Raw genomic sequence first — 90,371 nt, forward strand, 5'->3', positions numbered from 1 at the left:
GGAAAGTGGGGTTGAATGAGAGAACGTAACCTATTTGACGAGTTGATCCAGGGCGTTGAAGAAATGAGAGCTCAACGCGAAGCCATGCGCCGCAATGCGGTGGAAGACGTGCGGACCACTGATATTGGTACGCAAGAACACGTTCATATTGAGGAGCCACCAATCTCCGTTCTCACTAATATTTTGCATGATTATCTGGAGAGCACAGATGACGAAGCCCCATAGCGGCCACGTCCTCTCATCCGCCTTGGACACGCTGGTAAAAAGACCTTTGAATCAAGCGGATGACGTTGCCTTGGTGAGCGCCGCCAAAGCCGTCTGGTACTCGGACTCAAATCTTGAAACCGAAGTAACCGCTTTTTTGAATTGTCACGCTGACGATGTGGAGGTTCGGCGTGCTGGTTATCTGCTTGAGCGATTCACCCGATTTACCTGCTTGTCTGATCTGCGCGTGTCGGAGACTCTTAATGCCCTCGAGCTTTTGGCACATTCGACTACCGTGCCAGCCGTGACGCTACAAACTGTTATGCCATTGCGCCGACGCCGTGATGAGCTCGCTGTCTCTTGGGGGTTAAGTGAGGGCCTCGGCCTGAAAGCCCAAGCCCTCATGCCTTTCCAGACCCGGCATTACGAAGCTGAGCAACGCGCCATGTTTTCCTGAACCCTGGTTGCAGCGAAGAAGTCGCATCGTTTGATCCAACAGCTGGAACGGCCTGCAGCGTAAAGCCCCTCCCTTCGAGAGAATGGCGGGGCTTTTTCATTTACGCGCGGTTGTTACACGGTGCATCGAGCACTTTCACCACGTCATCGATGATTGCTTTGCTCATGTCCTGCAAAAAATGCGAGGCCCAGGCGTGTCGGTCGGAGTCGCGGACCATGGCGGCGTCTGAGGCGAGTAGTTTGGCGAGGTGGAGCAGGTCGGAGGCGTGGTAGAGGGCTTCGGTTACCGGGACGCCGGCATTGATGCGGAACAGGGGTTCTTTGGCGTGGTAGGAAAACGGGGTGAGGCCGATGGTTTTGAGGTCTTTGGGATTGGTCATTGGGCTTCACCTCCTGTTGGGCCGGAGGTGGAGGGGCATGACTGGTGTAGCAGACGGATCGATAGCGTTCATTTGTAACTCCTGCATAAGTGAAGCTGTCCCGTTCGTTATCAGGCGAATGGGTGGCAGCTGTGCGCAGGCTGATAAACCGGAGATGCAGGACCCGGCAGACCCGAAGGTCTCCCACGCACAGCCGCCATTGCACGAAAAAACGGGCGAAAAAAAACGCCGACAATCGTGGAGTTGGCGCAGTTGCGCGCACATCTTACCCGGGTTATCAGGCCCGGTCGCTGAATTGGCAGCGACCGGGCGAAGTTAGCCGGCAAGAATGAGGTCGGCAATCGTAGCGATCTGGTGGCCGGGGATGGCCGGGACACCGCAGACCCTGTGGGAGCGGGCTTGCTCGCGAAAGCGGTGTGTCAGGCGACATTGATGCTGGATGTGACGGCCTCATCGCGAGCAGGCTCGCTCCCACAGGGATAGGCGGTGGTCGGTTATTTTTGTGGCATGTCCAGCAACCGGAAAAACCGCTCCCGCACCTGCACATGATCACTGTGCGCCACATTGAATCGTAGAAACTGATTGGCATCCGCCGCTTTGCTGAGCAAGGTTCCCGGTGCCAGTACCAGGTCGATTTCCAGACCCTTTCTGGCCAGGCACTCGGCTTTGAACCCCTGCGGCAATCGCGTCCAGATGTACAGCCCTTCCCCCGGCAACGACGACACCGAACACCCGGCCTCGCTCAGCCACGCGGCCACCCGGCTGTTCGACTCGTAGAGCCGGTCCACCGTGCGACGCATGTGTTTGGTGTAGCTGCCGTCGCTGAGCATGGTGCAGATGATCTGCTCGGCCATTTCCGAGGTCATGCCGCCGCAGGCCATTTTCAGCGTCACCATCCGCGCCGCCAGTAGCGGTGACAGCACCGCGAAGCTGACGCGGCTGTTGGCGGTCAGGGTCTTGGAGAACCCGGAGACGTAAGAGACATTGTCCAGCCCGCTCGCGGCCAGGCGTGGCGTCCGGCGTTGCTGCATGTCGCAGTACAAATCGTCTTCGAGAATGTGGAAATTGTAGCGATGGCTCAGCTCCACCAAGCGGTAAACCTGCGCCGAGGTGAACGAGTGCCCGGTCGGGTTGTGCAGGGCATTGTTGGTCATGTAGAGCACGGGACGATGGGCGATCAGTAGTTGCTCGAACGCGTCCAGGTCCATGCCGTCGCAGTCGCGGCGGATGGTGATGACCTTGGCGCCATGCCAGGCCAGATTGGTGTGCATCGTGAAGTAACACGGGTCGTCGAGCAGCACCGTGTCGCCGGGCTTGACCAGCAGGCGCATCAGCATGTCGATGGCTTGTACGGTGTTGGCGGTGGTGATGATCTGTTCGACCGGCGCCTCGATGCCCAAGGTCGACATCTTGACCCGCAAAGCCTGGCGCAATGGCAGGTAACCGCTGGCGTTGCCGTATTCACCCATGCGCAGGGTTGTCGCGCGAAGCGTCCCGCGCACGGCCTTGAGCAATTCTTCGGCAGGCAACCACGAGGACGGCAAAAAACCAGCCCCCGGTCGCAGCGCACCATTGTCCAGCAGCACCGCGCGGCGGACCACGCTGAGGGTGTCTTGCGGGAGCAGGTCCGGCCCGGCGTTGGCCGGCAGGGTGGTGCTGGAGCGGTGCACGTAGTGCCCGGAACCCTGGCGTGAAACCACCAGGCCCTTGGCCCGCAAACGGTCGAGGGCGTCGACCACCGTGGACTTGCCCACGTGCATCAAGTCGGAGAGTTCGCGAATCGGCGGCAGCCTGGAGCCGTGGGGCAGGCCGCCCTGACTGATCGCCACCGTTAATTGATCGACGATCTGCTGGACCAGCGGCACACCCGGCTGGAACTCGATAGCGGCGATCACTGCGCGCTGAGCCTGCATTTTACTGGTCTCTCCGGCAGTAAAGTTCGTTTGATTCTATACGAACTTGCTCTGACCAAGACAAACATCTCTTTCTACTATCGCTCTGGAGTGTTTTCGGATTGTCGACCTGTTGCCGGTCGTTCAGTCGCCAAGGTTCATGAGGTGCTGCATGAGTTTAGAAACGACCGCCGTCGTGGCGAAACCGGTGATCAACCTGCGGTTGTTCACCATTCGAATCATCACGGCCGTGGCGCTGTTCGCGGTGTTGGGCAAGGCCAACGTCTGGCTCGATACCGCCACCAACAGCATTCTGGCCTTGGGTTATCGGGCCTTGTTGTTACTGCTGCCGCTGACGTTGCTGGTACTCGGTCGTCGCTCCTTGAGTGTCACGCTGCTGTGTGCCGCCATGGGCTTGGTGCTGCTGGCGGTCACCCGCAACCAGGGCGTCGTCATGTTTGCCGCGGCGCTGTTTGCCTACGGCATTGCGATTGCCGGTTACCTGATCAAGAGCGAAGCGGCGCAGACCAAGGAGGGCGCGGCCTATAACCGCGTGGCCATGAACATGGGCAGCCTGTTGGCTGGCCTGATCCTGCTGTCGCCGCTATTGACCCCAACCATGTTTTTTCTCGGCGCCGCCAGTTTTGTCCTGCTGTGCCTGCCCATCGCCATGGGCGCGACCTTCACCACCGAAGCCGCGGTGGCACGCCCTGCCAGCCAGGAAGGCAGCGGCTGGCGCAACAAACTGCCGTGGGTGATCGCCGGCGTCATCATGGGCATCAAGCTGTTTGGGGTGTTCTCGATCCTGCCGCAAGCGATCCTGCTCCAGACCGGCGAACTGCCGGCCTGGTACGGCCTGATGCTGATCCTCAACAGCGCCGTGGTGGTATTCGCGCAAGTGCCGGTGATGAAACTGATCGAGAGCACCGGGCGCTTCAAGGTGTTGACGGTCATCGGGATCATCGTCGGCGGTTTTGCGGTGCTGTCTTCACCGGCTGCGTTCCACGTCGAAACCCTGGTCGGCGCACTGGTCTGGGTGGCGCTGCTGTCCATTGCCGAGTGCGCGTTCAGTCACCTCGATTACTTCTCGGTCAAGCAGAACAACATGTTCGTCAAGGAAGTGTCTTTGGGCGTCGGCGCCGGATTGACCGTGTTGATCATGCGGGTCATGCCGCCTCCCTACAACGCGCTGGTGCTGGCAGCCATTGGCGCTGGCGGGATTCTGGTCTGGTACTGGCTCAACCGTAAATCAATCGCGTCGCTGCATGACTGAGTCATCGCCGTTTCGGTTTTCACTTTGCAAGTCGGGGGGGGGTTATGAGTACGACTTCGTGCGTAGTAGTGGTTGGGTACAACGGCAGTCGGGTTCACGATGTCCAGAAGCTGCGCGATCTGTGCAAGTCGCTGTACAACGCCAGGCTGATCCTGCTGGTCGAGCAGATTCAGCCCCGGGACGATCAGGTCGCTGATCACGTTTGCAGTACATCGCTGGCCGAGAAAGACGTTCCGGCCTCTCTCGAACTGGTGGTCGGTTGCCTGAATGCCGATTGCTGGGAACTGATCGGCGTGCTGCCGTTTTCGGATCGCGGCGTGCTGCTCGGTGCGGCGCTGGCCAACCATTTCGGCCTGCCCGGCATTACCCCGGCCGATGCGCGAGCGGGGTTGGACAAACAGATTTTCCGCCAACTCGAAGCGACTGCCACTGCGGCACCCGAGGATTACCGGCCGATCGTTTCCACCCGGATCGAGAGCCTGCCGGAACTGCGTCAGCGCGTGATCGAACTGGGCGGCAAGGCGTTCATCAAGCCTGCCTGCGAAGGTGCCAGCCGCGGCTGCCGGGTCATTCGGCACCCGTCCGAATGCGACGAGGCATGGCAGGCCCTCAAACCCTATCGCGAGGGCGGCATCTTGCTTGAAGAACTGATCCAGAACGCCCGCGAATACAGCTGGGACTATGTGGCGGGAAGTACCTGGATCACCGAAAAAACCACCACCGATGGCGCCTACCGCGCCGAGATCCAGCAAGTGGTGCCAGCGCCCTTGGCGGCGGACGCACAGGCGCGGCTTATGGCCGCCGGCCGACACATGGCGGGGCTGGTATCGCAGGACAACGGAGCCTGGCACAACGAAGTTTTCCACAGGGCCAATCACCGCACTTCGGCCGTGGAAACCAACATGCGCCCCGGTGGCATGCACATCTGGGACCTGGCCCGTAAGGCGTTCATCGACTTCGATCCGTGGGAGCGCTGGGTCCGCTGGGCCGTGGAAGGCTACATCGCCAACCATGATCCAGTACCACGCGGTTACTGCGGCATACGCCTGTTGCGAGCGAACACCGGCGGCATCCTGCGGGACGTACCGGACATCCAGGCCCTGGCCCGGTCGCTGAACATCGAATTGGTGGAAGCGGTGCTGACCAAGCGCATTGGTGATTCGGTCAGCGCACTGGTGAAAGACAACTTCTCGTTCATCGGCCACATCGTGTTGTTCAACGAGCAGTACGAACGCCTCAGCCTGGACCTGACGCGTCTGGCCGAGGCCATTGAATCAAGGGTCGGGATCACCAGCCTGGCAGCGCCGGCGAGGGCTGTGGGCTGAGTCGTGGATCAAGCAGCAGCGATCGATGTTTTTTGCAGTATTGATCAAGAGGGTTACGTAAATGAATGCACACATGACCTGTGATGAGCGCTTCATCGCTCTGGCACGGGAATTCAACTATGACATCTACGGCGAGAACACCGCTGGCGGACATTACGCGCCGCTGATTCGTCATCACGATGAACTGTATATCAGCGGTCTGGTGCCGCGCATGAACGGCAAAATCCACTATCCGGGGCGGGTCGGACTGGACCTCGACATGGCGGATGCGCAAGCGGCCGCCAGCATCAGTGCGATGCGCGGATTGGCGCTGATCGTTGATGCCATTGGTTCGCTGGACAAGATCAAATCGTTGATTCGGGTCACGGTGTATGTGAGATCCACGGAAGATTTTGTCGACCTCAGTGAAGTCGCCAATGGCGCATCGGATGTTTTCAGTCACGTACTGGGCGATGCCGGGAAACATACACGCACTACAGTCGGTGTTTATCAGTTACCGAAAAATGCGGCGATTGAAGTTGATATGATCGTGGCGTTGCGGCCGTCGGTGTTATAAATAAAGTTGTCCGGCTTTACACTGTTGAAGGGTTCGCCTAAGGTCGGGTAACTCCATTCGGCAGAATAAGTTGGAAACAGAAGATGAATAACGTTCAGGGTGCGTTTTTTTCATATAAGGATTTTCGCCGGAGTCTGGATCGGCAGCCGACCAAACCTCGTGTGTGGAAAGGTGCCGAACTTAGCGATATGCGCCAGACTCTTGAGGCCAGCGACGTCGATATTATTGCGCTGGCCCACGATAATACGCTCGACGGTTGCCAACTGACGCCCGGCATGGCGGTGTCCATGCAATGGTTGGTGCCGGGTTCAACACTCGAAGGTCATGCCCATGCCTGGTGGCATCTGTTCGTTATCCAGTCCGGCAGCGGCACCTTGTCACTGGGCGATGCAGACGAGGTAAACGTCGGCCCCGGGGATGTATTGCTGGTACCGGCCTGGACCCGTCACGGCTTCGTCAACACCAGCGCCACCGAGCCGCTGGCAATGCTCAACCTCAGCAACATGCCGCAGATGGCATTGCTATCCAACCACGCCGACAACGTTGGGCTGATCCCCCGCCCGCTGTAAATTCCTTTGTGCTGCACACCAGGGAGTCCGCATACGCTGACTCCCTTTTTTGGTTTTTACGCACCTGAAAAATACCCTCTGGCGATTTAACACTCTGATTTCTGTATCGATAGAAATAGATAATTTCTGTATCTATTCAGCGCTTAAGCAACTTACTACGATCACTTCACATGCAACGGATTAATGTGTTTAGTGCAAAGGGAGTGTTCTATGGGAAGTACGAAGTTAAAGCTGTATCTGGGGGCGGACTATGTCAGTGCCTTTGCCATGTCGGCTTTTGTGGCTTTAAAGGAAAAGCAACTTTCCTTTGATCTGGTAACGCTGGATTTGAAGTCGCGTGAAAACTATCTGGACAGTTACCGCAATCTTTCGCTGACGTGCAAAATTCCTGTGTTGGTTCACGAAGGTTTTGCGCTGTCGGAATCTTCAGCCATTGCCGAGTATCTGGAAGAACTCGCTCCTGCTTCAAAAAGAATTTACCCGCAAGACATCAAGCAGCGTGCCCGTGCCCGTCAACTGCAGGCCTGGCTGCGCAGCGATCTGCTGGTGGTGCGCAAAGAGCGTCCGTTTGATCTGGTGTATTTCGGCAAGAAGGACACGCCGCTGTCCGACGAAGCCCGGGCTGCTACCGACCGTCTGTTCCATGTGGCCGACCAATTGCTGGAAGAGGGCGCCGAGCATCTGTTCGGTGACTGGAGCATTGCCGACACCGACCTTGCAATCATGCTCAACCGCCTGGTTGCCAACGGTGATCCGGTGCCGGCACGGCTCGCGGCGTATGTGTGTCGCCAGTGGGATCGCGACAGCGTCCGGGCGTGGATGGACATAGAGCGCAAAGCGCCGGCCATCGCGTAAACGACCATAAGGAGCGCGGCCATGCAAGGACTGTCGGAGCACGAACGCTACAAACCCTATAACGCACGCACCATTCGCGACACGCCCTGGTGGGACAAGTTGACCCCGGCATTGCAGGAGGCCATGACCGTGGTAGCCCGGGTCATGCCGTTTCGCACCAACGAATACGTGCTGGGCACGCTGATCGACTGGAACAATATCCCGGACGATCCGGTTTTCCGCATGACCTTCCCCCACAAGGACATGCTGCTGCCTGAGGAATATGCCTCGCTCAAACAGCTGATCGAGCAGGATGACAACGCGGCCATCAAGCATCGGATCGAGGCGATCTGGCGGCGCATGAACCCGCATCCGGCCGGGCAGTTGACCCACAACGGTGTCACTCTCAATGGCAAAGTCCTGCCGGGCATCCAGCACAAGTACCGCGAGACCGTGCTGTTTTTCCCCGGTGCCGGGCAGACTTGTCACGCGTACTGCACCTTCTGTTTCCGCTGGGCACAGTTCATTGGCGAAGAAGAACTCAAATTCAACGCCCGTGAATCCCGGGAGCTGGTCAATTACCTGAAGGTGCACACCGAAGTGACCGACGTGCTGATTACCGGCGGCGACCCGATGATCATGAACACCCGCTCGCTGGCCGATTACATCGAGCCGCTGCTGCAATTGCCACACCTGAAGAACATCCGCATCGGCACCAAATCCGTGGCGTACTGGCCGCAGCGTTTCGTCAGCGACAAGGATGCGCCCGAGCTGTTGGAGCTGTTCCGACGCATTGTCGCGGCGGGGAAAAACCTGTCGATCATGGGCCATTACAACCACCCGGTGGAGATCCGTCAGGCCATCGCCCGTCAGGCCATCGAACGCATTCGTTCGACAGGTGCGACGGTGCGCATGCAGGCGCCGCTGATCCGCCACATCAACGAAAACCCCGCCGACTGGGCCGCGCTGTGGACCGAAGGGGTGCGGCTCGGGGCAGTGCCTTATTACATGTTCGTCGAGCGTGACACCGGCCCCAGTCACTACTTCGCGATGCCGCTGGCCCGGGCCTTCGAGATCTTCCAGGCGGCGTACCGCACGGTGTCGGGGCTTGCGCGCACGGTACGCGGGCCGTCCATGAGCACCTTCTACGGCAAGGTGTTGATCAACGGCATCGAGACCGTCGCCGGGGAAAAAGTCTTCGTCCTGCAGTTCCTCCAGGCACGCAATCCGCAATGGGTGTTGCGCACGTTCTACGCGCGCTTCGATCCGCAGGCGACCTGGTTCGACGACCTGCAACCGGCCTTCGGCGAGCGTGCGTTCTTCTTTCAGACCGAGCTCTCCGCCGTGCCGGAATTGATACCCGTGTTGCTGGAAACGGCGTAGGAAAAATCATGAACAATGGGGAAATATGGATATGAGCAGTATCCCGTTTGATCAACGCGAGGGCGTTATCTGGCTCGACGGCGAGTTCGTCGAGTGGTCCCGGGCGCAGTTGCATGTGCTGACCCATGGCCTGCATTACGCGAGCACCGTGTATGAAGGCGAGCGGGTCTACAACGGCAGGATCTTCAAGCTGCGCGAACACAGCGAGCGGTTGTATCGCTCGGCGCAACTGATGGACTTTGCCATCCCCTATGCGCTGGCTGAACTGGAGGCGGCCAGCCAGGAACTGCTGCAACGCAACCAGGTCGTCGACGGCTATCTGCGCCCGGTGGCCTGGCGTGGCAGCGAGATGATTTCCACCTCGGCGCGTTTCAACTGTGTGCACGTGGCCATCGCGTGCTGGCAGTGGCCGAGCTATTTCGAGCCGGCGGCGCGCATGGCCGGCATCCGCTTGAAAACCGCGACCTGGCGTCGCCCGCCACCGAGCAGCAGCCCGTTCGAAGCCAAGGCCTCCGGGCATTACCAGATCGCCACACTGAGCAAGCACGACGCCGAGAACACGGGTTACCACGATGCGCTGATGCTCGACTGGCGTGGCCACATTGCCGAAGCCACCAGCGCCAATGTGTTTTTCGTCAAAGGCCGGACTTTGCACACACCGACCCCGGACTGCTTTCTCAATGGCATTACCCGGCAGACCGTCATTGAGTTGGCCAAAGCGCTGGACTACCAGGTGATCGAACGCACGATTTTGCCTACGGAGCTTGGCGACTTCGACGAGTGTTTTCTCACCGGCACTGCCGCCGAAATCACCCCGGTGCAGAGCATCGACGCGCAGCACTATCGACCGGGTGACGCCTGCCGCGACTTCATCGCTGCGTACACCTCAACCGTCAACGCCGGATAACCCGCCAGGAATCTCACCATGTCAGACCAAGGGATTGTTGCGTCTCAACCTTGCATTTCACTCGGCCATCGTCACGAAGAACTGTCGACGTTGGGCTGGACTGTGCTGACTCCCGAGGAATTTGCCGATGATGTCGTAGGCACCTTGTGCGAGTTCGGTCCGATCCTTCCACAGTTCAACGGCCAGATGGCCTTTGCCATTACCCGCAGGCCGGGTTACGAAGACTTGCCGTATTCCCAGAGCATGAACGGCATCGGCCCGCACACTGAAGCGCCGGTGTACGGACCGCCACCTCGCTACCTGGCGTTGCATTGCCATAAACAGGCTACGTGCGGTGGCGGGCACACCGGATTGGTGGACGGCTACGAATTTCTCAAGTCCCTCGAACACAGCGAACCGCAACTGCGTGAGTGGCTGAAGGACACGCCGGTAGAGTTTGTCGCCACCGCCAAACCGGGCGAACCGGAACAACGGCGGGTCAAGGAATACATCCTCACGCCTACAGAGGACGGGGATATTTTCCGCTTCAGCTACAACCAGTTTCACTACGGCGACGTGAACCCGTCCAAGGCAGCCCTGCAGCAATCCCTGGTCGCCGACAGCACCTCGCCACTGGCCAGGTTTGCCGTGCTCGGCGAAGCGTACTTCGTCGAGCACAACGTTCCGGTGCTGATTCCCGACGGATGCCTGCTGATTTGGGACAACTGGCGAATGATCCACGCCCGCAGTCGTTACACTGACCCGGCGCGCCACCTGACCCGCTATTGGCTGGCCTGACTTTTCCGTCGCCCTTCCTTCTTTTGGCGTACCCCTTGGCGGGTACGCGCCTTACAGGTATCGCGTCATGCAAACAGCAATCGAGATCGCCCAGGTCGACCATCAACTGATCGTGCGGCTCAACCAGGCCTGGACCAAGCGCGCCACGGTGTGTTCGCCGGACCGGGGCCGGGTCGAAGAAGTGTTCGACCCGGCGCGCCCGGATTACCCGGAGTCCATGGTGCCGTTCTTCCATCACCCGAAATTCCAGTCCCTGAACGAAGAGCTCAAAAGCAGCGTGGTGACTTGGGGCTGGATCGGCTACAACCTGCGCACCGTCACCGCTGAAGAACATGTGGTCAACCCGGCACTCAGCGTCATCGCCGATCAGTACCTGGGCAAGGACGACTGGCATTTTCGCGAGGCCATGCAACAGACCCTGATCGACGAGCACTACCACACGCTGATGCACCTGCGCGCCATTGAGCGGACCAAACTGGACCGGGCGCTGGATCAGGATCTGGACTTGCCACCTTCCGTCACTTACCTGCGCCTTAAAGCCCAGCGTGAAGCTCTGCCCGAGCAATGGCAGCGGGATCTGGCGGCGATCACTTTTGCGGTGGTGGCTGAGATCAGCGTCAACGCCTATCTGGACTTGCTGGCGGACGACCAGACCATCCAGCCGCAAAACCGCCGCGTGGCCGAACTGCACAATCGCGACGAGTATGCCCACAGCAAGGTGCTGGCCGAAGTGGCGAAGGTCATGTACGCGAACATGCAGCCGGCTCAACAGGAATTTTTCGCACGCAACCTGTCGGTGGCGCTGAGTGCTTTTATCGCTCAGGACTACTCCATGTGGGAGGCGATTCTGACGCAGCTTGGGGTCGAGGATGCGGCGCTGATCATTGCCGACACCCGCGAGAGCAACAGGAACGCGACCATCATGCGTGACTACAGTGGCCTGCATAAGTTGGCTCAAGACCTAGGTATCAGCGAGCAGATCGATTTCGACTTCCGTCCGACCCTCAAAACTAGCGCAGCGGCCTGAATCCGGAGGTGTGTATGTCAGTTCCCGAGTACGAAGTGTTCGCTATCCGTGTCGGCGCAAACGCCCAACGCACTGCCAAAGAGAACTTTCTCTATGACGCCTGCTGCGGTGATCCGAATGCGCCGATGCCACTGGATTACTACTTTTGGGTCATCCGCAACGAGCAACAGGTGATCGTGGTCGACACCTGTTTCCAACCGGCCACGGCGGATCGGCGCAATCGCCAAATGTATCGCCTGCCGGAAGAATCCCTGCGGCAACTGGACATCGATCCGGCCCGGGTCGAGCACCTGATCCTTACCCATTTGCACTGGGATCATGCCGGCAATCTTGGACTGTTCCCGAAGGCGACCGTGCATTTGCAGGAAGCGGAACTGCGTTTCTGCACCGGGCCGAAAATGGTCCATCACACGGTGAACAAAACCTACGAGGTCGAGGATGTGATGTCGGCGCTGCCACCGCTGTTCGAAGGGCGGATGCGTTTGCACAGCGGTGTTGTCGAGGTAGTGCCCGGTGTGACCTTGCATCCGGTGGGCGGACATACGCCGGGCAGTCAGGTGGTGCGGGTGAATACTGAGCGCGGCTGGATTGTGCTGGCCTCGGATGCCGCGCATTTGTGGGTCAACATTCGTGAGCGCAGCCCGTTTCCGATTCTCGATGACCTGGCGCAAACCCTCGAAGCCTTCACCGAAATCGATCGCCTGGCCGACAGCGAAGACCACGTCATCCCCGGCCACGACCCGCTGATCGCCGAGCGTTTCCCGCACTGGAGTGACGACCCGCATATCATTTGCCTGCACCAACCTCCGAACTGACCACAACCCCCTGTGGGAGCTGTCGTTCACCGATGTTGTGTTCACCGAAAATCCCTTGTAGGAGCGAGCCTGCTCGCGAAGACGGCGGCATATTCAACATTGATGTGTCTGATCCACCGCTATCGCGAGCAGGCTCACTCCTACAGAATCGCGGTCAACCCTGATGTTGGAGCAAACGCCCCAAGGTCTGCACGGCCTCGTCAATCCTCGGCGAATACGGCGCCCCGCAGCCAATTCGCACAAAGTGATCGAAACGTCTGGCATTGGAGAAGATATCCCCAGGTGAAATCTGGATGCCGACCTTCAGCGCCTCATGAAAAAACGCCATGGATGAATGCCGACGAGGCAGTTCCACCCATAACAACGTGCCGCCCTGGGGGGTGGTCACGCGGGTGCCGAGGGGGAAGTAGCGAATAATCGCCTCGCTCATCTGTTGACGTTGCAGCGTCAGGGTTTTTCTCAAACGGCGCAGGTAACGTTCGTAGGAGGGCGTCTTCATGAAGGCACCGACCGCCAGTTGCGACAAGGTTTCGCACCCTCGGGTCTGAGCGTGTTTAAGCATCTCCACGCGGTCGTGCCATTTGCCGGCGCTGATCCAGCCCAGGCGCATGCCCGGTGCCAGGGTTTTGTTCAGCGAGGCGCAATAGATCACGTTGTCGGTGCGGTCCCAATGTTTGAGCGTGGACAGCGGCTGCTCGGTGTCCACCAGGTCGCCGTAGGTGTCGTCCTCGATCAGAACGGTGTTGTGCTCGGCGCACAGTTTCACCAGTCGTGCCTTGTTGGCGTCGGGCATGATGCTGCCCAGCGGGTTTTGCAGGTTGGGAATGACGATCAATGCCTTGACCCGTTCAGGGCCTTGCAGCAGCCGTTGCAGGGCCTGCAGATTGAGCCCGGTGTGGGTCGATGCCGGAACTTCCAGCACGCGCAGGTTCAGGCTTTCGAGAATTTGCAGCAGACCGTAGAACGTCGGCGACTCCACGGCCACGGTGTCGCCGGGGCGGGTGACCGCGCGCAAGGCCAGATTGATCGCTTCGGTGGCGCCGTTGGTGATCACGATCCGCTCGGGGGGCAGGTGGGTCTTGCTGGCAAGTGCCCGTCGGGCCAGGATGTTGCGCAATGCGCTGTTGCCGCAGGTTGAGCCCGCGGTACCGATCAGGTTGGCGTTGTAGCGTAGCGACTTGATCATGTTGTCTTGCAAGGTTTTCAGCGGATACAGCTCGGGTGCGCAGTAGGCGCTGGCGAAGTTGACCTTGATCGTCGCGTGCTGACTGGCCTTGAGCACCGCTGAGACCTGTTCATGGATGCCGACATAGATGCTGGTATCCAGCGTTGGCGCCAAGGCAATCGGGGCGGGCCTGGGCACGGTGTCGGGCTGACGAATGTAGTTGCCGGAGCGCGGCCGGGCTTCCAGCACTCCGTAGTCTTCCAGTTCCCGGCACACCTGCACGGCGGTCGACAGGCTGACGGCGTGTTTTTCCATCATCAACCGGATCGAGGGCAGGCGTTCACCGGTTTTCAAGGTGCCGCTGCGGATAGCGTCCAGGTAATGGTTGGCCAACTGGCGATACAAGGGGGTTGTGTTCATGATGACCTCAGCAGTTGCACCACCGAGGTCTGGGCTGGAAAGTGAGTTGACGCTCCCCGCAGGCGGACCCGTGGTGCTCATGGGTAAAGGGAAGTGGTGTACTGCGTCGATACTGGAAGAGTAATCGCGGATTTGCCCGAATCACGGGCAATAAAAAGCCCCGCACTGATGGCGGGGCTTTGGGTGTTACATTCTTAAAGGTATTACGTGACGGATCTGTGGCGAACCCACTCACCACAGATCAGGGTGGGGCGCCTTACTGCGCGGCGATGCTGTACCCATCGAACGCAGTCTGCTGTTGCAGGGCGGTGATGATGTTCTTGCGGTTGACCGCTTGCTCGGCGCCGCTGTTGTCCAGGAACGTCTCGCTTTCCAGTTCCGCCTCTTCGCCTTCGCCCACGAAGGTGAAACCGAGGAATTCCAGGGCTTCACGGTCGACGTTCAGGCGCGAGCGCGGGGTGCGCAACGGCAAGGTGACGCTGATGCCGTCCTTGCTGATGGTGAACACTTCGACTTCTTTCTTGGCCTTGGCGGCTTTGCTCTTGCCGCCGCTCGGGTTGCTGATGGCCTGGTGTGTCTGGTTCAGCACCTTCAGGGCCAGGCCGTAGACGATTTCCTGGAACGCCGGGTCGTCCTTGAAGCTGGACAGAATGCGGCTGATCGGGAATTTGCTGCTCAGGTCTTCGAGGGCGGCGATGTCGGCGGCTTCGGCGTCCTTGAGCTGCTTGAGCTGACCCATCAGTTCGTAGGCTTTGTCATCGTCGAAGCTGTCGTGGGCCTGGCGGATCGCGGCGCGCAGTTCGCGGATCTGGTCGCTTTCGCGGGTGGACTGGAAAGCGTCCAGCACCATCTCGCTGATGGTCTTGGCCTGGGGCACGTGCTGTGAAAGATTGATGGAGTTTTCGTATTCCGCTTTGGACGACAGGGTGACTACGGATTCAGCGGTGTTGGAATCGGACATTGAAATTTCACTACTTCTTTGAACTTGAATAGGGGTGAGAAAGCACGGGGGCTTTTTCAGGCCGACTAATCTATTGGACCGGGGCGGCGTTGTCACGGATCAACAGGCGGCTGGTCATTTTTTTGCTTACTCGATGGGCGCTAACGATCACGCGTTCGTTCTGGATACACCGGAACACTGTGGGAGCGAGCCTGCTCGCGATGGACGTTAACGATGACGTGTTCATTCTGGATGAGCGCGGTTCCCTTGAGACCATCGCGAGCAGGCTCGCTCCCACAGTGTTTTTGGTTGTTCACAGATCTTGCGTACACCCACTTACCTTGTGGGAGCGAGCCTGCTCGCGATGCAGGCGCCTCAGTCCGTCAGGCCTGCCGCGGTGTATTGAGGTTCATCGACCGAGCCGCCAACGCAGTCGCTGTCTCCTCATCGATCGGCAACGAAAAACGAAACGTCGCCCCACGCCCCGGCACATCGATCAACTGAATCTCGCGCCCGTGCAATTGCAGGATGCGATGCACGATCCGCAGCCCCAGCCCGCCATCACGCCGTGCGCCGCCAATATTGAACGGCCGCAGGAACAACCCTTCGCGCAGTTGCGGAGCGATGCCGGGGCCGGTATCGCTGACCGTGACTTCGATGAATGAGCCTTGCGGGCGCAGGCCCAGTTCGACCTCGCCCCCTGGCGGGGTATGGCGCAGGGCATTGTCGAACAGGTTGGTCAGCACCCGCTCGATCAAGCCGAGATCGGCACAGGCCGCCGAGGCATTCGGCGCGAACGTGGCCTTGAGTTCTACTTTGCGCGCTTCGGCGGTGAGTTCGAATTTCTGGAAGATGTCCTGGGCCAGGTCAGTCAGGGAAAAGCGCTCCAGCACCGGCTGCACGAAGCCATGTTCCAGGCGCACCAGTTCCAGCAGCGACTGCGCCAGACCGCCGACCTTGCGGCTCTGGTCCAGCGCGATGCCCAGATAGCGACGGCGGTCGGCAGGGGACAGCGTGGCGTCCTTGAGCGACAGGGTTTCCAGATAACCGTGCAACGAGGCCAGCGGCGTGCGCAAGTCATGGGAGATGTTCGCCACCAGTTCACGGCGCTCCTGATCCTGGCGGGTCAACGAACGCCATTGTTCGCCCAGGCGTGCCTGCATCTGCCGGAACGCGGCATCGAGCACGGCGATTTCATCGTGGCTGGCGGCTTTTTCCACCACGACGGGCAGGGCCGGTGTGACCGGCACGCCATCGATGTCGAACTGGCTGACGGTTTCGGTCAGGCGGCGCAACGGCCGGGTGATCAGGGCAAACGCGGTGAGACCGGCGATCAGGCACAGCAGCGCCACCAGACCGATGGACAACAGCGCTGTGTTGAGCGCCGCGCTGGTCGCACCGCGTTCGGCCAGGCGGTCGTGATCTTCACCGAGCAGCACCACGTAGAGATAACCGGCCGGCTTGCCATCAACCTTCAGCGGTGCAGCGCTGAACACCTTGCGCGCATCGATGCTGCGCGGATCGTCGCCGAGAATTGGCAGGGCATCGCCCCGCAACAGGCGCTGGATCGGCGCCAGGTCGACCCGTTCGCGACGGATCCGGCCCTCGGGCGCGGCGCTGCCGACAATCTTGCCTGCGGAGTCGAGCAGGTACACCTCGACGCTGGGGTTGACCTGCATCAGTTTGCTGAACAGGTCGTGCACGGCGTTGGGCATCAGGCCCTGGGTGTCCATCAGCACCGTGTCACTGGCGATGTGCTGGGCCAAGTCCCGGGACAACCCTTGCACCACTTCCTGCTCATGCATCTGGTTGGAGCGCACCTGCAACCACGCCGAGGTGCCGCAGCACACCAGCAGCAGCACGGCGAACACCAGGGACAGGCGCTGCGTCAGGGTCAGCCTCATGGCTGCGACTCCTCGCCGGTGGCGAATTTGTAGCCGCGGCCCCAGACCGTGAGGATGCGCACCGGTTGCGCCGGGTCGGCCTCGATCTTGGCGCGCAGGCGGTTGATGTGGGTATTGACCGTGTGCTCGTAGCCTTCGTGGCTGTAGCCCCACACGGCATTGAGCAGGTCCATGCGCGAAAACACCTTGCCGGGCTGACGGGCGAAGAAATACAGCAAGTCGAATTCCCGGGGCGTGAGGTCCAGGCGACGCCCATCGAGGGACACTTCCCGGGTGATCGGGTCGATGGCCAGGCCGTCGGTGAGCAGGCTGCCGGCGTCCATCTTCAGGTTGCGCGCCATGGCATCGACCCGGCGCAGCAGCGCCTTGACCCGGGCTACCAGTTCCAGCATGGAAAAGGGCTTGGCCAGGTAGTCGTCGGCACCCAGTTCCAGGCCGAGAATCCGGTGCACTTCGCTGGAGCGCGCACTGGTGATGATGATCGGCGTGTAGCGCGCCATGGCGCGGGCGCGGCGGCAGATTTCCAGGCCGTCGACACCGGGCAGCATCAGGTCCAGGACCAGTGCGTCCCAGTTGCCCTGTTGCAGCAGGCGCATGCCTTCGTTGCCATCGGCGCTGTGCACCACCTCGAACTGCTCATCACGCAGATGCAGGCAGATCAGGTCGGCGATATGCATATCGTCCTCGACCACCAGGACGCGTTTGGTCTGTTCCATGCAGGTCAATCCTTCGGCGCAATGGGCGCATTGTGCGTAATGCCACTGTAGGAGCGAGCTTGCTCGCGAAAAACCTGAGGACGCCGCGGGGCGTCAGGTATCCCGCGTCATCGTTGGCCTCCATCGCGAGCAGGCTCGCTCCTACATTTGCATAGGCATTGTGCGGGTTTTTCGGGGTCTGAGTTATCACGAATTGTTTAACTTCCCGTGAGGATTTTGCGATCACCCAAAGCCTAGGCTGTGTTCCATGAAACACCCCTGGATTTTTGGGAGACGAGCATGTTTTCACGACGGCAATTTCTTGTAGCGAGCGGCGGGCTGGGGATGACGGCCCTGGCGATCGGCCTGTTACCGAAGTTTTCCACAGGCGCGGCATTGATCAGCGAGGCCAGCGCAGCGCAGGTATTCGAAGTGACCCACAGCGACAGTGAATGGCACGCGATCCTGACTGACGAACAGTACGACATCCTTCGCGAAGAGGGCACCGAACGGGCCTACAGCAGTCCGCTGAACAACGAGCACCGCGATGGCACCTTCGTCTGTGCCGGTTGCGAGCTGCCGCTGTTTTCCTCGGCCACCAAGTTCGACAGCCGCACCGGTTGGCCGAGTTTCTGGGCACCCCTGGACAAAGCCGTGGCGACCCGCCAGGACCGTGCATTCGGCATGGTCCGCGAGGAAGTTCACTGCCGGCGCTGTGGCGGGCATCTGGGCCATGTCTTCGACGACGGCCCGAAACCCACCGGCCTGCGCTACTGCATGAACGGCCTGGCGATGAAGTTCGTGCCGAAGACGGTGTGATTCCCTTCCTCTCACTTTTTGCAGGTAATCGCCATGTGGCTGCTGGTCCTCGCTTATCTCGGTGGTGTGCTGACGATTGTCAGCCCGTGCATTCTGCCGGTGCTGCCGTTTGTCTTCGCCCGCACCGGGCAACCCTTCGTCAAAAGCGGATTGCCGCTGCTGGTGGGGATGGCGCTGACCTTCGCGCTGGTCGCCACATTGGCGGCGGTGGGCGGTGGCTGGGTGGTGCAGCTCAACCAGTACGGACGCTGGCTGGCGCAGGTGTTCGTCGCGTTGTTCGGTCTGACGTTGTTGCTGCCGCAATTGGCTGAGCGCCTGACCCGGCCGCTGGTGGCGGCGGGCAGTCGGTTGTCGGAAGCGGCGGGCGCCGATGCACGGCCACGTCCTGGTGCTTCGTTGCTGATCGGCGTGGCCACCGGCCTGTTGTGGGCGCCCTGCGCCGGGCCGATCCTCGGTTTGCTGCTGACCGGTGCGGCGCTGCAAGGCGCCAGCGTTCAAACCACCTTTTTGCTGCTGGCGTATGCCACCGGTGCCGCCACTTCCCTCGCGTTGGCCTTGTTGCTGGGCGGCAGAGTCTTCACCGCGATGAAGCGCTCGATTGGCGCTGGCGAATGGCTGCGTCGCGGTCTCGGCGCGGCAATGCTGGCCGGTGTGACGGCAATTGCCCTGGGCCTGGACACGGGGGTTCTGGCGCGGTTTTCCACAGCATCGACCGGCGGAATCGAGCAAGCGCTGGTGGAAAAACTGAGCGGCAAGTTACCGCGTAGTAGCGAGGTCGTGACGGCGCAAACCCCGTCCGCCGAAGGCGCGATACCCGTGGCCGAGAAAACCCCGGATAGCTTGCCGGTCGAAGGCAACCTGCCTCCGCTGGACGGCGCCGTGCAGTGGCTCAACTCACCACCCCTCGATGCCCAGGCCTTGAAAGGCAAGGTCGTGCTGGTGGATTTCTGGACCTATTCCTGCATCAACTGCCTGCGCTCGCTGCCCTATGTCAAAGCCTGGGCCGAGAAGTATCGCGATCAGGGCCTGGTGGTGATCGGCGTGCATGCGCCGGAGTTTGCCTTCGAGCGCGACGTCAGCAACGTCACCAAAGCCATGAAGGATCTGGGCATCACCTACCCGGTGGCCATCGATAACGAATTCAAGATCTGGCGCGCCTTCAACAACGAATACTGGCCGGCGCATTACTTTGCCGACGCCCAGGGACGCATTCGTTATCACCACTTCGGTGAAGGCAAGTACGCCGAGTCGGAGCGAGTCATCCAGCAATTGCTGCGTGAGGCCGGTGCAAACAAGGTGTCGGACGGGCTGATCAACGCCAAGGCCGATGGCGTGCAAATGGCCCCGGAAAGCGACGCCGTTCAGTCGCCGGAAACCTATGTCGGCTACCAGCGCGCGGAACACTTCGTACCGGAAACCTCACTGGTGCCGGACAAGGTCGCGGCCTACAACCCGCCGGCGCAACTGGCCCTCAACGACTGGAGCCTGGGCGGCCAATGGCATGTCGGCCCGGAGCGGGCCACCGCCAGCGCACCGGCCAGCCGCATCGTCTATCGCTTCCACGCCCGTGATTTGCATTTGGTGCTCGGCCCTGGCGCCGATGGCAAACCGGTGCGCTTCAAGGTGCTGATCGACGGCAAGGCGCCGGGCGACGACCACGGCATGGACGTGGCCCCCGACGGCAGCGGCACCGTGATCGACCAGCGCTTGTATCAACTGGTGCGCCAGAGCGGCGGCGTGACCGACCGGACCTTCAGTATCGAGTTTCTTGATCCGGGTGCGTCGGCTTACGCCTTCACCTTCGGCTGATTACTTTCCAACGCTTCAGGAGTTCGCCCCATGAAAACCCTCTTTACCTGGCGCCGTACCCTGCTGGGGCTGGCGGCTGCCGGCATCATCAGCCAATGCTCGGCCTTCTCCTTCGGTGGTGCCGAAGAGGCGGTAATCATTCCACCGCCGGCCCTCGACGAAACCACCCAGGCCCGTAGCGAAACCGCGGTGTTTGCCGGCGGCTGCTTCTGGGGCGTCCAAGGGGTGTTCCAGCATGTCAAAGGCGTGAAGAACGCCGTCTCCGGCTACGCGGGCGGGGCGGCCAATACCGCGCAATACGAGCGCGTCAGCGACGGCAATACCGGCCATGCGGAATCGGTCGAAGTCACTTTTGATCCCGCTCAGGTCAGCTACGGTGCCTTGCTGCAGATCTACTTTTCAGTGGCGCACAACCCGACCGAACTCAACCGTCAGGGGCCGGACAGCGGCACCCAGTATCGCTCGGCGATCTTTACCAAAAGTGCCGAGCAGCAACGGGTCGCACAGGCCTACATCACCCAGCTCGATGCCGCCCATGCCTTCGACAAACCAATCGTGACCAAACTCGAAACCTTCAACGGTTTCTACCCGGCGGAAGAGGAACATCAGGACTTCCTGACCGAGCACCCGACCTATCCGTACATCGTGATCAACGATTTGCCGAAGGTCGCCCAGTTGAAACAGCTGTACCCCAATCGTTATCAGGAACAACCGGTGCTGGTGAAGGCGGGGATGTAAATGGCGATCAGCGACTGCATGGTCTATTCGGCCGACGAGTGCTTGCCCCACCTCTGTACGGCGAATTCGACGAAACGCCGCAATTTCGGCAAACGGTGGCGATCCTGGGCATAGACCAGGTGCATCGGCCGACTGGGTGGGCAGTAGTCGGGCATCAAGGCCAATAGCTTTCCGTCCTTGAGGTCCTGTTCGACCAAGGCGTCGGGCATCATCACGATGCCCATGCCGGTGCGCGCTGCCTGATGCAATCCGGCCGAACTGTTGATCAGCATCGGCCCGCTGACCCCCACGCTGACTTCGCCCTCGGGACCGGCCAGACGCCATTCCTTTTGCACCGATTGCCAGTCATCGCCGGCCGGATAGGCAAAGGACAGGCAGTCGTGGTGTCGCAGGTCTTCAGGCGTTTGCGGTGTGCCACGCCGGGCCAGGTACTCCGGTGACGCGCACATGGTCAGGGTGTAGTCGATCAGCGGGCGGGCGATCAGGCTGGAGGGTTCCAGCGCGCCGAGGCGAAATGCCACATCGAGGCCGTTTTCCAGCAGATCCGGGCGTCGGTTGGTCAGTACGACGTCGAGTTTCACCCGTGGGTTTTGCCGGCTGAACTCGCTCAGTGCCGGCGCCAGGCGCTCGGTACCGAAGGTCAAGGGCGCGGTGATGCGCAAGATGCCGCTCGGTTCGTCCAGCGCCTGCTCGGCCAGCCGCTCGGAGTCGGCCACCAACCCCAACACGTCCAGACAGCGCTGGTAATACGCGGTGCCGAACTCGGTCAGCCGCTGGCGCCGCGTCGTGCGGTTGAGCAGGCGCACACCCAGCCGTTGCTCCAGGGCCTTGAGGTGATTACCGACCATGGTCGTGGACATTTCGCATTGCAAAGCGGCGGCGGTCATGCTGCCGGTCTCTACCACTTTGACGTAGACGGTCATTGCCTGGAATAGATCCATTATCAAGCTCGGCTTTTAAATGATTGAAGTTTTTCGGTGTTTATCCAGTTCGGGTGGCTAACCATACTGCAAAAACACCGACCCTTGCTGGAGCTTGATGTCATGACCGCCGCCTGCCTGATGAGCACTTACCAACCCTTGGCCTTGAGTTTCAACAAGGGCCTGGGCACTCGCCTGTGGGATCAGGCCGGCCGCGAATACCTGGATGCGGTCGCCGGCGTGGCGGTGACCAATGTCGGCCACTCCCACCCGAAAATCGTTGCCGCCATCACTGAGCAGGCCGGGTTGTTGCTGCACACGTCGAACCTCTACAGCATCGACTGGCAACAGCGGCTGGCGCAGAAACTGACGCGACTGGCGGGCATGGACCGGGTGTTTTTCAACAACTCCGGGGCCGAAGCCAACGAAACCGCACTGAAAATCGCCCGGCTGCATGGCTGGCACAAGGGCATCGAGCAGCCGCTGGTGGTGGTCATGGAGAACGCGTTCCATGGCCGCACCCTCGGCACCTTGTCTGCCAGCGATGGCCCGGCGGTACGCCTGGGTTTCAACAAGCTGCCGGGGGATTTTGTCAAAGTGCCGTTCGGCGACCTTGACGCGCTGGACAAGGTGCAACACGCCCACGGTTCGCGGATCGTGGCGATCCTGATGGAGCCGATCCAGGGCGAAAGCGGCGTGCAACTGGCGCCACCTGGCTATCTCAAGGCCGTGCGCGAACTGTGCAGCCGGCGCTCATGGCTGTTGATGCTCGATGAAATCCAGACCGGCATCGGCCGCACCGGCCAGTGGTTCGCGTTCCAGCACGAAGGCGTCGTCCCGGACGTCATGACCCTGGCCAAAGGCTTGGGCAATGGCGTGCCCATCGGCGCGTGCCTGGCCCGTGGCAAGGCGGCCGAGCTCTTCACGCCGGGCAGCCACGGCAGCACCTTCGGCGGTAATCCGCTGGCCTGCCGGGTCGGCTGCACCGTGCTGGATATCGTTGAAGAACAAGGCCTGCTGGAGAACGCCCGGCTTCAGGGGGCACGCCTGCTCGAAAGATTGCGCGCAGAACTGGCGGGCAACCCGAACGTCTCGCAAATCCGCGGCCAGGGCTTGATGATCGGCATCGAACTCAAGCAACCGATCCGCGACCTGAGTCTGATCGCCGCCCGGGATCACGGCTTGCTGATCAACGTCACGCGGGGCAAGACCATCCGCCTGCTACCGCCGCTGACCATTGATGAGCGGGAGGTGGAGATGATTGTCAGAGGGGTGAGTCGGGCGATTTCGCAAGTTCTCGATTGACCGGAGTAATCGTTCAGCGTTGGCTTTGGATCGTAGTAGGTAAGCGGTTTCATCAGACACGTCGAGGCCAACCGGCGTGTCCTTTTTCATTCTGCAACGACTCAGTAAACATCGGATAAATCGCATTGTCTTTTCCGCAGTTGGATCGGTGCTCAGTATCCGTTTGCTTTTCAAAGGACGTTTCCGCAAGTGCTGTAGTCCAGATCCGATTTGAAAGGGTCAAGTGCAGTGGTTAACCGGTGCTTTGCAGTGCATCGAAAAAAACCCTGATTTCAGTTCGATCCATCAACTGAATTTTTGAACCGGTAAAGCCTTCGAACAAGTGCCGATGGGCCGCAAAGCCACTTGAGTCATCACGCTCTCGATAGCTTTCGGCCCACTCCACCAATGCAACCAATCGATCGTCATCCTTTGCTTCCCGCCGGAGAATGTTGGCGACGCAATCAACGTCATCAATACACAACCAGATCAACGCCGTGGCGCGATGGAGGATTTCGCTGACGATCCAGCCGTAAACCCCTTCGATCACCCAGCGCTCTTCACTTGCGGCCCCGTGCGCCATACCCAGCGCTTCATTTCGGGGGCGTGGGATGCTGTGTTCGTCGGATAGCCAGTGAATCCTGTCAAGATCGGTCCAGGGCACACGCAGTTGCTCGGCCAGCCGCTGCGCCAGCCAGCTCTTGCCGGAACCGGAATTACCGATGATCAGAGTTCGGGTGAGGTCCATGAGAGACACCGATCAATTGTGGGTGCGAACCTGCTCGCGAAAGCGGTGCTTCAGTCAGCATTGATGCTGGATGTGCTGGTCTTATCGCAGACAAGCCTACAGGTACACCAGAATCCGCCGGCCTGTGCGCCTTGAGGTCCATCGGTAACTTGCCGCGCGTCACTGCTCATCATTACTGTAAGCCATTTTATAGTGTCAGTTTTTAGACATTGCCGTGATGTGGGAGGTTGTGGTGAGGGCGATCAGGTTGGCTCAGTTGTGAGTTGGGCTTACCTTTACTGCTGGGCTCAGGAAATCTATGTGATAGCCAGAGGAACCGTCCCCAATTGCGATATGAACGCCATTAATCCCTTCGTTTAATTGAGAGTTGATTTTGTAGTTAATGCTATTTGCGATTGTGTCGTTTACTCCAATAGCAAACTCAGTCAGCTTGAGGCCTCTAGGCCCTGCTGCAATTCAATAACCGTATTGCACTCAGCTCCTGCAACCGCCGTTGGTTTTAAGTTTCTTAGAATTAATTATGCTCGTTATGTGTCTTGTAAGAGGCCCTTGGTTATTTGTGTAAGCAGTGGCTGTAGTCCTCTTCTGAAAATTTAGTGTTTCACCGAATTTGGTTGTGATGGACGATCTGAAATCGTTAGGTTGGTCTATGGGGGGGCTTTTTACGGGGGACCTACATTCAATTATTAATAAGGGGCTGTGTAGTGCAGGAATCAAAGAAATATCTGACGGATACATCCGTACACCAAGCCTTGTTACTGGCTGATCTAACAGAGCCCGCTACACCCGATCACGCCATTCGATTATTACTCAAGGAGGTCCTTCAAGGGTTAACGGACAAAGGCTGGCCACAAGCGCAAGTGCAGACGGGGCCGAGAATTGTCTCCGCTGAAGAAAACTACGGATTGCTTGGTTATGACCCATCTGAAATTACGCTTGGAAGTGCACATACTCGATGGGTTGACGAGTGGTCTCTGTTACGGACGCAAACTACTAGCCAAATTCCGTCTGCGCTTCAGCGAGCGGCCAAGCTACGACAACCAGGGCAGTCAATATTATTGGCCGCGCCGGGCATCACTTTTCGTCGCGACAGCCGGGATCGTTGGCATTGTGCGCAACCGCTTCAGATGGATATCTGGGTGCTCGGTGATCCTGATTTGTCGACGCATGAGCATTTACTTTGCCTGGTCGGCGATATCCTCAAATCCGCCGTGCCTGATATGCCTTGGATCTACAGTGATAGTCCGCATCACTACACTGAGGGCGGGATTGAAGTAAACCTGTTGAATGACGGCGTCCCTGTAGAGGTTCTGGAGTGCGGTCGAATTGCCAAATCATTATTGGAGCGACTGAAGATCGATCCTTTGCGTCATGGAGGACTGGCGCTGGGAATGGGATTGGATCGCTTGACCATGCTGCGCAAAGGCATCCCGGATATTCGTTTGCTGCGTGATCAGAACGAACGAGTACAGGCACAGATGCATGATCTGAATCCGTGGAGCGCCGTCTCTCGGTTGCCTTCGATTACTCGTGATATTTCGTTAGCGGTAACGCCGGGGCTGAGCGAGGAAGTGTTGACTGAAAGGATGTTGCAGGCAGCTGGTGATTGTTCAGATTGGATCGAGGAAATGCAGATCAAAGGGCGCTGGGCGTTCACAGAACTGCCTCTACAGGCCATCGAACGCCTCGGATTGCTGCCAAGGCAGGAGAATGTGCTACTACGTGTTGTGCTGCGTGATTGTTCGCGATCAATCACCACTGCTGAGGCGAATGCCTTGTATTCGAAAATTCAGGTGGCACTCCATGAAGGTTCGCCGGGGGCGGGTTACAGAATGGATTCCCCCAATATTTAACTGGTCACTTCACGAGCAGGCCCACAGGATCTGGAAAGAGTACATGCCAGAAATCCAGTGTGTGCGAGCCTGCTCGCCGCACCGTCGCTCCCACAGTTTTTTGTGGTGTCTTCTTTACCTCAATCATCGCCTTCCGGCGCAATCATCCGGGTCTTCGGTGCGCCGTTCGAGTTGTGCTGATAGATGGTCTGCGGCTGCCCCAGGTCATTGAAAAACACCTGCCCGATCCCCGCCGAGTTCCATAGCCGCTCACCGGCTTCAGCGTGTTCGGGCACATGCGGCACGATGCGCATGCGTCGTCGTTTGGTCAGCCAGTTCAGCGGCGAGCGTGGCGAGTACAGCCAGCGGTTGAGGCGGTCGAACCACTCGAGCAGGGTAGCGGGGAATTCATTCTTGATGCCGCTGCTGGTGATCTGCCAGATGCGCGGCCCGGCCTTGCGATGGCGGATCAGCACTTCGTAGACGAAGGAATAGTGCACATCCCCCGACAGCACCACGTAGTTACCCGGTGTGCGCGAGTGGCGGAAAATGTTCAGGATCACCTGCGCCGCACCGCGATGGGCCATCCAGTTTTCCGCGTCCACCAGCAGTGGATAACCGCACCAGCTGAAGATTCGCTGCACGGTTTCAATCAGTTTGACGCCGAAGATCGGCGCTGGCGAAACGATGATCGCACTCGGGTGGTCCAGCAGTTCCTGTTGCAGTTCGCTCAGGGCTTCCCAGTCGAGCAAACCGGAAGGCTGCTTGAGGTTCATCTCGCTGCGCCAGCGCCGGGTGCGGGTGTCGATCACCACGATGGCCGGGGTGGTCGGCAGCACGTAATGCCAGTGCTGAAACTTCAGCAAATCACTGATCAAGTCATCCTGAACCATGCTGTCGAGGTGACGATCGCGTGCGCTGTCGCTCAACGCGCCGGCCTTATCCAGCACAGCGGCGAAAGCATCCGGATTGTTGCCCCAGCCCTGGCACAACATATACGCTAGCAGCGCGTTGCCGATGATGCGCCGGGAGAACGGATGGCCGTAGGCCGTTTCCTCCCATTGCGCGCTGAGGTTCCAGTCATCGGTGATGTCGTGGTCGTCGAAAATCATCAGCGTCGGCAGATGGGCCAGGGCCCGCGCGACGTTGCCAAGGCCTGCCTTGAAGGCATCGATGCGCGTCTGCTCAAGGGCGTAGCGCTTGAGCCTTTCCGGCGTCAGCGTCGGTGCCTGGGACGCGATCAGGGTCCAGGGCACTGGCGACCACACCAGCAAATACATGGCCATGACTTCGGCGAAGGTCACCAGGTGATTGTCGGCGCTGCTGCTGGTGAAAATCGGCTTGCGTGCACCGCCGAAAAAACGCTCGCGCAGGGTTTCATTGCTTTGCAGCGCTGGCAGCAGATCGGCACGGTGGTAGTAACTGGCGGGATGCTCGTAGAGCCTGGCGCTGTCGCTGACTACGGCGCCTTCGAGGTGTTCCCCGAACAGACCCAGGCGCTCGATCAAGGCGTGAATCGCCCGCAGCATCGGCCCCGCGACATCGTCGGCGTAGACCTGATCGCCCGTCATCATCAGCAGTGCCGGGCGGTCCTTGGCGGCGTGTTCCTGCGCCAGCAACTGGTCGACGCACAGCAAGCCGTCTGTCGCCGGGTGATGAGGCTTGCGGCAAGAGCCGTGCAGCAACTGATCGACCCGCGCGCGTAGGACGAAGTTCGGGCAACGGGCATCGCCATACAGCAGGTGCGGCGCCCAGTCGGCGATGCCTTTTTCTGTACCATCGATCAGCAGGTCATAGTCGATCGACTCATCCTGGGGCAGGGCGCAATCGAGTTGCACATCGATCAAGTGCACATAGGCATGAGCCCCCACTGCAATCACCGTGCATTGCCCGGCATCGAGACGGATATCGCCGAAGCCCTGCAAGCGCAAGGTCAGCGCCAGCGTCCGGGAACCCACCAGCCACAGTACCAGTCGCGCAGGCTCAAGGCGCCGCAACAGCGGGCCGGCCAGGACCGGCGGCAGGGCTTGGTGATCGTCGGGCAGTGGCAGCGTGTCGGACATCCGGCTTCAAGACTCTTGGGGCGTGGCGGGCGATGATAGCGCAGGTGGCGGCGGGACCGGCTGGAGCGATCCCGTTTCTGCCTGTCACCAAATGAAAAGCCATTGTCGTCTGATGAGAAGCATCCCGACAGGCCTCGTCCTACAGTCCAATCAACGCAATTCGATGCAACACGCCCATATTGCAGATTGGAGAATAAGAAAAATGGCAAAAGCCGTACGCTTCTACGAAACCGGTGGTCCCGAAGTCCTGCGTTATGAGGACGTCGAAGTCGGCGAACCCGGTCCCGGCCAGGTTCGGCTTCGTCATGTGGCAGTTGGCCTGAACTATGCCGACACCTATTTCCGTAACGGTACCTATGCGATCCCGCTGCCCAACGGCATGGGCGTCGAGGCCTCAGGGGTAGTCCAGGCCGTTGGTGAAGGGGTCACCAACGTCGAGGTCGGTGATCGCGTCACCTATACCGGTTTTCTCAACACCCTCGGCGCCTACAGCACCGAGCGCCTGATCCCGGCCGCGCCGCTGATCAAGCTGCCGGAAACCATCAGCTTCGAGACCGCCGCCGCGATGACCATGCGCGGTTTGACGTCCTCGTACCTGATGCGCCGCATCTACGACTTCAAACCGGGCGACAGCATCCTGTTGCACGCCGCCGCTGGCGGTGTCGGCCTGATCGTTTCGCAGTGGGCCAAGTTGCTGGGCCTGAACGTGATCGGCACGGTGTCGACCGAGCAAAAGGCGGAAATCGCCCGGGCTCACGGTTGCGACCATACGATCAATTACAGCCATGAAGACGTCGCCGCTCGCGTTCGCGAATTGACCGACGGTGTGGGTGTCAACGTGGTGTTCGACAGCGTTGGCAAGAACACCTTCATGGGTTCGCTGGATTCATTGAAACCCCGTGGCCTGATGGTCTGCGTGGGTACTGCGTCCGGCCCGATCCCGGCGTTCGACCCGGTGATGCTGGCTATGAAAGGCTCGCTGTTCCTGACCCGTCCGGCCTTGGCCAACTACATCAGCGACCCTGCGGAAAAAGCCGCCCTGGCCGGTGAGCTGTTCGACCACGTCGGCAGCGGTCGGATCAAGATCGAGATCAACCAGCACTACGCGTTGCAGGACGCCGTGCAGGCCCATCGCGACCTTGAATCGCGCAAGACTACCGGCTCATCGATTTTCGTCGTTTAAGGAGCGGCCAGCCATGAAAGTCGAACAATTGACCTGCTCCATCGGCGCCGAACTGATCGGCGTCAATCTCGCCGACGCAGTCCATGACGACGGCCTGTTTGCCGAGATCCGCGCCCAGTTGCTCAAGCACCGCGTGGTGTTCCTGCGCGATCAGGACATCACCCGCGCCGAGCATGTTGCCTTCGCCCGACGCTTCGGCGAGCTGGAGGACCATCCGGTGGCCGGCAGCGATCCGGATCATCCGGGGCTGGTGCAGATCTACAAGAGACCGGACCAGCCGGCAGACCGCTACGAAAACGCCTGGCACAGCGACGCCACCTGGCGTGAAGCACCGCCGATGGGTTGCATGCTGCGTTGCGTGGAATGCCCGCCGGTCGGCGGTGACACCATGTGGGCCAACATGGTCCAGGCCTATGCGAACTTGCCGGAAGACGTGAAGGTGAAGATCGCCGACCTGCGTGCCCGCCACAGCATCGAAGCGAGCTTCGGTGCCGCCATGCCGATTGAAAAACGCCTGGCGCTCAAGGCGATGTACCCGGACGCCGAACACCCGGTGGTGCGCACCCATCCGGAAACCGGCGAGAAGGTGCTGTTCGTCAACGCCTTCACCACCCACTTCAGCAACTACCACACCCCTGAACGGGTGCGCTTCGGCCAGGACGCCAACCCCGGCGCCGGTGATTTGCTGCGCTACCTGATCAGCCAGGCGTACATCCCCGAGTATCAGGTGCGCTGGCGCTGGAAGCCCAACAGCATCGCCATCTGGGACAACCGCAGTACCCAGCACTACGCCGTCATGGATTACCCGCCGTGCCATCGCAAGATGGAACGCGCCGGGATCATCGGCGACAAGACGTTCTGATCGAACGCCACCGGCATCCGCACTCGCAGCACTCGCAGCATTAGCACTCGTAAACACGTCTGCCCGGCACGACCCCGGGTGGACGGAACAATCATAAGAACTGGAGTAACCATGCAATTCTTCGACGATTCCCTGCACCCGGAAAACATGGAAAAGGTAGTCATTACCGTGGCCCCGTACGGCCCCGAGTGGATGCCCGAAGACTTCCCGGAAGACATCCCGTTGACCATGGATGAGCAAGTCCAGAAAGCGGTCGAATGCTACGAAGCCGGGGCCACCGTATTGCACCTGCATGTGCGCGAACTGGACGGCAAGGGCTCCAAGCGCCTGTCGAAGTTCAACGAGCTGATCGCCGGTGTACGTGAAGCCGTGCCGGACATGATCATCCAGGTCGGCGGTTCGATTTCCTTCGCTCCGGAAAGCGATGGCGAAGCGGCCAAGTGGCTGTCCGACGACACTCGGCACATGCTGGCCGAGTTGACGCCAAAACCGGATCAGGTCACGGTGGCGATCAACACCACGCAAATGAACATCATGGAGTTGTTGTATCCGGAGTACCTGAAAGGCACCTCCCTGGACAACCCGTTGATCCACGCCGCCTACAGCGAAATGACCGTACCGGCGGGTCCGGCCTGGGTTGCCGAGCACCTCAAGCGCCTGATGGACAACGGCATCCAGCCGCACTTCCAGCTGACCGGCATGCACGCCCTGGAAACCCTTGAGCGCCTGGTGCGCCGTGGCGTTTACAAAGGCCCGCTGAACCTGACCTGGATCGGCATCGGCGGCGGTTTCGACGGCCCGAACCCGTTCAACTTCTTCAACTTCATCCACCGCGCGCCGGATGGCTGCACCCTGACCTCCGAATCGCTGCTCAAGAACGTCATGCCGTTCAACACCATGTCGATGGCCATGGGCATGCACCCGCGCGTGGGCAACGAAGACACTATCATTGACCACAAGGGCGATCGTTTCGGCTCGGTTGCCCAGATCCAGCAAACCGTGCGCATTGCCCATGAACTGGGCCGTGAAATCGCCACCGGCAAAGAAGCCCGCGAGATCTACCGCATCGGCGTGCAGTACGAAACCATCGAAGAAACCCTGTTGGCCAACGGCATGGCCCCCAACCGCAAGGCTGGGCAGAAAGGTACTCCGCAACGCGGTTGACCGTGGGTCGGGACGAGAGGCCGTGACCTCTCGTCCGCCTGACCGTTACACGCTTGATAACAAAAATAAAACGAAGCTCTTGAGGAGGCTGCATGGCCTTTCACCCAATCGCCGCTGACGATGACGACTCCGGCGGAGTCGGCGTTGCGCGCCAATATGCCTGGATCGTCTTTGCACTGACGTTCGGCCTGTTGATTTCCGATTACATGTCGCGTCAGGTGCTGAACGCGGTATTCCCGCTGCTCAAGACTGAGTGGGCGTTGAGCGACGGACAGCTCGGTCTGCTCAGCGGCATCGTTGCCCTGATGGTCGGCCTGCTGACGTTTCCCCTGTCGTTGATGGCCGACCGTTTCGGCCGGGTCAAGAGCCTGGCGCTGATGGCGTTCCTGTGGAGCGTGGCGACCCTGGGTTGCGCGCTGGCTCAGGACTACCAGCAGATGTTCATCGCGCGGTTCATGGTCGGCGTCGGCGAAGCCGCCTACGGCAGCGTGGGCATCGCCGTGGTGATTTCGGTGTTCCCCAAACACATGCGCGCCACCCTGGCCAGCGCCTTCATGGCTGGCGGGATGTTCGGTTCGGTGTTGGGCATGGCTTTGGGTGGTGCGATTGCCGCCAAGCTGGGCTGGCGCTGGTCGTTCGCCGGCATGTCGCTGTTTGGCCTGTTTCTGGCGGTGCTCTATCCGCTCATCGTCAAGGAAGCGCGCATTGCGCCACAACGTGCCGCGCAGATTGCGAACAAGACGGCTGCCGCGGTCAAGCGTCCGCTGCGCACGCTGTGGTCCAGCCGCTCGGTGGTGGCGACCTACGTCGCCAGCGGTTTGCAGTTGTTCGTTGGCGGTACGGTGATGGTGTGGATTCCCAGCTATCTCAATCGCTACTACGACATGCCTACCGACAAGGCTGGCGGCATGGCGGCAATCATCGTGTTGTGCAGCGGCGCGGGGATGATCCTGTGCGGCATGCTCAGCGACCGCCTGTGTCGGAACTCGCCGGAGCGCAAGGTCAGCCTGGCCATTGGTTTTTGCCTGGGCAGTTGCCTGCTGCTGTCGGCAGCGTTCGCATTGTCGGCAGGGCCTGTGCAACTGGCGCTGATCTGTCTGGGCATGGCGATTGCCACCGGCACCACTGGCCCCGCCGGTGCGATGGTTGCCAACCTGACCCATTACTCCGTCCACGGTACGGCGTTCGCCACGCTGACCCTGGCCAATAACCTGCTGGGGCTGGCACCCGGGCCGTTCCTGACTGGCCGTGTGTCCGACCTCATCGGTCTGCATGCCGCGTTTCAACTGGTGCCACTGGTCAGCCTCGCGGCGGCGGCGGTGTTCTTTTATGCCAAGTGTCATTACCACAAAGATATTGCCCGGCTTGAGGGGCATAGCGTGCCTGAGCCCGTCAGCGCAGCCGGGATAGAGGTGAAGTTGTGAGTCGTCGTTTACGTATTGATGTGTTTTTCGATTTTATCTGCCCCTGGTGCCTGATCGGCAAACGCCAACTGGAGCATGCGCAGGTACAGTTTCGCAGCCGTCACCCGGATGTGCAGATCACCACGGCGTGGCATGGCGTGCAGTTGCTGCCGCAGATACCGGTACAAGGTGAACCCTTCGCCGATTTCTACCGCAAGCGCCTGGGCAATGCCGACGCGGTGGCCATGCGTCAGAACCAGGTACAGCAAGCTGCCGGGGCGGTTGGCCTGGCCATCGACCTCAGTCGCATCGAGACCATGCCCAACACCGCGGACGCCCAACGTCTGTTCGCTCGTGTCTGCGAAACGGGTAATGCCAGTCAGCGTGAAATGTTGCTCGAACGATTGTTCGCCGCTTATTTCCTGAGACGCGAAAACCTGGGTTGCCGCGAGACCTTGCTGGCCATTGCCCACTCCTGCGGCGTCGACACGAACGAAGTGCTCGATTGCCTGAAGGGCGACGCCACGCCATTTGAAGGCTTGCCCGGGGCGAGCAATGGCGTGCCGAGCTTTCAGTTCGACGGTCGCCTGACGGTGATCGGCGCACAACCTGCTCAGGCGCTGCTCGGGGCCATGAACGAAGCCCTCAAGGAAAGTGATCGCGAGCGGCAGCCAGCATGACCCGGCGCATTCCTGTGCCTGCCGGCAAACACCCGCAGGCCGGTGGCCGGGCGCTGTTCGAGTTCGAAGACAAAAGCCTGGCGTTGTTCAACGTCGACGGACAGTTGTTCGCCATTGACGACAGCTGCCCGCACCAAGGCTCTTCGCTATGCGCAGGGCGTCTTGAGGGGCGGGTGATTCAATGCCTCGCCCATGGTTTGCGCTTCGATTTGCGCAGCGGCTACATGCTCAATTCCACCCAGGTCAAAGTCACCCACTACCCGGTCGAGAACATCGACGGCCAGGCGTTTATCGTCATCGCATCCGAGGAGAACGCGCCATGAGCGCCATTGCTCTTACCCGCATCCACAGTCGCACGCGCGAACTGGCACCGGGGCTTATCGTCAGCCTGATCGTGGCGGCCGCCGCGTCGTTCTTGTCCGAGCACTACGGTGCGCCGGTCATGCTGTTCGCCTTACTGCTGGGCATGGCCCTGAATTTTCTCGCCGATGACGGCCCGTGCAAGGCCGGCATCGAGTTCACTGCCCGCACGGTATTGCGCATTGGCGTGGCGCTGCTGGGCATGCGCATCACCCTGGAGCAAATGGCGGCGCTGGGCTGGAAGCCGATAGCCCTGGTGGTGATCCTGGTGGTGGTGACCATCAGCGTGTCTGTGATCGCTGCCAAGGCTTTGGGCTTCCAGCGCCTGTTCGGCATGCTCACCGGCGGCGCGACGGCCATCTGCGGCGCCTCGGCGGCCCTGGCGCTGGCGGCGGCGCTGCCGAACCATCCGCAGAAAGAACGCGCCACACTGTTCACCGTCATCGGCGTCTCGGCGCTGTCCACGCTGGCAATGATCGTCTATCCGATGATCGCCAACTGGCTGGAGTTGTCGCCGCAGGTGGCGGGCGTGTTCCTCGGCGCCACGATCCACGACGTGGCCCAGGTGGTCGGCGCAGGCTACAGCATGTCGACCGAGACCGGTGACACAGCCACTGTGGTCAAGCTGATGCGCGTGGCGATGCTGCTGCCGGTGATCGTCACCGCGGCGATGATCACCCGCATGCAAGGCGCCGACCCGACCGGCAAGCGCCCGCCGTTGTTGCCATGGTTCGCCGTCGGCTTTCTGATTCTGGCCTGCATCAACAGCACCGGCTGGATAGCGCCTGCGGTGCAGGGATCGGTCAACGAACTGTCGCGCTGGTGCCTGGTGATTTCCATCAGCGCCCTGGGCATGAAAACCCGGCTCAAGGAGCTGGCGGCGGTCGGGATCAAGCCGATTCTGCTGATGGTGGGGGAGACGGTGTTCCTGGTGGTGCTGGTGCTGTTGTTGCTGCGCTGGGGGCTCTAGGCATCACGAAACCTGTGGGAGCGAGCCTGCTCGCGATAGCGGCTTCACAATCAATACTTATGGCGGCTGACACACCGCGATCGCGAGCAGGCTCGCTCCTACAGGGATTGTGTTCCAACCTCGCGTTTTCGCGGCGACTGTACCAGCAGTCGCCGTTTTTTTTTGCCGGGCTGTCAGGACGGCTTCGTCCCCGCCTGCTTTTGCGCCCGCCACGTCGCCGGCGGCATTCCAAACTGGCTGATAAACCATCGCGTAAACGAACTCGCCATCGAGTAGCCGAGCATGTCGGCAATGCGACTCAGCGGATAATTCGGATTATCCAGATAACGCAGCACCAGGTCGCGGCGTACGTCGTTGATCACGTCATTGAAGGCGCAGCCGTCGTCCTTGAGGCGGCGTTGCAGGGTGCGCACGTTCATGCCCTGGCTCTGGGCGACCTGTTCGATGGTGGCGCGGCCCATGGGCAGCAGCAGGTAGATGGCCTTGCGCACTTCGAACAACATCGAGGCGCCTTCGTGGTTCTGCAGCGAGTCGAGGTAGCTCTGGGCGTAGCGGGCCATGGCCGGGTCGGCGTTGGGGTTGGTCATGTCGAGGCTGACGTCCGGGCAGACGATGCCGTTGAACTCGCTGCCGAACTCCAGGTTGCAGCCGAACAAGCGGCGATGCAGGTGCAGGTTGTCCGGTGGCTGGTGCATGAAGTTGACGCTGTAGGGGTGCCAGTGCGAGCCGAGCAGGGCCGAGCACAACCGGAACATCACACCGATGGCCAGCTCCGTGGCCTGACGGCTGGGCATGGGCGTTTCGGTGACCACCTCTTCGCGAATGATCACCATCTTGCCGGCCTCTTCGATGAAGATCGCCAGCGAGTCGTTCATCAGGTGTCGGTAATCCACCACGACCTGCAAGGCATCGCGCAGGGTGCGCTGGTGGCTGAGCAGCAGGCTGACCACGCCGAAGTCCGAAAGCTGGCGTGACTCGGCCATGCTCAGGCCGAAGGTCTGGCAGCCGCTGGCGGCGGCCGAGTCTTCCAGCAACCGCACGGCGGCATCGATCTGGATGCGGTGTTCAGGGGCTTGCAGTTGGGCTCTGCTCAGGCCGACAGCGGCCAGCACGTCGCGCGGGTTGAACCCCAGGTACTGGGTGACCTCCAGGTAGTTGGTCAAGACAGCGGCGCGAACAAGCTTGGTCATGCGAAAGTCTTCCCTGGGCCGATGGCGGTTGGCGTGAGCGTGGCGACTATATCCAGCGTATCAACAGTTGAACAGTTGTCATGTCGTTGATGGTTTTCATGCTGTCCGGTCACCCATCCTCTACGCTGCAGGGAGCGATCAGCGCTCATCCGTTGATTACAGTGACCTTGCGCCAACCTGGGGGATTTCTCGACCGGCGGTCGCGGCGACCGAGTGTCCGACAATTTGTCATCAAAAGAAAAGTGCCTGACGTCCAATGTAAAGCGCTTAGGGTGGGCGCTCTTTAATGTCGACCCTACAAAAAGCCCCTGGCGAAAACAGCCAGTCGAGTTATCGAGAAAGCGAAGGTGTTGACCGTGGACAAACTGCAAACTGCCGCCACCATTCTGATCGTTCCGGGTCTGCGCGAGCACGTGGCCGAGCATTGGCAAACATTGCTTGCCGCCAGGCTGAGCAACGTGCGCAGTGTTGCGCCGCTTACGACCGACAAGCTCGACTGCATGGCCCGTGTGCGGGCGATTCAACACGAACTCGAACAGATCGACGGGCCCGTGATTCTGGTGGCCCACAGCGCCGGCGTGCTGATGGTCGCGCACTGGGCTGCGCATTACAGCCGTCCGATCAAGGGCGCTTTGCTGGCCGCGCCACCGGACCTCGATGCGGTCTGGCCGTCAAACTATCCATCCTCCGAGACCCTGCGTAGCCAGGGCTGGAATCCTCTGCCACAAGGCCCGCTGCCATTTCGCAGCATCGTGGCCGGCAGCACCAACGATCACCTTGCCAGTCTTGCTGCGGTCACCCGCATGGCAGAAGGCTGGGGCGCCGAATTGCTCGATCTGGGCGATGTCGGCCATCTCAACCCGGCCGCAGGATTTGGCCACTGGCAGCAAGCCGAAGCACTCATCCTGGAGCTGGATCGCTAGTACAAGGAGCTGGACTGGCAGTACGCCACCGGCATTTGCCCTCATTCCTTAAACGCAAACCCAGAGAGGCTTGCGCGAGGGCGGCTGCGCTTAAAACAAATACAAAAAGGCGGAGACAACGCAATGCACAACAATAAGAGTCACGGCTTCACCGTAGCGCGCTACACCTTGCTGGCCTCGGCCATTCTGGCCGTCATCGCGCCGGCGGCCCATGGGTTCGAGCTCGATCTGGGCAATCCGGACTGGACCGCGCGTCTGGATAACACCGTGAAGTACAACTACGGCGTACGCACCGAAAGCGCCGACAAACGCATGTTGGCAACGCCGAACAACAACGACGGCGACTACAACTTTCGCAAGGCCGGCACCAACATCACCAACCGTATCGACCTGTTGACCGAAATGGACGTGGTCTACAAAAACGCCATGGGCTTTCGCGTCAGCGCCGCCAGCTGGTACGACAAGGCCTACGACAACACCGGTTCCAATTCCAACCCGTTCGTCAACGGCAACGATGCGCGTTCGGGCCTGATCGCCAACGACCCGCGCCTGGCCGGGGTCACCCATGACAACGTCGGCAATGGCAGCCCGCACCTGAGCAACTATGCCCAGCGCTACTACAGCGGTCCTTCGGGCGAAATCCTCGATGCCTTCGTGTTCTACAGCACTGAAGTGGGCGAGGAGTCGATGTTCAGCGCCAAGGCCGGTCAGCACAACGTGTTCTGGGGCGAGACCATTCTCAACCCGGTGCACTCGGTCAGCTACGGCCAGTCCGGCCTCGACCTGGCCAAGCTGGCCGCGTCGCCGGGTACCGAGGCCAAGGAACTTTTCGTTCCGCGTAACCAGTTGTCGATGTCGTTCACCGTCAATCCCGAGTTGACCGTGGGTGCCCAGTATTTCCTCGATTGGGACGCCGCGCGTCTGCCGGAAGCCGGTACTTACTACGGTGGTTCCGACCTGGTCGGCTTTGGTGCGCAATCGTTCCTGCTCGGCAACACCAACGGCGTGGTGCCTGGCAGTCCACTGGGTTGTGGCCTGGCGCCGTGCAACGCGTTGACCAACGTGCGTCGCGGCCATGACCTGACACCGGGCAGCAGCGGCGACTGGGGCATCATGGCCAAGTGGTCGCCGGCCTGGCTGGATGGCACCCTCGGCGTTTACTACCGCGAAACCTCGGAAATCCTGCCGCAAGCCTTTCTGGACGCCAGGGGCATTACCTCGGCCAACCCCAACGGCACCCGTCCGGCGGGGCAAGTGCCTGCGGTGATCAACACCCTCAATTCGCTGGACACCGCCACCTATCAGATGGCCTATGCCGACAACATCAAGATCTTTGGCCTGAGCCTGTCCAAGGATGTCGGCGGGATCAGCGTCGGTTCGGACCTGAACATCCGTCACAACATGCCGCTGGCCAGTATTCCGGCGATCGTCAGTACCCGCAGCCCGCTGGGCCTGGGGCAAGGGCTTGGTCTGCTGCCGGCGCGTACCGACGCCACCGGTGTGGTCTACGACACCCCGAGCCGCGGCGACAGCATGAGCGCCACCGGTGACACCTTGCACTGGACGCTCAACGGTCTGATGACCCTGCCGAAAACGCCGGTATTCGATCAGGCAACCGTGCTTGCCGAGCTGTACTACAGCAACCTGCTCAAGCTCGATGACAAGAACTCGGCACTCTACAAGGGCAAGGACAGCTATCGCGGCATCGACGCGCCGACCCGTGACAACTGGGGTCTGGCAGTCAACTTCACACCGACCTGGTACCAGGTGTTTCCCGGTGTCGACCTCAACGCGCCGATGTCGGTCAACGTCGGTCTTGCTGGCGTGTCACCGGTCTCCGGTGGCGGTGCCAAGGACACCGGCAACTATGCCGTGGGCGTCGGTGCCGTTGTGTACAACAAATACTTCGTTGACTTGAAGTACGTGGACTCCTTCGGCAAGACCGAAAAATGCAATGTCAGCGGTGTGAGTACCGGCCCGAACGGTGGTGACGGCTCCACGCCCAACGCCTTTAGCGGCAATGAAAACTACGCCTGTTTCGCCGGTGGCTACTCGTCCTTCTCCGGAGGTGGTGCCACGACTGAGGACCGTGGCGCCGTGTACTTGACGATGAAAACAACCTTTTGATTCACCACTGATTTGCTCAATGCAAGCAGGAGAATAACAAGATGAAATTCGCACAAACCGTGTTGGCCGCTTCGCTGGCCATGGTCCTTGCCGCCCAGGCACAGGCCGCTGTTTCAACCCAGGAAGCTGCCAGGCTGGGCACCAGCCTGACCCTGGTGGGCGCTGAAAAAGCCGGGAACGCTGATGGTTCCATTCCTGCCTACAACGGTGGCCTGACCACGCCGCCGGCCAGCTTCAAGGCCGGTGACAACATGCGCCCGGACCCGTTTGCCAGTGAAAAGCCGGTACTGGTGATCGACGGCAAGAATGTCGATCAGTACAAGGGCATGCTCACGGCGACCACGGTAGAACTGACCAAGCGTTTCCCGACATTCCGTGTCGACGTGTTCCCGACGCACCGCACCGTGTCGCTGCCCCAGGCGATTCTGGATAACGGCGTGAAGAACGCCAGCGGCGCCAAGTCCCTGGAAGGTGGCCTGGCCATCGACAACGTGCTGCCGGGCGTGCCGTTCCCGATTCCACAATCGGGCAATGAAGCGATGTGGAACTTCCTGTTGCGCTACCAAGGCGTCAGCATCAGCACCAAGTACGACTCGTGGAACGTCGACTCCGCAGGTGTTCCGACCCTGGCGACCACCGGGCAAGCGAACATCTCCTACCCGATCTACGAAAACCTCTCGCAGCCGATCAGCAGCGCCGACGTGTACTACCAGATGAAGCTGGCGTACACCGGCCCTGCACGCCGGGCCGGCGAAGCGGTGATGCTCAAGGACGCCGCCAACCCGTTGCAGCAGCCACGTCGCGCCTGGCAATACCTGCCAGGTCAGCGTCGGGTGAAACTGGCACCGAACCTGGCCTACGACACGCCTAACCCGGGTACCGCTGGCGCGGGCACCTACGATGACGTGTTCGTGTTCAACGGTGCACTGGATCGCTACGACTGGAAACTGGTGGGCAAGCAGGAAATGATCGTGCCTTACAACACCTACAAGCTGACCTACGTCCAGGATCCGAAGTCGCTGACCACGGCCAATCACCTGTCACCTGACTTCGTGCGTTGGGAGAAACACCGCGTGTGGGTCGTCGAAGGCAACCTCAAGGCCGGTGCCCGTCACATCTACGCCAAGCGCCGCTTCTACCTCGACGAAGACAGCTGGACCGCTCTGGCCTCGGATCAATATGACGCCCGTGGTCAGCTCTATCGTGGTTCGTTTGCCTTCCTGAGCCAGAGCTACGACAAGCAGGTGCCGGATTCGACGCCCTTCATGATCTACGACCTGGTCGGTGGTTCGTACAACATCAACGGTGTAGTCGGCCCGTACGGCGGCATCAAGTACATCGAGCCGCTCTCCAAGGCGCAGTGGTCGTCGGAATCCCTGGCTGGCGCTGGCATTCGCTAAGCCAACCGCAACAACGCACCCGCACGGTCGGGTGCGTTGTTGTAGGAGCGAGCTTGCTCGCGATGGACCAGAGGGCGACGCGGGCATCCAGACAGCACGCGTCATCGTTCACGACCATCGCGAGCAAGCTCGCTCCTACAACGGCATGAACGTCAGGCACACGGATGTGTGTCCCGGCGCGGTTTTCCGAAGAGGACGCAGTATGTGTTCGTATAAAAATAATATTTTGCGGCTGGCGTTTGGTGTCGTGCTCTGCCTGTCGCAGGGCGTCACTCAGGCGGCCGATTACGTCGATGTGCTGGACCTGCCCGCCAGGGTCAGTGCCTTGGCCATCAACAGCCCGCTGTCTGGCATGACCCGCGCCGGCGGGCGCGTGATCGCCGTCGGCCAGCGTGGCCATATTCTGTTTTCCGATGATGCCGGCAAGCATTGGCAACAGGCCGCCGTACCGGCCAGTGCCGACCTCACTGCGGTGAATTTTCCGACTGCCACCCAAGGCTGGGCGGTGGGTAATGACGGCGTGGTGCTGCACAGCAGCGACGCCGGTGCGACCTGGCAAAAACAGCTCGACGGTCGTCAGATCGGCGCCTTGCTGGTCAAGCACTACACGGCGCTGGCCAGCGCCGAACCGGGTAATGAGCAATGGCCGCTGCTGGTTGCCGAGGGCCAGCGGTTGGCCGAGCAGGGCGCGGACAAACCGCTGCTCGACGTCTGGTTCGCCAACGACAAAACGGGCTATGTGGTCGGCGTGTTCAACCTGATCCTGCGCACCGACGACGGTGGCCTGACCTGGACGCCATTCCAGGATCGCACCGACAACCCTCAGGGTTTTCACCTCAACGCCATCGCCTCCACCGGTGACGCTTTGTACATCGTCGGCGAACAAGGCCTGTTGCTCAAATGGGACGACAGCGCCCAACGCTTCAATGCCGTGCCAACGCCTTATCAAGGCAGCTTCTTCGGCGTGCTCGGCAAGCCTGGCGAAGTGCTGGTCTACGGCCTGCGCGGCAATGTGCTGCGCAGCGCCGACGGCGGCCAGAGCTGGACTGCACTGGACAGCGGCCTGCACGTCAGCATCACCGCGGGCCTGATCGATGCCCGTGGCAATTATCGCTTGTTCACCCAGGGCGGGCAGATGCTGGTCAGCCAAGGGACGGGCGCGCAGTTGCGTCTGAAGCAGCAACCGGCACCGACCCCGGTCGCCGGTGCCACCCAGTCCGCCGCTGGCGCATTGGTGCTGGCCGGCAGCCGTGGTGCCCGGACGCTGTCCGCCGATCCAGCCCTCGAACCCTAAGAGCGAGAACCCAGACATGGGCAATATCAAACAAGACGCCATGCCGGTGATTCGCGATCTGCGTGATTTCGATCGTCGCTCCGGCAACCTCCTCGAGCGGCTGGTGTTCAACTACCGTCCGCTGTTCATGCTGCTGATGGCGCTCGCCACCGTGGTACTGGGCTTCATGGCCGTGACTCGCCTGGAGCTGCGCCCCAGCTTCGAAAAAATGATCCCCCAGAGCCAGCCCTACATTCAGAACTTCCTGGAAAACCGCGCTTCGCTGCGCGGGTTGGGCAACTCGGTGCGGGTGGTGGTCGAGAACACCCAGGGCGATATTTTCGATCCCGAATATCTCGACGTGCTCAAGCAGGTCAACGACCAGTTGTTCCTCACCGAAGGCGTCGACCGCGCGTGGATGAAGTCGCTGTGGAGCCCGGCGGTGCGCTGGACCGAAGTCACCGAGGACGGTTTCCAGGGTGGCCCGGTGATGCCCGACAGTTATCAGGGCTCGCCCTCCGATATTGAGCAGCTGCGCCAGAACATCTCCCGCGCCGGTCTGGTGGGCAGCCTGGTGGCCAGCGATTTCAAGTCGACCATGCTGATCGTGCCGCTGATGGACAAAGCCGCGGCCGGTGGCCAACGCATCAACTACCACGCTTTTTCGCAGATGCTCGAAGAGCAGTTGCGCGACAAGATCGAATACGCCGGTGACAGCACTGCGCGTAAATCCGGGGTCGAAGGCACCGGCCATTACAAGGTGCGGGTGATCGGCTTCGCCAAGCTCATGGGCGACCTGATCGACGGCCTGATCCAGGTGATGATGTTCTTCGGCCTGGCCGTGGTCACTTCGCTGATCATCATCTACGCCTACACCCGTTGCGTGCGCAGCACCTTGCTGGTGGTCGGCTGCTCGCTGATCGCGGTGGTCTGGCAACTGGGCATTGTCGCCTGGCTGGGTTATGCCATCGATCCGTACTCGGTGCTGGTGCCGTTCTTGATCTTCGCCATCGGCGTGTCCCATGCCGCGCAGAAGATGAACGGCATCATGCAGGACATCGCCCGTGGCACCCACAAGCTGATCGCCGCGCGCTACACCTTCCGCCGCCTGTTCATCGCCGGGGTTACTGCGTTGCTCGCTGACGCGGTGGGTTTTGCGGTGTTGATGCTGATCGACATCCCGGTGATCCAGGACCTGGCGATCACCGCCAGCATCGGCGTCGCGGTACTGATCTTCACCTCGCTGTTGCTGATGCCGGTGGCCCTGTCCTATGTCGGTGTGGGCGCGAAAGCCGCCGAGCGTGCGCTGAAAATCGACAACCGCGCAGAGAAGCACAAAGGCTTCGGCAAACTCTGGGACGCGCTCGACCGCTTCACCACCGCCAAGTGGGCCACGGGCGCGGTTCTGGTCGCGGTGCTTATGGGCATCGGCGGTTTCATGGTCAGCCTGAACCTGAAGATCGGCGACCTGGACAGCGGTGCGCCGGAACTGCGCGCCGACTCGCGCTACAACCGCGACAACGCCTACATCACCCAGCATTACGCGCTGTCCAGCGACCTGTTCGCGGTGATGATCAAGACGGCACCGGAAGGCTGCCTGAACTACAAGACCCTGGTGCTCGCCGACCGCCTGGCCTGGGAGCTGCAACAGTATCCGGGCGTGCAGGCCACGGCTTCGCTGGTCAACGCCGTACGCCAGATCACCGCCGGCACCTACGAAGGCAACCCCAAGCTCAACAGCATCCAGCGTAACCAGGACGTGCTCAACTACGCCGCGCAACAAGCCTCGGTCAACTCGCCGGAGCTGTTCAACACCGACTGTTCGCTGATGCCGGTGATCACCTTCCTCAAGGATCACAAGGCCGAGACGCTGGATGCCGTGGTGGCGATTGCCGACAAGTTCGCCAAGGAAAACAGCACCCCTGATCGCCAGTTCCTGCTCGCTGCCGGCACCGCCGGGATCGAGGCCGCGACCAACATTGTGGTGCGCGAAGCCAACCGCACCATGCTGCTGTACGTGTATGCAGCGGTGACGCTGTTCTGCCTGATCACCTTCCGCAGCTGGCGCGCCACGCTGGTGGCGCTGTTGCCGTTGGTGCTGACTTCGATCCTCTGCGAAGCCTTGATGGTGGCCATGGGCATCGGCGTGAAAGTCGCGACCCTGCCGGTGATCGCCCTCGGCGTGGGTATCGGCGTCGACTACGCCTTGTACCTGCTCAGCGTGCAACTGCACTTCCAGCGCCAGGGCCTGCCGTTATCCCAGGCTTACCGCAACGCCGTGTCGTTCACTGGCCGCGTGGTCGGGCTAGTGGGCATCACCCTCGCGGCCGGCGTGGTGTGCTGGGTCTGGTCGCCGATCAAGTTCCAGGCCGACATGGGCATCCTGCTGACCTTCATGTTCCTGTGGAACATGCTCGGCGCGCTGATCCTCATTCCTGCGCTTTCGTACTTCCTGTTGCGCGAACGGGCCCCTCAGCCCGGTTCTGTCGCGGCAGCCGAAAACATTGAATCCACTGAACGTCCCGGCATGCCCCATGCCGTGACCACTTCCGAGTAAGCCAAGATGTCTGATTACAAAGCTCCCCTGCGCGACATGCGCTTCGTACTCAACGAGGTTTTCCAGGTGTCCCGGCTCTGGGCACAATTGCCCGGCCTGGCCGACGTGATCGATGAAGAGACCGCCGCCGCCATCCTCGAAGAGGCCGGCAAGATCAGCGGTGAAGTGATCGCGCCACTGAACCGCGCCAGCGACGAACAGGGCTGCACCTGGAGCAATGGCGCGGTCAGCGCCCCGGACGGTTTTGCCCAGGCCTATCAAGCCTTCGCCGAAGGCGGTTGGGTGGGGGTCGGCGGTGATCCGCAGTACGGCGGCATGGGCATGCCCAAGGCGATTTCGGCGCAGGTCGAAGAGATGGTGAACTCGGCCAGCCTGTCGTTCGGCCTGTACCCGATGCTGACCGCCGGCGCCTGCCTGTCGATCAAGGCCCACGCCAGTGAAGAACTGAAAGCGGCTTACTTGCCGAACATGTACGCCGGCACCTGGACCGGTTCGATGTGCCTGACCGAAGCCCATTCCGGTACTGACCTGGGTCTGATCCGCACCCGCGCCGAGCCACAGGCCGATGGCAGCTACAAGGTCAGCGGCAGCAAGATTTTCATCACCGGTGGCGAGCACGACCTCACCGAAAACATCATCCATCTGGTGCTGGCACGACTGCCGGATGCACCGGCGGGGCCCAAAGGCATCTCGCTGTTCCTGGTGCCCAAGGTGCTGGTCAATGCCGACGGTTCGCTGGGTGAAAACAACGCGCTGTCCTGCGGCTCCATTGAGCACAAGATGGGCATCAAGGCCTCCGCTACTTGCGTGATGAACTTCGACGGTGCCACCGGCTGGATCGTCGATGCACCGAACAAAGGCCTGGCGGCCATGTTCACCATGATGAATTACGAGCGTCTGGGCGTGGGCATCCAGGGCCTGGCCCAAGGTGAGCGTTCGTACCAGAACGCCGTCGCCTACGCCCGTGACCGCCTGCAAAGCCGCGCACCGACCGGCGCGCAGCACAAGGACAAAGCGGCCGACCCGATCATCGTCCACCCGGACGTGCGCCGCATGCTGTTGACCATGAAAGCCTTGAACGAAGGCGGCCGTGCGTTCTCAAGTTACGTGGCCCTGCAACTGGACATCGCCAAGTACAGCGAAGACGCACCGACACGCCAACGCGCGCAGGATCTGGTATCGCTGCTGACCCCGGTGGCGAAGGCATTTCTTACCGACATGGGCCTGGAGACGACCATCCATGGCCAGCAGATCTTCGGCGGCCACGGCTACATCCGTGAGTGGGGCCAGGAGCAACTGGTGCGTGATGTGCGCATCACCCAGATCTACGAAGGCACCAACGGCATCCAGTCCCTGGACTTGGCCGGGCGCAAGATCGTCGGCAGCGGCGGGGCGCTCTACCGTTTGTTCGCCTCGGAAATCCGCAGTTTCACCGCCAATGCCTGCGCGGACCTGGGCGAGTTCACCCAGCCGTTGAACGCCGCCGTCGACACCCTCGACGAGCTGACCGCGTGGTTGCTCGACCGGGCACAAAACAACCCGAACGAAATCGGCGCGGCCTCGGTCGAGTACCTGCACGTGTTCGGCTACACCGCGTACGCCTACATGTGGGCGCGCATGGCCAAGGTCGTCATGAGCGGCGATGCCGAGGACGATTTCTACACCAGCAAACTGGCCACCGCGCGTTTCTACTTCGCTCGGTTGCTGCCGCGTATCCACTCGTTGAGCGCATCGGCCAAGGCCGGCAGCGACTGCCTCTACGAGCTGCAAGCCGATCAGTTCTGATCGAAAGGACAAGGAACCTTAATCATGATGGCGACAAAAATAATTCCGCCCGCCGACGGCGCTTATGCCTATCCGTTGCTGATCAAGCAACTGCTGCTGTCCGGCGTGCGCTACGAGCCGGGCCGGGAAATCGTCTACGCCGACAAGCTGCGCTACAGCTACGAGACCCTCAACAAGCGTATTCGCCGCCTGGCCAATGCGCTGACCGCGGCCGGGGTCAAGGCCGGTGACACCGTGGCGCTGCTCGACTGGGACAGCCACCGCTACCTGGAATGCTTCTTCGCCGTGCCGATGATCGGCGCGGTGCTGCACACGGTGAACATTCGCCTGTCGCCGGAGCAGGTGCTGTTCACCATGAACCACGCCGAGGATGACCTGGTGCTGGTGCATGACGATTTCCTGCCCTTGGTCGAGCAGATCCACGGACGGCTGGAAACCGTAAAAGGCTACCTGCAGCTCACCGATGACGAGGCGACCAGGACCTCGCTGCCGGTGCTGGGCGAATACGAACACCTGCTGTCCCTGGCCCCGGACCAGTACGACTTCCCCGATTTCGACGAGAACTCGGTCGCCACGCTGTTCTACACCACCGGCACCACCGGCGACCCGAAAGGCGTGTACTTCAGTCACCGGCAACTGGTGCTGCATACCCTGAATGCCGTCGGCACCCTGGGCGTCTATCAAGGTGCGCCGCTGTTGCGCTCCGACGACGTCTACATGCCGATCACGCCGATGTTCCACGTGCATGCCTGGGGCGTGCCGTACGTCGCGACCCTGATGGGCATCAAGCAGGTGTATCCCGGCCGCTACGAACCCAACAGCCTGGTCCGGCTGTACCGCGAAGAGAAGGTGACCTTCTCCCACTGCGTGCCGACCATTTTGCAGATGATCCTCAATTGCGAGGAAGGCAAGGCGACCCGTTTCGACGGCTGGAAAATGCTCCTCGGTGGCAGCGCCTTGACCCTGGGCGTTGCCAGCGAAGCCAATGCCAAAGGCATGGTGGTGCACGCCGGCTACGGCATGTCGGAAACCTGCCCGTTGCTGTGCCTGACGTACCTGCGCGATGAAGACCTGCAGCTGTCCGCCGAAGCGCAACTGCCGATCCGCATCAAGACCGGCACGCCGGTGCCGATGGTTGACCTGAAGATCATCGACGCCGACGGCAACGACGTGGCCCATGACGGCGAGTCCCTGGGCGAAATCGTCGTGCGCGCGCCGTGGCTGACCCAGGGCTATCTGAAAGCCCCGGACAAAGGCGCGGAACTGTGGCACAACGGCTGGCTGCACACCGGCGACATGGCCTCTATCGACGCTTTGGGCGGCGTGGAAATCAAGGACCGCATCAAGGACGTGATCAAGACCGGTGGCGAGTGGATCAGCTCTCTTGAACTGGAAAGCCTGATCAGCGAACACCCGGGCGTGATGTCCGTCGCCGTGGTGGGCATTGCCGACGAACAATGGGGCGAACGGCCCATGGCCATGGTCGTCTGCGAGCCGGGGCAATACCTCGACCGCAAGATCCTGGAGGTTCATTTGCAAGCCTTCGTCGACGGCGGGCGCATCAACAAATGGGCGATCCCCAAGCAGTTCAAATTCGTCGCCGAAATCCCCAAGACCAGCGTCGGCAAGATCAACAAGAAGCTGATTCGGGAAACGGAAGCGAACTGAGGTTGTAGGAGCGAGCCTGCTCCGGGCGGCGTTCCGACGATGGACTCGAGAACGCCGCGTTATTGTAGGAGCGAGCTTGCTCGCGATGGACTGGAGAGCGCCGCGTATAACCAGGAAACACGCGTTATCGTTAACGACCATCGCGAGCGAGCTCGCTCCTACAGAATTCCACCGTCGTCAGGCGGTTTCTGGATAGTTTGCGGGGCGTCATCTTTGTCATAGTCCTGGCCAAAGATAACGCCCCGTCGGTCGCGGTTTTCAGCGCTTGTGCCAAGCTGAACGGGGTATTGAACCGCCGCGTATTCAATTGCCGGTCAGTCAAATCCCAGGAAGCCCACGACATGAACTTCACCCGTGCATCAAACGTCCGCCACGAGTTCTATAAAGCCGTCTGGTTCTACTTCAAAGTGGTCTGGCCGATCTTCTCGATACTGCTGTTAGTGATCATTGCCTTCGGCCTCATCATCGCCCAACTGGAAGGGTGGAGCCCGGATGACGGTGTCTACTTCGCCTTCGTGACGGGCCTGACCATCGGCTATGGAGAACTGGTGCCCAAACTGGGCATCTCGCGAGTGCTGGCAGTGCTGCTGGGTTTCAACGGCGTGCTGATGACCGCGACGTTCGCGGCGATCAGTGTCCGGGCGATTGAAGTGACGGTGACGGCGTCACGCAAGGGTGTGTAGGAGCGAGCTCGCTCGCGATGATCGTCAACGATAACGCGCAAATTCTGGATAAACGCGGTGTCGTTGAGAGCTTCACTGTAGGAGCGAGCTTGCTCGCGATGGTCGTCAACGATAACGCGCAAATTCTGGATAAGCGCGGTGTCCTTGAGTGCTTCGCGAGCAAGCTCGCTCCTACAGGTCCTTCAGCCCTCAGGCCAAGGGTGCAATGCCTAAGCCTCCCAACCCGCCCCAGTCACCGCCGCCTGCACCAAAGGGTGCAGGTCCGCCCCCTGATGTTCCGTCTGCCAGGCCTGCAATTCCCTGCGCATGCTCGGCGCCCAGTACAACTGCATATGATTGCGCACGCCGAGCACTGCCTGTTGCTGGTCCGGCTGGCTGGCAAAGTACTGGGCAATCTGGTTGGCCATCTTGATCAGGTTGTCAGTACTCATCGGCGTACCTCGGCTTTGGTCCCGCGTGCCTGGCGACGTGCGTCGAGCAGACGCTGTTGTTCATCGCTGAACTCCTGGAAGCGTTTTTGCCACTCCGAAGGGTGGTAGACGCGGCTGACTTCCACGGCGGTGACCTTGTACTCCGGACAGTTGGTGGCCCAGTCGGAGTTGTCGGTGGTGATGACGTTGGCCCCCGATTCCGGGAAGTGGAAGGTGGTGTACACCACGCCCGGGGCGACCCGTTCGGTAATCCGCGCACGTAGCACGGTCTGGCCGGCGCGGCTGCCGATGCCGACCCAGTCACCTTCGTTGATGCCACGGCTCTCGGCGTCGCTCGGGTGGATTTCCAGGCGATCTTCGTCATGCCAGGCGACGTTGTCGGTGCGCCGGGTCTGGGCGCCGACGTTGTACTGGCTGAGGATGCGCCCGGTGGTCAGCAGCAGCGGATAGCGACTGTTGACCTTTTCCTCGGTGGGCACGTAACCGGTGAGCATGAAGCGCCCCTTGCCACGCACGAATTCTTCGATGTGCATGGTTGGCGTGCCATCCGGTGCCTCGGCGTTGCACGGCCATTGCAGGCTGCCATGGCGCTCAAGTTCCGCGTAGCTGACGTTGGTGAAAGTCGGCGTCAGGCTGGCGATTTCATCCATGATTTGCGACGGGTGCTGGTAATTCATCGGGTAACCCAGGGCATTGGCCAGGGCTACGGTGCCTTCCCAGTCGGCCTTGCCGCCCAGCGGCTCCATGACTTTGCGCACGCGGGAGATGCGTCGTTCGGCGTTGGTGAAGGTGCCGTCTTTTTCCAGGAACGAGCAGCCCGGCAGGAACACGTGGGCGAACTTGGCGGTTTCGTTGAGGAAAATGTCCTGCACCACGATGCACTCCATGGCCGACAGAGCCGCGGTGACGTGCTGGGTATTGGGGTCGCTCTGGGCGATGTCTTCGCCCTGGCAATACAGGCCCTTGAAGCTGCCGGTCAGGGCCGACTCGAACATGTTGGGGATGCGCAGGCCCGGATCGGGTTGCAGGGTGACGTTCCAGGCTTGTTCGAACTGCGCCCGTACCGTTTCGTTGGAAACATGCCGGTAACCGGGCAGCTCGTGGGGGAAGGAACCCATGTCGCAGGAGCCCTGCACGTTGTTCTGCCCGCGCAGCGGGTTCACGCCCACGCCTTCGCGACCGATGTTGCCGGTGGCCATGGCGAGGTTGGCAATACCCATCACCGAGGTGCTGCCCTGGCTGTGTTCGGTGACGCCAAGGCCGTAGTAGATCGCCGCGTTGCCGCCGGTGGCATACAGGCGCGCAGCGGCACGGATGTCGGCAGCGGGTACACCGCAGACAGGGCCAAGGGCTTCCGGCGAGTTTTCCGCACGGCTGACGAATTCACTCCAGATCGCGAAATCGCTACCCTCGCAACGGGCGTCGATAAAGGCCTGGTTGAGCAAGCCTTCGGTGACAATCACGTGGGCCAGGGCGTTGAGCATGGCAACGTTAGTGCCGGGGCGCAGGGCCAGGTGATACTCGGCGCGGGCATGCACCGTATCCACCAGATCGATGCGTCGTGGGTCGATGACGATCAGCCGCGCGCCTTCACGCAGACGGCGTTTGAGCTGGGAGGCGAACACCGGGTGGGCGTCGCTGGGGTTGGCGCCTATCACCAGGATCACATCGGCCTGCATCACCGAGTCGAAACTCTGGGTGCCGGCGGACTCGCCAAGGGTCTGCTTCAGGCCATAGCCGGTCGGCGAGTGGCAGACTCGCGCACAGGTGTCGACGTTGTTGTTGCCGAACGCGGCGCGCACCAGTTTTTGCACCAGATAGGTTTCTTCGTTGGTGCAGCGGCTGGAGGTGATGCCACCGATGGAGTCGCGACCATATTTTTGCTGCAGGCGGCGGAATTCGCTGGCGGCGTAGGTCACCGCTTCATCCCAGCTGACTTCCTGCCACGGGTCGCTGATGTGCTTGCGGATCATCGGCTTGGTGATGCGATCCGGGTGGGTGGCGTAGCCCCAGGCGAAGCGCCCCTTGACGCAGGAGTGGCCGTGGTTGGCCTGGCCGTTCTTGTCCGGAACCATGCGCACCAGTTGGTCGCCTTTCATCTCGGCACGGAACGAGCAGCCCACGCCGCAATAGGCGCAGGTGGTGATCACGCTGCGTTCGGGCTGGCCCAGTTCGACCACGCTTTTTTCCATCAGGGTCGCGGTGGGGCAGGCTTGCACACAGGCGCCGCAGGACACGCATTCAGAGTCGAGGAAGTTCTCGCCGCCGGCGGCCGCAACCCGGGATTCGAAACCGCGCCCGGTAATGGTCAGGGCAAAGGTGCCCTGGGTTTCTTCGCAGGCGCGCACGCAGCGGTTGCAGACGATGCACTTGCTCGGGTCGTAGTCGAAATAGGGGTTGGAGGTGTCTTTCACGTCCTCCAGATGGTTCTCGCCTTCATAGCCATAACGCACTTCCCGCAGGCCGACCTGACCGGCCACGGTTTGCAGCTCGCAGTTGCCGTTGGCCGAGCAGGTCAGGCAGTCCAGCGGGTGATCGGAGATGTACAGCTCCATGACGTTACGGCGCAGGGTCGCGAGCTTTGGCGTCTGGGTGTGCACGCTCATGCCTTCGGTGACCGGCGTGGTGCAGGACGCCGGATAACCGCGCATGCCGTCGATCTCCACCAGGCACATGCGGCAGGAGCCAAAAGGTTCCAGGCTGTCGGTGGCACAGAGTTTGGGAATAGTCGTGCCCAGCAGCGCGGCGGCGTGCATCACCGAGGTGCCTTCGGGCACGCTGATGCTGCGGCCGTCAATGTTCAGGGTGACTTGCACCTGGCTGTTGCGGGCTGGCGTACCGAGGTCGATATCGGTTTTCGGGTCGAAGAGAGTGATCATTGTTCGGCCTCCGAGGCTTGCAGACCGAAGTCAGCGGGGAAGTGCTTGAGGGCGCTGGCCACGGGATAAGACGTCATGCCGCCCAACGCGCACAGCGAACCGTATTGCAGGGTGTCGCACAGGTCCTTGAGGATGATCACCTGCTCATCACGACCGCTCTGGTCGGGAGCGGCCAGCAGGCGGTCGATCACCTCGACGCCACGGGTTGAACCGATACGGCAAGGCGTGCATTTGCCACAGGATTCCTCGGCGCAGAACTGCATGGCGAAGCGTGCCATGCGGGCCATGTCCAGGGTCTCGTCAGCCACCACCACACCACCGTGACCGAGCATCGCGCCGATGGCCATAAAGGCTTCGTAATCCAGCGGCGTGTCGAATTGCGAAGGCGGCACCCAGGCGCCAAGCGGGCCGCCCACCTGTGCCGCCTTCAACGGCCGGCCACTGGCGGTCCCGCCACCGTAGTCTTCCACCAGTTCGCGCAAGGTCAGGCCAAAGGCCCGTTCCACCAAGCCGCCGTGACGCACATTGCCCGCCAACTGGAAGGGCATGGTGCCCAGGGAACGGCCCATGCCGTAATCGCGATAGAACTGCGCGCCCTTGGCCAGAATCAGCGGCACCGAGGCCAAAGTCAGCACGTTGTGCACCAGGGTCGGCAGGCCGAACAAACCCTGCAACGCTGGAATCGGCGGCTTGGCGCGGACGATCCCGCGCTTGCCTTCAAGGGAGTCCAGCAGCGCGGTTTCTTCACCGCAGATGTAGGCACCGGCACCGACGCGCACTTCCATATCGAAGGCCTGGCCGCTGCCGCCGACATTGGCGCCGAGGAAACCGGCTTCTCGGGCGATGTTCAACGCTGCACGCAGCGTGGTCACTGAATCCGGATATTCCGAGCGCACATAGATGTAGCCGAAGGTGGCGCCGACCGTAATGCCGGCAATCGCCATGCCTTCGATCAGCAGGAAGGGGTCGCCTTCCATCAGCATGCGATCGGCAAAAGTGCCGGAGTCGCCTTCGTCGGCGTTGCATACGATGTACTTTTGCGCAGCCTGAGTGCCGCGCACCGTGCGCCACTTGATCCCGGCCGGGAAAGCCGCGCCGCCACGGCCACGCAGGCCCGAATCGAATACCGCTGTCGCGGTCTGCTCGCCGCCAATGGCAATGGCCTGGGTCAGACCCTCGAAACCGCCGTGGGCCCGGTAATCCTCCAGAGACAGCGGCCGGGTGATGCCGGCGCGGGCGAACAGCAGGCGTTGTTGAGACTTCAGATAAGGCAACTCTTCCACCAGGCCCAAGGCCAGCGGATGCGCGGACGGCTCGGCTTGCAAGGCATCGAGCACTGACGGCACATCGGCCGCCGTCAGCGGGCCGAAGCCGATACGACCTTGCGGGCTGTCCACTTCCAGCAGCGGTTCCAGCCAATACAGACCGCGCGAACTGGTGCGCTGCAGCTCCAGCGGCAGATTGCGTTCCTGAGCCAGCGTGATCAGGGCCACAGCGACCTCATCGGCACCCACGGCACGGGCAAGAGAATCACAGGGCAGATAGAGCGTCGGCATCATGCGTCCTCCCGGCAAGCGTCGAGCAAGGCATCCAGACGCTCGGCACTGAGCCGCGCATGCACCCGGCCATCCAGCTCCAGAGCGGGCGAACAGGCACAGGCACCCAGGCAATACACCGGACGCAAGCTGATGCTGCCATCGGCGCTGCTGCCGTGATCATCCAGTTGCAGGCGCTCGCGCAACTGCGCGGCAAGCTGCTCGGCGCCACGGCTCTGGCACGACTCGGCCCGGCACAGACGCAGGATATGCCGCGCCGGCGGCGCGGTACGGAAATCATGGTAAAAACTGATCACCCCGCGAACCTCGGCCTGGCTCAGGTTGAGGGCATGGGCAATCTCGGGGACGGCGACATCGGGGACGTAACCGATACGCTCCTGAATATCATGAAGAATAGGCAACAGCGCACCCGGGGTGCCCTTATGGCGCTCCAGCAGACTGTTGACCACAGGCAGGTGCAACATCTCATCAGGCATTCAGCAATCCTCACAGTCACGGACAAACCAGGTGGTTGTCGGTTGTCCGAAAGTGTCGGCTGCGGCATTTACACCACGTCACGGTATCGTGGCATCTACAAACCGTCGGCCAGGGCACCCTGAGCGGGCATCTTGTTGTGCCCGGCACGGTCTTCGCCGCACCTCTAAAGGGGCATAAAAGCCAGATTGCCACGCGGCCCTTGAAACGGCTGCACCAGAGCGACGTGTTCGGTTCTGTCTACGACCTTGTATCGAGTCTGGAAGAATGAGGGTGGAGACGCCGTGCCAGAGGGGGCGGTTGCAGAAGTTATGCACAGTGGATTGCCTGTGGAGAAGGTGACGATCAAGCCCACTGGAAGCACCCGGATGCCGGAAATCTCAAAACCGATTCCCCAGCATTTACTTCGAGCCCAAGCAATCAAAAGCCCCGAACCCCTGGGGCTAATCCCAAATCCCACAAAACACACAAAGCCCCCCTGTGGGAGCGAGCTTGCTCGCGATAGCGCCAGCCCAGCCGCCACAAAAATCAGAACTGAAACCCAACCCCCTGTAGGAGCAAGCTTGCTCGCGAAAAACGCAAGGCAACCAACATCTACTGTTGAATGACCACCGTCATACTGCAAACAACCTGAGTGGGATATTCCCCCGCCCCCACGCTACGCATGGAAGCGGGGGAAAACCCTTAACCAAGCTCACCACAGAAAATATCGGGATTCCCATCGGCCGGGCTCGTCCGCATCACCAACGCATATCCGCCGGACCGCAGCGAGTCATAAGCCAGGGGCACGCTCTTCCAGAGTTGGATCCCCGCCTGCTCGTTGAAGTTGTCGGCCACGATGCGATTGAGTGAATAGGCCGGCTTGGGCTCGTGCCTGGCGCAGCTTCCCGAGTAGATATAGGTATACAAGTGCGCCGGAATTGCAGTGCCATTGGGTATACCACCCACGAACAACGAGAGCGCCGTCTCACTACTGCTCAAGGGGGTCAGAATGGCCTGAGCGATATGCCCGGCATTGTGAGTAGTTGCATTCAAGGGAACGGCAACGATTTGCTTCGGGGCTGCACCAACCACGCAGATCCATCCAGCCACTACCATCAACGCCAGCGAAGTTACGACTTTCATCGTAAAACCTCCCGCCTTGTAAGGGCTCGTTGAAAAGATCCCCCACTGAATTTTAGTCAGCTGTACAAATCCTGAGGTTATTCGGATGGTCGGTCCAATGGCCATTGGGTTGTAGTTGCGTAAACGGGCGCTGTTCAAAACTCCGGCCAACACCCCACTCCCGTGAGACCACCCACCCTGTAGGAGCGAGCTTGCTCGCGAAAAACGCAAGGCATCCACATTCCCGCTGAATACCCTCGCTCTCCCCAACCAAACCCGCCTTCCAACGCGTCATGCCTGACGTCCATGACAGCAGCTACACGACAGTCCCGACCACTATCCCGCAGACCTCGACGTCGCCTGCGCAGATGCCGGCGCACAAGCCCGATCCCGCATCAGCACCTTCACCGCATCATCCACCAATGCCTTGCTCATCGCGGTCAAATAATGCGCAGTTCGGGCGTGGCGGTCGTTGTGTCTGGCGTAGCGCTTCGGTGAGAAACTGAAAATCAGAAGCCATAGCCAACGCATGTCAGGCCGATGGTTGTATCCGGATTGTTCGGTCATTGCCCGGCTCCGAGGAGGGAGAAGCAGTGAAGGAGATTCGAGGGTGGGCCGTTACATGTAGATTTAGTTTTTAGATAGGAAGCAGTGGCTTTCTTGCTGCTATGTTCTGGCATCGTAGAAGGGCTCCGCTCATCACAGCATCGGGCGACAACCTGCGGCGGATGCTATAGTCCGCCGCGTTTTTTAGCTTCGATTGCGCACGGAAGCACAAGGAGAATACTTATGACCATCTACACCGCGGGCTACGAAGGGCTCACGATCGACGCTTTCATCGCGCGACTCAAACAGGCCCAGATCGACAAGGTGCTTGATGTTCGGGAGTATCCGCTCTCTCGTAAAAAGGGTTTTTCCAAGAAGGCCTTTGCTGAGTGCCTGGCTGCTGCAGGCATTTCGTATGAGCACAGCCCACCACTCGGATGCCCAAAACCAATACGGAATCGGTACAAAGAAGATGGTGATTGGTCTGTGTACTCTCGCGACTTCCGAGCCTACATCCGAACCCAGGCCTCAGTGCTAAGTAGCCTCGTCTCCAGCGTCGCAGAACAGCGCATTTGCATGGTCTGCTATGAGGCTGATGCAAGCTTTTGCCATCGAAGCCTGATTGCGGAAGCCGCCCAAGAGTTGGAAAGCTCGCTGCAAGCCAAACATCTTCCAATCAAAATAGAGAAATTTGCGGATCTGTTTCATGCTGTAGCTTAGGCGGGTAGACGAGGCTAACAATCAGCCACTGCCCCGGGAATCGGTGGATAGTTCCCATCAACAGCATAAGGTCTTTACTTGGGAGCTCGATTTCCAGCTTTTGTCGAAACGGAGTTTCCCAGCCTTCTGCGCCATGTCGACGACGAACGTTCCTGTAAAGTTGGCTGATTTCCCAGTCCACGATCTTGTGGGTATAGGATTTGAGCTCTCCATCGACTAAGCATTCGTATGTGTAGTGGAAGTCGAATGGGACTTTCTCCAGTCGTTTTATGCTTGCTCGTTCCTGCTGCTCATCGAAAAGGTTCGGCTGTCGCTGTAGATGCTCCAGTTTTTCGATTTCCTGAGGTGTCCATTCTTCTGATGCTGCCTTACGAATATGTAGTGCGGCTATGCGTGCAGGCCTGACTAGGCCCAGGGTGACATTGTTACTCAGTCGCGCGTTCTCTAACTCATCAAAGCTGTCGTAGATGGTCAGCTTATCCAAAAACGTGCGTCGTTCTTTCCAGTCGCCCGCTGGTAGCCTTGTACCTACAGAAATAGTGTCTACCCCGATCTTGTGGCTTTCGGGTCTTCTGTCTGCCGGGCTTCTATCAATGAAGGCCTCAATCCATTGCCATTTCGCGAACTGTTGATCTTCAGTGACCAGGCGAAATGGAACAGGGTAAAGGCGTATTAGGTTGCCGTGTTCGTCCATACCTGCGACGCAGGACGTTTCGGAATATCTAGCGCTGGGTGATGGATATGTCTTGCAGAGTACAAGTATTCGAGCTTTCCGTCGCATTCTGACCAGATCCTTTTGGCTTTTTTGAACTCTACCTAGGCATTGGGGAGATGAACAGTTGTCAGTTGTATTTGGCAGTATGAGCAGACTGGTCTTACTGTTACTCCATATGTCTCGATTTACTCATTGGATTTTTTAAGAATCCTCAGCACGATAACCGGTGTACCAAGCTGCTACATTGTTTGCGCCCGGCTGAAATCAGATAACTGCTGGAAGCTGGCCGCTTCCTCCAGCCGGCGGCGCCGTCCGCTTGGATGTCGCCACATACCCGCGTTCCATGTGAAGTTGACGTCGACATGTTCACCAGGCTCCGACAGCATCAATCCCAATCGCGCCCGATCCTTTTTTGCTGGCTCGGTCCGGCATTACGTTCGGGCCTTCTTGTTCATGAAACATGAAAGTTGCCCAAGCCAATCCCCTGTAGGAGCGAGCTTGCTCGCGAAAAACCCAAGGCAACCACCAACTCATTGAATGCCCAAGCCTCCCGCAACCAAACCTGAGAATCATCTGGCCGGCCTCCCCACCTCACGGAGGTGGCGCAAAATTCAAGGTGCGAACTTAGACTTTTGCTGTGAGGAGGCCGTGATGAAATTCTGTGGCATAGACCTGCATTCGAACAACAGTGTGGTGGTGGTTACCGACGAAACGGACCGGGTCCTGGTCAGTCGGCGCTGCCCCAATGAGCTGACGCAGATTCTCCCGCTACTCGAACCGCACCGTGCCGAACTGCTCGGTGTCGTGGTCGAGTCGACCTACAACTGGTACTGGCTGGTCGATGGCCTCAAGACGGCCGGCTTCGAGGTCAAACTGGCCAACCCGGTGGCGATGCAACGCTACAACGGTTTAAAGCATTCCGACGATCAGGATGATGCGGCGTTCCTCGCGCAGTTGTTGCGGCTGGGGATCTTGCCGACTGGCTATATCCACCCGCCGCAAGAACGGGCTCTGCGCGATTTGGCGCGCAAACGTATTCAGTTGGTGCGCAACCGGACTCAGCACATTCTGGCCGCCGAAAACATCATGGCGCGCCAGTTTGGCCAGCGATTGAGTTGCAACGAAGTCAAAGGGCTGTCAGCCACAGGCGTGGACAGGCTGGGCCTGCCCACGCCTGCGGCGCTGGCGATGAAAGCCAATGTCGCCATCGTCCAGGCGTTGCAGGCTCAGATTGATGTTCTTGAGGCCCGCTTGCTGCAGGACGCCAGCCTGCGCCCAGAGTTTGCTTTATTAAAAACGATGCCTGGAGTGGGCGAAGTACTGGCCACGGTCATCATGCTGGAAACGGGCGATATTGAGCGCTTTGCCGACGTCGGCAACTTCGCCTCGTATGCCCGCTGCGTAAAGAGTGCGCATTACTCCAACGGCAAGAAAAAGGGCGAAGGCAACACCAAGAACGGCAACGCTTACTTGATCTGGGCCTTTATCGAAGCGGCGAATTTTGCGCGGCGCTTCAGCGAGGACGCCCGACGTTTTTTCGAGAAAAAGAAAGCCAAGACCAATGCCGTGGTTGCCACCAAAGCGCTGGCGCACAAACTGGCGCGGGCGAGTTATCACATCCTGAAGGAGAAACAGCCTTTTGATGCCAGGCGCTGTTTCGCCTGAAGGCGAGTTAAGGTGATGGCCGATCAACCAAAAAGGGACTGGGCGTGAACCACAAAATCTGAGTGGCGGTCGGCTGTCACCGCCTGCGTGGGTGGTAACCGGGTCGTCTGCCAAGTGAGCCCGCCGGGACTGGACGGGTTTTTTTTGCACGAGCCACAGTTCTGTGACACGTTTTGGACACATTGGCGGCACCAACGTTTCTCTGGGGCAGTTGACTGCCAGGGCGGTGCTGGCTGTAGCGCCACCGCTTGATCCACATGGGTGTCAGGCACGACTCGGTCGTAGCCAATGATGAGGAAACGGGTTCGACGGGTTCAACCAGTCAGGTTGAGATAATGGGAAACCCTGCAGTTAAAGGCTGCAGGGCGAGTGGGCTTTTAGCCTTGACTTGAGACCGGCTAATGGGCGTCCCTACAAACGACATGCCTGTCGCCTAAAAACCAGAACCTACCCTTCAGCCTCAGCCGCCCGCCTGGACATCGGCGCAACCGTCCGATCCCGCGTCAGCACCTTCACCGCATCATCCACCAACGCCTTACTCATCGAAGTCAGATAATGCGCAGCCCAGGCGTGACGGTCAGTGTCTGTGGCATAAGCAGAATCTTCAGTGAGCGTCTTGGCCAGGAACAGAAAATCGGAAGCCATGGACAACGCATCGCCGAGAGGAACGCCGCGAGTGACATGAAACAGCGCTTGATCCGCGCAGTAGATGGCGGGCGTCAGGCCGATGGTTTTGAGTTCAGTTTGTTCAGTCATTGGCCACCTCCGAGGATGGAGAGGCAATGGGGGGAGGGGGTTACGCGATTGGAAGTTGTGTGAAAGGAAAAGCCAAGTTTCGTACACATTGACTTGGTAATTTGGCTGCGGCAGCATTGACGTCAATCGCGCCCGATCCTCTGGTGCTGGCTCAGTCCGGCATTACGTTCGGGCCTTCTTGTTTCTGGAGCATGGAAGTTGACTGCTCCAGCTTCTCATACGCCGTTGCGTACATACCTGATTTTGTTGAGCGCTGCGTAATTGTAAGCCCCGAATTACTCGAGGCTCATCGCTTCTCAGGCGCTATCCTTCGGATTTCGCTGTCGTCTGCTTAGGTGTCATTGCGGAAGTACGATCCCGCGTAAGCACCTTCACCGCATCATCCACCAATGCCTTGCTCATCGAAGTCAAATAATGCGCTGCCCAAGCGTGATAATCCGTGTCCCTGGCATAAGCCGCATCCTTACTCAGCGCCTTGGCCAGAAACAGAAAATCAGAAGCCATCGCCAACGCATCCCCGAGGGGAACGTCACGCGTGACATGGAACAGTGCTTGATCCGCGCAGTAGATGGCGGGCGTCAGGCCAATGGTTTTGATATCAGGTTGTTCAGTCATTGGCCACCTCCGAGGATGGAGAGGCAATGGGGGAGGGCATTACGTGATTGGGAATTGCATAGAGGGGAAAGCCAAATTTCAAACGGATTGATACTGCGCATTATCCAACTCCTTGATATGAGGAGCTGCCACGTTCGTTTCCACACGAATGGGTGACAGCTGTGCGCAGGGTGGAAAACCGGGAATCAAGGAAACCGGTACGCCCGAAGACGTCCCACGCACAGCCGCCATAACTCACGCCGCAGGCATAAAAAAAGCGCCGGCAGACATGATGGGGCGCTGTTGCGCCTTGAGTTACACGGGTTTCCACACCCGGTCGCTGAATTGGCAGCGACGGTGGGAGGGTAGCGCGCTGACCAGCCTTCCGCAACCTCCAGAAAAAGACCAGTACAAGTTCTTTTACTCTGAAATGACAGGGATTGAGCTGGCGCAGAAGTTAAAGCTATCCCTCGACCGAACTCTCGCGAAAGACTTTCCCATCACCCTATGGGTTCCAACGAGCTAGAAAACTTGTTGACTTGTATAGTTTGGTGGTCTTTCTCAAATGTGTCTGGATCCATTATCCAGCTATCGATTTTTTCATAATCAAAGATTGGTCTACCTCCAAGAAATACTCGGCCACTTTCTTTGTTTGGCCAATAAATTGCAGTCTGTCTGGAGTTCATGTGCTGCGCCACTGCTACTAATTGCGGCGATCCGCCAATACTGTCAGTAGGTCCAGTCTCTCTAAGGCAATCTCTTAATACCTCAAATGGCTCCATGTGGAAAGCTTGTTTGAAAGTGCTTTCTTTTGATACAGCTTCATGGCCATGCCTTTGTTTGAGTAAATCTAAAAGTTTTTTGTAGGCTGTTCTATCCCAGTCTCCGGAAAAAAGAACCTTCCCGAAATTTCCAATGCCTTTGACGCATGGGCGATAAACAAATTTGTTATCACTCTTTCTGAATGAGATTTTATCGATGTGAAATTCTTTGTGGAACCAAGAGTATCCTCCTAGTAAAAAGCCTGTGTCAGGGTTTTCAAAGCCTTTGACGTAAGCACTGAATTGTGAATACATCCCATTCATTATGTTTAGAATGTGGTGTCTTAAATGAACGTAATCTACAACCCCGTCAGCTAATGGGCGGAAGGAGCTAATGGATTCACTTATCTGATGTAGTATGGGGTAGGCAAAATACGTGTCCCCAGAGAAAGCTAAAATACTATCCCCCCTAGGAAGTTGAATTATTTTTGGGCAACAATCTAATGAGCCTCCACCACTAAGTCTGCTGTCTGAGGCAAAAACGAGCTCTTGGGCACCTTGTGCTGTTGTCCTAACCCAACCAACTACTAGAGTCACGTATATTCCTTTTTATAGAGTTGTTATTGATAAGTGTCTTCGGTTTGCAACTTTCCGTAAGCGAGGGGGTAGTAGCTGTCCGGAACCATTGGTTCGGATGGGGCCGGCGGAGTCATAAAGCTACACTGCCCAATCATAACGGTGTTTGTGTGGTGTTTCGTATTCGCTAGGAATAAGACCGCAGCCATTGCTAACGGTGTTGCCCTGGCTGAAAGAATACATCCTTCAATTGCAATTTTTTGATGAGTATCGGCAGTAAACGGGGGGGGCAGATTTATTGTTTAAATAACAATAAATCTGTCCCCCGTTTTTGTCCGATTTCTTAACTCGTCATCTGTGTTATAAAGCGAGAGGGCTGCTGGGCTTTCACATCCCCCCATGGCATTTTTCGACGCTTAGGGTAAGTTATATATATCCAGCGCCTAGATCTTGTAACCGCAACGAACGCACTGTTGCGCTCTTCATCTATTTCGTGAGGAAGCTTCGCACGATAATCAGGGAAGACTCCCTCGCACATGCCCATTAGAAAAACGATATCTTTTTCTAGGCCTTTCATAGTGTGTACCGTACTTAAAGTCAGTCCCTTAGGATCATACTCGCCATTTAGTTGACCTAGCGCCATAGCATTTCTGAACGCCAAAAGAGACTCGCCTAGTCCTTTTTTTCTGAATAGTGTCCAGCTTTCTCGAAGTTCTTCAAGTTCGAGCAAAGAAATTTCTACTTCTTCATCTCTCTCGGGAGTATCTTGTTTGCCGAGTTCTATTAGTGTTTTATGAAATGCTAAATAAAGTTTAGGTATGTTCGGGGCTTCAGTTTTTAGCTGATATATGGCTGCTAAAAGATCTGCCTGCAAGTCTGAAAAAGGTATTTCTGCTGTGCGTGCTTTGTTAGAAAGCTCTAGTAATATCCCCTCGTCGCCCCAAGATGTAGGAGGTGACACCTTGAGTGTGGAACATAACTTTTTACCATCAACCCAGTCTTTTGGATTTAATTTTAGGCGCAGTCCTAGGTCTAAAACTTTTCCAAACGTGGAATTTGATTCCGCGCCGCGCTCGCCCTTTTTTAACGAGAAGGGAATGGTGTTGGTCTTGAGTTTCTCTTCTAATGTCAAAAAAACGAAGCGATTCCTGGCAATAATAACCATATTGTTCAATGAGATACGCCCCTCAATCTCGGGGTGCTCACCCAAAGAGAGAATGTTTTTAATGCTCTGGCATATCCATTCCGCTTCAGTATCTTCATCGTCAAGGGCCAAAATTTTTTGATCGCCCTTTAATGCAAAGTCTGTAATTACCTGGGAACCAGGTTTCAATTTATTTGCTAGTTCAATAACTGCCTGCGAGCTTCTGTAGTTTTCAGTAAGTGTGTAGCGCTGAGGTAGAAAGTCCTTGATGAAAAAATCGCACAGAAACTTATTTGATGAACCATTGAAGCCGTAAATCATTTGGTTGGGGTCGCCAACCATGAATATGCTCTTTATTTGTTCGCCACAGAATGCTTTAATGAACTCGTACTGAGCTCTATTGAGATCTTGGGCTTCGTCTACACAAATATGTTTGAATTTTGCTCTATAAATATCTGCGCACCATGGTTGTTCCATTAGGATGCGGTGCGCATAAACTAGTATGTCATCAAAATCAATTCCGCCACTTTCGATAAGCGCTTGCTGATAAGCGCTGTATGTGGCCCAAAAACCTTCTTCGGTATATCGTGCTTTTACTTCATCTTCAGTTAGTAGTTCTCTTTTAATTATCGAGAATCTATCCATGTAATTTTGGATTATCTGAGAGCGGTTTTTTCTGAGGTTGACATCATCAACCTCTAAGAAAGAGTCTATTTCAACTCCGTTCTCGCGCAATGATTGGAGGAAGATTGTCTTTCTGTCTTGGTCTCTTTCAAAAATTTGAAGCTCAGCTGGTAGTCCAATGGTGTGGCCATATTGACTAATAACCCTCTGGGCCACCGAATGTATGGTAGATATCCAGCAGCGATCTTCAACGTCCTCCAAGTCTGTAAGGCGCTGCAACATCTCTTCCGCTGCTTTGTTTGTGAAGGTTAGGGCGATTACTCGATCTTTTTTTGTAGAAAGTACAATATGGCGGACTCGTTCCGTGAGAACTCTTGTCTTTCCTGAGCCGGCTGATGCAAGTACCTGAATTGCCTGACCTAAAGGTGCCTGTATTATTTGAGATTGACTCGAGGAAAGGTTCATCGTGTTGTCCATCCGTTTTTAATCTTTTCAAAGAACTCTATGACTTTGGGAGGTAGTTTGTCGTTATCCAAAGTGCATAAGGCCTGAGCTACCATCGGAGCGTATTTGGTTTTGCTTGAATCCAAGATTTCAAGGATAGCACGATTTAGACCTCCTTCTTCTTTGTAATCCCTTAACTGGTCTTCAAATATAGGTTGGGCGCATTCTTTGCAAGGAGGCTTGTTAGTTTTCTTTCTACCCAGAAAAGCTCCGTTTCTCGTTCCAATCCAGTCATTAATAAAGTCTTTCCCATCTGATTCTAAAATTGCTTTCTCAATGAGGTCCCTATACCCGTTATTTAGCAGGTAGCCCTCAAAATCTGTGCCGTCAAGAATTGTTATGTGGTCGTCGTTACTAATGTCTGCTCCAGGGAAAATCTCTGAATAATGCTTTTGTAGGCCTTTGACAGCTGCGGCTTCCCCATCGCTGAACACGAATACGGGAATTGAAAAATCTTTAGCGAAAGTCAAAAATGGTAAGTATTTTTTTCCCGAACCCCCAACACCAATGAAAGTGATGCCTAGAACAAATGGGTCATGGTCGAAGTATTTTTTGAACAGGATTGGAAGTGCTTGTTCTTCCGTCTCGCCTTCACAAAGTATTATGGCGTTTGAGAATAGCAGTTCGCCCCTAGAATGTATGACTTCCCGCTGAAGTCTTCGTTTCTCCTCTGGGTCTAGGTCAGGACGTAGCATGTCAATATAAACTTCATCCCCAGCTCTTCTTATATGCCGAAGGTTTTCTTGGCTACACATAGCTGCTAGATAGGGTGAGTGAGTGCTTACTATGACTTGTCTCTTTGGATCTGCAAGTTGGGTGTATAGGGTTTTCTGCGCATTAGGATGAAGGTGTGCTTCAGGTTCTTCTGCGGCAAGTATAGGAAGAAAAGGCTCTGCTTCATTAGCATATTTTTCTGCTGTCATATCCAAGAAGGACTTGACGGTTAACATTGATGCCCAGCTGCGAGTTCCCATCCCATGGTATTCCATAGAAAATGAGTTGGTCGCCGATTCGCCAAAGTGGATAGAGAAGTGTTTTGATAAGTCTCGGATTTTTTTAGGTAGCGGAGTGATTTCCGCGCTACCGGAACCACTGAAGGACTGGCTCAATCCCTCCAAGTGTTTTTTTAGATTTTGAAGTTCTGGGCTTTTCGCAACTGCTTCATCATTTGCTGTTTTGATGATGTCTTCTAGAGTGGCAATATCTTTGTCATTGTAATTTATATTGCTTAGCACTTTTCCGATAAAAGAGGATTTGTCTCTGAGCTCGAGATGAATGTCGCGTTGAGCGTCAATAGGTATTAGTGGGATGTTGAATTTTTTATTGCCGAGTTTCGTTTTTCTGAGTTTTTCATCTGCCCAATTTGTTACGTCAGGCCAGCGATCAAGGGTGCTTCTTAGAGTCTCGAATCCACCTTTTATTGAGTTGGGAGTGCTTTTGGTTCTTATGGCGACAAACTGTTTTCCGTCTGCTTCGGATTGTATATTATCTCCAAAATGCTCGATCCACGCGTCGGGAAATTTTTCAACTCTTGTACCTTTGTCGTCAATGGCGATGACTCTAACATCTACTAATATAAAGCTGGCTTTGGTTTGATCTGCTGCAATATAAATGTCTTCTTCGGCAACGTATCGTGAGTAGTCGCCTAAAGCGAGTTGGAAGGCCTTTATTATTGATGTTTTGCCTGAGTTGTTGGTGCCAATCAATACGGCTACTTTAGGGAGTGAAACCTCAATGTTTCGTAAACCTCTAAAGCCACTAATTCTAATTGTGTCGACTTGTATATCCATTTTTGCCGGCGCTCCCATTAGGTCGCATGACTCTACTACTTTATTCATGACATCAACAAGTCGACAAAAAGGGGGGCTCAGGTCGCGTAAGCATTGACGTGGCTATTAAGCTGCGACCGCATAAATCCCAGCTGCGCCCGATCCTCTGGTGCTGGCTTTGTCCGGCATTACGTTCGGGTCTTCTTGTTTCTGAAGCATGGAAGTTAGCTACGACAGCCCATCGCAAGCAGTTTCGTACCTATCCCGAATTGGTCGCAGTAAATTGCACCAGCCACGATCTGGAATAACGACGTCGCTGATGTGATCGGCTGCAAGCTAGTTATTCCGGGCTGCACCTTCAAGGCGATGGGGGGCAAACCGGACTCCCTCGGCACCTGTTCGGGGATAGCATGGTTGATGAAACGCCATGGCAGGTTTGCCGCCCCATCCCAAGCCACATCGAGGTAGTCGGCCACCCAATCGAATTCTTACTGGATGGCTTTCAAATAATCCCTGAGTGCAATTAGCGGGTTATCAAGCTGCTCCATTGTCTGTGCAATGCTGAAATCAGCCGCCAATCTATTCAACTCCCGTCCAAGGGGTTTTTCCGCGCCGCCTAGAGCCTCCATCGCTAATCCTACACAGTCGTCCACTTTTTGCAGAATTGTCTCAACATCCCCCCGACGCACCAGCAACTCAAACACATCCCGCTGGTAGTCACCCATCACCAGATCGTCACGCAAAATCGGGCTTGAATCTTCCGATTCATAAGCCAGTTTGAGGGAGAAGAGGGCGACGGTTTCCAGGTGCAATTCCATGGGGGGAATCCTTGTGAAATGTTCTTCCGGCGAGAAGGGTAGAAGAGAAGCAGGATCAAAAGATCGCAGCCTTCGGCAGCTCCTACAGGTCGGCGCGTTGTCAGCAGAGTGTTAGCGGGGTGTCAGTGGTGGCTTTTCTATAGGCGAAAAAAAAGGCCTTGCAAAGCAAGACCTTTCTTAATTTTGGTGCCCCGAGGGAGACTCGAACTCCCACTCCTTTCGAAAACGGATTTTGAATCCGCCGCGTCTACCAATTCCGCCATCAGGGCTCAATGGCGGCGAAGTATAGAGATGAGATAACCGCTGGTCAATCAGGTACATGGAGAATTTTTGATATTTCCGCTAGACTTCCCGGCCCTGCTAGACGACACCCCATCATGCGCGTTGCTGACTTTACCTTCGAGCTCCCTGATTCGCTGATCGCCCGCCATCCGCTGGCCGAGCGGCGCAATAGTCGCCTGTTGACCCTGGATGGGGTCAGCGGCGCCCTGGCACACCGTCAATTCACTGATTTGCTGGAGCTTTTGCGTCCCGGCGACTTGATGGTGTTCAACAATACCCGGGTGATTCCGGCGCGGCTGTTTGGCCAGAAGGCTTCCGGCGGCAAGCTGGAAATCCTGGTGGAGCGGGTGCTCGACAGTCATCGCGTGCTGGCCCATGTGCGTTCCAGCAAGTCGCCCAAGCCGGGGTCGAAGATCCTCATCGACGGCGGTGGCGAGGCCGAGATGTTGGCGCGGCACGATGCGTTGTTCGAGCTTAAGTTCGCCGAGGAGGTGTTGCCGCTGCTCGACCGTGTCGGGCACATGCCGTTGCCTCCTTATATAGACCGTCCGGATGAAGGCGCCGACCGCGAGCGTTACCAGACCGTCTACGCCGAGCGTTTGGGCGCGGTGGCGGCGCCGACGGCGGGGCTGCATTTCGATCAGGTGTTGATGGAGGCGATTGCCGCCAAGGGCGTCGAGACCGCGTTCGTGACCCTGCACGTCGGCGCTGGCACTTTCCAGCCGGTGCGCGTGGAGAAGATCGAAGACCACCACATGCACAGCGAATGGCTGGAAGTCGGCCAGGACGTGGTCGATGCCGTTGCCGCCTGCCGCGCTCGCGGTGGCCGGGTGGTGGCCGTGGGGACCACCAGCGTGCGTTCCCTGGAAAGCGCCGCCCGCGATGGCGTGCTCAAGCCGTTCAGCGGCGACACCGACATTTTTATCTACCCGGGCCGGCCGTTCCATGTGGTCGATGCCCTGGTCACCAATTTCCATTTGCCCGAATCCACGCTGTTGATGCTGGTTTCGGCGTTCGCCGGTTATCCCGAGACCATGGCCGCCTATAAAGCCGCCGTCGACAACGAATACCGCTTTTTCAGCTACGGTGATGCGATGTTTATCACCCGTAATCCCGCACCACGTGGCCCAGAGGAAACAGAATGAGTCGCACCAGTCGCATGTCTTTTGAGCTCCTTGCCACAGATGGCAAGGCTCGTCGCGGTCGTTTGACCTTCCCGCGCGGTACCGTCGAGACCCCGGCTTTCATGCCGGTGGGCACCTACGGCACGGTCAAGGGCATGCTGCCACGGGATATCGAGGCGACTGGCGCTGAAATCATTCTGGGCAACACTTTCCACCTGTGGTTGCGCCCGGGCACGGAAGTGATCAAAAAGCACGGCGACCTGCACGATTTCATGCAGTGGAAAGGCCCGATTTTGACCGACTCCGGTGGTTTCCAGGTGTTCAGCCTGGGCGCCATGCGCAAGATCAAGGAGGAGGGTGTGACCTTCGCTTCCCCGGTCGATGGCGCCAAGGTGTTCATGGGCCCGGAAGAGTCGATGCAGGTCCAGCGTGACCTGGGCTCCGACATCGTGATGATTTTCGACGAATGCACGCCGTACCCAGCCGACGAAGACGTCGCCCGCGTATCGATGGAATTGTCCCTGCGTTGGGCCAAGCGTTCGAAAGAAGCCCATGGCGATAACACGGCGGCGCTGTTCGGCATCGTTCAGGGCGGCATGCACCAGGACCTGCGCATGCGCTCCCTGGAAGGTCTCGACAAGATCGGCTTCGATGGCCTGGCCATCGGCGGTCTGTCGGTGGGCGAACCCAAGCACGAAATGATCAAGGTGCTGGATTACCTGCCGGGCATGATGCCGGCTGACAAACCTCGTTACCTTATGGGCGTTGGCAAACCGGAAGACTTGGTTGAGGGTGTGCGCCGCGGTGTGGACATGTTCGATTGCGTGATGCCAACCCGTAATGCCCGCAACGGGCATCTGTTCATCGATACCGGCGTGCTGAAGATCCGTAACGCGTTCCATCGCCATGATGATTCGCCGCTCGATCCGACCTGCGATTGCTATACCTGCCAGAACTTCTCCCGCGCTTATCTGCATCACCTGGACAAGTGCGGCGAAATGCTGGGAAGCATGCTCAATACCATCCATAACTTGCGCCATTATCAAGTGCTTATGGCTGGTTTGCGCGAGGCTATTCAACAGGGTACATTGGCCGCCTTTGTCGATGCCTTCTACGCCAAACGCGGGCTTGCCGTGCCGCCTTTGGACTGAGTTTTCTGACCCCAAGATTCAACATTTGCAACTGGAGTGCTAAATGAGCTTTTTTATCTCTAATGCCATGGCTGACGCCGCTGCACCTGCTGCGGGCCCAATGGGTGGCGGTTTCGAGTGGATTTTCCTGGTCGGTTTCCTGGTCATCTTCTACCTGATGATCTGGCGTCCACAGGCCAAGCGCGCCAAAGAGCAGAAAAACCTGCTGAGCAGCCTGCAGAAAGGCGACGAAGTTGTGACCACCGGCGGCATCGCCGGCAAGATCACTAAAGTGGCCGACGACTTCGTCGTTCTGGAAGTTTCCGACACCGTCGAAATGAAATTCCAGAAAGGCGCCATTGCCGCCACGCTGCCAAAAGGCACGCTCAAAGCGATCTAAGTTTCAACTTCATCTTCAATCGACGGGGCGCGCAAGGCGCCCCGCGTCATAAACGGGCGGCGTGATGCTGAACAAATATCCTCTGTGGAAATACATTCTGATCCTGGCGGTGCTGGCGGTCGGTCTGATTTATTCCGCTCCCAATCTTTATCCTGATGACCCGGCCATTCAGGTCAGCGGTGCCAGCACGGCGCTGCAGGTCAATCAGGCTGATCTGGACCGTGTGAGCGCTGCGCTCAAGGAATCCGGGATCAACGTCAAGGCTGCCACCCTGGCTGCCGGCGGCAAGGGCGGACTGATTCGCCTGACCAAGGCTGAAGACCAGCTGCCGGCCAAGGACGTAGTGCGCAAGGCATTGGGTGATGACTACGTCGTTGCATTGAACCTGGCACAAACCACCCCGCAATGGCTGCGCAACCTCGCTGCGCACCCGATGAAGCTGGGTCTGGACTTGTCCGGTGGTGTGCACTTCCTGCTGGAAGTGGACATGGAAAAAGCCCTCGATGCACGCCTGAAAGTCTACGAAGGCGACGTCAAGAGCCTGCTGCGTAAAGAGAAGCTGCGCTATCGCAGTCTGCCGCAACTGGGCGGTGCCATCCAGCTGGGCTTCGCTGATGAAGACAGCCGCGAACAGGCTCGTTCGATCATCCGCAAGAACTTCAACGATTTCGACATTGTTCCGGCCGACCTCAATGGTCAACCGGTGCTGCGTCTGGCGATGACCCCGGCCAAGCTGGCGGAAATCCGCGAATACTCCATCAAGCAGAACTTGACCACGGTGCGTAACCGCGTCAACGAGCTGGGTGTTGCCGAACCGATCGTTCAGCGCCAGGGCGCCAACCGCATCGTGGTTGAGCTGCCGGGCGTGCAGGACACCGCCGAAGCCAAGCGTATCCTCGGCAAGACGGCCAACCTGGAGTTCCGTCTGGCTGCTGAGCCGGGTGCTTCGAAAGCCACTTCCGAGGAATTCGAGTTCCGTGAGGGCAAGCGTCCTCCTGCGCTGATCGAGCGTGGCCTGATCATCACCGGTGACCAGGTGACCGACGCCAAGGCTGGCTTCGGCGAGCATGGCACACCGGAAGTGAACATCCGTCTGGACGGTCACGGCGGCGAGCTGATGAACCGTGCGACCCGTTCGAACGTCGGTCGCAGCATGGCGGTGATCTTCATCGAGCAACGTCCGATCACCACTTACACCAAGCAGATGGTCAACGGCGTCGAGAAAGACGTGCCGGTCCAGACCTTCAAGGAAGAGAAGAAGATCATCAGCCTGGCGACCATCCAGTCGCCGCTGGGTGCGCAGTTCCGCATTACCGGCCTGAACGGTCAGGGCGAGTCGTCCGAGCTGGCGCTGCTGCTGCGTGCCGGTGGTCTGGCTGCACCGATGTACTTCGCTGAAGAACGCACCATCGGCCCAAGCCTGGGTGCCGACAACATCACCAAGGGTATCGATGCATCGCTGTGGGGCATGCTGTTCGTCTCGCTGTTCATCATGGCCATCTACCGCTTCTTCGGCTTGATCGCCACCGTCGCTCTGGCGGTGAACATGGTGATGCTGCTGGCCCTGATGTCGCTGCTGGGTGCAACGCTGACCCTGCCGGGTATCGCCGGTATCGTGTTGACCATGGGTATGGCGGTCGACGCCAACGTGCTGATCTTCTCGCGGATCCGTGAAGAGATCGCCGCCGGCATGACCGTGCAGCGCGCAATCAACGAAGGCTTCGGCCGGGCATTCACCGCGATTCTCGACGCCAACCTGACCACCTTGCTGGTCGGCGGCATCCTCTTTGCCATGGGCACCGGCCCGGTCAAGGGCTTCGCAGTGACCATGTCCCTCGGGATCTTTACCTCGATGTTCACGGCCATCATGGTGACCCGCGCGATGGTCAACCTGATCTTCGGCGGTCGTGACTTCAAGAAGTTGTGGATTTAAGGGGCTGCCATGTTACGTACAATCAACTTCATGGGCGTTCGCAACTTTGCGTTCGGCGTCACATTGTTCCTTACGGCACTGGCAATATTCAGTGTCTTCCATAAGGGCATGAACTGGGGCCTGGACTTCACCGGCGGTACGCTCATCGAGCTGACCTACGAGCGTCCAGCCGATGTCACCAAGGTGCGTGAGCAGCTGGTGACCGCGGGTTATCACGAAGCCATCGTGCAGAACTTCGGTGCGACCACCGATTTGCTGGTGCGCATGCCTGGCGAAGACCCGCAACTGGGTCACCAGGTCGCCGAAGCCTTGCAGAAGGTGGGCGGCGAGAACCCGGCGACGGTCAAGCGTGTCGAGTTCGTCGGCCCGCAGGTGGGTGAAGAGCTGCGCGACCAGGGCGGCCTCGGCATGCTGATGGCGCTGGGCGGTATCCTGATCTACCTGGCGTTCCGCTTTCAGTGGAAGTTTGCGGTCGGTGCGATCGTATCCTTGATCCACGACGTGATCGTGACTGTCGGTATCCTGTCGTTCTTCCAGATCACCTTCGACCTGACGGTGCTGGCAGCGGTACTGGCGATCATCGGTTACTCGCTCAACGACACCATCGTGGTATTCGACCGGGTTCGCGAGAACTTCCGTGTACTGCGCAAGGCCAGCCTGATCGAGAACATCAACATCTCGACCACGCAAACCCTGTTGCGGACCATGGCGACTTCGATCTCCACCTTGCTGGCGATCGCGGCCCTGCTGTTCTTCGGTGGCGACAACCTGTTCGGTTTCTCCATTGCCCTGTTCATCGGTGTTCTGGCGGGTACTTACTCGTCGATCTACATCGCGAACGTGGTGCTGATCTGGCTGAACCTGAGCACTGAAGACCTGATTCCTCCGGCCAATACCGAGAAGGAAGTCGACGACCGTCCTTGAGGGAGCAATCCTTAAGCGATGTAGTCCAAAAAGGCGCGAGTTGAACTCGCGCCTTTTTTTGTGCTCCAAGGCTGGGAGAAGCGCGGACACGTTCCGCATGTGATGGTCCAGGAGGTTCATGTGAACAAGTCGATGCTGGTTGGTGCTGTACTGGGTGCTGTCGGTGTAACTGCCGGGGGTGCTGTGGCCACCTACAGCCTGGTTAAAAGCGGCCCGGAGTACGCACAAGTACTCGCCGTTGAGCCGGTCAAGACACAAATCAAGACTCCACGTGAAGTGTGCAAGGATGTAACGGTCACCCGGCAGGCGCCGGTGAAAGATCAACATCAGATCGCCGGTACGGTGGTCGGTGCATTGGCAGGTGGTCTGCTGGGTAACCAGGTTGGTGGTGGTACCGGCAAGAAGATCGCCACGGTCGCGGGCGCTGTCGGTGGTGGTTATGCCGGCAACAAGGTGCAGGAAGGCATGCAAGAGCGTGATACCTACACCACCACCCAGACCCGCTGTAACACGGTTAACGACATCAGTGACAAGGTTGTAGGTTACGACGTGCAGTATTCGCTGGATGGCAAGGAGGGCAAGGTGCGCATGGATCGTGATCCAGGCAACCAGATTCCGGTGGATAAGGAAGGCAAGCTGATCTTGTCGGAGAATCAGGCGGCTCAGTGATCTGCTGATGCCGGATTAAAAAAGAAGCACCCTGCGGGGTGCTTTTTTTTGTGCCTGCCATTTCTGCACCGCCACCAATCCCTGTAGGAGCGAGCTTGCTCGCGAAGAACCCAAAGGCACCGCGTTCATCCAGAATGCCCGCGTTATCGTTGACGACCATCGCGAGCGAGCTCGCTCCTACAGTGGGGTTGTGGTGTTATCGAGGGTGAATTCCAGGCATAAAAAAAGCACCCCGAAGGGTGCTTTCTCTGTCGCTGGAAGCTTAGCGCTTCAGCGAGGCTGGCAGGTGCGGCTGGATCGCCGTCAAAACTGCCTTGAAGCATTTGGTGTTGCCGGCAACGACGTGGCCTTTCTCAAGGAAGTCGTGACCGCCGGTGAAGTCGCTCACCAGGCCGCCAGCTTCCTGGATCAGCAGGGCGCCTGCAGCCATGTCCCACTCGGACAGGCCCGACTCCCAGAAGGCGTCGAAACGGCCGGCGGCCACGTAGGCCAGGTCCAGGCTCGCCGAACCTGCGCGGCGGATGCCGGCGGTCTGGCCAACCAGGGCGCGGAACATGCCCAGGTAGTTGTCGAGGTTGTCCATCTGGTCGTCACGGAACGGGAAGCCGGTACCCAGCAGGGCGCCGTCCAGGCTGGTGCGGCCGCTGACGCGCAGGCGACGACCGTTCAGTTGAGCGCCGCGACCACGGCTGGCGGTGAATTCTTCCTGGCGAACCGGGTCCAGGACAACGGCGTGCTCAAGACGACCGCGGTATTTGCAGGCGATGCTGACAGCGAAATGAGGAATGCCGCGCAGGAAGTTGGTGGTGCCGTCCAGCGGATCGATGATCCACAGGTATTCTTCGCCTTCGATGCCGGTGCCGGCGTGCATGCCGGTTTCTTCACCCAGGATCGAGTGATTCGGGTAGGCCTTGCGCAGGGCGTCGATGATTTTCTGTTCGGCGGCGCGATCCACCTCGGATACGTAATCCTTGGCGTCTTTTTCGTCGACCTTGATGGTATCCAGGCGCTCGATGGAGCGGAAGATCAATTCACTGGCGCTGCGGGCGGCGCGCAGCGCGATATTCAGCATGGGCTGCATGGATGTGTCACCTAAGGTTGTTAAAGAAAGCCGGGCATTCTATCAGAAAGTTTCTACAGGAGAAGGACGACGTTCGCTTTCATGGCTTAACGGTTGCTACAGCTGTAAGATTCCGCTCCCGATTATCGTGTTCGAGAGCGCCTCCCTTGCTGCAAAACATTCGTGTCGTCCTGGTCAATACCAGCCATCCGGGCAATATCGGCGGGGCTGCGCGTGCCATGAAGAACATGGGCCTGTCGCGGCTGGTGCTGGTCGAACCGCGCCTGTTCCCGCACCACGAGGCCGATGCCCGTGCTTCCGGTGCCGGCGACATCCTTGAAAATGCGCAAGTCGTCGCCACCTTGGAAGATGCCTTGGTCGGCTGCAATCTGGTGCTCGGTACCAGTGCCCGCGACCGACGGATTCCCTGGCCGCTGCTCGACCCCCGCGAATGCGGAGCGAAAGTGGTCGAGGAAGCCGGGCAGGGTGCCCAAATCGCTCTGGTGTTCGGTCGTGAAGACTCCGGCCTGACCAATGAAGAACTGCAGCGATGTCATTATCACGTGCACATTCCATCGGACCCTGAGTTCAGCTCGCTGAACCTGGGGGCGGCGGTGCAGGTGTTGGGTTATGAAGTGCGTATGTCCTGGCTGGCCGCCCAAGGTCAGCCGAGCAAGGTCGAGAAGGAGGAAGTGGCCTCGGTCAAAAGCGCTGAGCTTGCGACCATGGATGAGCTGGAGCGATTCTATGAGCACCTGGAGCAGACCCTGGTGGCCATCGAATTCCTCGATCCGGAAAAGCCACGGCACTTGATGGCGCGCCTGCGCCGGTTGTACGGACGCAGCTCGGTCAGCCGGGCGGAAATGAATATTTTGCGTGGCATCCTCACGGAAACCCAGAAAGCGGCCCGTGGTGAGCTCCTTAAACGGAAGGATTAATGATGTTCGAGCGTTTGCGTGAAGATATCCAGAGCGTATTCCACCGAGACCCGGCGGCGCGTAACGCTTTTGAAGTCCTGACTTGCTACCCCGGCATGCATGCCATCTGGATTCACCGTTTGTCGGCGATGCTGTGGCGCGCGGACCTGAAATGGCTGGCGCGGCTGGTGTCGAACTTCGGTCGCTGGTTGACCGGGATCGAGATTCATCCGGGGGCCAAGGTCGGTCGTCGTTTCTTTATTGACCATGGCATGGGCATTGTCATCGGTGAAACGGCGGAAATCGGCGATGACGTGACCATTTATCAGGGCGTGACCCTCGGTGGTACCAGCTGGAATAAAGGCAAGCGCCACCCGACGCTGGGTGATGGTGTCGTTGTCGGTGCCGGCGCCAAGGTGCTCGGCCCGTTCACTGTCGGTGCGGGTGCGAAGGTCGGTTCCAATGCCGTGGTGACCAAAGAGGTGCCGCCGGGCGCCACTGTGGTGGGGATTCCGGGGCGGATCATCGTCAAGCCCGACGAAGAGCAGGACGCCAAGCGCAAGGCCATGGCCGAGAAGATCGGTTTTGATGCCTATGGCGTGACTGAAGACATGCCGGACCCGGTGGCACGTGCCATTAACCAGTTGCTCGATCATCTGCAGGCGGTCGATGGGCGTCTGGAGGGGATGTGCGGAGCCTTGAAGGATCTGGGCAGTAATTACTGTGCGAAAGATCTGCCTGAGCTGCGCGAAGAAGACTTCGCTTGTGTGAAGGACAAAGACGAAAGTAAAGCCGGCTGATGTCCCGTAGGAGCTGCCGAAGGCCGCGATCTTTTGATCTTTAAAAGAGCAAGATCAAAAGATCGCGGCCTTCGGCAGCTCCTACACAGGTCGTAATCAGGTAATGGCAGAGCGCTGACCGGTGTGCCATTAAGCCGCAGACCCTGCTATGATTCCGCCGCTCTTTTGCCACTAAACCCGACTAAAGCACTAGGTCTTATAGTTGACTTAATTACTCGGGAATTGCATACTCGCCTCATTCCGAACTCCGTGGTAATTGTCCATGCGACTGACTACAAAAGGCCGATACGCCGTGACCGCCATGCTTGACCTGGCGTTGCACGCGCAGCACGGGCCCGTGTCCCTGGCCGATATCTCCGAGCGCCAAGGCATCTCCCTGTCTTACCTCGAACAGCTTTTCGCCAAGCTGCGTCGCAGCAATCTGGTGTCCAGTGTGCGTGGCCCAGGCGGCGGCTACCAGCTGTCCCGCGACATGCAGGGCATCCAGGTCGCCCAGGTGATCGATGCGGTAAACGAATCGGTCGATGCCACCAAGTGCCAGGGCCAGGGCGATTGCCATCAAGGCGACACCTGCCTGACTCACCACTTGTGGTGCGATCTGAGCCTGCAGATTCACGAATTTTTGAGCGGTATCAGCTTGGCTGATCTTGTCACTCGCCGTGAGGTGCAAGAAGTAGCCCAGCGTCAGGACCAGCGCCGTTGCAACAGCAAGGTGCCACGCCTGGACAAGATTGAAGCGTCCGCCGTCGAATGACAGCCGAAGAGCTAGCGGCACGCCAGCCAGCCTGATTTAGGAGATAGTCCATGAAATTGCCGATTTACCTTGATTACTCTGCGACCACCCCGGTTGATCCGCGTGTCGCGCAAAAAATGAGTGAATGCCTGCTGGTCGACGGAAACTTCGGTAACCCGGCGTCCCGTTCCCACGTGTTCGGCTGGAAAGCCGAAGAGTCCGTCGAAAACGCCCGTCGTCAGGTCGCTGATCTGGTCAACGCCGACCCGCGTGAAATCGTCTGGACCTCCGGTGCCACCGAGTCCGACAACCTGGCAATCAAGGGTGCGGCGCATTTCTATGCCACCAAGGGCAAACACCTGATCACCACCAAGATCGAGCACAAGGCTGTCCTCGACACCATGCGCCAACTGGAGCGTGAAGGTTTCGAAGTGACCTACATCGAGCCTCGCACCGATGGCCTGGTGACCCCGGAGATGGTCGAAGCCGAACTGCGCGACGACACGATCCTGGTGTCGGTCATGCACGTGAACAACGAAATCGGCACCATCAACGACATCGCAGCGATCGGCGAACTGACCCGTTCCAGGGGCATCCTGTTCCATGTCGACGCCGCTCAGTCCACCGGCAAGGTCGACATCGACCTTTCGAAGCTGAAAGTCGACATGATGTCCTTCTCCGCCCACAAGACCTACGGTCCTAAAGGCATCGGCGCCCTGTACGTAAGCCGCAAGCCGCGCGTACGTATCGAGGCGACCATGCACGGTGGCGGCCACGAGCGCGGCATGCGTTCCGGCACCCTGGCGACCCACCAGATCGTCGGCATGGGCGAAGCTTTCCGCGTAGCCAAGGAAGACATGGCTGCCGAGAACGCGCGCATCAAGGCGTTGAGCGACCGTTTCTACAAGCAGGTCGAGCACCTGGAAGAGCTGTACGTCAACGGCAGCATGACCGCCCGCGTTCCGCACAACCTGAACCTGAGCTTCAACTACGTTGAAGGCGAGTCGCTGATCATGGCGCTCAAGGACCTGGCGGTTTCGTCCGGTTCGGCCTGCACCTCGGCGTCCCTTGAGCCTTCGTACGTACTGCGTGCCCTGGGCCGCAACGACGAACTGGCACACAGCTCGATCCGTTTCACCTTCGGCCGTTTCACCACCGAAGAAGAAATCGACTACGCCGCGCAGAAAGTCTGCGAGGCCGTTATCAAGCTGCGCGCCCTGTCGCCGCTGTGGGATATGTACAAAGACGGCGTCGATATCTCGAAGATCGAGTGGGCGGCACACTAACTATAGAAGCCGCCGGATACAGGTCCTGTAGCAACGCGGCGATAGACGCAGCGTAACTGCAGGGCCTCAAGAGCGGCCCTGATGAGTGAGGATTGAGAATCATGTCTTACAGCGAAAAGGTCATCGACCACTACGAAAACCCGCGTAACGTCGGCAAGATGGACGCGGAAGATCCTGATGTCGGCACCGGCATGGTCGGCGCGCCGGCTTGCGGCGACGTCATGCGCCTGCAGATCAAGGTCAACGACGCCGGCATCATCGAAGATGCCAAGTTCAAGACCTACGGCTGCGGTTCGGCCATCGCTTCCAGCTCCCTCGCCACCGAGTGGATGAAGGGCAAGACCCTGGACGAAGCGGAAACCATCAAGAACACTCAGCTGGCTGAAGAGCTGGCCCTGCCGCCAGTGAAAATCCACTGCTCGGTACTCGCTGAAGACGCCATCAAGGCCGCCGTTCGCGACTACAAGCAGAAGAAAGGCTTGATCTGATTTTCGAGTTTTGGCGACGAGTAAGGAGTCACCGATGGCTATCAGCATGACAGAAGCGGCTGCTCGACACGTGCGGCGCTCCCTCGACGGGCGCGGCAAAGGTGAAGGGATTCGTCTGGGTGTTCGCACCACAGGCTGTTCCGGTCTTGCCTACGTGCTGGAGTTTGTCGACGAGGTGGTTGCAGAGGATCAAGTGTTCGAAAGTCACGGTGAAAAAGTGATTATCGACCCGAAAAGCCTGGCCTACCTGGACGGCACCGAGCTCGATTTCGTCAAGGAAGGGTTGAACGAAGGCTTCAAGTTCAACAACCCCAACGTACGCGGTGAATGTGGCTGCGGCGAAAGCTTCAACATCTGAGGCTTGTCGTGGGAACTCCTTGTCATTTCGCTTTATTCGAGCTGCAACCGAGTTTCGATCTGGACCTCGATCAGCTGGCTACGCGCTACCGTGAGTTGGCGCGCAGTGTTCATCCGGACCGCTTTGCTGATGCTTCCGAGCGTGAGCAGCGGTTGGCGCTGGAGCATTCCGCGAGCCTCAACGAGGCCTACCAGACGCTCAAGAGTCCACCCAAGCGCGCGCGTTACCTGCTCGCCTTGAATGGTGGCGAGCTGCCGCTGGAGGTCACGGTGCATGATCCGGAGTTCCTTCTGCAGCAGATGGAGTTGCGTGAAGAGCTCGAAGACCTGCAGGACAGCGCCGACCTCAATGGTGTTGCCGTCTTCAAGCGTCGCCTGAAGGCTGCCCAGGATGTACTGAACCAAAGCTTCGCGGCTTGCTGGAATGATGCAGCGCAACGTGAACAGGCCGAACGCCTGATGCGGCGCATGCAGTTCCTCGACAAGCTCACCTACGAAGTGCGCCAGTTAGAAGAGCGCCTCGACGATTAACCCAGTGCCGCTCCGGTCGCACGCCTGATATACAGATAAGTCCTGATAACGATGGCCCTACTGCAGATCGCCGAACCCGGCCAAAGTCCTCAACCGCACCAGCGTCGTCTGGCTGTGGGGATCGACTTGGGCACTACCAATTCGCTGGTCGCTGCATTGCGCAGTGGTCTTTCCGAGCCACTTGCCGACGCAGAAGGGCGGGTCATCCTGCCGTCTGCCGTGCGCTACCACGCCGATCGCGTCGAGGTCGGCGAATCCGCCAAACTGGCCGCCGCTACCGACCCCCTGAATACTGTGCTGTCGGTCAAGCGCTTGATGGGTCGTGGTCTGTCCGACGTCAAGCAACTGGGCGATCAGTTGCCGTACCGCTTTGTCGATGGCGAGTCGCACATGCCGTTCATCGACACGATCCAGGGCCCGAAAAGCCCGGTCGAAGTCTCCGCCGATATCCTCAAGGTCCTGCGTCAGCGCGCTGAAGCGACCTTGGGTGGCGAATTGGTTGGCGCGGTGATTACCGTTCCGGCCTATTTCGATGATGCTCAGCGTCAAGCCACCAAGGATGCGGCCAAGCTGGCCGGATTGAACGTGCTGCGTTTGCTCAATGAGCCAACCGCCGCCGCGGTCGCTTACGGTCTGGACCAGCACGCCGAAGGCCTGGTCGCGATTTATGACCTGGGCGGCGGCACTTTCGATATTTCGATTCTGCGCCTGACCGGCGGTGTCTTCGAAGTGCTGGCTACCGGCGGCGACAGTGCGCTGGGTGGCGATGACTTCGACCATGCGATCGCTGGCTGGATCATCGAGAGCGCTGGTCTGTCCGCCGACCTCGATCCGGGTACGCAACGCAACTTGCTGCAAACCGCCTGTGCGGCCAAGGAAGCCCTGACCAATGTTGCGGCTGTTGAAGTTGCCTATGGCGACTGGAAAGCCGAGCTGACCCGTGAAGCCTTCAATACGCTGATCGAGCCGATGGTCGCTCGCAGCCTGAAAGCCTGCCGTCGTGCGGTGCGTGATTCCGGTATCGAGCTGGACGACGTGCATGCCGTGGTCATGGTGGGTGGTTCGACTCGCGTTCCTCGCGTTCGCGATGCCGTCGCCGAAGCTTTCGGTCGCCAGCCGCTGACTGAAATCGATCCGGATCAAGTGGTGGCCATCGGTGCTGCGATCCAGGCCGATACCCTGGCCGGTAACAAGCGCGATGGCAGCGAATTGCTGCTGCTGGATGTGATTCCGTTGTCCCTGGGGCTGGAAACCATGGGCGGCCTGATGGAGAAGGTGATTCCGCGCAACACCACCATCCCCGTCGCCCGCGCCCAGGACTTCACCACTTACAAAGACGGCCAGTCGGCCATGGCGATACACGTGTTGCAGGGCGAGCGCGAGCTGATCAGCGACTGCCGCTCCCTGGCACGCTTCGAGCTGCGCGGGATTCCGGCGATGGTGGCCGGTGCGGCGAAGATTCGCGTGACCTTCCAGGTCGATGCCGACGGTCTGCTCAGCGTTTCCGCCCGCGAACTGGGTTCGGGCGTCGAGGCCAGCATCCAGGTCAAACCGTCCTACGGCCTGACCGACGGCGAAATCGCCAAGATGCTCAAGGATTCGTTCCAGCACGCCAACGACGACAAGGTTGCCCGCGTATTGCGTGAGCAGCAGGTCGATGCGCAGCGCCTGATCGAAGCGGTACAGGCGGCTCTGGAGGCGGATGGCGAGCGTTTGCTCGACGCCGACGAGCGCATGGTCATCGAGTTGCAGATGCAGGAACTGAGCGAATTGATGAAAGGTGCCGATGGTTACGCCATCGAGCAGCAGACCAAGCGTCTGTCGCAAGTGACCGATGCCTTTGCCGCCCGCCGCCTGGATTCGACGGTGAAAGCCGCACTGGCGGGGCGCAACCTGAATGAGATTGAGGAATAACGATGCCGCAGGTCATTTTTCTGCCACACGAAAAGTTTTGCCCGGAAGGCATGGTCGTGGAGGCTGAGACGGGTATTTCCATTCTCGAGCTGGCCCATGAGCACCATATCGAGATGGAAAGTGCCTGTGGCGGCGTCTGCGCCTGCACCACCTGCCACTGCATCATCCGCGAGGGTTTCGACTCGCTGGAAGAGGCTGACGAGCTGGAGGAAGACTATCTTGACAGGGCCTGGGGGCTGGAGGCTCAGTCGCGTCTGGGCTGTCAGGCGAAAGTCGGGACTGAAGACCTGACCGTCGAAATTCCGAAGTACTCGGTCAACCATGCAGCCGAAGCGCCGCACTGATTCAAGGAATTGTCATGAAACTCAAGTGGACTGATGTGCTGGAGATCGCGATCCAGCTGGCTGAAAGCAAGCCCGACGTGGACCCTGTGTCGGTCAACTTCGTCGATCTGCGTAATTGGGTGATGGAATTGCCCGATTTCGACGATCTGCCTGAGCATTGTGGCGAGAAGATCCTGGAGGCCATTCAGGCCCACTGGATCGAAGAACGCGACTGAGCCACGCCGCAGGTTAGGCAATACCCGAGAACCCGCGTATAATTCGCGGGTTTAATTTTTCGTAAATTACCGTTTCTGGAGTTACACCATGGCTGTTCAACGTACTTTCTCCATCATCAAGCCTGACGCCGTTGCAAAAAACGTGATCGGCGAGATCACCACTCGTTTCGAAAAAGCTGGCCTGCGCGTTGTAGCTTCGAAACTGAAGCAACTGTCCAAAGCCGAAGCTGAAGGCTTCTACGCTGAGCACAGCGCTCGTGGTTTCTTCAACGACCTGGTTGCTTTCATGATCTCCGGTCCGGTTGTCGTTCAGGTTCTGGAAGGCGAGAACGCTATCGCTCTGAATCGTGAGCTGATGGGCGCTACCAACCCTAAAGAAGCTGCTCCTGGCACCATCCGTGCTGACTTCGCTGACTCCATCGACGCCAACGCTGTACACGGTTCGGACTCCGAAGCCGCTGCCGCTCGCGAAATCGCATACTTCTTCGCAGCTACTGAAGTAACCACTCGCTAAGCATTGGCTTAAGAGTGAAGGTGAATCCATGACTACATCGACTGTAAAAACTAACCTGCTGGGTCTGACTCAGCTGGAAATGGAAAAATTCTTCGACTCAATCGGGGAGAAGCGTTTCCGTGCCGGTCAGGTAATGAAATGGATTCACCACTTTGGTGTCGATGATTTCGATGCCATGACGAACGTCAGCAAGGTTTTGCGCGAAAAGCTCAAGGCTGTTGCCGAGGTCCGTGGTCCCGAAGTGGTCAGCGAGGACATTTCCAGCGACGGCACCCGTAAATGGGTGGTGCGCGTGGCGTCCGGCAGTTGCGTCGAGACCGTATACATTCCCCAGGGCAAACGCGGCACCTTGTGCGTTTCGTCCCAGGCAGGCTGTGCCCTGGATTGCAGTTTCTGCTCCACCGGCAAGCAAGGCTTCAATAGCAACCTCACCGCCGCCGAAGTCATCGGCCAGGTGTGGATTGCCAACAAATCCTTTGGCAGCGTCCCGGCAACCGTCGACCGTGCCATCACCAACGTGGTGATGATGGGCATGGGTGAGCCGCTGCTGAACTTCGACAACGTCGTCGCGGCCATGCATTTGATGATGGACGACCTGGGCTACGGCATTTCCAAGCGCCGTGTGACCCTGTCGACCTCCGGCGTGGTGCCGATGATCGATGAGCTCTCCAAGCACATCGACGTCTCCCTGGCGTTGTCCCTGCACGCACCGAATGACGCATTGCGTAACCAATTGGTGCCGATCAACAAGAAGTATCCGCTTAAGATGCTGCTCGAGTCGTGCCAGCGCTACATGTCGAACCTCGGCGAAAAGCGCGTGCTGACCATTGAGTACACCTTGCTCAAAGACATCAATGACAAGGTCGAGCACGCGGTGGAAATGATCGAGCTGCTGAAGAACATCCCGTGCAAGATCAACCTGATCCCGTTCAACCCGTTCCCGCATTCCGGGTACGAGCGTCCGAGCAATAACGCGATTCGTCGTTTCCAGGATCAGCTTCATCATGCCGGTTTCAACGTCACCGTCCGCACCACCCGCGGTGAAGACATCGACGCCGCCTGTGGTCAATTGGTAGGGCAGGTGCTGGATCGCACCCGTCGCAGCGAACGTTATATCGCCGTGCGCGAGTTGAACGCCGACAGCGATCTGGCGACGAACGCTGCGAACAACAACTAAGAGAGGATCTCTATGTCCCTGCGCTTTGCGCTGCTTTTGCTGTTGGCCAGCCTGTGTGCTGGCTGCGTGCTTTCGGGCGACTACAACCCGATGAAGACCAGCAAGGGCCGTGATGAAGCGCGGGAGGCGTACGTTCAGTTGGGTATCGGGTATTTGCAGCAGGGGATGACCGAGCGCGCCAAGGTCCCGCTGAAAAAAGCCTTGGAGCTGGATAGTTCCGACCCTGATGCCAACGCGGCGCTGGGGCTGGTGTTCCAGGCCGAGATGGAGCCGGAACTTGCCGATGAACATTTCCGCAAGGCACTGTCTTCCCGTCCCGCCGATGCACGAATCCTCAATAACTACGGCAGTTTTTTGTTCGAGCAGAAACGTTACAAGGAAGCCTACGAGCGCTTTGAGCAAGCCGCCGCCGATACCCTGTATCCTGAGCGTTCACGGGTATTCGAAAACCTCGGCATGACCGCTGCGATGCTTGGTCAGCGCGATCTGGCCCGCCAGCAACTGGAAAAAGCCCTGCGCCTGAACCGTCAGCAACCTCGCGCATTGCTGGAAATGGCTGAGTTGTCTTACGAAGACAGGCATTATGTGCCCGCGCATGACTATTACGACCGTTTTAGCCAGCTCTCCGAACAAAATGCACGTAGTCTATTGCTCGGCATTCGGCTGGCAAAAGTGTTTGAAGACCGCGACAAGGCCGCAAGTAAGGGCCTGCAACTAAAAAGACTCTATCCCGGTACGCCGGAATATCAGCAATACCTGTCGGAGCAATGATGAAAGCGGCGCATCCTGAAGTTGTAGCAGCGAATCGCGTTAACCCCGGTGAGATTTTGCGCCAGGCCCGCGAAAGCAATGGCTGGTCGCTGGCCGAAGTGGCCCTCAAGCTCAACCTCACCACCACTTCCCTGAGCAATCTGGAAGCCGGCGCTTTCGACAAGCTGCCCGGGCATACTTTTGCCCGTGGTTATATTCGTACCTATGCCAAATTGCTCGGCATGGACCAGGCCGTACTGGTCCAGCAATTCGACCAATCCACCGGTACCGATTCCCAGGGCAGCAGTGTTCACAGCCTGGGTCGTATCGAAGAACCGGTCCGGGTCTCCCACACCATCCTGCGAATCGTCAGCCTGCTGTTGCTGATCGCGGTGATCGGTGGCGGTTTCGTCTGGTGGCAGGATCAGACCTCGATGCGTACCAAGGACCTGATCGGGCTGGTTCCGGAACACGTTGAAGTCGAAGGCGCCGACGGTACTACGCAGATTCATCCACTGGACGAGCCAGAAGACCAGGCTGTCGTGGAAGGTCAGACCGAAGGCGGAACCGTCCTCGTGCTGCCACAGGCCGACACTGCGGCTCAAGTGCCGGCGGATGCTCAGGCGACTGCGCCGGCCGTCCCTGCAGCGCCGGCAACACCCGCCGCACCCGCTCACAATCCGGCGCCAGTTGTCGCGGCGCCAGTGACGCCGGCAACGCCAGCGCCGGCGGTGCCTGCTGTCCCGGCCCCGGTCGTGACTGCTCCGGCAGCCCCGAGCGCGCAGGCTCCAGCGGTAACCGCACCAGTGGCCGGTCAAGGCCAGGTTCAAGTGCAGTTCACCGCCGATTGCTGGACACAAGTGACCGACGGTAGCGGCAAGGTACTGTTCAGTGGTCTCAAGCGCAAAGGCACCAGCCTGGCATTCAATGGTAAACCACCATTTACCGTGCGCCTGGGCTTTGCCCGCGGCGCTCAGGTCAGCTACAACGGCCAGCCGGTTGATGTCGCTCCGTTCACCAGTGGCGAGACTGCTCGCCTGAAGTTGGGTCAATAAGTCATGCACGGCGAATCTCCAATCAAACGTCGCGAATCCCGCAAGATCTGGGTCGGTAACGTGCCTGTTGGCGGCGATGCACCTATCGCTGTGCAGAGCATGACCAACAGCGACACCAACGATGTCGCGGCCACTGTCGCGCAAATCAATCGTCTGGAAGCGGCCGGCGTCGATATCGTGCGGGTCTCCGTACCGGACATGGACGCCGCCGAAGCCTTCGGCAAGATCAAGCAACTGGTCAAGGTGCCCTTGGTAGCCGACATTCACTTCGATTACCGGATCGCTTTGCGCGTAGCTGAACTGGGTGTCGATTGCCTGCGGATCAACCCGGGCAACATCGGCCGCGAAGACCGCGTGCGTGCGGTGGTGGATGCCGCCCGTGACCGCGGGATCCCGATCCGTATCGGCGTGAACGCCGGTTCCCTGGAAAAGGACCTGCAAAAGAAATACGGCGAGCCGACCCCGGCTGCACTGGTCGAGTCTGCCTTGCGTCACGTCGAGCACCTTGAACGCCTGAACTTCCAGGATTTCAAGGTCAGCGTGAAAGCATCCGACGTGTTCATGGCCGTCGAAGCCTACCGCCTGCTGGCCAAGGAAATCGTCCAGCCGCTGCACCTGGGCATCACTGAAGCCGGTGGTTTGCGTTCAGGCACGGTGAAATCCGCTGTGGGCCTCGGTATGCTGCTCGCCGAAGGGATTGGCGATACTATCCGCATCTCGTTGGCGGCCGACCCGGTCGAGGAAGTGAAAGTCGGCTACGACATTCTCAAATCCCTGCACCTGCGGTCCCGTGGCATCAACTTCATCGCCTGCCCGAGCTGCTCGCGGCAGAATTTCGATGTGGTCAAGACCATGAACGAGCTGGAAGGGCGCCTCGAAGACTTGCTGGTACCGCTGGATGTCGCGGTCATCGGTTGCGTGGTCAACGGCCCGGGCGAAGCCAAGGAAGCCCATATCGGCTTGACCGGCGGTACGCCGAACCTGATTTACATCGACGGCAAGCCGTCGCAGAAACTGACGAATGACAATCTGGTGGATGAGCTGGAACGCTTGATCCGCCAGAAAGCGGCTGAAAAGGTCGAAGCTGACGCTGCCGTTATTGCGCGCGGCTAAGCCTGGCTAAAAAGAGCCGAACGAATTAAGGAATTTAAGTGAGCAAGTCTCTGCAAGCCATTCGTGGCATGAATGACATCCTGCCCGAACAGACTCCCCTGTGGCGTCATTTCGAAGGCACCGTTTCGCGTCTGCTGGATAACTACGGTTACAAGCAGATCCGCATGCCGATCGTCGAGTTCACCGAACTGTTCAAGCGTTCCATCGGTGAAGTGACCGACATCGTCGAAAAAGAGATGTACACCTTCGACGACCGCAACGGCGACTCCCTGACCCTGCGCCCTGAAGGCACGGCGGCCTGTGTGCGCGCAGTGCTGGAACACGGGATCACCGGCGGTGGCCAGGTTCAGAAACTCTGGTACATCGGCCCGATGTTCCGCCACGAACGTCCGCAGAAAGGCCGTTATCGCCAGTTCCACCAGATCGGTGTCGAAGTGTTCAACCTCGACGGTCCGGACATCGACGCCGAGCTGATCGTGCTGACCTGGCGCCTGTGGGGTGAACTGGGTATTCGCGATGCGGTAAAACTCGAGCTCAACAGCCTGGGTACCAGCGAATCCCGCGGCCGTTATCGCGAGGCACTGGTCGAGTTCCTGTCCCGGCATCTGGACAAGCTCGACGAAGACAGCCAGCGTCGCCTGAAAACCAACCCGCTGCGGGTTCTTGATACCAAGAACGCCGATACCCAGGCGGTATTGGTCGATGCGCCGAAAATGGCCGACTACCTCGACGAAGAGTCCCGCGTGCATTTCGAGGGCCTCAAGGCTCGCCTGGACGCCGCCGGCATTCCTTACGTGATCAACCCTAAGCTGGTTCGCGGGCTGGATTACTACAGCAAGACCGTTTTCGAGTGGGTCACTGACAAGCTCGGCGCCCAGGGCACCGTATGTGCCGGTGGCCGTTACGACGGCCTGGTGGAGCAGATGGGCGGCAAGCCGACCGCTGGTGTTGGTTTTGCCATGGGTATCGAACGCCTGGTGCTGCTGCTGGAAACCCTGGAGCAGATCCCGCAGGAGATCTCTCGTCAGGTCGATGTCTACCTCTGTGCCTTCGGTGAAGCCGCCGAGCTGGCTGGCCTGACCCTGGCGGAGCGCGTACGTGATCAGTTGCCCAACCTGCGCCTGCAAGTGAATGCCGGTGCCGGCAGTTTCAAAAGCCAGTTCAAGAAAGCCGACAAGAGCGGCGCGCTGTATGCGCTGATCCTCGGTGACGACGAAATGGACCGGCAAGTGGTAGGTTTCAAACCCCTGCGAGGCCAGGGCGAACAACAAAGCATTGCCTGGGATGCGCTTGCCGCGCACCTGGCCACCTGCGTCGTGCAGGGTTGAAGCTGTCTAAACAGCCGAATTAGCGATTAAGGAGTATTGGGGTGTCGAGTACCGAAGACGAACATGTGGCGGAATTGAAGGAATGGTGGTCACGCAACGGTAAGCCCCTGGTCACTGGCGGCCTGTTGGCGCTGGTCATCGTGTTCGGCTGGCAGGCGTTCCACAAGTATCAGAGCAACCAGTCGCAAGGCGCCTCGATGCTCTATCAGCAGTTGCTCGAAACCACGCTGACGCCTGACGGCAAGCCTGATGCGGCCCGCGTTTCGGACCTGGCCCGCAAGCTCAACAGCGAGTTCGGCGGCAGCGCCTACGCGCAGTACGGCAGCCTGTTCGTGGCCAAGGTTGCGGTCGACAGCGGCAAGCTGGACGACGCGGCCAGCGAGCTCAAAGCCATTGTCGACAAACCGGCCAACCCGGCGCTGGGCGAAATCGCCCGTCAGCGTCTGGCCCAGGTACTCGGCGCGCAGAACAAGGCCGACGAAGCACTGAAGCTGCTCGAAGGCGATACCGACAAGGCATTCCTGGCCACTCGCGAAGAGCTCAAGGGCGACCTGCTGGTGCAGTTGGGTCGTACCGATGAGGCGAGCGCGGCGTATCAAAAAGCCAAGGCGGCACTGTCGGATGAAGCGGCGGTCGGTGGCCTGCAAATCAAGCTGGACGACCTGGCCAAAGGGGATGCGTGACGTGATTCGTTGGAAACATGCAGCATTGCTGGCCCTGGCCTTGTTGGCCGCGGGTTGCAGCAGCAACAGCAAAAAAGAATTGCCTCCGGCCGAACTGGTCGACTTCAAGGAAGAAGTGGTTCTGCACAAGCAGTGGAGTCGTTCGATCGGTGACGGTCAGGGCGAAACCTACAACATGCTGGTTCCGGCCATCGATGGCGATACCATCTATGCCGCCGACGTCACTGGCGTGTTGATGGCGATGGACCGCAACACGGGCGACGTCAAATGGAAGAAAGATCTCGAGCTGCCTGTCTCCGGCGCCGTTGGCGTAGGTTACGGTCTGGTCACCATCGGTACGCTCAAGGGTGAAATCGTTGCCCTGGACGCTATCAACGGTGAAGAGAAGTGGCGCGCTCGCGTGTCCAGCGAAGTACTGGCTCCGCCAGCCAACAACGGTGACGTTGTGGTGGTTCAGACACAGGACGATCGCCTGATCGGCCTGGATGCCTCCACCGGTAACCGTCGCTGGATCTATGACAGCACCCCTGCGGTACTGACCCTGCGCGGTACCAGTGCGCCGATCGTGACCAACCGCCTTGCGGTGGCTGGCCTGTCGACCGGTAAAGTGGTTGCCGTGGATATCTCCAACGGCGTACCGGTGTGGGAACAGCGCGTAGCGATCCCGCAAGGTCGTTCGGAGCTGGAGCGTGTGGTCGATATCGACGGTGGCTTGCTGCTGTCGGGCGAGACGCTGTATGTCGCCAGCTATCAGGGGCGCGTTGCCGCTCTGGACCTGCAAAGCGGCCGTCAGCTCTGGCAGCGTGATGCTTCCAGCTACGCCGGTGTCGCCCAGGGTTTGGGCACCGTTTATGTGAGCCTGTCTTCGGGCACCGTTGAAGGCGTCGACGAGCGTTCCACCACAGCCTTGTGGAGCAACGATTCGCTGGCCCGTCGTCAACTGTCGGCCCCGGAAGTGTTCTCCAGCTACGTTGCAGTCGGTGACCTGGAAGGTTACCTGCACCTGCTGAGTCAGGTGGACGGTCGTTTCGTCGGCCGCGAGCGCATCGACAGCGACGGCCTGCGTGCCCGACCGCTGGTGATGGGTGACACGATTTATGTATATGGCAACAGCGGCAAACTGGAAGCCCTGACCATCAAGTAACAACTATGCTTGGGGTTAACCACCCCAGGCTGCTTCACTTGTGGCTATGAATGTGGGAGCGAGCCTGCTCGCGATGGACGTCAACGATTACGTTTGCGTCCTGAATAAACGCGGTGTCCTGGCGTTTTTCGCGAGCAGGCTCGCTCCCACAGACAAGCGCGCAGTGTTGCCCCGAGCACCAGCCGCTGCCACGCAGCGGCTTTTGTATTTTCTGAAATAACGAAGTGGAGAGCCGCATGGTTCCCGTAATCGCCCTGGTGGGCCGACCAAACGTCGGCAAGTCCACCTTGTTCAACCGCCTGACCAGGACTCGTGATGCCATCGTCGGCGACTTGTCCGGTCTGACCCGTGATCGCCAGTACGGTGAGGCCAAGTGGCAAGGGCGTTCCTACATTCTGGTCGACACCGGTGGTATCTCCGGTGACGAGCACGGTATGGACGAAAAAATGGCCGAGCAATCGCTGCTGGCCATTGAAGAAGCGGATGTAGTGCTGTTCCTGGTAGATGCCAAGGCCGGTTTTACCGCCGCCGACCAGATGATCGCCGAGCATTTGCGCAAACGTAACAAGCGTTCCTATGTGGTTGCCAACAAGGTCGACAACATCGACCCTGAAATGGCCCGCGCCGAATTCGCTCCGTTGGGCATGGGACACGCGATCCCGATCGCTGGCGCTCATGGTCGTGGCATTACTCAGATGCTGGAAATCGCCCTGAGCGAATTCCCGAAAGACGAAGAAGAGCCGGAAGAAGGCGAGGAAGAAGACGTCGCCGAAGGCGAGGAAGCCAAGCGCATTCCTGGCCCAAGCGAAAAAGACGGGATCAAGATCGCGATCATCGGCCGTCCGAACGTCGGCAAGTCGACCCTGGTCAACCGCATGCTCGGCGAAGATCGGGTCATCGTCTACGACCAGCCCGGCACCACCCGCGACAGTATCTACATCCCGTTCGAGCGTAACGACGAGAAGTACACGCTGATCGACACCGCCGGTGTGCGCAAGCGCGGCAAGATCCACGAAGAAGTCGAAAAGTTCTCCGTGGTCAAAACCCTGCAAGCGATCAAAGACGCCAACGTGGTGATCTTCGTGATGGACGCCCGCGAAGGCGTGGTGGACCACGACCTCAACCTGCTGGGCTTTGCCCTCGAGGCCGGTCGTGCATTGGTCATCGCGATCAACAAGTGGGACGGCATGACGCCGAGCGAGCGCGACTTCGTCAAGATCGAGTTGCAGCGTCGCCTGTTCTTCGTCGAGTTTGCCGATATTCACTTTATCTCGGCACTGCACGGCACCGGCGTGGGCAACCTCTACGCCTCGGTACAGAACTCGTTCAAATCCGCAGTAACCCGCTGGCCGACCAACCGCCTGACCCAGATCCTGGAAGATGCAGTCGGTGAGCACGCCCCTCCGATGGTCAACAACCGCCGGATCAAGCTGCGTTATGCCCACTTGGGTGGTGCGAACCCGCCGATCATCGTGATTCACGGCAACCAGATCGAGAAGGTGCCGAAGTCCTATGTGCGTTATCTGGAAAACACGTACCGCCGTGTGCTGAAGCTGGTCGGTACGCCGATCCGCATCGAGTTCAAGGGTGGCGAGAACCCGTACGAAGGCAACAAGAACACGCTCACCGACCGTCAGGTCAACAAGAAGCGTCGCTTGATGTCGCACCACAAGAAAGCCGACAAGAAGCGCCGCGACAAGAAGTGATTCATCACTTCATGTAGGGGCTCGGCGATAAGAAGGGTGCTCACCAGAGCGCCCTTTTTTTATGGGCGTGTCCCGTCCTGAATAAGGTTTACACCTTCTGACCCATTCTCAGGAGGAAGTAATGAACACGGGTGAAAGGCGCAGTCAGCGCGACTACACGTTGACCTTTAAATTGTCGGTCGTCGATCAGGTCGA

82 protein-coding genes, 1 tRNA gene and 2 pseudogenes are annotated in these 90,371 nt (G+C 59.0%); 59 read left to right on the forward strand and 26 right to left on the reverse strand.

Going from position 1 to position 90,371, the window contains the following annotated elements:
• Positions 1-15: 15 nt before the first annotated feature.
• Together KGA83_RS28420 and KGA83_RS28425 are read left to right on the forward strand one after the other, a co-directional pair.
• A complete protein-coding gene (locus KGA83_RS28420; RefSeq protein ID WP_146176400.1) occupies positions 16-225 on the forward strand; it encodes a hypothetical protein in 210 nt (69 codons plus the stop codon).
• The gene (locus KGA83_RS28425) at positions 209-661 is read left to right on the forward strand and encodes a hypothetical protein (protein WP_108218277.1); all 453 of its coding nucleotides are present in this window, start codon (positions 209-211) and stop codon (positions 659-661) included. Before KGA83_RS28420 ends, KGA83_RS28425 begins: the two co-directional genes overlap by 17 nt.
• Positions 662-761: 100 nt before the next feature.
• Here the strand turns inward: KGA83_RS28425 and KGA83_RS28430 are convergent, their stop codons facing one another.
• Both KGA83_RS28430 and KGA83_RS28435 read right to left on the reverse strand, forming a co-directional pair.
• Complete coding sequence (locus tag KGA83_RS28430) at positions 762-1,040, reverse strand: DUF3077 domain-containing protein (protein ID WP_108218278.1); 279 nt, start codon at positions 1,038-1,040, stop codon at positions 762-764.
• 494 nt (positions 1,041-1,534) lie between these two features.
• On the reverse strand, positions 1,535-2,953 hold the full coding sequence (locus KGA83_RS28435; RefSeq protein ID WP_115948062.1) for a PLP-dependent aminotransferase family protein: 1,419 nt from the start codon (positions 2,951-2,953) through the stop codon (positions 1,535-1,537).
• 151 nt (positions 2,954-3,104) lie between these two features.
• On the opposite strand from KGA83_RS28435, the gene KGA83_RS28440 reads away from it, so the two are divergent.
• The 10 genes from KGA83_RS28440 (at position 3,105) to KGA83_RS28485 (ending at position 12,398) form a co-directional block, all read left to right on the forward strand.
• On the forward strand, positions 3,105-4,205 hold the full coding sequence (locus KGA83_RS28440) for a hypothetical protein (protein ID WP_108218280.1): 1,101 nt from the start codon (positions 3,105-3,107) through the stop codon (positions 4,203-4,205).
• A 44-nt stretch (positions 4,206-4,249) separates the two neighbouring features.
• Positions 4,250-5,530, forward strand: coding sequence for an acetyl-CoA carboxylase biotin carboxylase subunit family protein (locus tag KGA83_RS28445; protein ID WP_223531408.1), 1,281 nt, complete (start codon positions 4,250-4,252; stop codon positions 5,528-5,530).
• A gap of 61 nt (positions 5,531-5,591) precedes the next feature.
• Entirely contained in the window at positions 5,592-6,086 is a 495-nt protein-coding gene (locus KGA83_RS28450; protein ID WP_218429393.1) for a RidA family protein, read from the forward strand.
• 83 nt (positions 6,087-6,169) lie between these two features.
• The gene (locus KGA83_RS28455; RefSeq protein ID WP_223531409.1) at positions 6,170-6,655 is read left to right on the forward strand and encodes a cupin domain-containing protein; all 486 of its coding nucleotides are present in this window, start codon (positions 6,170-6,172) and stop codon (positions 6,653-6,655) included.
• A 210-nt stretch (positions 6,656-6,865) separates the two neighbouring features.
• Positions 6,866-7,510, forward strand: a complete 645-nt coding sequence (yfcF, locus tag KGA83_RS28460) for a glutathione transferase (RefSeq protein WP_223531410.1) — start codon at positions 6,866-6,868, stop codon at positions 7,508-7,510.
• Positions 7,511-7,531: 21 nt separating this feature from the next.
• On the forward strand, positions 7,532-8,872 hold the full coding sequence (locus tag KGA83_RS28465; RefSeq protein ID WP_223531411.1) for a KamA family radical SAM protein: 1,341 nt from the start codon (positions 7,532-7,534) through the stop codon (positions 8,870-8,872).
• A 31-nt stretch (positions 8,873-8,903) separates the two neighbouring features.
• Positions 8,904-9,779 carry a branched-chain amino acid aminotransferase gene (locus tag KGA83_RS28470; RefSeq protein WP_115948098.1) on the forward strand — a complete coding sequence of 292 codons (876 nt, stop codon included), beginning with the start codon at positions 8,904-8,906 and terminating at the stop codon, positions 9,777-9,779.
• 18 nt (positions 9,780-9,797) lie between these two features.
• Entirely contained in the window at positions 9,798-10,556 is a 759-nt protein-coding gene (locus KGA83_RS28475; RefSeq protein ID WP_223531412.1) for a TauD/TfdA family dioxygenase, read from the forward strand.
• A gap of 67 nt (positions 10,557-10,623) precedes the next feature.
• Positions 10,624-11,583: a diiron oxygenase gene (locus KGA83_RS28480; RefSeq protein WP_223531413.1), complete on the forward strand. Its 960-nt coding sequence runs from the start codon at positions 10,624-10,626 to the stop codon at positions 11,581-11,583.
• Between the two features lie 14 nt (positions 11,584-11,597).
• Entirely contained in the window at positions 11,598-12,398 is an 801-nt protein-coding gene (locus tag KGA83_RS28485; protein WP_115948057.1) for an N-acyl homoserine lactonase family protein, read from the forward strand.
• Positions 12,399-12,552: 154 nt separating this feature from the next.
• Here KGA83_RS28485 and KGA83_RS28490 read toward each other — a convergent pair whose 3' ends face one another.
• From KGA83_RS28490 to KGA83_RS28505, 4 genes are all read right to left on the reverse strand, one after another.
• On the reverse strand, positions 12,553-13,983 hold the full coding sequence (locus KGA83_RS28490) for a PLP-dependent aminotransferase family protein (RefSeq protein WP_223531414.1): 1,431 nt from the start codon (positions 13,981-13,983) through the stop codon (positions 12,553-12,555).
• 256 nt (positions 13,984-14,239) lie between these two features.
• Positions 14,240-14,944: a hypothetical protein gene (locus KGA83_RS28495; RefSeq protein WP_008018881.1), complete on the reverse strand. Its 705-nt coding sequence runs from the start codon at positions 14,942-14,944 to the stop codon at positions 14,240-14,242.
• Between the two features lie 362 nt (positions 14,945-15,306).
• Entirely contained in the window at positions 15,307-16,827 is a 1,521-nt protein-coding gene (locus tag KGA83_RS28500; RefSeq protein ID WP_115948055.1) for a sensor histidine kinase, read from the reverse strand.
• Entirely contained in the window at positions 16,824-17,543 is a 720-nt protein-coding gene (locus tag KGA83_RS28505) for a response regulator transcription factor (RefSeq protein ID WP_115948054.1), read from the reverse strand. Before KGA83_RS28505 ends, KGA83_RS28500 begins: the two co-directional genes overlap by 4 nt.
• 279 nt (positions 17,544-17,822) lie before the next feature.
• Here KGA83_RS28505 and msrB point away from each other — a divergent pair, with 279 nt between their 5' ends.
• From msrB to msrA, 3 genes are read left to right on the forward strand one after another with little or no spacing between them, the layout of a single operon-like run.
• Positions 17,823-18,341, forward strand: a complete 519-nt coding sequence (msrB, locus tag KGA83_RS28515; protein WP_108218294.1) for a peptide-methionine (R)-S-oxide reductase MsrB — start codon at positions 17,823-17,825, stop codon at positions 18,339-18,341.
• 33 nt (positions 18,342-18,374) lie between these two features.
• Complete coding sequence (locus KGA83_RS28520; protein ID WP_223531415.1) at positions 18,375-20,150, forward strand: cytochrome c biogenesis protein DipZ; 1,776 nt, start codon at positions 18,375-18,377, stop codon at positions 20,148-20,150.
• A gap of 30 nt (positions 20,151-20,180) precedes the next feature.
• A complete protein-coding gene (msrA, locus tag KGA83_RS28525; RefSeq protein WP_223531416.1) occupies positions 20,181-20,888 on the forward strand; it encodes a peptide-methionine (S)-S-oxide reductase MsrA in 708 nt (235 codons plus the stop codon).
• A 23-nt stretch (positions 20,889-20,911) separates the two neighbouring features.
• Here msrA and KGA83_RS28530 read toward each other — a convergent pair whose 3' ends face one another.
• Positions 20,912-21,829: a LysR family transcriptional regulator gene (locus KGA83_RS28530; protein ID WP_108218297.1), complete on the reverse strand. Its 918-nt coding sequence runs from the start codon at positions 21,827-21,829 to the stop codon at positions 20,912-20,914.
• 102 nt (positions 21,830-21,931) lie between these two features.
• On the opposite strand from KGA83_RS28530, the gene KGA83_RS28535 reads away from it, so the two are divergent.
• The gene (locus KGA83_RS28535; RefSeq protein WP_108218298.1) at positions 21,932-23,113 is read left to right on the forward strand and encodes an aspartate aminotransferase family protein; all 1,182 of its coding nucleotides are present in this window, start codon (positions 21,932-21,934) and stop codon (positions 23,111-23,113) included.
• 232 nt (positions 23,114-23,345) lie between these two features.
• Here the strand turns inward: KGA83_RS28535 and KGA83_RS28540 are convergent, their stop codons facing one another.
• Both KGA83_RS28540 and KGA83_RS28545 read right to left on the reverse strand, forming a co-directional pair.
• On the reverse strand, positions 23,346-23,840 hold the full coding sequence (locus KGA83_RS28540; RefSeq protein WP_108218299.1) for an adenylate kinase: 495 nt from the start codon (positions 23,838-23,840) through the stop codon (positions 23,346-23,348).
• A gap of 252 nt (positions 23,841-24,092) precedes the next feature.
• Positions 24,093-24,296, reverse strand: a pseudogene (locus KGA83_RS28545) (hypothetical protein); the annotation flags it as partial.
• A 248-nt stretch (positions 24,297-24,544) separates the two neighbouring features.
• Here KGA83_RS28545 and KGA83_RS28550 point away from each other — a divergent pair.
• On the forward strand, positions 24,545-25,693 hold the full coding sequence (locus KGA83_RS28550; protein ID WP_223531417.1) for a hypothetical protein: 1,149 nt from the start codon (positions 24,545-24,547) through the stop codon (positions 25,691-25,693).
• Positions 25,694-25,812: 119 nt separating this feature from the next.
• Here KGA83_RS28550 and KGA83_RS28555 read toward each other — a convergent pair whose 3' ends face one another.
• Positions 25,813-27,735 (reverse strand): alkaline phosphatase D family protein, encoded by a 1,923-nt coding sequence (locus KGA83_RS28555; protein ID WP_223531418.1) that lies wholly within the window; start codon positions 27,733-27,735, stop codon positions 25,813-25,815.
• Between the two features lie 202 nt (positions 27,736-27,937).
• On the opposite strand from KGA83_RS28555, the gene KGA83_RS28560 reads away from it, so the two are divergent.
• The 7 genes from KGA83_RS28560 to KGA83_RS28590 all read left to right on the forward strand — a co-directional run bounded on the left by KGA83_RS28560 (position 27,938) and on the right by KGA83_RS28590 (position 34,357).
• The gene (locus KGA83_RS28560) at positions 27,938-28,918 is read left to right on the forward strand and encodes a quinone oxidoreductase family protein (RefSeq protein WP_218429410.1); all 981 of its coding nucleotides are present in this window, start codon (positions 27,938-27,940) and stop codon (positions 28,916-28,918) included.
• Positions 28,919-28,931: 13 nt separating this feature from the next.
• Complete coding sequence (locus KGA83_RS28565; protein ID WP_223531419.1) at positions 28,932-29,780, forward strand: TauD/TfdA dioxygenase family protein; 849 nt, start codon at positions 28,932-28,934, stop codon at positions 29,778-29,780.
• Positions 29,781-29,891: 111 nt separating this feature from the next.
• On the forward strand, positions 29,892-30,944 hold the full coding sequence (locus KGA83_RS28570; RefSeq protein WP_108218303.1) for a 3-keto-5-aminohexanoate cleavage protein: 1,053 nt from the start codon (positions 29,892-29,894) through the stop codon (positions 30,942-30,944).
• A 92-nt stretch (positions 30,945-31,036) separates the two neighbouring features.
• Positions 31,037-32,368 (forward strand): MFS transporter, encoded by a 1,332-nt coding sequence (locus KGA83_RS28575; RefSeq protein WP_108218304.1) that lies wholly within the window; start codon positions 31,037-31,039, stop codon positions 32,366-32,368.
• On the forward strand, positions 32,365-33,027 hold the full coding sequence (locus KGA83_RS28580; protein WP_223531420.1) for a DsbA family protein: 663 nt from the start codon (positions 32,365-32,367) through the stop codon (positions 33,025-33,027). The genes KGA83_RS28575 and KGA83_RS28580 overlap by 4 nt, the downstream gene beginning before the upstream one ends.
• Complete coding sequence (locus tag KGA83_RS28585; RefSeq protein WP_108218306.1) at positions 33,024-33,350, forward strand: Rieske (2Fe-2S) protein; 327 nt, start codon at positions 33,024-33,026, stop codon at positions 33,348-33,350. The genes KGA83_RS28580 and KGA83_RS28585 overlap by 4 nt, the downstream gene beginning before the upstream one ends.
• Entirely contained in the window at positions 33,347-34,357 is a 1,011-nt protein-coding gene (locus tag KGA83_RS28590) for a YeiH family protein (protein WP_108218307.1), read from the forward strand. Before KGA83_RS28585 ends, KGA83_RS28590 begins: the two co-directional genes overlap by 4 nt.
• Before the next feature lie 173 nt (positions 34,358-34,530).
• Here KGA83_RS28590 and KGA83_RS28595 read toward each other — a convergent pair whose 3' ends face one another.
• Entirely contained in the window at positions 34,531-35,547 is a 1,017-nt protein-coding gene (locus tag KGA83_RS28595) for an AraC family transcriptional regulator (protein WP_223531421.1), read from the reverse strand.
• Positions 35,548-35,903: 356 nt separating this feature from the next.
• On the opposite strand from KGA83_RS28595, the gene KGA83_RS28600 reads away from it, so the two are divergent.
• The 8 genes from KGA83_RS28600 (at position 35,904) to KGA83_RS28635 (ending at position 47,963) form a co-directional block, all read left to right on the forward strand.
• Positions 35,904-36,470 (forward strand): RBBP9/YdeN family alpha/beta hydrolase, encoded by a 567-nt coding sequence (locus KGA83_RS28600; protein ID WP_115948096.1) that lies wholly within the window; start codon positions 35,904-35,906, stop codon positions 36,468-36,470.
• A gap of 123 nt (positions 36,471-36,593) precedes the next feature.
• Complete coding sequence (locus tag KGA83_RS28605) at positions 36,594-38,597, forward strand: DUF1302 domain-containing protein (protein ID WP_223531422.1); 2,004 nt, start codon at positions 36,594-36,596, stop codon at positions 38,595-38,597.
• A 41-nt stretch (positions 38,598-38,638) separates the two neighbouring features.
• Positions 38,639-39,997 (forward strand): DUF1329 domain-containing protein, encoded by a 1,359-nt coding sequence (locus KGA83_RS28610; protein WP_223531423.1) that lies wholly within the window; start codon positions 38,639-38,641, stop codon positions 39,995-39,997.
• 202 nt (positions 39,998-40,199) lie between these two features.
• Positions 40,200-41,291: a WD40/YVTN/BNR-like repeat-containing protein gene (locus KGA83_RS28615; protein ID WP_223531424.1), complete on the forward strand. Its 1,092-nt coding sequence runs from the start codon at positions 40,200-40,202 to the stop codon at positions 41,289-41,291.
• Positions 41,292-41,307: 16 nt separating this feature from the next.
• The gene (locus KGA83_RS28620; protein ID WP_223531425.1) at positions 41,308-43,827 is read left to right on the forward strand and encodes an efflux RND transporter permease subunit; all 2,520 of its coding nucleotides are present in this window, start codon (positions 41,308-41,310) and stop codon (positions 43,825-43,827) included.
• A 6-nt stretch (positions 43,828-43,833) separates the two neighbouring features.
• Positions 43,834-45,612, forward strand: coding sequence for an acyl-CoA dehydrogenase C-terminal domain-containing protein (locus KGA83_RS28625; RefSeq protein WP_223531426.1), 1,779 nt, complete (start codon positions 43,834-43,836; stop codon positions 45,610-45,612).
• A 24-nt stretch (positions 45,613-45,636) separates the two neighbouring features.
• Positions 45,637-47,280: a fatty acid--CoA ligase gene (locus tag KGA83_RS28630; protein WP_223531427.1), complete on the forward strand. Its 1,644-nt coding sequence runs from the start codon at positions 45,637-45,639 to the stop codon at positions 47,278-47,280.
• Positions 47,281-47,621: 341 nt separating this feature from the next.
• Positions 47,622-47,963, forward strand: coding sequence for a potassium channel family protein (locus KGA83_RS28635; RefSeq protein WP_223531428.1), 342 nt, complete (start codon positions 47,622-47,624; stop codon positions 47,961-47,963).
• Between the two features lie 209 nt (positions 47,964-48,172).
• Here KGA83_RS28635 and KGA83_RS28640 read toward each other — a convergent pair whose 3' ends face one another.
• From KGA83_RS28640 to KGA83_RS28665, 6 genes and pseudogenes are all read right to left on the reverse strand, one after another.
• Positions 48,173-48,394, reverse strand: a complete 222-nt coding sequence (locus tag KGA83_RS28640; RefSeq protein ID WP_108218317.1) for a formate dehydrogenase subunit delta — start codon at positions 48,392-48,394, stop codon at positions 48,173-48,175.
• Complete coding sequence (gene fdhF / locus KGA83_RS28645) at positions 48,391-51,273, reverse strand: formate dehydrogenase subunit alpha (protein WP_108218318.1); 2,883 nt, start codon at positions 51,271-51,273, stop codon at positions 48,391-48,393. The genes KGA83_RS28640 and fdhF overlap by 4 nt, the downstream gene beginning before the upstream one ends.
• Complete coding sequence (locus KGA83_RS28650; protein ID WP_223531429.1) at positions 51,270-52,832, reverse strand: formate dehydrogenase beta subunit; 1,563 nt, start codon at positions 52,830-52,832, stop codon at positions 51,270-51,272. Before KGA83_RS28650 ends, fdhF begins: the two co-directional genes overlap by 4 nt.
• Positions 52,829-53,305, reverse strand: a complete 477-nt coding sequence (locus KGA83_RS28655; protein ID WP_223531430.1) for a formate dehydrogenase subunit gamma — start codon at positions 53,303-53,305, stop codon at positions 52,829-52,831. Before KGA83_RS28655 ends, KGA83_RS28650 begins: the two co-directional genes overlap by 4 nt.
• Before the next feature lie 682 nt (positions 53,306-53,987).
• The gene (locus KGA83_RS28660) at positions 53,988-54,428 is read right to left on the reverse strand and encodes a hypothetical protein (RefSeq protein WP_223531431.1); all 441 of its coding nucleotides are present in this window, start codon (positions 54,426-54,428) and stop codon (positions 53,988-53,990) included.
• Between the two features lie 315 nt (positions 54,429-54,743).
• A pseudogene (locus tag KGA83_RS28665) lies at positions 54,744-54,936 on the reverse strand (DUF3077 domain-containing protein); the annotation flags it as partial.
• Between the two features lie 260 nt (positions 54,937-55,196).
• Here KGA83_RS28665 and KGA83_RS28670 point away from each other — a divergent pair.
• Positions 55,197-55,673, forward strand: coding sequence for a DUF488 family protein (locus tag KGA83_RS28670; protein WP_223531432.1), 477 nt, complete (start codon positions 55,197-55,199; stop codon positions 55,671-55,673).
• Here the strand turns inward: KGA83_RS28670 and KGA83_RS28675 are convergent.
• Positions 55,630-56,367 (reverse strand): hypothetical protein, encoded by a 738-nt coding sequence (locus KGA83_RS28675; RefSeq protein WP_177413288.1) that lies wholly within the window; start codon positions 56,365-56,367, stop codon positions 55,630-55,632. The two genes, KGA83_RS28670 and KGA83_RS28675, sit on opposite strands and share 44 nt — an antisense overlap.
• 558 nt (positions 56,368-56,925) lie before the next feature.
• Between KGA83_RS28675 and KGA83_RS28680 the strand changes: the two genes are divergently transcribed.
• Positions 56,926-58,053 (forward strand): IS110 family transposase, encoded by a 1,128-nt coding sequence (locus KGA83_RS28680; protein ID WP_223531433.1) that lies wholly within the window; start codon positions 56,926-56,928, stop codon positions 58,051-58,053.
• Positions 58,054-58,500: 447 nt separating this feature from the next.
• Here the strand turns inward: KGA83_RS28680 and KGA83_RS28685 are convergent, their stop codons facing one another.
• The 7 genes from KGA83_RS28685 to KGA83_RS28715 all read right to left on the reverse strand — a co-directional run bounded on the left by KGA83_RS28685 (position 58,501) and on the right by KGA83_RS28715 (position 65,868).
• Positions 58,501-58,809 (reverse strand): DUF3077 domain-containing protein, encoded by a 309-nt coding sequence (locus KGA83_RS28685; protein WP_223531434.1) that lies wholly within the window; start codon positions 58,807-58,809, stop codon positions 58,501-58,503.
• A gap of 303 nt (positions 58,810-59,112) precedes the next feature.
• Entirely contained in the window at positions 59,113-59,424 is a 312-nt protein-coding gene (locus tag KGA83_RS28690) for a DUF3077 domain-containing protein (protein ID WP_223531435.1), read from the reverse strand.
• Between the two features lie 479 nt (positions 59,425-59,903).
• The gene (locus KGA83_RS28695; protein WP_223531436.1) at positions 59,904-60,761 is read right to left on the reverse strand and encodes a hypothetical protein; all 858 of its coding nucleotides are present in this window, start codon (positions 60,759-60,761) and stop codon (positions 59,904-59,906) included.
• A 322-nt stretch (positions 60,762-61,083) separates the two neighbouring features.
• The gene (locus KGA83_RS28700) at positions 61,084-62,973 is read right to left on the reverse strand and encodes an ATP-dependent helicase (RefSeq protein WP_223531437.1); all 1,890 of its coding nucleotides are present in this window, start codon (positions 62,971-62,973) and stop codon (positions 61,084-61,086) included.
• Positions 62,970-64,850, reverse strand: coding sequence for an ATP-dependent nuclease (locus KGA83_RS28705; protein WP_223531438.1), 1,881 nt, complete (start codon positions 64,848-64,850; stop codon positions 62,970-62,972). The genes KGA83_RS28700 and KGA83_RS28705 overlap by 4 nt, the downstream gene beginning before the upstream one ends.
• A gap of 419 nt (positions 64,851-65,269) precedes the next feature.
• Positions 65,270-65,599, reverse strand: coding sequence for a hypothetical protein (locus KGA83_RS28710; RefSeq protein WP_223531439.1), 330 nt, complete (start codon positions 65,597-65,599; stop codon positions 65,270-65,272).
• A gap of 184 nt (positions 65,600-65,783) precedes the next feature.
• Positions 65,784-65,868: transfer RNA gene (locus tag KGA83_RS28715), tRNA-Leu, on the reverse strand.
• 108 nt (positions 65,869-65,976) lie between these two features.
• Here KGA83_RS28715 and queA point away from each other — a divergent pair.
• The 6 genes from queA to KGA83_RS28745 all read left to right on the forward strand — a co-directional run bounded on the left by queA (position 65,977) and on the right by KGA83_RS28745 (position 72,061).
• Positions 65,977-67,026, forward strand: a complete 1,050-nt coding sequence (queA, locus tag KGA83_RS28720) for a tRNA preQ1(34) S-adenosylmethionine ribosyltransferase-isomerase QueA (RefSeq protein ID WP_223531440.1) — start codon at positions 65,977-65,979, stop codon at positions 67,024-67,026.
• Between the two features lie 14 nt (positions 67,027-67,040).
• Positions 67,041-68,156 (forward strand): tRNA guanosine(34) transglycosylase Tgt, encoded by a 1,116-nt coding sequence (gene tgt, locus KGA83_RS28725; protein ID WP_223531444.1) that lies wholly within the window; start codon positions 67,041-67,043, stop codon positions 68,154-68,156.
• A gap of 43 nt (positions 68,157-68,199) precedes the next feature.
• A complete protein-coding gene (yajC, locus tag KGA83_RS28730; RefSeq protein WP_007982729.1) occupies positions 68,200-68,535 on the forward strand; it encodes a preprotein translocase subunit YajC in 336 nt (111 codons plus the stop codon).
• Between the two features lie 64 nt (positions 68,536-68,599).
• Positions 68,600-70,468, forward strand: coding sequence for a protein translocase subunit SecD (secD, locus tag KGA83_RS28735; protein ID WP_108216508.1), 1,869 nt, complete (start codon positions 68,600-68,602; stop codon positions 70,466-70,468).
• A gap of 9 nt (positions 70,469-70,477) precedes the next feature.
• Positions 70,478-71,392 (forward strand): protein translocase subunit SecF, encoded by a 915-nt coding sequence (gene secF / locus KGA83_RS28740; RefSeq protein WP_108216509.1) that lies wholly within the window; start codon positions 70,478-70,480, stop codon positions 71,390-71,392.
• A gap of 120 nt (positions 71,393-71,512) precedes the next feature.
• Positions 71,513-72,061 carry a glycine zipper 2TM domain-containing protein gene (locus tag KGA83_RS28745; RefSeq protein ID WP_108216510.1) on the forward strand — a complete coding sequence of 183 codons (549 nt, stop codon included), beginning with the start codon at positions 71,513-71,515 and terminating at the stop codon, positions 72,059-72,061.
• 262 nt (positions 72,062-72,323) lie between these two features.
• Here KGA83_RS28745 and suhB read toward each other — a convergent pair whose 3' ends face one another.
• Complete coding sequence (gene suhB, locus KGA83_RS28750) at positions 72,324-73,142, reverse strand: inositol-phosphate phosphatase (protein WP_008053258.1); 819 nt, start codon at positions 73,140-73,142, stop codon at positions 72,324-72,326.
• Between the two features lie 146 nt (positions 73,143-73,288).
• Here suhB and trmJ point away from each other — a divergent pair, with 146 nt between their 5' ends.
• From trmJ to der, 19 genes are all read left to right on the forward strand, one after another.
• Entirely contained in the window at positions 73,289-74,059 is a 771-nt protein-coding gene (gene trmJ, locus KGA83_RS28755) for a tRNA (cytosine(32)/uridine(32)-2'-O)-methyltransferase TrmJ (protein ID WP_108216511.1), read from the forward strand.
• A 2-nt stretch (positions 74,060-74,061) separates the two neighbouring features.
• Positions 74,062-74,838, forward strand: a complete 777-nt coding sequence (gene cysE / locus KGA83_RS28760) for a serine O-acetyltransferase (RefSeq protein WP_108216512.1) — start codon at positions 74,062-74,064, stop codon at positions 74,836-74,838.
• A gap of 262 nt (positions 74,839-75,100) precedes the next feature.
• Positions 75,101-75,592 (forward strand): Fe-S cluster assembly transcriptional regulator IscR, encoded by a 492-nt coding sequence (iscR, locus tag KGA83_RS28765; RefSeq protein WP_007974010.1) that lies wholly within the window; start codon positions 75,101-75,103, stop codon positions 75,590-75,592.
• Positions 75,593-75,642: 50 nt separating this feature from the next.
• Positions 75,643-76,857, forward strand: a complete 1,215-nt coding sequence (locus KGA83_RS28770; protein WP_223531441.1) for an IscS subfamily cysteine desulfurase — start codon at positions 75,643-75,645, stop codon at positions 76,855-76,857.
• A 101-nt stretch (positions 76,858-76,958) separates the two neighbouring features.
• A complete protein-coding gene (gene iscU / locus KGA83_RS28775) occupies positions 76,959-77,345 on the forward strand; it encodes a Fe-S cluster assembly scaffold IscU (protein ID WP_007982746.1) in 387 nt (128 codons plus the stop codon).
• Positions 77,346-77,379: 34 nt separating this feature from the next.
• Complete coding sequence (gene iscA, locus KGA83_RS28780) at positions 77,380-77,703, forward strand: iron-sulfur cluster assembly protein IscA (RefSeq protein WP_003227904.1); 324 nt, start codon at positions 77,380-77,382, stop codon at positions 77,701-77,703.
• An 8-nt stretch (positions 77,704-77,711) separates the two neighbouring features.
• On the forward strand, positions 77,712-78,233 hold the full coding sequence (gene hscB / locus KGA83_RS28785) for a co-chaperone HscB (RefSeq protein WP_108216514.1): 522 nt from the start codon (positions 77,712-77,714) through the stop codon (positions 78,231-78,233).
• A 51-nt stretch (positions 78,234-78,284) separates the two neighbouring features.
• Positions 78,285-80,147, forward strand: coding sequence for a Fe-S protein assembly chaperone HscA (gene hscA / locus KGA83_RS28790; protein ID WP_223531442.1), 1,863 nt, complete (start codon positions 78,285-78,287; stop codon positions 80,145-80,147).
• Positions 80,148-80,149: 2 nt separating this feature from the next.
• The gene (gene fdx / locus KGA83_RS28795; protein WP_108216516.1) at positions 80,150-80,491 is read left to right on the forward strand and encodes an ISC system 2Fe-2S type ferredoxin; all 342 of its coding nucleotides are present in this window, start codon (positions 80,150-80,152) and stop codon (positions 80,489-80,491) included.
• Positions 80,492-80,505: 14 nt separating this feature from the next.
• Positions 80,506-80,706 carry a Fe-S cluster assembly protein IscX gene (gene iscX / locus KGA83_RS28800; RefSeq protein WP_108216517.1) on the forward strand — a complete coding sequence of 67 codons (201 nt, stop codon included), beginning with the start codon at positions 80,506-80,508 and terminating at the stop codon, positions 80,704-80,706.
• Between the two features lie 88 nt (positions 80,707-80,794).
• Positions 80,795-81,220 (forward strand): nucleoside-diphosphate kinase, encoded by a 426-nt coding sequence (gene ndk, locus KGA83_RS28805; RefSeq protein ID WP_108216518.1) that lies wholly within the window; start codon positions 80,795-80,797, stop codon positions 81,218-81,220.
• Between the two features lie 28 nt (positions 81,221-81,248).
• Complete coding sequence (gene rlmN, locus KGA83_RS28810) at positions 81,249-82,397, forward strand: 23S rRNA (adenine(2503)-C(2))-methyltransferase RlmN (protein WP_108216519.1); 1,149 nt, start codon at positions 81,249-81,251, stop codon at positions 82,395-82,397.
• Positions 82,398-82,409: 12 nt separating this feature from the next.
• Positions 82,410-83,168, forward strand: a complete 759-nt coding sequence (gene pilW / locus KGA83_RS28815) for a type IV pilus biogenesis/stability protein PilW (protein ID WP_108216520.1) — start codon at positions 82,410-82,412, stop codon at positions 83,166-83,168.
• Positions 83,168-84,202 carry a helix-turn-helix domain-containing protein gene (locus KGA83_RS28820; protein WP_223531443.1) on the forward strand — a complete coding sequence of 345 codons (1,035 nt, stop codon included), beginning with the start codon at positions 83,168-83,170 and terminating at the stop codon, positions 84,200-84,202. The genes pilW and KGA83_RS28820 overlap by 1 nt, the downstream gene beginning before the upstream one ends.
• Positions 84,203-84,205: 3 nt before the next feature.
• Positions 84,206-85,315, forward strand: a complete 1,110-nt coding sequence (gene ispG / locus KGA83_RS28825) for a flavodoxin-dependent (E)-4-hydroxy-3-methylbut-2-enyl-diphosphate synthase (protein ID WP_003185136.1) — start codon at positions 84,206-84,208, stop codon at positions 85,313-85,315.
• 38 nt (positions 85,316-85,353) lie between these two features.
• On the forward strand, positions 85,354-86,643 hold the full coding sequence (gene hisS / locus KGA83_RS28830; RefSeq protein WP_108216522.1) for a histidine--tRNA ligase: 1,290 nt from the start codon (positions 85,354-85,356) through the stop codon (positions 86,641-86,643).
• A 41-nt stretch (positions 86,644-86,684) separates the two neighbouring features.
• Positions 86,685-87,326, forward strand: a complete 642-nt coding sequence (locus KGA83_RS28835; protein WP_108216523.1) for a tetratricopeptide repeat protein — start codon at positions 86,685-86,687, stop codon at positions 87,324-87,326.
• The gene (gene bamB, locus KGA83_RS28840; RefSeq protein WP_108216524.1) at positions 87,319-88,470 is read left to right on the forward strand and encodes an outer membrane protein assembly factor BamB; all 1,152 of its coding nucleotides are present in this window, start codon (positions 87,319-87,321) and stop codon (positions 88,468-88,470) included. The genes KGA83_RS28835 and bamB overlap by 8 nt, the downstream gene beginning before the upstream one ends.
• A gap of 236 nt (positions 88,471-88,706) precedes the next feature.
• Entirely contained in the window at positions 88,707-90,176 is a 1,470-nt protein-coding gene (gene der, locus KGA83_RS28845; RefSeq protein ID WP_108216525.1) for a ribosome biogenesis GTPase Der, read from the forward strand.
• The last annotated feature ends 195 nt before the right edge of the window (positions 90,177-90,371 follow it).

It is taken from the genome of Pseudomonas sp. GL-R-19, assembly GCF_019956375.1.
GTDB lineage: Bacteria > Pseudomonadota > Gammaproteobacteria > Pseudomonadales > Pseudomonadaceae > Aquipseudomonas.

Bases quoted from the DNA above. Each gene is read 5' to 3' on its own strand.
- KGA83_RS28420 (WP_146176400.1), top strand. From the start codon at position 16: ATGAGAGAACGTAACCTATTTGACGAGTTGATCCAGGGCGTTGAAGAA.
- KGA83_RS28425 (WP_108218277.1), top strand. From the start codon at position 209: ATGACGAAGCCCCATAGCGGCCACGTCCTCTCATCCGCCTTGGACACG.
- KGA83_RS28430 (WP_108218278.1), bottom strand. From the start codon at position 1,040: ATGACCAATCCCAAAGACCTCAAAACCATCGGCCTCACCCCGTTTTCC.
- KGA83_RS28435 (WP_115948062.1), bottom strand. From the start codon at position 2,953: ATGCAGGCTCAGCGCGCAGTGATCGCCGCTATCGAGTTCCAGCCGGGT.
- KGA83_RS28440 (WP_108218280.1), top strand. From the start codon at position 3,105: ATGAGTTTAGAAACGACCGCCGTCGTGGCGAAACCGGTGATCAACCTG.
- KGA83_RS28445 (WP_223531408.1), top strand. From the start codon at position 4,250: ATGAGTACGACTTCGTGCGTAGTAGTGGTTGGGTACAACGGCAGTCGG.
- KGA83_RS28450 (WP_218429393.1), top strand. From the start codon at position 5,592: ATGAATGCACACATGACCTGTGATGAGCGCTTCATCGCTCTGGCACGG.
- KGA83_RS28455 (WP_223531409.1), top strand. From the start codon at position 6,170: ATGAATAACGTTCAGGGTGCGTTTTTTTCATATAAGGATTTTCGCCGG.
- yfcF (WP_223531410.1), top strand. From the start codon at position 6,866: ATGGGAAGTACGAAGTTAAAGCTGTATCTGGGGGCGGACTATGTCAGT.
- KGA83_RS28465 (WP_223531411.1), top strand. From the start codon at position 7,532: ATGCAAGGACTGTCGGAGCACGAACGCTACAAACCCTATAACGCACGC.
- KGA83_RS28470 (WP_115948098.1), top strand. From the start codon at position 8,904: ATGAGCAGTATCCCGTTTGATCAACGCGAGGGCGTTATCTGGCTCGAC.
- KGA83_RS28475 (WP_223531412.1), top strand. From the start codon at position 9,798: ATGTCAGACCAAGGGATTGTTGCGTCTCAACCTTGCATTTCACTCGGC.
- KGA83_RS28480 (WP_223531413.1), top strand. From the start codon at position 10,624: ATGCAAACAGCAATCGAGATCGCCCAGGTCGACCATCAACTGATCGTG.
- KGA83_RS28485 (WP_115948057.1), top strand. From the start codon at position 11,598: ATGTCAGTTCCCGAGTACGAAGTGTTCGCTATCCGTGTCGGCGCAAAC.
- KGA83_RS28490 (WP_223531414.1), bottom strand. From the start codon at position 13,983: ATGAACACAACCCCCTTGTATCGCCAGTTGGCCAACCATTACCTGGAC.
- KGA83_RS28495 (WP_008018881.1), bottom strand. From the start codon at position 14,944: ATGTCCGATTCCAACACCGCTGAATCCGTAGTCACCCTGTCGTCCAAA.
- KGA83_RS28500 (WP_115948055.1), bottom strand. From the start codon at position 16,827: ATGAGGCTGACCCTGACGCAGCGCCTGTCCCTGGTGTTCGCCGTGCTG.
- KGA83_RS28505 (WP_115948054.1), bottom strand. From the start codon at position 17,543: ATGGAACAGACCAAACGCGTCCTGGTGGTCGAGGACGATATGCATATC.
- msrB (WP_108218294.1), top strand. From the start codon at position 17,823: ATGTTTTCACGACGGCAATTTCTTGTAGCGAGCGGCGGGCTGGGGATG.
- KGA83_RS28520 (WP_223531415.1), top strand. From the start codon at position 18,375: ATGTGGCTGCTGGTCCTCGCTTATCTCGGTGGTGTGCTGACGATTGTC.
- msrA (WP_223531416.1), top strand. From the start codon at position 20,181: ATGAAAACCCTCTTTACCTGGCGCCGTACCCTGCTGGGGCTGGCGGCT.
- KGA83_RS28530 (WP_108218297.1), bottom strand. From the start codon at position 21,829: ATGGATCTATTCCAGGCAATGACCGTCTACGTCAAAGTGGTAGAGACC.
- KGA83_RS28535 (WP_108218298.1), top strand. From the start codon at position 21,932: ATGACCGCCGCCTGCCTGATGAGCACTTACCAACCCTTGGCCTTGAGT.
- KGA83_RS28540 (WP_108218299.1), bottom strand. From the start codon at position 23,840: ATGGACCTCACCCGAACTCTGATCATCGGTAATTCCGGTTCCGGCAAG.
- KGA83_RS28555 (WP_223531418.1), bottom strand. From the start codon at position 27,735: ATGTCCGACACGCTGCCACTGCCCGACGATCACCAAGCCCTGCCGCCG.
- KGA83_RS28560 (WP_218429410.1), top strand. From the start codon at position 27,938: ATGGCAAAAGCCGTACGCTTCTACGAAACCGGTGGTCCCGAAGTCCTG.
- KGA83_RS28565 (WP_223531419.1), top strand. From the start codon at position 28,932: ATGAAAGTCGAACAATTGACCTGCTCCATCGGCGCCGAACTGATCGGC.
- KGA83_RS28570 (WP_108218303.1), top strand. From the start codon at position 29,892: ATGCAATTCTTCGACGATTCCCTGCACCCGGAAAACATGGAAAAGGTA.
- KGA83_RS28575 (WP_108218304.1), top strand. From the start codon at position 31,037: ATGGCCTTTCACCCAATCGCCGCTGACGATGACGACTCCGGCGGAGTC.
- KGA83_RS28585 (WP_108218306.1), top strand. From the start codon at position 33,024: ATGACCCGGCGCATTCCTGTGCCTGCCGGCAAACACCCGCAGGCCGGT.
- KGA83_RS28590 (WP_108218307.1), top strand. From the start codon at position 33,347: ATGAGCGCCATTGCTCTTACCCGCATCCACAGTCGCACGCGCGAACTG.
- KGA83_RS28595 (WP_223531421.1), bottom strand. From the start codon at position 35,547: ATGACCAAGCTTGTTCGCGCCGCTGTCTTGACCAACTACCTGGAGGTC.
- KGA83_RS28605 (WP_223531422.1), top strand. From the start codon at position 36,594: ATGCACAACAATAAGAGTCACGGCTTCACCGTAGCGCGCTACACCTTG.
- KGA83_RS28610 (WP_223531423.1), top strand. From the start codon at position 38,639: ATGAAATTCGCACAAACCGTGTTGGCCGCTTCGCTGGCCATGGTCCTT.
- KGA83_RS28615 (WP_223531424.1), top strand. From the start codon at position 40,200: ATGTGTTCGTATAAAAATAATATTTTGCGGCTGGCGTTTGGTGTCGTG.
- KGA83_RS28620 (WP_223531425.1), top strand. From the start codon at position 41,308: ATGGGCAATATCAAACAAGACGCCATGCCGGTGATTCGCGATCTGCGT.
- KGA83_RS28625 (WP_223531426.1), top strand. From the start codon at position 43,834: ATGTCTGATTACAAAGCTCCCCTGCGCGACATGCGCTTCGTACTCAAC.
- KGA83_RS28630 (WP_223531427.1), top strand. From the start codon at position 45,637: ATGATGGCGACAAAAATAATTCCGCCCGCCGACGGCGCTTATGCCTAT.
- KGA83_RS28635 (WP_223531428.1), top strand. From the start codon at position 47,622: ATGAACTTCACCCGTGCATCAAACGTCCGCCACGAGTTCTATAAAGCC.
- KGA83_RS28640 (WP_108218317.1), bottom strand. From the start codon at position 48,394: ATGAGTACTGACAACCTGATCAAGATGGCCAACCAGATTGCCCAGTAC.
- fdhF (WP_108218318.1), bottom strand. From the start codon at position 51,273: ATGATCACTCTCTTCGACCCGAAAACCGATATCGACCTCGGTACGCCA.
- KGA83_RS28650 (WP_223531429.1), bottom strand. From the start codon at position 52,832: ATGATGCCGACGCTCTATCTGCCCTGTGATTCTCTTGCCCGTGCCGTG.
- KGA83_RS28655 (WP_223531430.1), bottom strand. From the start codon at position 53,305: ATGCCTGATGAGATGTTGCACCTGCCTGTGGTCAACAGTCTGCTGGAG.
- KGA83_RS28660 (WP_223531431.1), bottom strand. From the start codon at position 54,428: ATGAAAGTCGTAACTTCGCTGGCGTTGATGGTAGTGGCTGGATGGATC.
- KGA83_RS28670 (WP_223531432.1), top strand. From the start codon at position 55,197: ATGACCATCTACACCGCGGGCTACGAAGGGCTCACGATCGACGCTTTC.
- KGA83_RS28675 (WP_177413288.1), bottom strand. From the start codon at position 56,367: ATGGACGAACACGGCAACCTAATACGCCTTTACCCTGTTCCATTTCGC.
- KGA83_RS28680 (WP_223531433.1), top strand. From the start codon at position 56,926: ATGCCCAAGCCTCCCGCAACCAAACCTGAGAATCATCTGGCCGGCCTC.
- KGA83_RS28685 (WP_223531434.1), bottom strand. From the start codon at position 58,809: ATGACTGAACAAACTGAACTCAAAACCATCGGCCTGACGCCCGCCATC.
- KGA83_RS28690 (WP_223531435.1), bottom strand. From the start codon at position 59,424: ATGACTGAACAACCTGATATCAAAACCATTGGCCTGACGCCCGCCATC.
- KGA83_RS28700 (WP_223531437.1), bottom strand. From the start codon at position 62,973: ATGAACCTTTCCTCGAGTCAATCTCAAATAATACAGGCACCTTTAGGT.
- KGA83_RS28705 (WP_223531438.1), bottom strand. From the start codon at position 64,850: ATGAATAAAGTAGTAGAGTCATGCGACCTAATGGGAGCGCCGGCAAAA.
- KGA83_RS28710 (WP_223531439.1), bottom strand. From the start codon at position 65,599: ATGGAATTGCACCTGGAAACCGTCGCCCTCTTCTCCCTCAAACTGGCT.
- queA (WP_223531440.1), top strand. From the start codon at position 65,977: ATGCGCGTTGCTGACTTTACCTTCGAGCTCCCTGATTCGCTGATCGCC.
- tgt (WP_223531444.1), top strand. From the start codon at position 67,041: ATGTCTTTTGAGCTCCTTGCCACAGATGGCAAGGCTCGTCGCGGTCGT.
- yajC (WP_007982729.1), top strand. From the start codon at position 68,200: ATGAGCTTTTTTATCTCTAATGCCATGGCTGACGCCGCTGCACCTGCT.
- secD (WP_108216508.1), top strand. From the start codon at position 68,600: ATGCTGAACAAATATCCTCTGTGGAAATACATTCTGATCCTGGCGGTG.
- secF (WP_108216509.1), top strand. From the start codon at position 70,478: ATGTTACGTACAATCAACTTCATGGGCGTTCGCAACTTTGCGTTCGGC.
- suhB (WP_008053258.1), bottom strand. From the start codon at position 73,142: ATGCAGCCCATGCTGAATATCGCGCTGCGCGCCGCCCGCAGCGCCAGT.
- cysE (WP_108216512.1), top strand. From the start codon at position 74,062: ATGTTCGAGCGTTTGCGTGAAGATATCCAGAGCGTATTCCACCGAGAC.
- iscR (WP_007974010.1), top strand. From the start codon at position 75,101: ATGCGACTGACTACAAAAGGCCGATACGCCGTGACCGCCATGCTTGAC.
- KGA83_RS28770 (WP_223531441.1), top strand. From the start codon at position 75,643: ATGAAATTGCCGATTTACCTTGATTACTCTGCGACCACCCCGGTTGAT.
- iscU (WP_007982746.1), top strand. From the start codon at position 76,959: ATGTCTTACAGCGAAAAGGTCATCGACCACTACGAAAACCCGCGTAAC.
- iscA (WP_003227904.1), top strand. From the start codon at position 77,380: ATGGCTATCAGCATGACAGAAGCGGCTGCTCGACACGTGCGGCGCTCC.
- hscA (WP_223531442.1), top strand. From the start codon at position 78,285: ATGGCCCTACTGCAGATCGCCGAACCCGGCCAAAGTCCTCAACCGCAC.
- fdx (WP_108216516.1), top strand. From the start codon at position 80,150: ATGCCGCAGGTCATTTTTCTGCCACACGAAAAGTTTTGCCCGGAAGGC.
- iscX (WP_108216517.1), top strand. From the start codon at position 80,506: ATGAAACTCAAGTGGACTGATGTGCTGGAGATCGCGATCCAGCTGGCT.
- ndk (WP_108216518.1), top strand. From the start codon at position 80,795: ATGGCTGTTCAACGTACTTTCTCCATCATCAAGCCTGACGCCGTTGCA.
- rlmN (WP_108216519.1), top strand. From the start codon at position 81,249: ATGACTACATCGACTGTAAAAACTAACCTGCTGGGTCTGACTCAGCTG.
- pilW (WP_108216520.1), top strand. From the start codon at position 82,410: ATGTCCCTGCGCTTTGCGCTGCTTTTGCTGTTGGCCAGCCTGTGTGCT.
- KGA83_RS28820 (WP_223531443.1), top strand. From the start codon at position 83,168: ATGAAAGCGGCGCATCCTGAAGTTGTAGCAGCGAATCGCGTTAACCCC.
- ispG (WP_003185136.1), top strand. From the start codon at position 84,206: ATGCACGGCGAATCTCCAATCAAACGTCGCGAATCCCGCAAGATCTGG.
- bamB (WP_108216524.1), top strand. From the start codon at position 87,319: ATGCGTGACGTGATTCGTTGGAAACATGCAGCATTGCTGGCCCTGGCC.
- der (WP_108216525.1), top strand. From the start codon at position 88,707: ATGGTTCCCGTAATCGCCCTGGTGGGCCGACCAAACGTCGGCAAGTCC.